Annotated in this window: 104 protein-coding genes and 1 tRNA gene (2 of these 105 running past the window's edge); 56 read left to right on the top strand and 49 right to left on the bottom strand. The window is 63.8% G+C overall.

What is annotated here, in order from left to right:
• From FJ419_RS07795 to FJ419_RS07780, 4 genes are all read right to left on the bottom strand, one after another.
• A protein-coding gene (locus FJ419_RS07795) for an ABC transporter ATP-binding protein (protein ID WP_140689239.1) crosses the window boundary here: on the bottom strand, positions 1-1388 show its 5' portion. Its footprint begins 496 nt before the window's first position; 1388 of the gene's 1884 nt are visible here — the first part of the coding sequence; its start codon is at positions 1386-1388; the stop codon falls past the left edge of the window.
• Positions 1385-3277, bottom strand: coding sequence for an ABC transporter ATP-binding protein (locus FJ419_RS07790; RefSeq protein WP_140689237.1), 1893 nt, complete (start codon positions 3275-3277; stop codon positions 1385-1387). The genes FJ419_RS07795 and FJ419_RS07790 overlap by 4 nt, the downstream gene beginning before the upstream one ends.
• Positions 3278-3483: 206 nt before the next feature.
• Positions 3484-5364 carry an ABC transporter ATP-binding protein gene (locus FJ419_RS07785; protein WP_140689235.1) on the bottom strand — a complete coding sequence of 627 codons (1881 nt, stop codon included), beginning with the start codon at positions 5362-5364 and terminating at the stop codon, positions 3484-3486.
• Between the two features lie 26 nt (positions 5365-5390).
• Positions 5391-5807, bottom strand: a complete 417-nt coding sequence (locus FJ419_RS07780) for a hypothetical protein (RefSeq protein ID WP_224606058.1) — start codon at positions 5805-5807, stop codon at positions 5391-5393.
• Positions 5808-6271: 464 nt separating this feature from the next.
• Between FJ419_RS07780 and FJ419_RS07775 the strand changes: the two genes are divergently transcribed.
• From FJ419_RS07775 to FJ419_RS07765, 3 genes are all read left to right on the top strand, one after another.
• Positions 6272-6730, top strand: coding sequence for a tRNA (cytidine(34)-2'-O)-methyltransferase (locus tag FJ419_RS07775; protein ID WP_140689231.1), 459 nt, complete (start codon positions 6272-6274; stop codon positions 6728-6730).
• Between the two features lie 149 nt (positions 6731-6879).
• Positions 6880-7323, top strand: coding sequence for a redox-sensitive transcriptional activator SoxR (soxR, locus tag FJ419_RS07770; RefSeq protein ID WP_140689229.1), 444 nt, complete (start codon positions 6880-6882; stop codon positions 7321-7323).
• A gap of 43 nt (positions 7324-7366) precedes the next feature.
• Entirely contained in the window at positions 7367-7567 is a 201-nt protein-coding gene (locus FJ419_RS07765) for a hypothetical protein (protein WP_140689227.1), read from the top strand.
• 6 nt (positions 7568-7573) lie between these two features.
• Here FJ419_RS07765 and FJ419_RS07760 read toward each other — a convergent pair whose 3' ends face one another.
• The gene (locus tag FJ419_RS07760; protein WP_140689225.1) at positions 7574-7831 is read right to left on the bottom strand and encodes a hypothetical protein; all 258 of its coding nucleotides are present in this window, start codon (positions 7829-7831) and stop codon (positions 7574-7576) included.
• 121 nt (positions 7832-7952) lie between these two features.
• On the opposite strand from FJ419_RS07760, the gene hemF reads away from it, so the two are divergent.
• The 5 genes from hemF (at position 7953) to FJ419_RS07735 (ending at position 11672) form a co-directional block, all read left to right on the top strand.
• Entirely contained in the window at positions 7953-8867 is a 915-nt protein-coding gene (hemF, locus tag FJ419_RS07755) for an oxygen-dependent coproporphyrinogen oxidase (protein WP_140689223.1), read from the top strand.
• A 258-nt stretch (positions 8868-9125) separates the two neighbouring features.
• Positions 9126-9386, top strand: a complete 261-nt coding sequence (locus tag FJ419_RS07750; RefSeq protein ID WP_140546196.1) for a DUF1344 domain-containing protein — start codon at positions 9126-9128, stop codon at positions 9384-9386.
• Positions 9387-9555: 169 nt separating this feature from the next.
• Positions 9556-9741, top strand: coding sequence for a DUF1059 domain-containing protein (locus FJ419_RS07745; protein WP_095766497.1), 186 nt, complete (start codon positions 9556-9558; stop codon positions 9739-9741).
• Between the two features lie 202 nt (positions 9742-9943).
• Positions 9944-10606, top strand: a complete 663-nt coding sequence (locus tag FJ419_RS07740; RefSeq protein WP_246679145.1) for a hypothetical protein — start codon at positions 9944-9946, stop codon at positions 10604-10606.
• Between the two features lie 85 nt (positions 10607-10691).
• Positions 10692-11672, top strand: coding sequence for a S8 family serine peptidase (locus tag FJ419_RS07735; protein WP_140689221.1), 981 nt, complete (start codon positions 10692-10694; stop codon positions 11670-11672).
• Positions 11673-11696: 24 nt separating this feature from the next.
• Here FJ419_RS07735 and FJ419_RS07730 read toward each other — a convergent pair whose 3' ends face one another.
• From FJ419_RS07730 to FJ419_RS07720, 3 genes are read right to left on the bottom strand one after another with little or no spacing between them, the layout of a single operon-like run.
• The gene (locus FJ419_RS07730; RefSeq protein ID WP_140689219.1) at positions 11697-12965 is read right to left on the bottom strand and encodes a CCA tRNA nucleotidyltransferase; all 1269 of its coding nucleotides are present in this window, start codon (positions 12963-12965) and stop codon (positions 11697-11699) included.
• Positions 12962-13594, bottom strand: coding sequence for a CoA pyrophosphatase (locus FJ419_RS07725; RefSeq protein WP_140689217.1), 633 nt, complete (start codon positions 13592-13594; stop codon positions 12962-12964). Before FJ419_RS07725 ends, FJ419_RS07730 begins: the two co-directional genes overlap by 4 nt.
• On the bottom strand, positions 13594-14379 hold the full coding sequence (locus FJ419_RS07720; protein ID WP_246679144.1) for a DUF1285 domain-containing protein: 786 nt from the start codon (positions 14377-14379) through the stop codon (positions 13594-13596). Before FJ419_RS07720 ends, FJ419_RS07725 begins: the two co-directional genes overlap by 1 nt.
• Before the next feature lie 43 nt (positions 14380-14422).
• On the opposite strand from FJ419_RS07720, the gene FJ419_RS07715 reads away from it, so the two are divergent.
• Genes FJ419_RS07715 through FJ419_RS07700 form a run of 4 tightly spaced genes read left to right on the top strand, consistent with a single transcriptional unit; the run spans position 14423 to position 21251 of the window.
• On the top strand, positions 14423-15427 hold the full coding sequence (locus tag FJ419_RS07715) for a MoxR family ATPase (protein WP_140689213.1): 1005 nt from the start codon (positions 14423-14425) through the stop codon (positions 15425-15427).
• A complete protein-coding gene (locus FJ419_RS07710) occupies positions 15427-16341 on the top strand; it encodes a DUF58 domain-containing protein (protein ID WP_140689210.1) in 915 nt (304 codons plus the stop codon). Before FJ419_RS07715 ends, FJ419_RS07710 begins: the two co-directional genes overlap by 1 nt.
• Positions 16338-19160, top strand: coding sequence for a DUF4159 domain-containing protein (locus tag FJ419_RS07705; protein WP_140689208.1), 2823 nt, complete (start codon positions 16338-16340; stop codon positions 19158-19160). The genes FJ419_RS07710 and FJ419_RS07705 overlap by 4 nt, the downstream gene beginning before the upstream one ends.
• 3 nt (positions 19161-19163) lie before the next feature.
• Positions 19164-21251: a hypothetical protein gene (locus FJ419_RS07700; protein WP_140689206.1), complete on the top strand. Its 2088-nt coding sequence runs from the start codon at positions 19164-19166 to the stop codon at positions 21249-21251.
• A gap of 162 nt (positions 21252-21413) precedes the next feature.
• Here FJ419_RS07700 and clpS read toward each other — a convergent pair whose 3' ends face one another.
• The 4 genes from clpS to FJ419_RS07680 form a co-directional block, all read right to left on the bottom strand.
• Entirely contained in the window at positions 21414-21719 is a 306-nt protein-coding gene (gene clpS / locus FJ419_RS07695) for an ATP-dependent Clp protease adapter ClpS (RefSeq protein WP_140546186.1), read from the bottom strand.
• A gap of 128 nt (positions 21720-21847) precedes the next feature.
• A complete protein-coding gene (locus tag FJ419_RS07690; RefSeq protein WP_246679143.1) occupies positions 21848-22192 on the bottom strand; it encodes a hypothetical protein in 345 nt (114 codons plus the stop codon).
• A 144-nt stretch (positions 22193-22336) separates the two neighbouring features.
• Complete coding sequence (locus FJ419_RS07685; protein WP_140689204.1) at positions 22337-22612, bottom strand: hypothetical protein; 276 nt, start codon at positions 22610-22612, stop codon at positions 22337-22339.
• A 37-nt stretch (positions 22613-22649) separates the two neighbouring features.
• The gene (locus tag FJ419_RS07680) at positions 22650-22955 is read right to left on the bottom strand and encodes a hypothetical protein (protein WP_140546183.1); all 306 of its coding nucleotides are present in this window, start codon (positions 22953-22955) and stop codon (positions 22650-22652) included.
• Positions 22956-23202: 247 nt separating this feature from the next.
• Here FJ419_RS07680 and FJ419_RS07675 point away from each other — a divergent pair, with 247 nt between their 5' ends.
• The 3 genes from FJ419_RS07675 (at position 23203) to FJ419_RS07665 (ending at position 25795) form a co-directional block, all read left to right on the top strand.
• Entirely contained in the window at positions 23203-23919 is a 717-nt protein-coding gene (locus FJ419_RS07675) for a response regulator transcription factor (RefSeq protein WP_140689201.1), read from the top strand.
• Entirely contained in the window at positions 23916-25325 is a 1410-nt protein-coding gene (locus FJ419_RS07670) for an ATP-binding protein (protein ID WP_140689195.1), read from the top strand. The genes FJ419_RS07675 and FJ419_RS07670 overlap by 4 nt, the downstream gene beginning before the upstream one ends.
• 95 nt (positions 25326-25420) lie before the next feature.
• Entirely contained in the window at positions 25421-25795 is a 375-nt protein-coding gene (locus FJ419_RS07665; RefSeq protein WP_140689188.1) for a YciI family protein, read from the top strand.
• Positions 25796-25815: 20 nt separating this feature from the next.
• Here FJ419_RS07665 and FJ419_RS07660 read toward each other — a convergent pair whose 3' ends face one another.
• Together FJ419_RS07660 and FJ419_RS07655 are read right to left on the bottom strand one after the other, a co-directional pair.
• Positions 25816-27294, bottom strand: a complete 1479-nt coding sequence (locus tag FJ419_RS07660) for a pyridoxal-dependent decarboxylase (protein WP_140689181.1) — start codon at positions 27292-27294, stop codon at positions 25816-25818.
• An 82-nt stretch (positions 27295-27376) separates the two neighbouring features.
• Positions 27377-28462, bottom strand: coding sequence for a pyridoxal-phosphate dependent enzyme (locus FJ419_RS07655; protein ID WP_140689173.1), 1086 nt, complete (start codon positions 28460-28462; stop codon positions 27377-27379).
• Between the two features lie 233 nt (positions 28463-28695).
• Here FJ419_RS07655 and FJ419_RS07650 point away from each other — a divergent pair, with 233 nt between their 5' ends.
• Complete coding sequence (locus FJ419_RS07650) at positions 28696-30696, top strand: transcriptional regulator (RefSeq protein ID WP_246679142.1); 2001 nt, start codon at positions 28696-28698, stop codon at positions 30694-30696.
• Between the two features lie 428 nt (positions 30697-31124).
• Here FJ419_RS07650 and FJ419_RS07645 read toward each other — a convergent pair whose 3' ends face one another.
• The 6 genes from FJ419_RS07645 to FJ419_RS07620 form a co-directional block, all read right to left on the bottom strand.
• The gene (locus tag FJ419_RS07645; RefSeq protein WP_140689164.1) at positions 31125-32162 is read right to left on the bottom strand and encodes an MBL fold metallo-hydrolase; all 1038 of its coding nucleotides are present in this window, start codon (positions 32160-32162) and stop codon (positions 31125-31127) included.
• Positions 32163-32266: 104 nt separating this feature from the next.
• Positions 32267-32497, bottom strand: coding sequence for a hypothetical protein (locus tag FJ419_RS07640; RefSeq protein WP_140635390.1), 231 nt, complete (start codon positions 32495-32497; stop codon positions 32267-32269).
• 159 nt (positions 32498-32656) lie between these two features.
• Positions 32657-34684 (bottom strand): autotransporter outer membrane beta-barrel domain-containing protein, encoded by a 2028-nt coding sequence (locus tag FJ419_RS07635; protein ID WP_140689162.1) that lies wholly within the window; start codon positions 34682-34684, stop codon positions 32657-32659.
• A gap of 110 nt (positions 34685-34794) precedes the next feature.
• A complete protein-coding gene (gene choV / locus FJ419_RS07630) occupies positions 34795-35976 on the bottom strand; it encodes a choline ABC transporter ATP-binding protein (RefSeq protein WP_140689160.1) in 1182 nt (393 codons plus the stop codon).
• Positions 35973-36827, bottom strand: a complete 855-nt coding sequence (gene choW, locus FJ419_RS07625; RefSeq protein WP_140546562.1) for a choline ABC transporter permease subunit — start codon at positions 36825-36827, stop codon at positions 35973-35975. The genes choV and choW overlap by 4 nt, the downstream gene beginning before the upstream one ends.
• A 197-nt stretch (positions 36828-37024) precedes the next feature.
• Positions 37025-37960 carry a choline ABC transporter substrate-binding protein gene (locus tag FJ419_RS07620; protein WP_140546563.1) on the bottom strand — a complete coding sequence of 312 codons (936 nt, stop codon included), beginning with the start codon at positions 37958-37960 and terminating at the stop codon, positions 37025-37027.
• Between FJ419_RS07620 and FJ419_RS07615 the strand changes: the two genes are divergently transcribed.
• The 8 genes from FJ419_RS07615 to FJ419_RS07580 all read left to right on the top strand — a co-directional run bounded on the left by FJ419_RS07615 (position 37959) and on the right by FJ419_RS07580 (position 48235).
• Complete coding sequence (locus tag FJ419_RS07615) at positions 37959-38183, top strand: hypothetical protein (protein ID WP_140689158.1); 225 nt, start codon at positions 37959-37961, stop codon at positions 38181-38183. The genes FJ419_RS07620 and FJ419_RS07615 overlap by 2 nt on opposite strands.
• A gap of 62 nt (positions 38184-38245) precedes the next feature.
• Complete coding sequence (locus FJ419_RS07610) at positions 38246-38857, top strand: thymidine kinase (protein ID WP_140689156.1); 612 nt, start codon at positions 38246-38248, stop codon at positions 38855-38857.
• Between the two features lie 429 nt (positions 38858-39286).
• Positions 39287-40375 carry a hypothetical protein gene (locus tag FJ419_RS07605; RefSeq protein ID WP_140689153.1) on the top strand — a complete coding sequence of 363 codons (1089 nt, stop codon included), beginning with the start codon at positions 39287-39289 and terminating at the stop codon, positions 40373-40375.
• Positions 40376-40409: 34 nt separating this feature from the next.
• Positions 40410-41555, top strand: a complete 1146-nt coding sequence (locus FJ419_RS07600; RefSeq protein WP_140689149.1) for a hypothetical protein — start codon at positions 40410-40412, stop codon at positions 41553-41555.
• Between the two features lie 24 nt (positions 41556-41579).
• Positions 41580-43490, top strand: a complete 1911-nt coding sequence (locus tag FJ419_RS07595; RefSeq protein ID WP_140689141.1) for an ATP-binding protein — start codon at positions 41580-41582, stop codon at positions 43488-43490.
• 219 nt (positions 43491-43709) lie between these two features.
• Positions 43710-45014 (top strand): DUF6638 family protein, encoded by a 1305-nt coding sequence (locus tag FJ419_RS07590; RefSeq protein ID WP_140689133.1) that lies wholly within the window; start codon positions 43710-43712, stop codon positions 45012-45014.
• A 102-nt stretch (positions 45015-45116) separates the two neighbouring features.
• On the top strand, positions 45117-46241 hold the full coding sequence (locus FJ419_RS07585; RefSeq protein ID WP_140689125.1) for a DUF2333 family protein: 1125 nt from the start codon (positions 45117-45119) through the stop codon (positions 46239-46241).
• Positions 46242-46555: 314 nt separating this feature from the next.
• Positions 46556-48235: a formate--tetrahydrofolate ligase gene (locus FJ419_RS07580; protein ID WP_140689116.1), complete on the top strand. Its 1680-nt coding sequence runs from the start codon at positions 46556-46558 to the stop codon at positions 48233-48235.
• A 66-nt stretch (positions 48236-48301) separates the two neighbouring features.
• On the opposite strand, the gene FJ419_RS07575 is transcribed toward FJ419_RS07580, so the two are convergent.
• Positions 48302-49606 (bottom strand): hypothetical protein, encoded by a 1305-nt coding sequence (locus tag FJ419_RS07575; protein ID WP_140689108.1) that lies wholly within the window; start codon positions 49604-49606, stop codon positions 48302-48304.
• Positions 49607-49994: 388 nt separating this feature from the next.
• A complete protein-coding gene (locus tag FJ419_RS07570; RefSeq protein ID WP_140689100.1) occupies positions 49995-50636 on the bottom strand; it encodes a cysteine hydrolase family protein in 642 nt (213 codons plus the stop codon).
• A 126-nt stretch (positions 50637-50762) separates the two neighbouring features.
• Here FJ419_RS07570 and FJ419_RS07565 point away from each other — a divergent pair, with 126 nt between their 5' ends.
• Positions 50763-51749, top strand: a complete 987-nt coding sequence (locus tag FJ419_RS07565; RefSeq protein WP_140689343.1) for a helix-turn-helix domain-containing protein — start codon at positions 50763-50765, stop codon at positions 51747-51749.
• Here FJ419_RS07565 and FJ419_RS07560 read toward each other — a convergent pair.
• The gene (locus tag FJ419_RS07560) at positions 51736-52293 is read right to left on the bottom strand and encodes a sugar O-acetyltransferase (protein WP_140689093.1); all 558 of its coding nucleotides are present in this window, start codon (positions 52291-52293) and stop codon (positions 51736-51738) included. The two genes, FJ419_RS07565 and FJ419_RS07560, sit on opposite strands and share 14 nt — an antisense overlap.
• Positions 52294-52427: 134 nt before the next feature.
• Between FJ419_RS07560 and FJ419_RS07555 the strand changes: the two genes are divergently transcribed.
• The 5 genes from FJ419_RS07555 (at position 52428) to FJ419_RS07535 (ending at position 58859) form a co-directional block, all read left to right on the top strand.
• Positions 52428-52889, top strand: coding sequence for a DUF4126 domain-containing protein (locus tag FJ419_RS07555; protein WP_140689085.1), 462 nt, complete (start codon positions 52428-52430; stop codon positions 52887-52889).
• Positions 52886-54262: an FAD-containing oxidoreductase gene (locus FJ419_RS07550; protein ID WP_140689078.1), complete on the top strand. Its 1377-nt coding sequence runs from the start codon at positions 52886-52888 to the stop codon at positions 54260-54262. Before FJ419_RS07555 ends, FJ419_RS07550 begins: the two co-directional genes overlap by 4 nt.
• Positions 54263-54422: 160 nt before the next feature.
• Complete coding sequence (locus FJ419_RS07545; RefSeq protein WP_140689070.1) at positions 54423-55478, top strand: succinylglutamate desuccinylase/aspartoacylase family protein; 1056 nt, start codon at positions 54423-54425, stop codon at positions 55476-55478.
• A 238-nt stretch (positions 55479-55716) separates the two neighbouring features.
• Positions 55717-57906 carry an anthranilate synthase gene (locus FJ419_RS07540; RefSeq protein ID WP_140689062.1) on the top strand — a complete coding sequence of 730 codons (2190 nt, stop codon included), beginning with the start codon at positions 55717-55719 and terminating at the stop codon, positions 57904-57906.
• 5 nt (positions 57907-57911) lie between these two features.
• On the top strand, positions 57912-58859 hold the full coding sequence (locus tag FJ419_RS07535) for a cation diffusion facilitator family transporter (RefSeq protein ID WP_140689060.1): 948 nt from the start codon (positions 57912-57914) through the stop codon (positions 58857-58859).
• A 233-nt stretch (positions 58860-59092) separates the two neighbouring features.
• Here FJ419_RS07535 and FJ419_RS07530 read toward each other — a convergent pair whose 3' ends face one another.
• Complete coding sequence (locus FJ419_RS07530) at positions 59093-60190, bottom strand: hypothetical protein (protein ID WP_140689057.1); 1098 nt, start codon at positions 60188-60190, stop codon at positions 59093-59095.
• A gap of 97 nt (positions 60191-60287) precedes the next feature.
• Here FJ419_RS07530 and FJ419_RS07525 point away from each other — a divergent pair, with 97 nt between their 5' ends.
• The 3 genes from FJ419_RS07525 (at position 60288) to FJ419_RS07515 (ending at position 61941) form a co-directional block, all read left to right on the top strand.
• Positions 60288-60722, top strand: coding sequence for a DsrE family protein (locus tag FJ419_RS07525; RefSeq protein WP_140689055.1), 435 nt, complete (start codon positions 60288-60290; stop codon positions 60720-60722).
• 81 nt (positions 60723-60803) lie between these two features.
• Entirely contained in the window at positions 60804-61577 is a 774-nt protein-coding gene (locus FJ419_RS07520) for an SDR family oxidoreductase (protein ID WP_181170635.1), read from the top strand.
• Between the two features lie 52 nt (positions 61578-61629).
• Entirely contained in the window at positions 61630-61941 is a 312-nt protein-coding gene (locus tag FJ419_RS07515) for a putative quinol monooxygenase (protein ID WP_140689051.1), read from the top strand.
• 68 nt (positions 61942-62009) lie between these two features.
• Here FJ419_RS07515 and FJ419_RS07510 read toward each other — a convergent pair whose 3' ends face one another.
• Positions 62010-62939 (bottom strand): LysR family transcriptional regulator, encoded by a 930-nt coding sequence (locus FJ419_RS07510; protein ID WP_140689049.1) that lies wholly within the window; start codon positions 62937-62939, stop codon positions 62010-62012.
• A 146-nt stretch (positions 62940-63085) separates the two neighbouring features.
• Between FJ419_RS07510 and FJ419_RS07505 the strand changes: the two genes are divergently transcribed.
• Positions 63086-64621, top strand: coding sequence for an MFS transporter (locus FJ419_RS07505; RefSeq protein ID WP_140689047.1), 1536 nt, complete (start codon positions 63086-63088; stop codon positions 64619-64621).
• Positions 64622-64673: 52 nt separating this feature from the next.
• Here FJ419_RS07505 and FJ419_RS07500 read toward each other — a convergent pair whose 3' ends face one another.
• Both FJ419_RS07500 and FJ419_RS07495 read right to left on the bottom strand, forming a co-directional pair.
• Complete coding sequence (locus tag FJ419_RS07500; RefSeq protein ID WP_140689045.1) at positions 64674-65450, bottom strand: alpha/beta hydrolase-fold protein; 777 nt, start codon at positions 65448-65450, stop codon at positions 64674-64676.
• Between the two features lie 4 nt (positions 65451-65454).
• Positions 65455-66621, bottom strand: a complete 1167-nt coding sequence (locus FJ419_RS07495) for an ATP-grasp domain-containing protein (protein ID WP_140689043.1) — start codon at positions 66619-66621, stop codon at positions 65455-65457.
• Positions 66622-67062: 441 nt separating this feature from the next.
• On the opposite strand from FJ419_RS07495, the gene leuA reads away from it, so the two are divergent.
• From leuA to FJ419_RS07470, 4 genes are all read left to right on the top strand, one after another.
• Positions 67063-68793, top strand: a complete 1731-nt coding sequence (leuA, locus tag FJ419_RS07485; RefSeq protein ID WP_140689040.1) for a 2-isopropylmalate synthase — start codon at positions 67063-67065, stop codon at positions 68791-68793.
• A gap of 326 nt (positions 68794-69119) precedes the next feature.
• Positions 69120-70907, top strand: a complete 1788-nt coding sequence (locus FJ419_RS07480) for a hypothetical protein (RefSeq protein WP_140689038.1) — start codon at positions 69120-69122, stop codon at positions 70905-70907.
• A gap of 203 nt (positions 70908-71110) precedes the next feature.
• Positions 71111-71914, top strand: coding sequence for an alpha/beta fold hydrolase (locus FJ419_RS07475; RefSeq protein WP_140689341.1), 804 nt, complete (start codon positions 71111-71113; stop codon positions 71912-71914).
• A gap of 132 nt (positions 71915-72046) precedes the next feature.
• A complete protein-coding gene (locus FJ419_RS07470; RefSeq protein WP_140689036.1) occupies positions 72047-72664 on the top strand; it encodes a hypothetical protein in 618 nt (205 codons plus the stop codon).
• Here FJ419_RS07470 and FJ419_RS07465 read toward each other — a convergent pair.
• Positions 72654-73589, bottom strand: coding sequence for a metallophosphoesterase (locus tag FJ419_RS07465; RefSeq protein WP_140689034.1), 936 nt, complete (start codon positions 73587-73589; stop codon positions 72654-72656). The genes FJ419_RS07470 and FJ419_RS07465 overlap by 11 nt on opposite strands.
• Before the next feature lie 170 nt (positions 73590-73759).
• Here FJ419_RS07465 and FJ419_RS07460 point away from each other — a divergent pair, with 170 nt between their 5' ends.
• Positions 73760-74263: an NUDIX domain-containing protein gene (locus FJ419_RS07460; protein WP_140689032.1), complete on the top strand. Its 504-nt coding sequence runs from the start codon at positions 73760-73762 to the stop codon at positions 74261-74263.
• Here FJ419_RS07460 and FJ419_RS07455 read toward each other — a convergent pair whose 3' ends face one another.
• Both FJ419_RS07455 and FJ419_RS07450 read right to left on the bottom strand, forming a co-directional pair.
• Positions 74264-75250 carry a glutathione S-transferase family protein gene (locus tag FJ419_RS07455; RefSeq protein ID WP_140689030.1) on the bottom strand — a complete coding sequence of 329 codons (987 nt, stop codon included), beginning with the start codon at positions 75248-75250 and terminating at the stop codon, positions 74264-74266. It abuts the gene before it with no gap.
• Positions 75234-75434, bottom strand: a complete 201-nt coding sequence (locus FJ419_RS07450; protein WP_140689026.1) for a hypothetical protein — start codon at positions 75432-75434, stop codon at positions 75234-75236. The genes FJ419_RS07455 and FJ419_RS07450 overlap by 17 nt, the downstream gene beginning before the upstream one ends.
• A gap of 121 nt (positions 75435-75555) precedes the next feature.
• Between FJ419_RS07450 and FJ419_RS07445 the strand changes: the two genes are divergently transcribed.
• From FJ419_RS07445 to FJ419_RS07420, 6 genes are all read left to right on the top strand, one after another.
• A complete protein-coding gene (locus FJ419_RS07445) occupies positions 75556-76161 on the top strand; it encodes an N-acetyltransferase (protein WP_140689015.1) in 606 nt (201 codons plus the stop codon).
• 26 nt (positions 76162-76187) lie between these two features.
• Positions 76188-76949 carry a 3-hydroxyacyl-CoA dehydrogenase gene (locus tag FJ419_RS07440; RefSeq protein ID WP_140688995.1) on the top strand — a complete coding sequence of 254 codons (762 nt, stop codon included), beginning with the start codon at positions 76188-76190 and terminating at the stop codon, positions 76947-76949.
• 5 nt (positions 76950-76954) lie between these two features.
• The gene (locus tag FJ419_RS07435) at positions 76955-78142 is read left to right on the top strand and encodes a CaiB/BaiF CoA-transferase family protein (protein WP_140688991.1); all 1188 of its coding nucleotides are present in this window, start codon (positions 76955-76957) and stop codon (positions 78140-78142) included.
• A 36-nt stretch (positions 78143-78178) separates the two neighbouring features.
• The gene (locus FJ419_RS07430) at positions 78179-78949 is read left to right on the top strand and encodes a HugZ family protein (protein ID WP_140688986.1); all 771 of its coding nucleotides are present in this window, start codon (positions 78179-78181) and stop codon (positions 78947-78949) included.
• 158 nt (positions 78950-79107) lie between these two features.
• On the top strand, positions 79108-79446 hold the full coding sequence (locus FJ419_RS07425) for a metalloregulator ArsR/SmtB family transcription factor (RefSeq protein ID WP_095766438.1): 339 nt from the start codon (positions 79108-79110) through the stop codon (positions 79444-79446).
• Positions 79447-79501: 55 nt separating this feature from the next.
• Complete coding sequence (locus FJ419_RS07420; protein WP_140688984.1) at positions 79502-80317, top strand: RNA methyltransferase; 816 nt, start codon at positions 79502-79504, stop codon at positions 80315-80317.
• Between the two features lie 16 nt (positions 80318-80333).
• On the opposite strand, the gene FJ419_RS07415 is transcribed toward FJ419_RS07420, so the two are convergent.
• The gene (locus FJ419_RS07415; RefSeq protein WP_140688979.1) at positions 80334-81476 is read right to left on the bottom strand and encodes a hypothetical protein; all 1143 of its coding nucleotides are present in this window, start codon (positions 81474-81476) and stop codon (positions 80334-80336) included.
• Positions 81477-81610: 134 nt separating this feature from the next.
• Entirely contained in the window at positions 81611-82147 is a 537-nt protein-coding gene (locus FJ419_RS07410) for an EipA family protein (RefSeq protein ID WP_224514585.1), read from the bottom strand.
• A 383-nt stretch (positions 82148-82530) separates the two neighbouring features.
• Here FJ419_RS07410 and FJ419_RS07405 point away from each other — a divergent pair, with 383 nt between their 5' ends.
• Both FJ419_RS07405 and FJ419_RS07400 read left to right on the top strand, forming a co-directional pair.
• Positions 82531-83160 carry a histidine phosphotransferase family protein gene (locus FJ419_RS07405; RefSeq protein WP_140688971.1) on the top strand — a complete coding sequence of 210 codons (630 nt, stop codon included), beginning with the start codon at positions 82531-82533 and terminating at the stop codon, positions 83158-83160.
• A 221-nt stretch (positions 83161-83381) separates the two neighbouring features.
• A complete protein-coding gene (locus FJ419_RS07400; protein ID WP_095766434.1) occupies positions 83382-83750 on the top strand; it encodes a response regulator in 369 nt (122 codons plus the stop codon).
• 132 nt (positions 83751-83882) lie between these two features.
• Here the strand turns inward: FJ419_RS07400 and ctrA are convergent, their stop codons facing one another.
• Entirely contained in the window at positions 83883-84578 is a 696-nt protein-coding gene (gene ctrA, locus FJ419_RS07395; protein WP_006203583.1) for a cell cycle two-component system response regulator CtrA, read from the bottom strand.
• 449 nt (positions 84579-85027) lie between these two features.
• On the opposite strand from ctrA, the gene FJ419_RS07390 reads away from it, so the two are divergent.
• A complete protein-coding gene (locus FJ419_RS07390; protein WP_040989842.1) occupies positions 85028-85405 on the top strand; it encodes a flagellar export protein FliJ in 378 nt (125 codons plus the stop codon).
• 71 nt (positions 85406-85476) lie between these two features.
• Here FJ419_RS07390 and FJ419_RS07385 read toward each other — a convergent pair whose 3' ends face one another.
• Positions 85477-85878, bottom strand: a complete 402-nt coding sequence (locus FJ419_RS07385) for a helix-turn-helix domain-containing protein (protein WP_140688964.1) — start codon at positions 85876-85878, stop codon at positions 85477-85479.
• A 92-nt stretch (positions 85879-85970) separates the two neighbouring features.
• Here FJ419_RS07385 and FJ419_RS07380 point away from each other — a divergent pair, with 92 nt between their 5' ends.
• Complete coding sequence (locus FJ419_RS07380) at positions 85971-86897, top strand: NADP-dependent oxidoreductase (protein ID WP_140688962.1); 927 nt, start codon at positions 85971-85973, stop codon at positions 86895-86897.
• 65 nt (positions 86898-86962) lie between these two features.
• Here FJ419_RS07380 and FJ419_RS07375 read toward each other — a convergent pair whose 3' ends face one another.
• Entirely contained in the window at positions 86963-87238 is a 276-nt protein-coding gene (locus tag FJ419_RS07375; protein WP_006203587.1) for a DUF1153 domain-containing protein, read from the bottom strand.
• Positions 87239-87491: 253 nt separating this feature from the next.
• Here FJ419_RS07375 and mnmA point away from each other — a divergent pair, with 253 nt between their 5' ends.
• On the top strand, positions 87492-88682 hold the full coding sequence (mnmA, locus tag FJ419_RS07370) for a tRNA 2-thiouridine(34) synthase MnmA (RefSeq protein WP_140688960.1): 1191 nt from the start codon (positions 87492-87494) through the stop codon (positions 88680-88682).
• A gap of 189 nt (positions 88683-88871) precedes the next feature.
• Here mnmA and FJ419_RS07365 read toward each other — a convergent pair whose 3' ends face one another.
• On the bottom strand, positions 88872-89837 hold the full coding sequence (locus FJ419_RS07365; RefSeq protein WP_140688958.1) for a Gfo/Idh/MocA family oxidoreductase: 966 nt from the start codon (positions 89835-89837) through the stop codon (positions 88872-88874).
• Between the two features lie 253 nt (positions 89838-90090).
• Between FJ419_RS07365 and FJ419_RS07360 the strand changes: the two genes are divergently transcribed.
• Positions 90091-90167 (top strand) — tRNA-Met (locus FJ419_RS07360).
• A 182-nt stretch (positions 90168-90349) separates the two neighbouring features.
• Here the strand turns inward: FJ419_RS07360 and FJ419_RS07355 are convergent.
• Positions 90350-90646 (bottom strand): metalloregulator ArsR/SmtB family transcription factor, encoded by a 297-nt coding sequence (locus FJ419_RS07355; protein WP_140541845.1) that lies wholly within the window; start codon positions 90644-90646, stop codon positions 90350-90352.
• 168 nt (positions 90647-90814) lie between these two features.
• Here FJ419_RS07355 and FJ419_RS07350 point away from each other — a divergent pair, with 168 nt between their 5' ends.
• From FJ419_RS07350 to FJ419_RS07335, 4 genes are all read left to right on the top strand, one after another.
• Positions 90815-92107, top strand: a complete 1293-nt coding sequence (locus FJ419_RS07350; RefSeq protein WP_140688956.1) for an FAD/NAD(P)-binding oxidoreductase — start codon at positions 90815-90817, stop codon at positions 92105-92107.
• A 29-nt stretch (positions 92108-92136) separates the two neighbouring features.
• Complete coding sequence (locus FJ419_RS07345; protein WP_140688954.1) at positions 92137-92340, top strand: DUF2892 domain-containing protein; 204 nt, start codon at positions 92137-92139, stop codon at positions 92338-92340.
• Between the two features lie 83 nt (positions 92341-92423).
• Positions 92424-93434: an efflux RND transporter periplasmic adaptor subunit gene (locus FJ419_RS07340; protein WP_140688952.1), complete on the top strand. Its 1011-nt coding sequence runs from the start codon at positions 92424-92426 to the stop codon at positions 93432-93434.
• On the top strand, positions 93431-96691 hold the full coding sequence (locus FJ419_RS07335) for an efflux RND transporter permease subunit (RefSeq protein ID WP_140688948.1): 3261 nt from the start codon (positions 93431-93433) through the stop codon (positions 96689-96691). The genes FJ419_RS07340 and FJ419_RS07335 overlap by 4 nt, the downstream gene beginning before the upstream one ends.
• A gap of 246 nt (positions 96692-96937) precedes the next feature.
• Here FJ419_RS07335 and FJ419_RS07330 read toward each other — a convergent pair whose 3' ends face one another.
• The 9 genes from FJ419_RS07330 to FJ419_RS07290 form a co-directional block, all read right to left on the bottom strand.
• Positions 96938-97645 (bottom strand): DUF2478 domain-containing protein, encoded by a 708-nt coding sequence (locus tag FJ419_RS07330; protein WP_140688945.1) that lies wholly within the window; start codon positions 97643-97645, stop codon positions 96938-96940.
• Positions 97646-97735: 90 nt separating this feature from the next.
• Positions 97736-98056 (bottom strand): hypothetical protein, encoded by a 321-nt coding sequence (locus tag FJ419_RS07325; RefSeq protein WP_246679140.1) that lies wholly within the window; start codon positions 98054-98056, stop codon positions 97736-97738.
• Positions 98028-98927 (bottom strand): peptidylprolyl isomerase, encoded by a 900-nt coding sequence (locus tag FJ419_RS07320; RefSeq protein WP_140688937.1) that lies wholly within the window; start codon positions 98925-98927, stop codon positions 98028-98030. Before FJ419_RS07320 ends, FJ419_RS07325 begins: the two co-directional genes overlap by 29 nt.
• A 3-nt stretch (positions 98928-98930) precedes the next feature.
• Positions 98931-99710: a respiratory nitrate reductase subunit gamma gene (gene narI / locus FJ419_RS07315; protein ID WP_140688933.1), complete on the bottom strand. Its 780-nt coding sequence runs from the start codon at positions 99708-99710 to the stop codon at positions 98931-98933.
• Positions 99711-99722: 12 nt separating this feature from the next.
• A complete protein-coding gene (narJ, locus tag FJ419_RS07310; RefSeq protein WP_140688931.1) occupies positions 99723-100421 on the bottom strand; it encodes a nitrate reductase molybdenum cofactor assembly chaperone in 699 nt (232 codons plus the stop codon).
• Positions 100421-101947 carry a nitrate reductase subunit beta gene (gene narH, locus FJ419_RS07305; protein ID WP_140688929.1) on the bottom strand — a complete coding sequence of 509 codons (1527 nt, stop codon included), beginning with the start codon at positions 101945-101947 and terminating at the stop codon, positions 100421-100423. Before narH ends, narJ begins: the two co-directional genes overlap by 1 nt.
• Positions 101944-105687, bottom strand: a complete 3744-nt coding sequence (locus tag FJ419_RS07300) for a nitrate reductase subunit alpha (protein WP_140688927.1) — start codon at positions 105685-105687, stop codon at positions 101944-101946. The genes narH and FJ419_RS07300 overlap by 4 nt, the downstream gene beginning before the upstream one ends.
• A gap of 14 nt (positions 105688-105701) precedes the next feature.
• Positions 105702-108443 (bottom strand): MFS transporter, encoded by a 2742-nt coding sequence (locus tag FJ419_RS07295; RefSeq protein ID WP_140688925.1) that lies wholly within the window; start codon positions 108441-108443, stop codon positions 105702-105704.
• A gap of 312 nt (positions 108444-108755) precedes the next feature.
• Entirely contained in the window at positions 108756-109919 is a 1164-nt protein-coding gene (locus FJ419_RS07290) for an NnrS family protein (RefSeq protein ID WP_140688919.1), read from the bottom strand.
• Between the two features lie 278 nt (positions 109920-110197).
• Between FJ419_RS07290 and FJ419_RS07285 the strand changes: the two genes are divergently transcribed.
• Positions 110198-110575, top strand: a complete 378-nt coding sequence (locus tag FJ419_RS07285; RefSeq protein WP_140688915.1) for a hypothetical protein — start codon at positions 110198-110200, stop codon at positions 110573-110575.
• A 22-nt stretch (positions 110576-110597) separates the two neighbouring features.
• Here FJ419_RS07285 and FJ419_RS07280 read toward each other — a convergent pair whose 3' ends face one another.
• The 3 genes in view from FJ419_RS07280 to FJ419_RS07270 are tightly spaced (at most 11 nt apart) and all read right to left on the bottom strand, a layout consistent with a single transcriptional unit that may run on beyond the window.
• A complete protein-coding gene (locus FJ419_RS07280; protein ID WP_181170634.1) occupies positions 110598-110873 on the bottom strand; it encodes a DUF2249 domain-containing protein in 276 nt (91 codons plus the stop codon).
• Between the two features lie 11 nt (positions 110874-110884).
• On the bottom strand, positions 110885-111478 hold the full coding sequence (locus FJ419_RS07275; protein WP_140688911.1) for a UbiX family flavin prenyltransferase: 594 nt from the start codon (positions 111476-111478) through the stop codon (positions 110885-110887).
• Positions 111475-112322 carry the 3' portion of a UbiD family decarboxylase gene (locus tag FJ419_RS07270; RefSeq protein ID WP_140688909.1) on the bottom strand. Its footprint extends 661 nt past the window's final position, so the window shows 848 of its 1509 coding nt (coding positions 662-1509); its start codon lies beyond the right edge, outside the window; the stop codon is at positions 111475-111477. The genes FJ419_RS07275 and FJ419_RS07270 overlap by 4 nt, the downstream gene beginning before the upstream one ends.

The following is a 112322-nucleotide window of genomic DNA, read 5'->3' as shown; positions in this document are numbered from 1 at the left end:
TTGATGTTGTCGCGCAGCGAGCGGTGGAAAAGTGCGGTATCCTGGCTGACCACACCGATATTGCCGCGCAGCGAGTTCTGCGTCACATGCGCGATGTCCTGGCCGTCGATTAGGATCTGGCCGCCCTCGAGGTCATAGAGGCGCAGGATCAGGTTGGCCAAGGTCGTCTTGCCGGCGCCCGACGGGCCGACCAGACCGACCTTCTCGCCCGGACGCACGACGAGGTCGATGCCGTCGAGCACGCCGGCCCCCTTGCCATAATGGAAGGTGACGTTCCTGACGTCGATGCGGCCGCCGGCGACGATCAGTTCCTTGGCGTCCGGCGCGTCGGTCAGGCCGAGCGGCTGCGAGATCAGCGCCTTGGAATTCTCCAGCACGCCGAGATTCCTCAGAATGCCGTTGAGCTGCATCATCAGCCTTCCAAGCAGCATGTTGAGCCTGAGCACCAGCGACAGCGTGAAGGCGACGGCGCCGACCGTGATCGAGCCTTCGACCCACAGATAGATGGCGAAGGCGGCGATCGCCGTGATCATGATGCCGGAGAGCATGGTCAGCGCCATGCGCACGCCGGTCAGCCGGCGTGTGAACGGCCGCAGTGCGTCGAGATAGATGCCGAAGCCGCTGCGGATATAGCGATCGTCGCCGTCGGCCGAAAACAGCTTCAACGTCTGCACGTTCGAGTAGGAATCGACGATGCGGCCGGTGATCATCGAACCGGCCTCGGCCGTCGCCTCGGCATGCTTGCGGATTGCCGGCAGATAGAGTTTCGCCAGCCAGCCGAACGCGGCGATCCAGATCACCACCAGCACCGCCAGCCGCAGATCCAGCCCCGCGACCAGCGCCAGCGTCGTCACAGTATAGACGATCATGAACCACACGACCTCGATGAAGCTTTCCATCAGGTCGCCGGTCGCCTGCCCCGCCTGCCAGACTTTTGTCGCGATGCGGCCGGCGAAATCATTCTGGAAGAAGGCATAGGACTGGCGCGAGACGTGTCGGTGCGCCTGCCAGCGCACCAGATTGTAGAATCCGGGCGTGATCGTCTGTTCGTCGACCAGCGCCGACAGGCCGACCACCAGAGTGCGGATGACCAGCACCACGGCGCCCATGAACAGGAGCTCGGGACCGGCGGCGGTCCACAGCGTGTGCCAGCTGCGCTCACCGGGCAACTGGTCGAGGATATCGACCAGCCTCCCGACGAAATAGAACAGGCCTGCCTCGACCAGCGGCGCGATGCCGCCGATGATGAGCATGGCGAAGAAGGCGAGCTTTGCCTGCCCGACATAGTGCCAGAGGAAGCCGCCGACGCTGGCGGGCGGTCGCAGATTCGCGGGCTCGCGGAACGGATAAACCCAGCGCTCGAACCAGCGATAGACGCCCTTCATCATTCCGCGGCTTCACCTTTCGTCGCCAGATCGTCGGCGGCCTGCTTTTCCTCGAGCAGGAACCCGCCCGACTGGCGCCGCCAGAGCTGGGCGTAGAGCCCACCCTTGACGATCAAAGTCTCATGCGAGCCGTCCTCGACGATGCGCCCCTTGTCCATCACCACCAGCCTGTCCATCGCCGCGATCGTCGACAGGCGGTGGGCGATGGCGATGACGGTCTTGCCCTGCATGAGCTTGTAGAGATTCTCCTGAATGGCGGCTTCCACTTCCGAATCGAGCGCGGACGTGGCTTCGTCGAGAATGAGGATCGGCGCGTCCTTCAGCATAACGCGGGCAATTGCGATGCGTTGCCGCTGGCCGCCGGACAGCTTCACGCCGCGTTCGCCGACAAGCGCCTCATAGCCGCTCTGTCCGTACGGATCGGTCAGTGCCGCGATCACATCGTCGATCTGGGCGGCTTTGGCGGCGCTGAACATGGCCTCGTCGCTGGCCGACTGGCGTCCATATTTGAGGTTCTCGCGAACGGATCGATGCAAGAGCGACGTATCCTGGTTGACGAAGCCGATCGCCGCGCGAACGCTCTCTTGCGAGACGTTGCGGATGTCCTGTCCGTCAATCAGCACCTTGCCGTCCTGGACGTCGAACAGCCGCAGCACGAGATTGACCAGCGTCGACTTGCCGGCCCCGGAGCGACCGATCAGGCCGACCCGCTCGCCCGGCGCTATCTTCAGCGACAGATTGTCGATGACACCGCCTTTGCCGTCCTTGCGCCAGTAGTTGAAATTCACCCGGTCGAACTCGATGCCGCCGGCGTCGACGACAAGCGCGGGCGCCCCCGGAATGTCCTGCATGGTGATGGGACGCGCGATCGTCGTCATCGAGTTGCTGGCGACGCCGATCTGCCGGAAGACGTTGGCGCCGACATCGAGGATCCTGCCGGAGATGTTGGCAATCTGCAGCGCGAACGGGATCGCCGTCGCCACGGCCGCGGTGGTCATCGTCCCGGCGTTCCAGCCGGCCAGCGCCAGCCAGCTTATGGCGACGAGCAGCGCCGCGTTGAGGACGAACAGGGCCGACCACATCAGCGTGAAAACGCGCATCAGCTGGTAAAACGTGCCGGCATGCTCGACCACCGCCTGCGAGACATATTTGTCTTCGTGCTCGCCGGTCGAGAACGTCTTTAGCGTCAGGATGTTGGTGTAGCTGTCGACCATGCGGCCGCTCACCTGCGACCACCGCTCCGACAGTTGGGACGAGCGCTGCGTGATCCTGGGCATCGCGGACCAGAAGATGAGGCAGTAGAATACCAGCCACACCGCCACCACAGCCAGCAGCAGCGTGTCGAGCCGCGCCAGCACGACGATGGCGACCGCGACGAAGACCAGCGCGTACCAGACCGCATCGACCGTGAGGTTGACGCTCATCTCCACCGAATCGCCGCTCTGCATGACCTTGGTTCCGATGCGGCCCGCGAAGTCGTTCTGGAAGAACGACCAGTCCTGGCGCACGACGTGCCAATGGCTCTGCCAGCGGATGAGGTCGATGAGGTTCGGCGCGATGGCGTGGTTGCGGATGAGGCCATCGACAACCATCGACAGCGGACGCAGCAGCACGACGATCGCCATGATGACGAGCAACGGCGTATGCGCAGCGAAGAAATCGCCTGGCTTGGTGCTGGAGAGCAGGCCGACGATCAGGCCGACGAAAATCGGCAGCATCGCGTCCACTACCGCCGCGACGGCAACGATGATCATGCGCAGCCGATAGGCGGCGCGAAACTGTCTTATGAAATACCAGTAGAACCGCCAAAGCCCCATTGGCGGCTGCCTGTCGTCGGCCAGCGCCACCGGCGAATAACGGCTTTCGAACCAGGCGAAGATGCGGTCGAACATTTTTCTCTCATCGCGCCGGAAATCCGCCGGCAACCGATCTGGTCGCCAGCAGGCCTCTGGCCAGGTCGTGGTTACGCCCGGGATCGATTCCCCGCAATCGCCGTAACCTTGATGGCGGAGCGGCTCGACGGCTTACGGAACCGCCGGGCCGCTCCAAGTTTTTGTTTTGCGCAATTCCAGACGGAGTTGCTGCAATCGCGATCGCGTTACTCCGCAGCCATCTCGGATCGAAGCGACTTGGCATCGGGCTCAGCCGGCGCGTCATCGAGCAGGAAGCCGCCCGACTGGCGTTGCCAGAGCTGGGCGTAGAGCCCACCCCTGGCGACGAGCTCCTCATGCGAGCCTTCCTCGATGATGTGACCCTTGTCCATGACGACGAGCCGGTCCATCGCCGCGATCGTCGATAGGCGGTGCGCGATGGCGATGACGGTCTTGCCCTGCATCAGCTTGTAGAGGTTCTCCTGGATGGCCGCCTCGACTTCCGAATCGAGCGCCGACGTCGCCTCGTCGAGGATCAGGATCGGCGCGTCCTTCAGCATGACGCGGGCAATCGCGATGCGCTGCCGCTGGCCGCCGGATAGTTTGACGCCGCGGTCGCCGACATGGGCATCGAATCCCTTGCGGCCGTTATGGTCCGAGAGCCCGCCGATGAAATCGAGCGCCTCCGCCCGGCGCGCCGCCTCGATGAGCATTTCGTCGGTCGCGTCCGGCCGGCCATAGAGGATATTCTCCTTCACCGAGCGGTGCAGCAGCGAAGTGTCCTGCGTCACCATGCCGATCTGCGCGCGCAAGGAATCCTGCGTCACCGCCGCAATCTCCTGGTCGTCAACGAGGATCCTGCCGCTTTCCAGGTCGTAGAAGCGCAACAACAGGTTGACCAGCGTCGACTTGCCAGCGCCGGAGCGGCCGACAATGCCGACTTTCTCGCCGGGCTTTACCGTCAGCGTCAGGTTCTCGATGACGCCCTTCTGCTTGCCGTAGTGGAAGCGGATGTCGTCAAAGCGGATTTCACCCTGGCTGACGGCGATGTCCTTCGCGCCGGGCCGGTCTTCGACGAGACGCGGCAGTGAGATCGACTGGATGCCGTCCTGCACCGTGCCGATATTCTCGAACAGGCCCGACATTTCCCACATGATCCACTGCGACATGCCCCACATTCGCAGCACCAGGCCGATGACCACGGCGACCGCGCCGATCGTCACCGCCTGGCCCAGCCAAAGCCACAGCGAGATCGCCGTCACCGAGAACAGCAACAGCGAATTCAGGATGTAGAGCAGACCATAGAGCACCGTCACCAGCCGCATCGAGCGGTAGACGGTGCCAAGGAAACTCGCCATGCCTTCCCTGGCGAAGGTCGCCTCGCGCCGCGCATGCGAAAACAGCTTCACCGTCTGGATGTTGGTGTAGCTGTCGACGACGCGGCCGGTCATGGTCGAACGCGCATTGGCCTGCTCCTCGCCGACCTTGCCAAGCCGCGGAATGAAAAAGCGCAGCAGACCGATATAGCCGGCCAGCCATACGGCGAGCGGCGCCGCCAGCCGCCAGTCGGCCGAACCGACGATGAACAGCATGCCGAGGAAATAGACGACGACGTAATTCAGCACGTCGATCAGCTTGATCACGCATTCGCGCACGGCGAGCGCGGTCTGCATCAGCTTGGTGGCGATGCGGCCGGCGAACTCGTCCTGGTAGAAGGCCATCGACTGCTTGAGCAGATAGCGGTGCACCTGCCAGCGGATGCGCATGGGATAATTGCCCATCAGCGTCTGCTGGTTGAGGAGCGAATGCAGCCATACCGTGCCCGGCAGCGCGAACAGCACGACGAAAGCCATGCCGGCAAGCTTCCAGCTCTCGGTCTGCAGGAAGGTTTCGCGGTTTTGCGCCGACAGCCAGTCGACGATGCGGCCGAGGAACCCGAACATCCAGACTTCGGTAAAGGCGATCGCCGTCACCAGCACCGCGTCGAGGATGATGTAGGGCCAGGCGCCGCGCGTGTAATGCACGCAGAAGGCGATCAGCGTCTTCGGCGGCTCGACCGGCTCCGCGGCGGGAAACGGATCGAGCCTGTTTTCAAACCAGCGGAACATTCCAGGCACTCGACTTATCTAGGCGCTCACGCGGCGCGGGATTGATGGGCAAGGCTTTGCGGCCGCGCGGCATTGCGGGCCGGCGATACGGAATCATCCGCGTCGCCGGCCCTATCCCGCGCAATATAGGGTTTCGCCGGCATTTCGCCGACAGGCTCGTTTGACGTCCCTGACGGCCCGGAACTTCCGGACGAAAGGGCGGAACCTGCCCGGCTCCTGTCGCCCGGCCGGATCAAACGGATGATCCGGCGCACCAGCGTGGGCCGGCTGTGATCGGGGACCGCGCGCGAGAAATCGACGTCCGGCAGCATGCCGCGATGCGGCCTGCGCCGTTCCTCGGCATGCACCGCCGACGAATAGGTCTCGCCGATCAGCAGCGCCCAGGTAGCCACCTTGCGTTCATGCAGGCTTCTTGACCCCGGTATCTTGTAGGGATCGAACATTGGTCCGTCCTCCATATGCAAATGCGTTAAAAAGGGTGATGCGGCCTCGACCATCGGCATTCGGCCGAAGGCGCGGATCGAATCGGCCGGGACACGACAAGCGTCGGTCCTGACACGACTAGCATCGGTCCCGACACGCTCAGCTGGGGCACGGCGCCCCTTTGGCAGTTTGAAAAACATCGCAAGATTCCTTCGAAGGCCGAAAACTGGGTTCGGCGGGAATCGGTGCGATGAGGACTTAAAGTGTCAGAAGAATCGTCGTACCGAAACCGCCGGTGGGCATAGGGGTGCCCCGGAGAGGAGCTGGAAGTGCATGGTCATCATGTGGTCCCCCTCCTTCGGTTCGGGTTGACGATGGTCAGCATATACTCGACTTCGCAGAAAATGGCCACCCGCCAGTCCAGAAATCGCCGAAAGCCGGAGGCGCCTGTGGCCGATCTGCCACTTATTAGCAGGATACGGAAATGAACGATCGTCTCCGCATCGCGCTCTACCAGCCGGATATCGCCGGCAACACCGGGACAATACTGCGCTTCGCCGCCTGCCTCGATATCGGCGTCGATATCATCGAGCCGGCTGGTTTCCCGCTCTCCGACCGGGCGCTGAAACGGGCCGGCATGGACTACCTCGAAATGGCGGCGCTTTCCCGCCATGCCGACTGGCACGCCTTCGAGGAGTGGCGAAAGACCAACGCGCGCCGCCTCGTGCTGCTCACCACCAAGACCACGGCCGCCTACACCGACTTTGCTTTCGCTGCCGGCGACATCCTTCTGTTCGGCCGCGAATCCGCCGGCGTGCCGGACCAGGTCCACCAAGCGGCGGACGCGCGACTGACGATCCCGATGCGGCCCGGCGCGCGCAGCATCAATGTCGCGCTGTCCGTCGCCATGGTCGCGGGCGAAGCGCTGCGCCAGCTCGGCTAGAACCCCGAACCCTTCTTCGTTGCCGCGCGCAGGCTCCACTCGCGGCGTCATTCTCACCCAGGCGCACATCGCCTTCTCCTGCAATTGCCCCATCGACATTTCTTGGCTACAAGCTCAACTTAACTTGAGGTCAAGCGGAAAAGTTCGAGATGGCTCCGGTAAAGGAATTGACGGTCGGCCAGGTGGCCGTTCGCAGCGGCGTTACGGTATCGGCGCTGCATTTCTACGAAGCGCGCGGCCTGATCCGCAGCCACCGCACCTCGGGCAACCAGCGGCGTTACAGCCGCGACGTGCTTCGGCGCGTGGCGATCATCCGCGTCGCCCAGGAGGTCGGCATCTCGCTCGCCGACATCGCCCGGGCGTTCCAGTCGCTGCCGGAAGAGCGCACACCGAACCGCGAGGACTGGAACCTGCTTTCGACAGCCTGGCGCGACGAGCTCGACCAGAAGATCGCCCAGCTCAAGAAATTGCGCGACGGCCTGACCGATTGCATCGGCTGCGGCTGCATGTCGATCGACAAATGCCCGCTGAGGAACAGGGACGACCGTCTGGCCAGGGAAGGTACCGGCGCGAGGCGGCTAATTGCACCCTGAATAGGAGCAACGCGCTTATCGCGAACAGAGAGAGGAAGCAGCTATGCTAGGACACCTGATCCAAGCAGACGAGGAGACCAAGGTCATCACTATCTACCGGATCGATTCTGGCGGCGTGCCAACCCTCTATACCTCAGTGAGCTTCGATGAGGCGCGGAAAATGGGGCTGGAAAAATTCGGCAAACTACTTGGCGAGAACCTAATTCTAGATTCTCCAAAATTGCGCGACCTATTTTTGCCGTGAAATTCCTCAATCCGCCACCGGCAGCCGCCGCATGGTAAACTCGATCACGTCGCCTGGGCGTTCGAACCAGCTTTCGATCTCGGTCCAGTAGGCCTGTTTCGGAAAACGCTCGAACCACTCCTTGGCCTTGAGGCGCGCATCCGGGCGCGGCAGCACGAAGGTTTCGCGCAGGAAACCGTCGCGCGGCTGGTTTTCGCGCTCAGCCCGTGAGCGCTCCAGCCTCTTGCGTAAGCCATCCAGCGGCGGTCTTGCCGGGGTGCGCACGAAGGAACTCCCTTGCACCTTGGTCAGACAGGACTTGACCCTTCCTCTCAAGAGATTAGGGATCGCGCCCTGAAAAGACGAGTCATTTGTCAGGCAAGCGCGCCTGCGACTGGAGACCGAATTGGAAAGACCTGACCTTCCCGTGGGCCTGCCGGGCGACATCGAGCAGAAGAAGATGAAGGCACGTCTGTGGTTCGAGGCCTTGCGCGAGCGCATCTGCGCCACCTTCGAGCAGATCGAGCAGGAACTCACCGGCCCGCAAGCGTCATGGTCGCCCGGCCATTTCGAGAAGACCCCCTGGGAGCGCGACGAGGGCCGCGGCGGTGGCGGCACCATGTCGATGATGCGCGGCCGCGTCTTCGAGAAGGTCGGCGTGCATACCTCGACCGTCCATGGCGAATTCTCGCCCGAGTTCAGGAAGCAGATTCCCGGCGCCGAGGAAGACCCGCGCTTCTGGGCGAGCGGCATCTCGCTGATAGCGCATCCCTGGAACCCCAACGTGCCGGCCGTGCATATGAATACCCGCATGGTCGTCACCACGCGCCAGTGGTTCGGTGGCGGCGCCGATCTGACGCCGGTGCTCGACCGCCGCCGCACCCAGGACGATCCCGACACGATCGCCTTCCATCGCGCCATGCAGTTCGCCTGCGAGAAGAACGCCGCCGTGGCCGACTATCCCAAATTCAAATCCTGGTGCGACGAGTATTTCTTCCTGCCGCACCGCAACGAGCCGCGCGGCATCGGCGGCATCTTCTTCGACTGGCTGCATTCTGACGAGGACAGGGGCGGCTGGGACGCCGATCTCAATTTCGTCCAGGATGTCGGACGTTCTTTTCTCGTCGTCTATGCCCATCTGGTGCGGGGCAACTTCAACCAGAACTGGACCGATGGCGAGCGCGACGAACAGCTCATCCGGCGCGGCCGCTACGTCGAATTCAACTTGCTTCACGATCGCGGCACCATCTTTGGCCTCAAGACCGGCGGCAACGTCGCCTCGATTCTGTCCAGCCTGCCGCCCGAGGTAAAATGGCCGTAACGATCCGGTGAGCTCGGCCGTGGCCGCATTGTCGTCCCATTCGCCGAATCTTGGCGCGCAATGTGGCGGGCCGGGTTTCTTTTTCGTCTAATATCCTTTTGAAAAAATTGAGCTATTTAAGGTCGTCGGGTCGGGAAGCGCCGGCGGCCGAAATGGAGATCACTTGTCTCCCGTCGGCCGCGACCCGACGCGACTTGACGGCCCTGAACGAGACGGGTGCCTTCGAAACGGGTGCCCGCATTTCCAGGAGAGCCTGCCATGCGCAAGCTTATCGTGACGGCAGCGACCGCTGCCTTTCTCGCCTCCGGTGGCGCCGCGTTCGCTGCGGTCAAGCACACCACCGGTACGGTCAAGAGCTTTGACGGAACGGCCATGAGCCTTGTTCTGGACGACGGATCGACCTTCACCCTGTCCAAGGCCTTCAAGGATCCCGGCATCCAGGCCGGCGAGAAGGTTCGCGTCTCCTGGGATATGAGCGGCAAGAACAAGATTGCCGAGGCCGTCAAGATCATGAAGTGACGGCCTGCCCGTCAAAGGCAGATCGAGTTCTCAGGCGGCAAGGAAGGCGGGGCAGCACTGCTCCGCCTTCCTTTTTTGAAGAGAAAAGCAGTTGGCCGCGGGCTTCGATGCAACCGAAACCGGCCGCATGTGTTATGGTTTTCCAGCAGAACGAGGAAAGGAAAGTCCCATGAAGGAATTCCAATGCGGGTCGCTTGTCCCCGGTTGTGACTGGCATACGCGCGCCGAGGAAGAAGCCGAGGTGATGCGCCGTGCCGTCGAGCACATGCGCGAGACGCATGGCGAAACCGTCATCCGCGAGACGATGATCGAGGCGATACGCTCCCGCATCCAGAAGGTTCGCGACGCGGCCTGAGGGACTCCTCACCTTCGAACAGATCGACCGGCAGCGAAATCAGGACGGCTCAGGGGCTGAGCAGGTTCTGTTGCGAGTTGCGAACCAATTTGCCTGAGTCGATCCGGAAGGTCCGGACCGGCCCGGCATTTCAAACAGATACTTATATTCGAGTCGTCTCATTTAAGTTTGCGGTAACGGAATTCGTGCCACCGTCGGGCAAATGATCCGGCTGCAGGGGCTGGCCGAGAACTCGCCGCCACCCAAGGCGCCGACCGGATCGGTGGGGCGAGGTGTTTCGCGCATGCGCGAACGATCCGGCAAGAGAGGCACATCGCGCGAGGCGGCGCTGCTGCTATGCGCATGTCTCGGCGCGACTCCCGCGACCGCCCAGGAAATGATGACCACCTCACTGATCGGCGTGCATCAGGGGTCGCCGCTGAGCGACCGTGCCAGAGGGCTCGGCGCCGGCGGCTATGAGCTTCAGAGCGGAAGCTGGGTCTCGTTCAACCAATGGTACCATGCGAGCTGGGTGGACATGCATGTCGACCTGCTCACCCAGGTTACCGAAAACACCGGCATCCTTTGGGGGTTCGGGACCGGCGAACAAGGCGACAAATACAGCATCGGGCCCAGCCTGAAGCTCGGTTTCCTCACCCAGACGCATCCGAATCCGAACAGCACCCTGTCGCTGTCCGTAACGTCGATCATCGGCGGAAACCTCACCGAGAAACCTTGCCTGGCTGACTACGGGGATCTGGGCTCCTACAGCGTCAATTGCCGGCTCGCGGCCGGTGAGATGGCGCCGCAGGAAACCCTGAAATACCTGGTTAGCGCCAAGCCCGAGAGCATGCATCTGTGGCTGAATTATCGTCTCACTTTCTGATCGCCGGGAGCCCCGAATGAAAAATCAATCTCGTCCCGAAACGCGCGATCGCCCGTCCTGGTTCTTGTTTGGCTGGAGTTGGAACATGTCTGCTGGTCACCTGAAATTCGGCCTCGTTGCCGCCCTTGCCATCCTTTCGGCGCCCATTGCCTCGGCGCAGGAGGGCCTCGGCGCGGACGAGACGGCGGCGCTCTGCCATGGCGGCGGCTCCATCTGCGTGAGCGCAAAGATACCGGTCGCGCGCACGACGCAAACGATACAGAACTGGATGAGCCCCGACGTCGGCGCGGCATGGGCCGCCGGCTACAAGGGCAAGGGCGTCACCATCACGATGGTCGACGACTTCAGCAGCACCTCGCGCTTTTCCGGCAATTTCGGGATCGGCGTGCAGACCCAGCGACACGGCGAATGGACGCGTGAGGAAGCAAGCATGATCGCTCCCGCGGCAACCATCCGCTCCAAGGATTTCTCGACGGGCACGGCCGTTTCGCTGGCGAGCGGCCGTAACGTGCTCAACCTGAGCTACGGCATGTACACAACCGCGGGCTACAGCGCGAACCAGATCTGGTGGGCTCCAGAGGAGTCCTCGATCATCTCCTACGCCACAAAGGGTTCGGCCATCGTCTCGAAGGCGGCAGGCAACGACGCGGTCGCTGTCGGCGGGGTCACTGGTGGCCAGCAGGACTATCTCGACCTTGCCCTGATCGGCAAACCGACCGCGATCTTCGTCGGCGCGCTGTCGACGAACGGAACCACAGCCAACAAGGCCCAGCTCGCCTGGTATTCCGATTATGCCGGCTCCAACCAGGCTGTGCAGGGCCATTTCCTGGTGGTCGGCGTCGAGGGTGACAAGACCGGGCTCTACGGAACGTCTTTTGCCGCGCCGATCATCTCCGGTTATGCTGCGATCATCGGCAGCAAGTTCACCAAGGCGACGCCGGTGCAGATCACGAACGACCTGCTCAACACGGCCCGCACCGACACGCTGGCCAATTACGACCCGTCTGTCTACGGCAAGGGCGAAGCAAGTCTCTCGCGCGCTCTCGCTCCTGTGGCCATACACTGACAGGCACCGGCCGTTCCGGCCCGTCTAGATCGCTAGAGCCTGCGCGGCGCGTTCCATCAGCACGCCGCGTTCCAGGGTGAAGCCAGACTCGACCCATTCCTTCTCGAGGTTCTTCAGCGTAGCGCCAAGCTTCTGTCCCGGCGACGCGCCAAGCGCGGTCAGGTCGGCACCTTTGATCGGAAACACCGGCTTTTCCCATCTCAGCGTGAAATTGAGCAGGCGTGAAAAGCCGCCGGCCTCCATCATCGCCTGATTGTCCTCAACCGCGCGTGTCCGCGCCCCGGCGAGCGCCAGCCGAATGCGGTCGATATAGCCGTTGCGATCGCCGTAATAGAGTTTCTTGGCCAGCTCGGTCTCGGTCACCTTGGCATCCGGCGCGACGGTCACCGCCCAACGCCGCAGGCGGCCGGCCTCGTCGTTCGACAATCGCAGCCGCTCGCCAAGCGTCTTCATGCGCTCGGCGTCGGGCGGGACGATCGCCTCCAGCCTCAGCACAGGATCGGCGGCCCAGCCAAGATCCTTTCCAGCCCTGACCAGGCCATGGATCGCGTCGATGCCCCATTTCTCGCTTTCCGGCAGCACGGCGGTGAGCACACCTGCCTGGCGCATCCACAAGAGCGCGCGCGAGGGATCGGGGGCCGACAACAGCTTCTTCAGCTCGGACCAGACGCGTTCGGCCGAAAGCCGGGCAAGCCCGTCCTTCAGCCTTGCACAGGCCTTCAGCCCTTCCGCGTCCGGCCGTCCGTCGCCATACCAGGCAAAGAAACGGAAAAAGCGCAGGATGCGCAGATAATCCTCGCGGATGCGCGCCTCCGCGTCGCCGATGAAACGCAGCCGCCGCGCCTCTATATCGGCGACACCGCCGACGAGATCGACGACCGTGCCGTCCGCTTCGGCGTAGAGCGCATTGATGGTGAAGTCGCGCCGTTCGGCATCCGCTTTCCAGTCGCGCCCGAAGATCACCTTTGCCCGCCGGCCGTCGGTCTCGATATCGGCTCTGAGCGTCGTCACCTCATAAGGCTTGCCACCGGCGATCACCGTGATTGTGCCATGCTCGATGCCTGTCGGCACCGTCTTGAAACCGGCCGCCTCGGCGCGCCGGACCGTTTCCTCGGGCACGGTGGTCGCGGCGATGTCGATGTCGGCGACCGGCTGGCCGATCAGCGAATTGCGCACCGCGCCGCCGGCGACACGCGCTTCCTCGCCGCCTTGCTTCAGCGCGGCAAGAAGCTTCTGCAGATGCTTGTCGGCCAGCCAATCGGCCCTGCCCGAGAGTGACGCCTCAGCGGTCAACCATAAAGCCTTTCATAGAGCGTGCGGATGATGCCGGCGGTGACGCCCCAGATACGCTGGCCGCCATAGGGCATCTCGTAGAAGAACCATTCGAGCTCGTTCCACATGCGGCTGTCGCGCGCGTGGTTGGCCGGATCCATCAGGAAGCTCAAGGGCACCTCGAAAGCCGCGTCGACCTCATCGGCATTGAGCGTCAGCGAAAAACCCTGGCGCACGATGGCAAGCACCGGCACGATGCGGTAGCCGCTGCCGGCGACGTAGTCGGGCATGCGGCCGATGATCTCGACGAAATCCCGTTCGAGGCCGATCTCCTCGAAGGTCTCGCGCAGCGCCGTGCCTTCAGGGCCACGATCGGTCGGATCGATGGTGCCGCCTGGAAAAGCCACCTGGCCCGAATGGCTGCGCAGTCTCTCGGCGCGCTTGGTGAGCAGCACCATGGCGCCCTCGGGGCGGTCGACCACGGGAATCAGCACCGCCGCGTCGCGCAGCGGCTTAATGTGTGTGAGCCTGGGATGGCCGGGATTGAAGCGATGATCGCCGAAATCGTCGCCGGGAACGATCGCCGCTTGCGCCGCGACGCGCGCCCGAAAATCCGCGACCGAAAACGCCGCCGGCGTCACCTGGTCCATCACGCGCTCAGCCGCTTCAGCTTCTCGGCCGGCATGATCGGATAGACCTCGCCGCCCGAGCGGATGGCGAACATCGCCTTGCCGCCGATGTCGATCTCCTCGCCATGTTCGACCAGTTCATACATCACCGGACGCGCCACCAGCGCCTCCAGCCGTCCGCGCACCAGCACATAGGGTTTCAGTCCGCCGGTTTCGTCCTCGTCGACGAAGCGCAGCGCATGGCCGGGGCCGGCGGCGACGACATCGCCGACATTCGTGCGGAAGGTGACGACCTGGTCGTTCCCGCGCCCGGACACGTTCATTTCGACGGCGATGAAGGGCGCGTCGACGACGCGGATCCCGACCCGCTCGACCGGTGTCACCAGATAGGTCTTGCCGTCGGCATCCTTGCGCAACACGCTGGAAAAGAGCTGCACCAGCGGCATGCGGCCGATCGGCGTGCCGAGATAGAACCAGGTCCCGTCGGCCTTGATCTCCATGTCGAGGTCGCCACAGAACTCCGGATTCCAGCGCTCGACCGGCGCCGGCCCCTTGCCGGCCCGGGCCGCGCGGGAGATCAGCGCCTCCAGGCCGCGCGCCTCTGTGGCGCCGATCAGGCTCTGTTTGCTCAAGCTGTGCTCGCCGGCGCTCTGTTCGTCCGGCGTTTGTTCACGATGTTCGCTGCGTTCGGCCATGGTCACGAAATAGTCACTGTTGTCCCGATTGTCAGCCTTGTCCGCCCGAGTCTGTGATTTAAGTTCAATTACAGGCGCCAGGTGAGGCCGAATCGCGGCATTCTGCGGCATCGAGAGTGCAGGCCGGCATTTCCAACCACAAGGATCGAACGGCATGAGCGTGATGATCAAGGAAAGCCCGATCAGCGAAAAAGCGATGATCGAGGAAGCCGAAAAGGCGCTGGCCGACATCTCCAGGATTCGCGACGCGGTCGGCAGGGTGATCTTCGGCCAGGAGACGGTCGTCGAGCGCACGCTGGTGGCGCTGCTGGCCGGCGGTCATGCGCTGCTGGTCGGCGTGCCGGGCCTCGCCAAGACCAAGCTGGTCGAGACGCTGGGCATCGTGCTCGGCCTCGATTCGCGCCGCGTCCAGTTCACGCCCGACCTGATGCCGTCGGACATCCTCGGTTCCGAGGTGATGGAACAGGACGAGTTCGGCAAGCGCTCCTTCCGCTTCATTTCCGGGCCGATCTTCACGCAATTGCTGATGGCCGACGAGATCAACCGCGCCTCGCCGCGCACGCAATCGGCGCTGCTGCAGGCGATGCAGGAATATCACGTCACCATCGCCGGCGCCCGCCACGACCTGCCCGCGCCCTTCCACGTGCTTGCGACGCAGAATCCGCTGGAACAGGAAGGCACCTACCCCCTGCCGGAAGCTCAGCTCGACCGCTTCCTGATGCAGGTCGACATCCTCTATCCCGAGATCGAGGCGGAACGCCGCATTCTGCTGGAAACCACCGGCGTCGACGAGGCCAAGGCCGACAATGTGCTGCAGTCGGCACGGCTGAGGGAAATCCAGACGCTGATCCGCCGCATGCCGGTGCCGGAAAGCGTCGTCGAGGCGATCCTCAAGCTGGTGCGTTCGGCCCGGCCCGGCCAGGGCAATGCCGAGACCGACAAGCACGTCGCCTGGGGCCCCGGCCCCCGCGCCAGCCAGGCGCTGACCCTGTGCGCCCGCGCCCGCGCCCTATATGATGGCAGGTTGGCGCCTTCGGTCGACGACATTCGCGCCTTGGCCGAACCGGTGCTGCAGCATCGCATGGCGCTGACTTTCGCCGCCCGCGCCGAAGGCACTTCCGTGCGCGACGTGGTGGCGAAGCTGGCAAAAGGCGTCTGATGGGTCGAATAGGCGAGGTCCAGGCACCGGTTGCGACGCGCGACGCGCTCGCTCGCGGCCGGTTGCGGGCTTCATTGGTGCCGGACCTGCTGGTCGAGGCGCGCCGTATCGTCAACACGGTGATCGCCGGCTGGCATGGCCGCCGCAAGCGCGGCATCGGCGAGAATTTCTGGCAGTTCCGGCCCTATGTGGAAGGCGATTCCTCGCGCATCGACTGGCGTCGCTCCGCCAGGGATGACCACACCTATGTGCGCGACCGCGAATGGGAAGCCGCGCACACCGTCTGGCTCTGGGCCGACCCCTCGCCTTCCATGCTCTACAAATCCGCCGCGGCAAGCGTTTCCAAACAATCGCGCGCGCTGGTGCTGGCGCTCGCCTTGGCCGAGCTCTTGTCGCGCAGCGGCGAGCGCATCGCCTGGCCGGGCCTGACGGACCCGTTCACCGCCCGCAACGGCGCCGAACGCATCGCCGCCCAGCTCGGCCACGCCGCCGCGCTTCCGGCCAAGCCCGATCTGTCGGCCATCCGCCGCTTCTGCGACATCGTGCTGGTCAGCGATTTCCTCGATCCGGTCGAGGAAACCATGGCCTGGCTCGACGTGCTCGCCCGCCACGGCGTGCGCGCGCATCTGATCGAGGTGGCCGATCCGGCGGAGGAAACCTTCCCCTATGCCGGCCGCACCGAGTTCACCGATCCCGAGACCGGCGACAAACTGACCGCCGGCCGCGCCGAGATGTTGGCCGAGGAATATCGCCTGCTTTACCGGGCCCGCCGCGACGAACTGGCCGCCTGGTGCAAGCGTCTCGGCTGGAGCTACACCGTCAACCACACCGACCGCGTCGCCTCCGAGGCGCTGGTGCGCGTCCACATGGCGATGACCGCCGACGGCACCAATTTCGGAAGGGCGGTCGCATGAGCTGGCTGCCGCTTTCGTTCGGGGCGCCCATGGTGCTGTGGGGCCTTCTGGCCCTGCCGGTGATCTGGTGGCTGCTGCGCCTCACCCCGCCCAGGCCGCAGACGGAGGTCTTCCCGCCGCTGAGAATCCTCGCCCGGGTCCTGAGGCGCGAGGAAACTCCGCAGCAAAGCCCGTGGTGGCTGACGCTGCTTCGGTTGCTGATGGCGGCGCTCATCGTGATGGCGCTGGCCGAGCCGGTCTTCAATCCGCGCGAAAAACTGCCGGCGGAGGGCGCCGCGCTGGCGCTTGTCGTCGACAATGGCTGGGCGAGCGCCGCCGACTGGAACAAGCGCGTCGCCACCGCCGAGCGGCTGATCGCCGATGCCGGCTCGAACGGCGTGCCGGTCGTGATCGCCTTCACCGCCGAGAAGCCCAATGCCGAGATCGGTCCTTTCGACGCCTCGGCCGCGCTCGATCACCTGCGCGCCGCCAAGCCGCGGCCGATTCCCACCGACAGGCCCGCCGTCTACGCCCGCGTCGCCACCGCGTTGGAGCGCCTGCCGGGCGCCAGCGTTGCCGTGCTCGCCGATGGGCTTGCCGCCAAAGGCGACGAGGCCGCTTTCAGGACGCTGCTCGAAAAGAACGCGACACGGCTGGTCTGGGCCACGTCCGACCGGCCTTCCGTGACCGGCCTGATCGGCGCCGACAACCAGGTCGATGGTTTCGCTTTGAGCGCCATTCGCGCGCCGGGCAATCCGGCGCCGGCGCAGGTCACCGCTGGCGCCTTCGACGACAAGGGCCGCCGCATCGCCGATGCGACGCTGACCTTCGCGCCGGGCGAAGCCGCCGCCACGGGGACGATGGCGGTCCCCTTCGAGCTGCGCAACGATTTCGCTTCGATCGCGCTGGACGGCGAGCATCAGGCCGGCGCCGTGCGCGTGCTGGACGAGAGCTCGAAACGCCGCCGCGTCGGCCTTCTGTCGCAGGCCGAGGCCGACCAGGCGCAGCCGCTTCTGTCGCCGCTCTATTACATCCGCCGCGCCCTGCAGCCCTTCGCCGACCTTGTCGAGCCGTCGAGCGCCGATCTCGCCGACGCCATTCCGCAGCTTCTCGACCAGAAGCCGGCGATGATCATCATGGCCGACGTCGGCACCATCCCGGCGCAGGTCAAGCAGCGGCTGGTCGACTGGGTCGACAAGGGCGGCACGCTGGTGCGCTTTGCCGGTCCCCGCCTTGCGGCGTCCGGCAATGACGACGACCTTTTGCCGGTCAGGTTGCGCAGCGGCGAGCGCGCGCTGGGCGGCGCGCTGTCCTGGACGACGCCGCAGGCGGTCACCGAATTCCCGAAGAACGGTCCTTTCGCCGATCTTTCCCCGCCCTCCGAGGTGACGGTGAGCCGGCAGGTCCTGGCCGAGCCGACGCCCGACATCGTCGAGCGTACCTGGGCCACGCTTGCCGACGGCACGCCATTGGTGACGGGCATGAAGAAGGATAAGGGCACGCTGGTGCTCTTCCATGTCACGCCAGAGGCGACCTGGTCGAACCTGCCGATCTCCGGCAGCTTCGTCGAGATGCTGCGGCGTGTCGTGCAATTGTCGCGCAACCAGGGCGCCGCGATCGCCAATGCCGAAGCCGCCGCCGCGTCGCTCGCCCCCTATCGCATGATCGGCGCCGACGGCACGCTGACACCGCCCTCGCCGGATGCGCGGCCGCTGGTGCCCGGCGCCGGTCCGCTGCCGGTGACGCTGGAAAACCCGCCGGGCCTTTACGGCTCGGAGACCGGCGTGTTCGCGCACAATCTGCTCAACGCTTCGAGCATATTCACGCCGCTGGCGCGCCCGCAGGTTTCGCTGCCGGTGACGGCTATCCCCTACGCCTTCGATGAATCGGAGAATCTCAAAGGGCCGCTGGTCGCCATCGCGCTCCTTTTGATGGTGCTCGACACGTTGGCCGTGTTCTGGATGGGCGGCCTGCTGACGCGCCGGCCGCGCCGCGCAGGCACGGCGGCGACCGCCGCGGCCGTTCTGGTCGTGCTGGGCGGCCTCATCGGCCATGCCGATCTTGCCCGCGCCGACGATTCCAAGCCCGGCGACACCCAGGCGATCGAGGATATTTCGAAAACCCGCATCGCCTATGTCATCACCGGCGAGCCGGGCGTCGATTCGATCAGCCGCGCCGGCCTCGAGGGCCTCACCCGTTTCCTCATCGAGAAGACCGCGCTTGAGCCCGGGCCGCCGGCCGGCGTCGACATCGCCAAGGACGAGCTGTCCTTCTTCCCGCTGATCTATTGGCCGATCGACGCGACGGCGCCCATGCCCAGCCAGGCGGCGATCGCCCGCATCGACGCCTATATGCAGCAGGGCGGCACGGTTCTGTTCGATACGCGCGACCAGTTTTCGAACGGCATCGGCGCCGCCTCGGCAAGTCCGGCGACCGAGCGGCTGCGCGACATCCTCGGCAATCTCAACGTGCCGCCGCTGGAGCCGGTGCCGTCGGACCACGTGCTGACCAAATCCTTCTTCATCCTTCCGGAGTTCCCCGGCCGCTTCAACGGCAGCCCGCTCTGGGTCGAGGCCTCGCTCGACGCCAGCAACACCGAGAACCGCCCTGTGCGCACCGGCGACGGCGTCTCGCCGATCATGATCACTGCCAATGATTTCGCCGGCGCCTGGGCCATCGACGAGAACGGCGATCCGATGCTGCCGACCGTGCCGCCGGATCCGATGCAGCGCGTCTACGCGCTGCGCGCCGGCGTCAACATCATGATGTATATGCTGACCGGCAACTACAAGTCCGATCAGGTGCATGTGCCCGTGCTGCTCGAACGTCTGGGGCAGTAGCGCATGAACTGGTCGCTCTCCTTCGAACCGCTTCTCTCCTGGCCGCTCTTCGGCCTGCTCTTCGTCCCGCTGCTTTTGCTGGCGCTTGTCGGCCTGTGGTTCCGCCAACGCGGCTCGGCATTGCGCTTCGTCGCGCTGCTCGCGCTTGCCGCTTCATTGCTCAATCCTGTTTTCCTCGCCGAGGAGCGCGAGGCGCTGAAGAGCATCGTCGCCCTCGTCGTCGACCGCAGCCAGAGCCAGGATATCGGCGACCGCACCAAGCAGACCGACGAAGCGCTGGCCGGCCTGCAGCAGCGTCTTGCCCGCTTCAAGCAGTTCGATGTCCGTGTCGTCGAGGCCGGCAAGTCCGAAGCCGCCGACGAGCGCACCGAGACCAGGCTATTCAGCGCGCTGGAGGGCGCCTTCCGCGACGTGCCGCCGTCGCGCATCGGCGGCGCCGTTATGATCACCGATGGCGAGGTGCATGATGCGCCGGCCGGCGCGCCGGAGTTCAACGCGCCGCTGCATGCGCTGATCACCGGCAACGAGCATGAGAAGGACCGCCGCATCCGCTTCGAGAACGCGCCGCGCTTCGGTCTCGTCGGCAAGCCGCTCGACATGACCTACCGCGTCATCTCGACGGAAGGCGATGGTGCTCCGGTGGACGTGCGCGTCTCGGTCAATGGCGAGCAGGTCTCGGTCGAGCACGCGACCGTCGGCCAGCCGATGAAGCTCTCGGTCACGATACCCAATGCCGGTCGCAACATCGTCCAGCTCGGCATAGACCGGGAGCCCGGCGAGCTGACCGACGCCAACAACCGGGCGATTGCCCTGGTCGACGGCATCCGCGAGAACCTGCGCGTGCTCCTGGTTTCCGGCGAACCGCATGCCGGCGAGCGCACCTGGCGCAACCTTTTGAAGTCGGACGCATCGGTCGATCTCGTCCACTTCACCATTCTGCGCCCGCCGGAAAAACAGGACGGCACGCCGATCAACGAGCTGTCGCTGATCGCTTTCCCGACGCGCGAGCTGTTCGTCGAGAAGATCAAGGATTTCGATCTGATCATCTTCGACCGCTACCAGCACCGCGACGTGCTGCCGATCCTCTATTACGACTACATCTCCGAATATGTCGAAAAGGGCGGCGCGCTGCTGATTGCCGCCGGCCCCGAATATGCCGGCGAGAACTCCATTGCCCGCACGCCGCTCAATGCCGCGCTGCCGGCCATGCCGACCGGCGAGGTGGTGGACAAGGCCTTCTATCCGCGCCTGACCGATCTCGGCCAACGCCATCCGGTGACGCGCGGGCTCGACGGCTCGGCAAGCGAGCCGCCGCATTGGAGCCGCTGGTTCCGCACCATCGGCGTCAAGAACCCGGAAGGCGAAGTGGTGATGAAAGGCGCCGACGATCGGCCGCTGCTCCTGCTCGACCGCAAGGGCGAAGGCCGTGTCGGCATGCTCCTGTCCGACCAGGGCTGGCTATGGGCGCGCGGCTTCGAGGGCGGCGGGCCGCATGTCCAGCTTTATCGCCGCATCGCCCACTGGCTTATGAAGGAGCCGGAACTGGAAGAAGAACGGCTGACCGCCGACGGCCGCGGCATGATGCTCGAAATCCGCCGCCAGACGATGAGCGACGATCCCGGTCCCGCCCAGGTCATCACGCCATCCGGCAAGGCGGTGACGGTGAAGCTCGAGAAAGCCGAACCCGGCATCTTCACCGGCAGCCTGCAGACCGGCGAGATCGGCCTTTACCAGATCGGCAATGGCGACCTTACCGCGCTTGCCCATGTCGGCCCGATCAACGCGCCGGAATTTTCCGACGTGATCTCGACCGAGGATCGGCTGAAGGCGCCCGCCGAGGCGACCGGCGGCAGCGTGCGGCGGCTGGCTCCGTCGTCGACGCTCGGCAATCTCGCCGGCGGCTTGACACTGCCGTCGATCGTTCCCGTCCGCTCTTCAGCGGCCGCGTCGGGCGACGACTGGGTAGGCCTGCGCACCACCGACGACAGCACGCTCAAAGCCGTGTCGCGCGTGCCGCTGTTCGGCGGCTTCCTCGGCCTCGGCCTGCTGCTGCTCGCCATCGGCTCGATGTGGTATCGCGAAGGGCGGTGAGTTTTTCCTTCGCCCCGTTTACGGGGAGAAGGTGCCCGAAGGGCGGATGAGGGGCAGCGCCCAGCCAATCAGAATTCAGCGCCTGCCTTACCCCTCACCCTGCTCGGTCGGCAAGCCGACCTCGCTGTCCCTCTCCCCGTGAACGGGGCGAGGGAAAAGCCCCTACTCTTCCGGTTCTGTGGTGAACAGCAGCGGATAGCCCTTGGCCTTGCCGGCGTCGGTCGCCCGCGTCGCCTTGGTCTCGGCGATATCGCGCGTAAACACCGCGACGACGCACACGCCGCGCGTATGCGCGGTGATCATGACGCGATGCGCCTGATCCTCGCTGAGCTTGAATTCGCCCTTGAGCACCGTCACCACGAACTCGCGCGGCGTGAAATCGTCATTGACGAGGATGACTTTGTAGAGCTTCGGCCGCTCGGTTTTCGGCTGCGTCTTAGTGCGGGGTTTGAGGACGGTTTCGGGCATCGGATCCACCAGCGAGAACTGGGCTCTCTCGCTCTCATTCTGTCACGCAGCAAATATACGTCCAGTTCCACGCGCGGGTAATGCCGGCCTGGACCATCAGCTCTATGTGGGGAATCACTGCCGAAGGGTCAACGGCCCTGGCGCCCGACCTGGCGGCGCAACGCGGTGCCCGATCTGCCGGAACGTGCACCGCCACTCATGTCGGAGCCGCGTTCGACGAAGGCGAAGAACATCCAGCCGACAAGGCCGATCACGGTCGCGCCGGCCAGCAGGATCAGGACCCAGGACTGCGCCGGCGTGATGTAGTCGAAGCTTGAAGAGATCAGCGGAGCGAACAGCTCGGGCTCGGTCCTGCCGCTGGCGGGATCCGGCACGGGGCTTGCGGTAAAGATGATCAACGATCGTGCCGCCGCGGTGGCGATCAGGCCGCCGAGGGTCAACGAACGCATCAGGGACGAAAACCGCTTCTTCATGCGGATTGTCCTGCAGCACCGGCATTGCAATCAGGTTAAGGATAGACTGAATGCGGTGGAAACCTGCCGGTTTCGGGCTCCCGCCGAAGCCGCCCCTGCCGAAATCGACTGGAGCGGCTTCATCTAGTGGCGCCGAGCGCTGGATCAGGGCTTCTTGGCAGCCGGCTTCGCAGCAACGGGCTTCGCAGCCGACGCCTTCTTCTTGACCGGGCACTTGTGCGTCTTGGTCACTTTGCAGGCCTTCTTGGCAGCGGCTTTCTTCATCGGCTTCGCAGCCATGCTATCCGCCGGAGCAGGCGTGGTGGTCGCGGTCGAAGCAGCCGGAGCAGCGGTCGTCGTGGCGGCCGCGTTGCCGAGCGCCGGCATCGCGAAGGCGAGAGCAACACCGAGGCCGAGGGCGGAGAGGATGGACTTCTTCATGGCTTCATTTCCCTTTTCTTGCGGGTCTGGATGAGTGTCACTGAACGGGATCGATCGGTGCCACTCCAAGCAGCTTCAAAGCATTTGCGAGCATCCGGATCCCCTGTGCCTGTTTCTTGTTGGCGCAGAACCGGTTTCCCTTTCTTTGCAGTGCTTTCGCCGCGGTGACCTGCGTTGCCGCGGCATGCGTTTCGAGAGCTTCGTCAACCTGACGGCTCAGATTGGTGCAGCGCTCGGTCCGGGTGAGCGGGGCGGCGACCTTTGCAGTGGAGGCGCCGTCTGCGGCTGTGATGAGCGATATGCTGAGCAAAGCACCCATCACGCTGATCCAGAACCTCTGCATTGGTCTTGTCCGTTACTTCCGGAAACTTGCGTCGCAGCCGATGATCTGACCGCCACGGCATCGGTTATGCCCTTGAAATTTTTCACCAGTTTTTCTCGATTGTAGAATTTTGTTTCTGGATTGTTTCTGGGAACCCAGCCGGCACGGCGATCGCGGCCACTGGCCAAGATGTGGCCCGAATTCTATCGTGTGGGTTGTCTGGAACGGGTATTCAGCAAGAGCCGGCAAAGAGAATGATAGGTTTCGAGTGAAATCCGACGCGCACATACTGATCGTCGATGACGACAAGGGCATACGCGACCTGCTGCAGGAGTTCTTCCAGAAGCGCGGGCTGCACACGACGGTGGCCGGCGACGGCACCGAGATGGAAGCGGTCCTGCGCCGCACGCCGGTCGACCTGATCGTTCTCGACGTGATGCTGCCCGGCAAAAGCGGGCTTGAGCTGTGCCGCGAGATCCGCGCCAACTACACCACGCCGATCATCATGCTGACCGCGGTCACCGAAACGACCGACCGCGTGGTGGGCCTGGAAATGGGCGCCGACGACTACGTGCCCAAGCCCTTCGATCCACGCGAGTTGTTGGCCCGCATCCGCGCCGTGCTGAGACGCAACGGCAGCGCCGAGCCGCGTCGGCCCACCGCCAGGCAGGTCTACCGCTTTGCCGGCTGGACCATGGATTGCGCGCGCCGCCGCCTGACGGCGCCCGACGACGTCCGGGTTGAGCTGACGATGGCCGAGTTCAACCTGCTGCAGACCTTCGTCAGGAGCGCGCAGCGCGTGCTTACCCGTGAGCAGCTGATCGAGCTGTCCGGCGGCGACACCGGCTACAGCTTCGATCGCAGCGTCGACATTCTGGTGAGCCGCCTGCGCCGCAAGATGGAAGACGATCCGAAAACGCCGAAACTGATCCTGACCGTGCGCAGCGGCGGCTATCAGTTCCTGCCCGAGACGACGTCCGAATGAGACGCTTCCTGCCGCAGACCCTGCCAGTCTGGGTGCTGCTCATCGTCATTGCCGGTCTCATGCTGAGCCAGGTGACGACGCTTTACATCGTCGCGCGCGATCGGGCCGCCGCCAACAGCGTCGTCGATCTCTACCGGTTGAACGACCGCGCCTATTCGCTGGTGCAGCTGATGCATGACGCCACGCCCGAAGAACGCAAGGCGACCGCCTCCGGCCTGTTCAACTCGACCTATGCGCTGACGGTTTCGGACACGCCCGCCGTCACCTCTTCGATCGCCGGCGACGACCAGCTTGCCGAGTTGGAGGACATCCTGGTCGGCCGCCTGTCGAAGTTCGGCATCACCGATGCGCGCGTGCGCCGCGATCCGGCCACTCAGGAGGCCGATGTCCCGGACGGGCAGGCGGTGAACAAGGATGTCGGCCAGGTCGAGCGCGACCTGCTGGTCCTGGCCGCGGATTTCGCGCAAAGCGACAAGCTGACCGCCTCGCTGCGCTTTTCCGATGGGCAGTGGCTGAATTTCACCGAACCGATCACGCCGGCGGGACCGATTCTGAGCCTCGAAAGCCTGCCGCTTTACTCATTGATCGCCGGTTTGATCGTCATCATGTCGATCTGGTCGCTGCGCCGGCTGACCGCGCCCTACCGGATGATGGAAACGGCGGTGACGCGCATCGGCAACGACCTGAAAAGCCCGCCGATCGCCGAAAGCGGCAGCCGCGAGATCCGTGCAGCCGCGAAGGCGATAAACGCCATGCAGATGCGGCTGCGCGATTATGTCGAGGATCGCGAGCACCTCGCGGCGGCGTTGGCACATGATCTACGCACGCCGCTGACCCGGATGCGCCTGCGTCTCGAACTGTTGCGCAGGTCGCCCGCGCGCGAGGCGCTGGCGCACGACCTCGCCGACATCGAAAGCATCGCGAGCTCGGTCATCGACTTCGCCAAATTCGAGGTGACCGAGGAAAAGGCCGAGCGGATCGATTTCTGGTCGCTGGTGGAATCGGTGGCGGACTCCTTCGACGGCGCATCCTTCGACGAAGACGTGGTCCCGTCGCGCGGCCTGATCTGCGTCGCACGGCCGGTGGCGCTGCGCCGCTGCATCACCAATCTCATCCAGAACGCGGTAACCTACGGCAAAAAGGCGCATCTCGGCGTGCGGCGATCGGGCGACACGATCACGCTTTCGATCCGCGACGAGGGTCCCGGCATTCCGCAGGCGAAGCTGGATGCGGTGTTCGGCTCCTTCGTGCGGCTGGAGGAATCGCGCAACCGCACGACCGGCGGCCTCGGCCTCGGCCTCACCATCGCCCGCAACATAGCGCGCGGCGCCGGCGGCGAGGTCGATCTCTCCAATCACCCTGGTGGCGGGCTGCTGACGGAGCTGCGGCTGCCGCTGGCAACTTGAGTCAGGAGTGGGCTTTGTCCGCCACCGGCGCCACTGGATCAGCCGAACCATCCTTGTGATAGTGCGGCCCGCCTGGTCACGAGGGAAATCGACCCATGTTCTACGCCGTCCTTGCCTATCATGTCGAAGACACCGTGCAGTCCTGGTCGTCCGACGGGGATGCGGCATTGATGAAAGACCTGCTCGAGGTCAACGACAGGCTGACGCGCGAGGGCAAGCTCGGGCCGGCGGCCAGGCTCGGCGCGACGGCCAAGGCCGTGACGCTGCGCGGTCCGGGCGACGGCATGGTGATCGATGGTCCCTTTGCCGAGACCAAGGAGCAGTTGCTCGGTCTCTATGTCCTCGACTGCGCGACCCAGGACGAGGCGATAGCGGTGGCGCGCGACCTCAAGCGCGTCAACCCCACCGCCGTCTACGAGATCCGGCCGATCATGCTCTATCTACCGGGCGCCACGCTGACGGTAAGCTGAGACAGCTTCCCGAGCGTGCTTCAGACCGATATCGCGGCCTCGATTTCCTGTCCCAGCCTGAGCATCTCCGTCACCAGCAGGTCGAGATCGCCGCGGCGCGTGCGGTGATTGGCGATTGCCACCCTCAGGCAATGCCGGCCCTGCACCGTGGTATCGGATAACGCCGCGGTGCCCTCTTCCTGGAGTCTCAGCATGATCTCGGTGTTGAACGCCTTGAGGCTTTCCTCCGATGCGCCATCCAGGCGATGGCGGAAGCAGACGATGTTGATGGTGGTCGGCGCCATCAGTTCGAGCGCGGGCTCCGCCTCGATCAGCCGGGTGAGGTGGCGGGCCTGGGCGATGTTCTGGTCGATAAGGCGGCCGAACTTCTCGACGCCATGCTCCTTCAGCGCCATCCAGATCTTGAGCGCACGGAAGCCGCGCGACGTTTGAAGCCCATAATCGTGCAGCCACTCTCCGGAGGCCAGGCCCCGCGGCGTCGATTCCAGATATTCCGGCGTCACGGCAAATGTGTTGCGGTGCTGGGATGCGTCCCGCACCAGCGCGCAACCGGCTTCGAACGGCGCGTGCAGCCATTTATGCGGATCGAGCGCGATCGAATCCGCCTGCTCGATGCCGGCGACGAGCGATCGGTTCTCAGGCGCGATCGCGATGAGCGCGCCGATGCAGCCGTCGACATGGAACCAGAGGTCCTGTTCGGCCGCCACGCTCGCCAGCACCTGCAGGTCGTCGACCGCGCCGGTGTTGACGGTGCCGGCGGTGCCGATCACGCAGGCCGGCCAGAAGCCCGTCTCGCGGTCCTCCGCGATTGCCGCCTTGAGTGCGGCGATATCGATGCGCAAGCCGGCATCGGTCTGGATTCGCCGCAGCGCCTGATTGCCGAGGCCGAGCGCCTCCACAGCCTTGCGATGACAGGAATGGACCTGGTCCGAGGCGTAGTAGCGCAACGGCTTCGGCATGGAGCCGACACCCCGCTCGCGCACGTCGACGCCTGCCTTGACGTTGCGCGCTACGGTCAGGCCGATGATGTTGGCCATCGAGCCGCCGCTGACCAGCGTGCCGCTGGCCGAGGCTGGGAAACCGACCATCTCCTTCATCCAGTTGACGACCTGGCTGTCCATCAGTGCGGCGGCATGGTTGCCGCCGCCGAGATTGGAGCCCTGGATCGCCGCCAGGAAATCGCCGAGCGCGCCGGTGAAGTTGCTGGATCCCATATACCAGGACCAGAAACGCGGATGGATGTTGCCCATCGGGTAAGGCATCACGTTGCGGGCGACGTCGTCATAGACGTCAGCCGCCGGCGCCGGCGAGCGCGGCAAAGGTGCGCCGAAGAATGCCCGCACCTCGGCCGGCATCTCGCGCCAGACCGGCCGGTCGCGGACATCCTCGAGATAGGCGATTGCATCGTCGAGGATTCGGTGCGAGAGCGCTCCCACATCGGCCCAATCCGGCGGATCGAGTGTTTCGTCCACGTTGGTCGCTTCCTGAAATATATCCATCTCGCCTCTCCCGCCGGCGTGGGTCGACCCGCGCTTAAAAGAACGGCGCCGCCATGCGGGGGCGGCGTCGCGGTCGGTTTTGTCAGGCTTCAAACTGGCAACTCGGCGTCGAGCGCGACAGCGCCGTTTCCTCGGCGTCCATGTCCGCCTCGATGCCGTCGAAGAGCGGCGTCGACATGTAGCGCTCCCCCGTGTCGGGCAGTATGCACAGGATCACCGAGCCGGCGGGGGCCTTGCCCGCGATCTGCCGCGCCACGGCGAAAGTGGCGCCGCCGGAGATGCCGGTGAAGATGCCCTCCTGCCGCGCCAGCGCCTTCGTCCATTTGATGCCTTCAGGACCGGGGATCGGCACCACCTCGTCGTAATAGCGTTGGTCGATCGCCTCCTGCAGCACGTTGGGGATGAAGTCCGGCGTCCAGCCCTGGATCGGATGCGGCTCGAAGGCCGGGTGGCTGGCGGCCGGCGCGCCGCCGGCGCCGCGCTCCTGGGCCTTGCCGCTGCCGATCAGCTGGGCGTTCGCCGGCTCGGCGAGCACGATCTTCACCTCCGGCCGCTCGCGGCGCAGCACGCGGCCGACGCCGGCCACCGTGCCGCCCGTGCCGTAGCCGGTGACCAACACATCGAGCCTGGAAGCGGCGAAATCATTGATGATCTCGCGCGCTGTCGTCGCCTCGTGGATGGCGGCGTTGGCCTCGGTCTCGAACTGCCGCGCCAGGAACCAGCCATTGGTTTCGGCAAGCTCGACCGCCTTCTTGTACATGCCGAATCCCTTCTGGGCGCGCGGCGTCAGCACCACCTTGGCGCCAAGCATGCGCATCAGCTTGCGGCGCTCGATCGAGAAGCTGTCGGCCATCGTCACCACCAGCGGATAGCCTTTCTGCGCGCAGACCATGGCAAGGCCGATGCCGGTGTTGCCGCTCGTCGCCTCGACCACGGTCTGGCCGGGCTTGAGCTTACCGCTGCGCTCGCCTTCCTCGATGATGTTGAGGGCCAGCCGGTCCTTCACCGAGGCCGCCGGGTTGAAGAATTCGGCCTTCACATAGATCGTGGCATGCGCCGGGCCGAGATTGTTGATGCGGATGACCGGCGTGTCGCCGACCGTGTCGAGAATGCTGTCGAACAGACGGCCGCGCCCGGACGTGGTCCTGATTTTCAATTGATGCAACATGGCTCTCTCCTCACGTGCCGGTTACAAACCGGCGGCTTGGGCGGCGCGGTTTCGACACCTTGCCGCGTTAGTTGCGTGTGACTTGCCGGCAAATTCGGCAAAGGCCGCATCCGGCTCGAAATTCGCCGACGGATGCGCCCTGTCGTGTTTGGTGATAGAACATGGACCAACTGTTCGGCGTGGGAGCGAGCGTGGAAACGGACATGGAATCCGTTCGGTCGGCTCTGAAAAGCATGGCAGCCAGCCTTTCGATCAGGCTGCTCGGCCCGTTTGCGATCATGCGCGACGATGTTCCTGTGGCCTTGCCTTCGTCACGCAAGCTGCGCGCCCTGCTTGCCTATCTGGCTCTGGCGCCCCACCCAGTCAGCCGCAGCCGCCTTTGCGAGCTTCTCTGGGACGTGCCCAACGATCCGCGCGGCGAGTTGCGCTGGTGCCTGAGCAAGCTGCGTGCCGCGCTCGACGAACCGGGCTTGCGCCGGATCGAGACGGAAGGCGACACCGTGGCGCTTCGCCTCGGCGATGTGAGCGTCGATGCCGTCGCGGCAGCTGCCGCGGTGGCGAAAGGGATCGAGACACTTGGCCTCGACCGCCTGCGGACGCTTGCGCAACTGTTCGCCGGCGATTTTCTCGACGGCCTCGAGCTCGGTCGCAGCCCGCATTTCAGCAGCTGGCTGACGGCGCAGCGCCGCCGTTTCAGCGCATGTCATGTCGCGGTTCTGGAGCATATTATCGGGCTTCTCCCACGCGGAGCCGATGAGGCCGGCGCCTATATCGACAAATGGCTGGAGCTTGCGCCCTTCGACGGCCGCGCGCATGTGGCGCTGCTGGAAAATCTGGCCCGGCGCGGGCAGATCGGCGCCGGCGAGGAGCATCTTGCCACGGCAGCGGAGCTGTTTCACTCGGAAGAGCTGGATTTCACGCCATTGCGCGAGGCTTGGCAGGAGATAAGAGCCCGGAACGCCGGCGCAACGCCATGCGCCCGATCCGGGCCGGCTTTCCCGGTCTCGGAATCGCCGGTCGCCGCGAACGAATCCGAGCCCGTTGCGACACGCCGGGCTTCGCTCGCGGTGATGCCGTTTGCGGAGAGCGCCGGCGCCGGCGGCTTCCGTGGCGGGCTGGCCGATGGCCTCACGCATGACATCATTACGCGGCTTGCCAAGCTGCGCGATTTCTTCGTTATCGCCCGCGGCTCTGTCTTCGCGCTCGCCGAGAAGAACATCGCGCCGGAAGACGCCGGGCGCAGGCTGAATGTCGACTATGTCGCGACTGGTTCGGTGCGAGCTCTGCCGGGCCGGTTCATCGTCTCGGTCGAGCTTGTCGAGGTCCGCACGGCAAGGATCGTTTGGGCGGAAACCTTCGAGCACAAACCCGACGACATCTTCATCGTCATCGAGGATATCGGCAACAGCATCGTCTCGTCGATCGCCGCCGAGATCGCGACGGTGGAGCGCAACCGCGCATTGCTGAAAGCCCCAAACTCGCTCAATGCCTGGGAGGCCTATCATCGCGGCCTCTGGCACATGTATCGCTTCACCCGCCAGAAAAACGAGCTGGCGCAGCATTTCTTCGGCGAGGCATTGAAACTCGATCCCACTTTCGCGCGCGCCTATGCCGGCATGTCCTTCACCCACTGGCAGAATGCTTTCCAGCGCTGGGGCGACCGCGACCACGAGACCGCGCTTGCCTTTGAAAGCGCCGGCCAGAGCCTTTCGGTCGACGACCGCAACCCCGCCGCCCATTGGGCGATGGGCCGCGCGCTTTGGCTGCGCGGCGAGCAGGACGGATCGCTGCTGGAGCTCGCGAGCGCCGTCGACCTCAGCCCCAATTTCGCGCTCGGCCACTACGCGCTGTCCTTCGTCCATTCGCAGTCGGGCGACCCGCAATCGGCGATCGGTTCGTCGGACCATTCGCGCCATCTGAGCCCCTTCGATCCGCTGCTGTTCGGCATGATGGGCGCGCGCGCCATGGCGCATGCAAGGCTCGGCGAATTCGAAGCGGCGGCCGAATGGGCGCTGAAGGCCGCGGCACGCCCTAACGCCCATCTCATCATACTGGCGATCGCCGCTCATTGCCTGGCGCTGGCCGGCCGGCAGGAGGAGGCGCGAACCTTCGCCGCCGCGATCCGCAACACCTTGCCGAACTATCGCGCCGACGATTTCATCGCGACATTCCGGTTCGACCGGGATGGAGAAGCCCTGTTCCGGAACGGCGCCAAGCTCATCGGGCTGAACTGAACCCGGCTAAAGCATGCCTCCCGAAAGTGGGAACCGGTTTCGGGACAAAGGCATGCGTAGAATCAAGAACCTAAAGCGCAGGGAGCGAATCTGAAAGATCGCGACGCGCTTTAGTGGCACTGCACAGGGATTTTGACCGGTCGGCTCTGTTTGTGTTGGCAGGCGGCATGCCTTGCAGATTGGCCGAAACGCCCATCGCGATCGTCATTCCAGGGCGGAGCAGGAGCGAAGCTCCGTCGCGAAGACCCTGAAATCCATGCCGTTACCTTCGCCAAGGCGTGTAACGGAGCAGAATTCTGCACCGAGGCGGCGCTTCCAAGTCACGGAATGGATTCCATGGTCTGCGCGCGTCGCTTCGCTCCTTGCTCCGCCATAGAATGACGACGTCGGGGCGGCTTCATCCAATCCCCGGCGTTTGCGCTGGGGAACTAGTGAGATAACGGGCCGCTGGCTTTCCGCCAGGCGTCGATGCCGCCCTGGATATGGCGGGCGCTGGAAATCCCGACGTCCTGCGCCGCTTGCACCGCCATCGCCGAACGCTCGCCGAAGGCGCAATAGAACAGGATCTGTTTGCTGGTCGACTTCGCCAGCTCGTGCAACATACCGCCGGCGGCGATGTTTTCCTGCAGCCGCGCATAAGGCAGGTGAATCGCGCCGGGGATGGCCCCGTGGCGCTCGCGCTCGGTCTGCTCGCGCAGGTCGATCAACGCGACGTCGGGTCGCCCGACCAGCGCCAGCGCCTGCTCCGCGGTGACCGCCCAGCCGCGGCTGGCGATGTCGTCCTGGTGCAGCCCGACCCGGATGTTGGCGGGCACGGCCACATCCATCATTTTCGGGTTGGACAGGTTGAGATTGTTCATGATGTTCACATACTCGTCGACCGACTTCACCTGCAGGCGCGGATTGAAGGCCTTTTCCTCGCCGATCGTCGACACGGTCTCGCCCTTGTAGTCATGCGCCGGGAAGATCAGCGTCTCGTCGGGCAGCTTGAGCAGCCGGCCGAAGATCGATTCATATTGCTGGCGCGGATCGCCGTTCTGGAAATCGGTGCGGCCGGTGCCGCGGATGAGCAGCGTGTCGCCGGTGAACACACGATCCGGCAGGATGAAGCTGTAGGAATCGTCGGTGTGGCCGGGCGTATAGATGACATCGAGCGCCAGGCCTTCGATGCCGAGCTTGTCGCCGTCGGCAAGCCGCATCGACACCACGTCGGCCTTGGTCTGCTCACCCATCACGGTCACGCAATGCGTCTTGTCGCGCAACGCGCCGAGTCCGGTGATGTGGTCGGCATGAAGATGCGTGTCGACCGCCTTGACCAGCCTCAGATCCAGCTCATTGACCAGCTGCAGATAGCGCTCAACCTTCTCCAGCACTGGATCGATGATCAGCGCCTCGCCGCCGCGCCGGCTGGCAAGCAGATAGGAATAGGTGCCCGAAACGGAATCGAAGAGCTGACGGAAGATCATCCTGCGACGTGCCCCACCTGCAACGCTGGCCTTCACGAATGCAATGATCCGCGAGGCCGCGTGGCAGTATAGGATTGTGGCGCTTTTTGACCAAGCGCTTATCGTCAGCCAATGACCGCGATTTTCCACGCCAACAGGGCAGCTATCGCCGCGGCGGTGAGAAGCGTCGCCCAGCCATGCCGCCCGATGGCATGCACGACAAGAACGGCGAGGCCGGCGCAAACGGCGGCGAGCGCGCCTTCGATATAGAAGATTTCATCGCCGCGCAGCTGTGCGCCGGCCGCTCCACCGATCCTGAAGAATTCCAGGATCGACCGGACCGCGATGACGAGCAACAGGCCAAGCGCTATTTGCGCGGCTCGCGGTTCGGACAGCCAGTTCCAGATTCGCCTCACAAGACCCTGCCTGTCATCCATGTTAGAACAGGGCCAACGAGCCCATCCGTCGTAAAAAGGTACTCAAGTCGTGCCAGCACCCGTGTTGTCTTGCATCCCTCAAAAAGCCTTGCTGAGGCGAGCCTGGCCGCGAACGGTGAAGGCATTATCGCTTCCGTAGCCGGCCTCGAAGCCGGCATTGAGCATCATGCCGGCGCCCACCTGCGCCGCCACGTCCGCGCCGGCAAAGCCGCGCAGCACAAATTTCTTGCCGCCGGCGGGAAAAGAGATGTCCTGGCCAAGCAATGTCGCCGAAACTTCGCCGCTGTTTTGCGCGATCGCATCGATCCCCGCTCGAAGCATGGTTTGCCAAGCCTGGCTAGGCGTGCCGACAGGCGCCAAAGCCAGCGCGAGCTGACCGCGCGCCGAAAACACGTTGACGTTGCGGCGCGCGACCGCGAGATCGCCGTCCGAACCGATCTCTCCGTAGTCGTCGACGAAGAAGCCTACGTAACGCAGCCGCACGCTGGGGATCAGCGTGCCGGCCGCGACCGGCAGCCGAGTGCCGAACATAACCGACGGGCTGAGAAAGACGCTGCTGAAATCGGCCCGCGCCGTCTCGACGCCATCAAGCACCAGGTTGTTCGCGACACGGCGGCGGCTGTGCTCCTCGATCGCGCCGGCAATCAACGTCACCCCGGCAAAATGCGAACCTCCGTCATAGCCGAGATAACCGCCCGCAAATACGCTGCGATGGGCGATCTCCTGCGCATCGTCGTCGATCTCGGTCGATCCCGCAGCACCTCCCAGCAGCAGGCCACCCAGGAAGCCGTCGCCCGCGCGTTTTTCAGCGCCGGCAACCACGCCGCCCAGCGCCTCGCTGAACCCGGCCGATGCGCCGGAACCACCCTGGGCGCGTATCCCGCCGAATGTCGAGATCCAGGCGTCTGGATGCGGCGCAGGCAAGCCATTGCCTGGGGTAGACATGCGCGCCTCGGCGACACCGGCTATGCCGTCGACAAGGTCTTCGATAAGCGGCCCGCTGCTGGCAAACCCGGTGATGTCCGCCACCGCCACGCTGTCGCCGCTCGTCACGAACGGCCTGCCGCCGGTCAGGACGGTTTGTGGCACCCCGCTTCCCGAGAAACTCATGACGGCGTTCAGCGCGAGACCGAAGGTGACGGTGTTGCCGCCGCCGGAAAAGACGATCGGCCCCTGGATGGCCGTTCCGCCCAACAGGTTCAGCGTCGCACCCGGCGCGCCAAGATAGATTGCCACGCTCTGGTCGCTGAAGACGCGGCCGGAATTGGTCACGACGGAGTTGCTGCCTTGGGCGGCGATGCCCACGGCCCCTGTCCCCTCGACAATGACCGAACCGGAATTGCCGATCGTGGCATTGCCGAACAGCGTGCCTATGCCTGTCGAGGCTGTCCCTAAGGCATTGACTGTGCCGCTGTTGGCGATTGCGATGTCATTGCCGCTGGCGCCAATGCCGACGGAAGCCAGCCCCGACACAGTGATCGACCCGGAATTCTCCAGCCGAAGGCCGTTGCTCTGCCAGATGATCCCGGCGGCGGCGATCCCATAGGCCTCGATCGAGCCGCTATTATCTATCTCCAGGTCCGGCCCATCGCCGATGATGCCTGCGGCGGCCGTGCCTGAAACGCCGATAAAGCCACGGTTGTCCACGCGCCCGCCCGGGGCGTCGCTGATGATGCCGTATGAGGCAACGCCAAGCGCCTCTATCGCGCCATCGTTCACGATATGCGCATTGCCGACCTCCGACAAAACGCCGATCGAGCCATCGCCTGTCGCCAGAATGACTCCGTTGTTGAGGATGGTCGCGTCGAGCCCTTGCGAATGCACATTGGCGGCGCCGTCGCCAAATGTTGCTATCAACCCGTAATTGGTGAGCTGCTGGCCCGAATTGAGCATCCGCACTGCATCGGCACCGATGCCGAATGTTTCGATCGCTCCGTTTGGAGCCACGATGCCGGTGTCGCCGGCGCCGGTCATCGTCTGCTGGCCGGCTGTGACGCCATTGCCGATGGCAAAACTTTGCGGGAACGCGGTGCCGCTAGCTAGCGAGACCCCGGCGAAAATCGACAGCGCAACCGCGCCTGGAACCCCTGTGCGCGACGTCGGCATCACCCCCTCGGCGCATGGGCACGCAACGGGCGGACTCTGCGCTCGAAGGAAGCGAAAAACAAGCTGCGGTCAGGCGCCCGGCCGCAGGCCGGGCGGCGCCCGCGAAGGCCCTACCGCCTCAGCACCGCGCTCAACACGTCCCTGATGCCGATCGAGCCGACGAAGCGCGAGCCTTCGTCGAACAGTGCCACCGGCGCCGTCTGCGACCGGTGCATGGCGAGCATCACCGTTTTCAGCGGCGTGCCGGGATTGGCCCAGAACACCTGGGCGCCCTCCTCCGGCTGGCGCTCGACATCGGCGCAGGACACCCACACCGCCGGCTTGCCGTCGCGCTCGGCCGCCGCCACAAGGCCGTGGTCGTCGATCTTGAAGCGTGTCGTCTTGCGCCGATCGAGCCACACCCAGCCGTTATCGCCGTGCTCCAGGTCGCGGCGGTCGCGCATCACGTTCCACGCCGTCAGCACCGACAGCGGATTCACATTGGCGATGAAATCGCGGACATAGTCGTTGGCTGGACGCAAGACGATGTCTTCCGGCGCGCCGGTCTGCACGATGCGGCCGCCCTCCATGATCGTGATGTGGCTGCCGATCTTCAGCGCCTCCTCGAGGTCGTGGCTGACGAAGATGATGGTCTTCTTCAGCTCGGCCTGGAGCTGCAGCAATTCGTCCTGCAGCTTGGTGCGGATAAGCGGGTCGAGCGCCGAGAACGGCTCGTCCATCAACAGGATCGGCGCCTCGGTGGCGAAAGCCCGGGCGAGACCGACGCGCTGCTGCATGCCGCCCGAAAGCTCATGGGCATATTTCTTCGACCATTGGTCGAGATGGACCAGTTGCAATTGCTTCTGCACGCGCGCCTTGCGTTCCGCCTCCGGCACGCCGGCAAGCTCGAGGCCGAAGCCGACATTTTCCTCGACCGTGCGCCAGGGCAGCAGGCCGAACTGCTGGAACACCATGGCCACCTGCTTCTGGCGCAACCGCCGCAAGGTCGCCTCGTCGCAGGTGACGACATCGACCGTGCGATCGCCGTCCTTGACCAGCACCTGGCCGCGCGACACCACATTGAGCCGGTTGACGGCTCGCAGCAGCGTCGACTTGCCGGAGCCGGACAGGCCCATCAGCACCGAGATCTCGCCCTCATGGACGGTCAGGCTGGCGCCGGCACAACCCAGCACGTTACCGGTCTTTTCGAGGATCTCGGCGCGCGTGGCGCCCTTGTCGATCATGGCCAGCGAACCAGCCTGATCGGCGCCAAAGACGATGTCTACATTTTTGAAATCCACCGCGACGGTCATTTCTTGCCTCCAACGCCGATGCGGGTCATGCGGTCGAGCACGATGGCGAGCACGACGATGGCGAGGCCGGCCTCGAGCCCCAGATCGATGCGGCGCGAGCCGAGCGCGCGGTTGATTTCGGTGCCGAGGCCGCCGGCGCCGATCAGGGCGGCGAACACCACCATCGACAGCGACAGCATGATCGATTGCGTCAGGCCCGCCATGATGGTCGGCAGCGCCGACGGCAGCTCCACCTTCCACAGAAGCTGGCGCTTGGTGGCGCCGAACGCCTCGCCCGCTTCGACGATTGCCTTCGGCACCGAGACCACGCCGAGATGCGTGAGGCGCACGGCCGTCGGAATGACGAAGATGATGGTGACGATCAGGCCGGGCGCGTTGCCGAGGCCGAACAGCGTGAGCACCGGGATCAGGTAGACGAAGGTCGGCAGCGTCTGCATCAGGTCGAGCACCGGCAGCATGACGCGGTAGACCTTCGGCTTGTGCGCGGCCCAGATGCCGAGCGGCACGCCGATCGCCATGGCCATTGCGGCGGCCGCGACCACCAGAACCAGTGTCTGCACCGTCTGCTTCCACAGATTCTGGTTGATGATGAAGATCAGGCCCAGGAAGACGCCGATGGCGAGCGGCCGCGAACGCTGCAGCAGCCAGGCGATGATCGCGATGACCAGCGCCAGAAGCACGGGCGGGACCATCAGCAGCAGGTCCACCGCCCCGTCGAGGATGAAATTCAGCCCGTTTGAAAACGCCCGAAAGATGGTGTCGAAATTGTCGGTCAGGAAGCCGAAGAAGGCCTTGCCCCACGGCCCGATGGGGATTTTGTAGTCGGTCAGGAATTTCGAAATCGGATCCATCTTCCCCTCTCGGCTTCGCCGCACTTGCCGTACGGTCATCTTCTCGCAGCTTAACCCATGTCCCCCAAAAGTGTGCAGCGGTTTTGGGAAAATGATAGGCGTCAAAACAGAGGCTTAAGGTGCGCCGCGCTTTAAGAAAAAGGGCAGCCTTTTCAACCGGCTGCCCTCTTTCGGATCATCCCGAACTCAAAGCCGGCTCAGCTCCCGAGCGCGGTCTTGACCGCCGCCGCCGCATCGCCGCCATCAAAGGTCGTCACGCCGGCAAGCCACGGCGTCACCGCATCCGGATGCTTCTTCAGCCAGTCGGTGGCGACCGTCTGCGGGTCGCCGCCCTTGAGGATGGCGTCCATCATCTCGCCTTCCATGTCGAGATTGAACTTCAGGTTGGCGATGAACTTGCCGGCATTCGGGCACTCGGTCATGTAGCCCTTGCGGACATTGGTCGAGACGGTGGCGGCGCCGAAGCCGCTGTCGCCCATGCCGTCGAGATAGGTGATCTTCATGGCGCCCATCACCGGATGCGGCGTCCAGCCGAGGAAGGCGATCCATTCATTGTTCTTCATCGACTGCTCGGCCTGCGTCAGCATGCCGGCTTCCGAGGATTCGACCAGCTCGAAGCCCTCGAGGTTGTCCTTCGGGTTCTTGATCATGTCGAGGATGATGCGGTTGCCGTCATTGCCGGCCTCGATGCCGTAGATCTTGCCGTTGAACTTGTCCTTGAACTTACCGAGATCGGTCAGCGTCTTGACGCCGGCATCCGCGACATAGGTCGGCACGACGATGCCGTAGCCGGCGCCGGCGAGGTTCTGGCTGACGGTCTCGACCGAGCCGTCGGCGGTATAGTCCTTGATGTCGTTGGTCATCGACGGCATCCAGTTGCCGAGGAAGACGTCGAGGTCCTTGTTCTTCAACGACGCATAGGTCACCGGCACGGAGAGCTGGATCACCTGCGGCTCGTATCCGAGCGCAGTCAGCAGCACCGAAGCCAGGCCCGTGGTGGCCTGAATGTCGGTCCAGCCGACATCCGACAGCCGCACGGCCTTGCAGCTCGCCGGATCGCCGGCATAGGCGGCGGTCGTCGACAGAAGCGCCGCAAGGCCGAGGCCTGCGACGAAAGATTTAATACGCGACATGAACTTATCTCCCATTGGATTTTCGAGGCAAAGCGAAGTCACGGTTCTTGCGCCCGCCTTGTTTCGTCAGCCAAACACCATTTTGATGTCGTTTCAAGCGGTTCAACGTCGCGACGAACGGCGCGCGCTGGCCATTAAGCGACATGACAGCTTTTTGAACGACATCGAGTTTTTGGTGGACGGAGCCGGTGCCCTCTCCCCGAGCCGCGGCAAGTCGGCTTAGGGTGTGTCGAGATTCAGGTCGGGCCGGCCTCGCCTGAATCCCGACACACCTAAAAGAGCGACATGGCCAAGCTTTACTTCCACTACGCGACGATGAACGCCGGCAAGACGACAATGCTTTTGCAGGCGTCTTACAATTATCGCGAACGCGGCATGTCAACGATGCTGTTCGTCGCCGGCCACTATCGCAAGGGCGACACCGGGCTGATCTCATCGCGCATCGGTCTCGAATCCGAGGCAGAGATTTTCCGCGATGGCGACGACCTCTATGCCAGGGTCGCGGAGCACCACCGGCATGGCCCGGTGCATTGCATCTTTGTCGACGAGGCGCAGTTCCTCGAGGAAGAGCAGGTCTGGCAGCTCGCCCGCATCGCCGACCGTCTGGGCATTCCGGTCATGTGCTACGGCCTGCGCACCGACTTCCAGGGTAATCTGTTCTCCGGCTCGCGCGCTCTGCTCGCCATCGCCGACGACCTGCGCGAGGTGCGCACCATCTGCCGTTGCGGCCGCAAGGCGACGATGGTGGTGCGCCTGGGGCCCGACGGCAAGGTGGCGAAGCAGGGCGAGCAGGTGGCGATCGGCAAGGACGTCTATGTCTCGCTCTGCCGCAGACATTGGGAAGAGGAGATGGGTCGGGCCGCGCCCGACGACTTCATCGGCTTTGTCAGCAGCTGAGCCGAAAGCCTGCATAGAGCAATTCCAGGCAAAGTGCGTAGCGGTTTTCCGTCCTGAATTGTGTAAAAACAAAGACTTAGAGCGGTTCGGCGATTCCGTGAAACGCTGAACCGCTCTAGAGCCGGATGTCGTCCGAAAACCGCTTCAAGCCTTGACCGGCGCCGCCGAAACCGGCATCGCCGCCGCAAGATATTTGCCGGCGCTGTTTCATGGCCGTTCGCAAAACAAGACCTTAAGGCATGTCAGCTAAAGCTGTTCGATGATGGTCTGCATTACTACGCGCCATGCGCATGCTTGCCTTGCCTTTCAAGGACCTAACCAATTCTTTTGTTTTGACGCTCCTCCTTGTCTTCCTTCTTTCAATCCCTTGAAGCCCCACATATATTCGCCGCCACGACACGGAAACGGATGCCGAAGCGGGAGGCCCCAATGGCGACATTGCAGAATTTCGATGCCGAAATTGCCAAGACCAAACAGGTCGTGCAGGACATGCGCAGCAAGATCGAGCAGTCCAGCACGGTGCTCGACACGCTTGCTCAAGCCGATAAGAAGATCGGCGATGCCAATTTCGACATCGAGAACGCCCGCATCGAGGACGTGCTCAAGCAGCAGAAAATCATGGAAGGCAATATTGCCGACCTGATCATCGGGCTTGAGGACGCAACCAATGTCTTCGGCGCCGAATTCGAAAGCATGAAAAACTACACCGGTTGGGAAAACTTCGTCGGTGTCTTTTCGGCCCAGCGCAAGCAGCGCATGCGCACCGACCGCGTCCGCAACATGTCGCTTGCCGGCAATCTGCAGGAGCTTTTGGCGAAGTCGGACACCATCGTCGGCATCCTGAAGGCGCAGAAGCAGGTCCTCGACCAGCGCTACAAGACTTCCGAGGCCAGCCTTTCGCAGGTCATCGAGCGCCGCAAGGTGACGATGACCAATCTTGAAGCGGTGCAGAAGCGCATCGAGGAATTGAACCCGATGCTGCTCGACATCGAAAACAAGATCGCCGCCTCCACGACCCAGAAGGAGCGCACCGAGCTTGAGGGCGAACGCTCCAAAATGGCGACCGAATACAATGAAAAGCAGGCCAAGGAGCAGGAGCTGCTGGCCGAAAGCCAGACGCTGGAGCGCTACACCTCGATGTTCCAGACCTTCGTCGATTCACTCAACAACCAGATTGCCGCGCAGTCGACGCTGATCAACAAGCTGACCATCGACACCGAGCAGCGCATCGTCCTCTACAAGGCGCTGGAAGATTCGCTCAAGACCGCCGCCCAGCAGGACGTCGCCCACAAGATCAACACGCTGGGCAGCCAGGTCGACAACACGGCCGAGGAGACGATGGCCGGCATCGGCGCCGCCTCGCAGAAGCATATCGGCGACCTGCTCGAGATGCATGAGAAGAACATGGTGGCTTCAGCCGACATCCAGCGCCGCAAGAAGCTTGCCGACGATGCTTTCGCCCGCCGCTTCGATGATGTGATGAAGAAGCACAACGCCGCCAACTATGTGCAGCAATAGGCGGCACCGCTGATTTCATTTCCACGGCAGCCACATGACACCTGAGAACGACGCCGCGGCACGCTATTTCTCCGCCATCACGGCGGCGCTGAACGGGCTGGAAGTGTTCATGCGCGACGACCGCTCGCCGCTTTACCGGCACGGCATCGTCGCCAGGATCGTCGCGCAGTATATCGCGCGGCTGGACAAGTCCTTTGCCTGCTGGCGCAACCGGCTCGGCTTCATGGACACCTTCCGCATCTCGCGCGCCGAAAGCGGCTACCCCGTCTTCCAGAACCTGCTCGAGCTGGAAAACGACCGCCAGCAGGCCGATGCGCGGCTGGCCAACATCCCGCAGGCCGGCGAACTGCGCGAGGAGATGGCCGACTTCATCCTTCGCCACAAGGAATTCCCAGAGGCGCTGCAGAAGTCGATGGCAGAGCGGCTCTATCTTGAGGACGTCAAGAGCGAGGCGACCTTCGGCCCGTTCACCCTGGCACAGACGGCAAAGGTTTCGGTCAACCCGAAAACCATGCGGCCCTATTATCTCGTCCACTGGGCCGCGTTCGACGGCAGCGCCAACCTGCCGCTGGTCTACATGGTGACGGTGGAGGACTCCTCCGAAAGCATGGTGCGCCAGCTGGTCGACGTGAACGGCAAGCTCAACGAGCGGGTCGATATCCCGCTCCCCATCGACGGCTTGCTCAACCCGGAGCTTGCGCACCGCTTCGACGATTTCACCGAGAAGAACTCGGCCTATACGCTCTCTCCGGCGACGATCGCCATCAATCTCGACAAGGATTTCGAGCCGCTGCATCCCAAGCAGCTGAGGCGTGTGGTGCTGGGACCCTTCTACTCGGCCGGCATCACCGAAAACAATTCGACGGTGGCCGAGGTGCTGGCCAAGGTGCGCAAGCCGCAGAACGCCTGGCTGCTCACCTGGACGATCCAGGAGGTCTTCTCCAAGAGCGAGAAGCCCGGCCGCAAGGGGCTGTTCTCCAGCGAGAAGACGACGCAGGAGTTCTTCATCAACACCGACGATCTCGAAGCGGCGCGCCAGGGCGTGTCGAGCTACGAGAACCACGCGCTGATCCCGCACGAGGCCTACCAGGCGCTCTATGCCGCGGGCGAGGCGCAGAAGATCTTTTCCGGTTACAAGGTCCACATCCTGTCCAACGGACAGGTCATCAGCGATGTATGACCGTCAAACCGCGGAGCATCCTTCATGGACACCGGCCTGACCACGATCTCGGAAGCCGCAATCGAGAAGCACCGCGCGACCGCGCGGAGCTTCATCACCCGCATCATCGTGCTGGAGGACCCTTCGCGCGAATCCGGCACGGCGCTCGCCGGCACCAACCGCCGCTTCGTCTCGACCGTATCAGTCGGCTCGGTGCGGCGCACGCGCGAGGTCGAGCTCACGAAAACAGTGGCGGCCATCCATCCCGACGACCAGTTGATGACGATCCCGCAACACACGCTGCTCTACCGCGCCCGCCGCGGCCTGGCGATCGCGCTCGCCATATCCGACGTCTTCGCCGAAGGCTCCGACCTCGAAAGCCTGCAGGCGAGGAATGCGCGTGCGCCGCTGGAAGGCGACGAAGCAGCCGCCTTCAAGAAGCTTCTGTCGGCGTCGGCTTACGTTTCCGCCTTCAGTTTCGCTTCGTATCTCTTCCAGCTGATCGACAGCGATGGCGAGGCGCCGAACGACATCCCCGAGCCCGACTTCCTGTTCGACACACCGCAGGACGCGGTCAAGTCGATCGTCGCCGGTCTCGACAAGGCAATCGCCGGCTCGAAGGACGACGCCGACCTGACGACGCGCGCTCGCGCCTTCGCCCGCTCCGCCATCGACGGGTTGCTTGCGCGCAAAGGTCGCTTCGATGGCATTGGCCCGTTCGAAAATGCGCATATCCGTATCGACGTCGACGATTTCACCCTCGATGGCTTCGATGTCGCGCCCGGCAAACGCACCAAGCCGCTGGTGATGACCTTCAAGAAACCGGAAGAGGTCGTTGGCAACCACATCGCCAAATTCCAGTCGGTCAGGCTGGCCAAGATGCTGATGGCCTACGACTTCGAGCGCGAGATGAACCCCTTCGTCGAGCTCGGCGGCTTTCTTTTCACCTTCATCGGCGACGGCGCGCCAGGCACCGGCAAGACGACGCTGATCCAGATGATCGCCGGCCTCGTCAATGGCTACTGCCAGGTCGCCGGCTATCCCTTCGCCTATGAGAATTTCGGCGTCGACCAGATCTCGTCCTACCAGGGCAAGTCGGGCCAGAACTGCCGCCAGTTCATCAACAACGTGCTCAATCCGCGCGTCATCGGCTTCGGCACCATCGACGACATCGACCAGGTGGCCGCGCGCCGTTCCGACGACCGTGCTTCCGCCGGTCAGCAGGAGATCACCGGCGTCCTGATGGACGCCTTCGCCGGCGCCTCGACGGTGGTGCGCGGCAATTGCTCCTTCGGGATGTTCTCCAACTATCCGGAAAATGTCGACGATGCGCTGCGCCAGCGCGCCGGCGCGCGATGGCTGGTCGACGGCCCGCAGACCCGCGACGACTATATCGACATCTTTGTGCTGCTTGCCGGCAAGAACCACGAGATCCCGCTGGGCAAGCACGAGCTCTATGCCGCGCAGGAAATCCAGCGCGCCGTGGCCGAGGCCTATGAAGAGCATGAGAAGCCGCGGGAAGACGGGCTGATGAAGGTCTATGAGCGATACATGAAGGAAAACGGCGCGCCGAAGACCATGGCCGATGTCGGCACCTATCTGCACATGATTAAGGACGCCGAGCCGCGCTTCACCGGTCGCGCCATCAAGAACGTCACCGACGCGATAAAAATGCGCGCCATGGACATCGAGCTGCCGGACGACTGGTTCGAGAAGCCGGAAGCCTTCATGCACAAGAGCTACGACGACAAAAAGGCAATGATCGAGGAACTGCGCGGACCGTTCTCGATGGACATGGTCATGCAGGAGATCAACCGCTACGCCGATTCCGAATTCCGCTATTCCGACAAATCCGACGACGCGGCGGTGGAGAAGCTCCTGCGCGACGCCAGGCTGCGCGAGCGCGCAGCGCGCGAGATGGAGGAGTTGAAGAAGAAGGGGCTGTGGAATGCGTAAAGCGCGCCTTCCCCTTCTCCCCTTGTGGGAGAAGGTGGATCGGCGCGATAGCGCCGAGACGGATGAGGGGTGTTCCAGCGGAGTGAGACGCTGGCATTCCCTGGAGCACCCCTCATCCGGCCGCTTCGCGGCCACCTTCTCCCGCAAGGGGAGAAGGAGAGCTCGCGCCCCTCATCCGCCCTTCGGGCACCTTCTTCCCGTGAACGGGGAGAAGGGAAGATGACCGCAATTAAAAAGCCCGACCTCCTGCGCGACAACGAGCTGATCTACGGCCGCTTGCTCGCCATCGACGAGCCGCATCTCATCCAGCGCTACAACAAGGCGCTTGCCGCGTTCGGCCTCGAGCCCACCAAGCTTGAGAGCTTCCAGATCGACCGCACCGGCTTCTCGCCCGAAATCGCCGAGGAATGCGGCGACTACGACTATCTCGACCCCAACGAGGTCAACCGCCGCTTCATCATCCTGACGCCGTCGCAGATCGACCTGCCGGTGGTCCACACCGCCTTCTCCAACACCTCGCAGCTGATGTTCGAGTTCATGTCGAAGAACCAGCGCGCCATCGACGCGCTGACCATCAAGGACGTCATCTACGGCGAGATCGAGGACTCGGTCCCGAAGGTCAACGACATCGAGGACCTGCTGTCGATCAACCAGGTCGAGTTCAAGGTGTTGTCGGCCGAGGATGTGCTCGGCAAGGCGGCCGAGCTCGGCAAGCTCGTCGACCGGCTGAGGCAGGAGCCCGACGCCTGGCGCGACGACGCCATGCTTGAGCGCATGGTCGACCTTGCCAAGGTCTGCGGCGACATCCGCGAGAACGCGCTGGTGCCGGACCAGGTGATCTTCCGCCACAACGCCTACTGGACCAGCCATTTCGGCGGGCTCTACGTCTTCGTCGACCCCGATATGACGACGGTGATCAGCGATCCGGCCGCTCCCGGCTTTCGCCGCTCGCACCCCTGGCAGGTGAGCTATCTGTCGATCAACGACGCCGACAAGGTGTTCGGCTTCCTGGCCGCCACCGGCCGCCTCGACCTGCCGCGCGCCTCCTGGATCGAGGCTTCCGGTTATCTCGAGCACCGCGCCGAAATGGTCGTACGGGCGCTGATCCGCGATGCTGAGCCCAACCGCAATCTGACCGATGTCGACAAGGTCTGGCTGCAGACCTGGATCCTTGGCCATGCCGACCTGATCGCCAGCGACGGCAATTTCCCGTTCCTCAACGCCGCCAAGCGCGAGATCGCCCAGCTCGGCCACCTCAAGATCGAGGATGTGCCGCCGCGTCAGCGCTTCCTGGTCGTGCGCGCCAAGCCCGATCATCCCGATGCCTGGCTGACCAACCAGCTGATCTCGGATTTCGTGCCGCAGGACTTCGTTTCGCGCTACGTCTTCAACAAGCCCGGCTTCTACAAGGACTATGACGGCTTCAGCGGCGCCTGGCGAAGCCATGTTGTGGACGTTCTGAAAACCACATATTTGAAGGACAAGGCGGCGTTCCGCGCGCGCCTTTACGGCCTGACCGACTAGAACGAAATGAACCGTCATTTCGTTCTAATTTATTGTGTTGGCGCATGATGTTATCCAAAAAGTCTGCAACTTTTTGGCATCATGCTAAGGGGTGCCACAGCCATGCTTGATCCGATCGTGAACTTCTTCACCCAGATTTTTAAATGGATCGGCCGCGGCATCGGCTTCGTCATCGGCCTCATCCTGTGGCCGTTCATGTGGGTCGGCCGCTGGTACGGCCAGCGCGGCTGGATCCTCAAGGCGGTGGTCGGCCTTGCCGTTCTGGTATTGATCGGCCTCTACGCCAATTTCTTCTACGCCACGCAGTGGTGGAACAATTTCGACCCGAACTATCCCGACACCTACACGTTCGAGAAGCGGAACGTGTCGGCGGGCGAGCAGGTTTCGGCCGGCAGCGGCACCGATACGGCCAAGACATGCGGCAACTCGGCGATCGCCCAGGTTGCCGCCGATTTGACGGACTTCAACGTCAACCAGAATGCCTGGATCTCCTCGATGATCCTCTACAAGCTCGGCCTGTTCGGCATCGATTGGGACAACACGCCCTGGATGGACAACAAGGCCTCCTTCCAGCGCGGCATCAACCAGGCGGTGCGGCGCACCGCGACCGAGCTTGCCGACAATCTCGGCCGCGTGCGCACGACATCGCAGATCGACGCCGACCTGCAGGATGCGCGCGGCAATCTGCAGTTCGATGAATACACCTGGTATTTCGGCCTCAACCCGTTCGGCCCCAAGACGCCGACGCCGAGCTATTATCGCGACGCGGTGCGCAAGCTGCGGAATTTCAACGCCCGGCTGGCCACCTGCCAGGCGACCTTCGACGCCCGTGCCGACAATCTGAAGCAATATATCGACCGCATCTCCTCGGACATCGGATCCACCTCGGCCATCCTCAAGGAGCGCGCGGAGAACCACAATAATGGCTGGTTCGATACCCGCGCCGACGACCGCTTCTGGTTCGCCTATGGCCAGCTCTACGCCTATTACGGCCTGATGAAGGGCGCCCAGGCCGACTTCGAGAACGTGATCAAGGAAAAGCACCTGCAAAGCCTTTGGGACACGATGGATTCGCAATTCGTCTCGGCGCTGCGCATCCAGCCCTTCATCATCGCCAACGGCCGCGAGGATGGCTGGCTCCTGCCAACGCATCTGACGACGATGGGCTTCTACATCCTGCGCGTGCGCTCCAACATGGTCGAGATCAGCAACGTGCTGACGCAATAGCGCCTTTCGCGGCGACGCGGCGATGGTGGATTTGCGCCGTCGCCTCTGTCGCTTTTCGCGTATTCAGCGGCTGTTTTGAGACGGCGGAACGGTCCTGGCTCTGGCTTCTATACGCCGCAAGCGACCGGGGCCGAAGACCCGAACAGGGTCGGACCGGGAACAGCAGTTTTTCTTTGCAGGAAACTTAGTTGCATGGAAGTTGACGCCGCGGCCGCGACAGGGTTAGAACTTGCCCTTGCGCCCGCGCGGCATTTCGAACATGCACAAATGATCAAAACCGTCCCTTCCACCGCCCAATCCAGAGGAAAGCCGTCATGGCCGAAGTGAAGTCCGACATCGAGATCGCGCGCGCCGCCAAGAAGAAACCGATCCAGGAGATCGGCGCCAAGATCGGCATCCCGAACGAGCATCTGTTACCCTATGGCCACGACAAGGCGAAGGTCTCGGCCGAATTCATCAAGTCGGTGAAAGACAGGAAAGACGGCAAGCTTATTCTGGTTACCGCCATCAACCCGACGCCGGCCGGCGAAGGCAAGACCACCACCACGGTCGGCCTTGGCGATGGCCTCAATCGCATCGGCAAGAAGGCGATCGTCTGCATCCGTGAGGCCTCGCTCGGCCCGAACTTCGGCGTCAAGGGCGGCGCCGCCGGCGGTGGCTTCGCCCAGGTGGTGCCGATGGAGGACATGAACCTCCACTTCACCGGCGACTTCCATGCCATCACCACCGCGCATAATTTGCTGTCGGCGCTGATCGACAACCACATCTATTGGGGCAACGAGCTCGGCATCGACACCCGCCGCGTCGCCTGGCGCCGCGTCATGGACATGAACGATCGGGCGCTGCGCGAGATCATCTGCTCGCTCGGCGGCGTCGCCAATGGTTATCCGCGCGAAGCCGGCTTCGACATCACCGTGGCTTCAGAAGTCATGGCGATCCTGTGCCTCTCCACCGACCTCAAGGACCTCGAGAAGCGCCTCGGCGACATCATCGTCGCCTACCGCCGCGACAAGTCGCCGGTCTATGCCCGCGACCTCAAGGCCGACGGCGCCATGGCGGTGCTGCTCAAGGACGCCATGCAGCCCAATTTGGTGCAGACGCTGGAGAACAACCCGGCCTTCGTGCATGGCGGGCCGTTCGCCAACATCGCGCATGGCTGCAACTCGGTCGTCGCCACCACGACGGCGCTGAAGCTTGCCGACTATGTCGTCACCGAAGCCGGCTTCGGCGCTGACCTCGGCGCGGAAAAGTTCTTCGACATCAAGTGTCGCAAGGCCGGGCTGAAGCCCTCGGCGGCGGTCATCGTCGCCACCGTGCGCGCCATGAAGATGAATGGCGGCGTCAAGAAGGAAGACCTCGGCAAGGAAAACATCGAGGCGGTCAAGAAAGGCTGCCTGAACCTCGGCCGCCACATCGAGAATGTGAAGCAGTTCGGCGTGCCGGCAGTGGTGGCGATCAACCACTTCACCACCGACACCGACACCGAGATCCAGGCGATGAAGGACTTCGTCAAGGCGCAAGGCGCCGAGGCCATCCTGTGCAAGCACTGGGCGCAGGGCTCGGCCGGCATCGAGGACCTCGCCAGGAAGGTGGTCGAGATCGCAGAATCCGGCGCCTCGCAGTTCTCGCCGCTCTATCCGGACGAGATGCCGCTGTTCGAGAAGGTCAACACCATCGTCAAGCGCATCTACCGCGGCGACGAGGCGATCGCCGACAAGTCGATCCGCGACCAGCTGCATGCCTGGGAGCAGGCCGGCTACGGCAATCTGCCGGTCTGCATGGCCAAGACCCAGTATTCGTTCTCGACCGACCCGAACCTGCGCGGCGCGCCGACCGGCCACACCGTGCCGGTGCGCGAGGTCAGGCTCTCGGCCGGCGCTGGCTTCGTCGTCATCATCTGCGGCGAGGTCATGACCATGCCCGGCCTGCCCAAGGCGCCGTCTTCGGAAAAGATCTTCTTGAACGAGATTGGCCAGATCGAGGGCCTGTTCTAGACAGCGTTCGAGCTGAAAAACCAAGGGCGCCGCCTCACCGCGGCGCCCTTTTTTCTTCGCCGGCTTTCACGCCACCGTGGGCGAGCCGAACTTCTTGATGCCGGCGACCGACATCGAGACGAACTGGTCGAGGATGGCGAAGAAGATATCGAGGCTGAAGCCGAACAGGAAAGCGAAGGTGAACAGGCTGAAGCCTATGCCGGTCACCTCGCCGCCGAGCTTGGTTCCCGGCGCCATGAACCAGGCGAGGATCATGCCGGCAAGCCCGCCCAGCGCGATGCGATGAATGAGCCGCGACAGCGGCGGATTGGGTAAGAGCGGGTTCAGGATCATGCGCATGTGGAACATGATGCCGCCAAGCGCACCGTAAAGCGCGGGCAGGATCCACAGCGCATAGGGGCTGAGAACCTCGCTGAGCGTCCTGGCCTGCAGTGTCAGCGTCGAAATCGAATTCGGCGTGATGGTGATGACGCCTTCGCATTGCAGATCGCGTGTCGCCTCGTCGAAATCCGCGTTCACGTCTTCGACCATGCCGGTAGAACTGACGACTTGCATGCCGCCTTGAGTGTTGCCGTTGTTCCTGCAATCAAAATCCGACTGCTTGAGCGGCTGGCTGTTCTCGGTCCCGCTCTGCTGTTGCGCCAGCACGATCTGCTGGCCGCAGAACTGGTCAATCGCCATCTGCCTGGGGTTCGAAAAATCAAGCGGCGCGCCCGCTTTGGCCGAGGAAGCCGAAAACTTGCAATAGGCCCATTGCATGCCCCAGAGTGGAAATGGCGCCTCTTGCGTCATGAACCCCTGCGCCCGCACCAGCAACGAGGAAAAACGCTGGTCGAGCGAATGCAGGCTGTCGACGGAATTGTAATAGGCATCCTTCAGAAGCGTCAGATCGGTCGCCGACGCCTGCTGGGCGGCGGCCGAGCTCAATTGCTTCTTGGTCGCCCAGACCTGCCTGATCGACTGCCCGAACCGAGCGCTGAAATCGTTGTTGTCGATCTCCTGCAGTTCCGCGTTGATCGAGACGCCCCGGTTATAGACGTAGGTCAGCTTGCCGATGACGATCATCATCGTCACCGACAGGGCGATGAGGAAATAGGTCGCGAGCGCGGTCCGGCGCGACATGTCGCCCGGCGACCAGCCGGTGCGCAGCGCAGCCAGGGTTGAAAACGGCACGGTGCTGGAGCAGTCGTTGAGCACGGTTTGAAGTTTGACGACCTCCGGCTGGCTTGCGCTCGCGTCACTGAGTTTTTCCGCATCGCCGATCGCGGCGAAGAGCGCACCATCCTTGAACACGCCGTAGCGGCCGTAGCCGGCAACCAGCTTGGCGTCGGCAAGCAACCCGGAGACAAGAGGATCGTGGAATGTCGTCATCGCGCCCCCCGACGACTAGCCCAGATAACCCTGCACGAAGCCATACTGCGACGGGCATCCGCAGGGATAGCCGGCTGGCCCGGGCGGTTGCGCCCAGCACCAGAAGAATTGGGTGAAGCAGATCGTGCCTGGCGCATGCGGCGGAACTTGCGCTAAGGCGGGCCACGGCAGCAGCGCCGCGCCGACAGCGAGGGTCAGGACGACCAAGGTTCGTGCAACGCGCGCCTTCAATCCAGCCCCCGAGCCATCCGCGCTTATTCACATGCGCGGCGACTTTCTGAAAATACCAGAACGGCGTCCGTGAAATGGCTCACGCTCTTGCTGGATATTTGGCGCCAAGAAAAAGGCGCCGCATCCCGGCGGCGCCCTTGCTTTTGAAGGCTCCGGGTTACGCCGCGTTCCGCTGCAGGGCCCGCTGGTTGGACGCATAGATCGTGTCGCGCTCGGGCAGCTTCCCGGTCTTCAGGCAATCGATCCACTCGGCGGTCTTGAGCACCGCAGCGAAGCGCGACTGCAAGACGACGCTCACCACCCGGTGTATATCCTCGGCCGACGCGTAGCCGGCGCTGTTGGCATAGGGCACCGAGCCGCTGGCATCCGAAAGGAACTCGACGGCAAAGCCCATATGCACCGCGTGGATGATGGTCGACAGATCGCAATTGTGGGTCATGTAACCGACGACCGCGATCGTATCTATGGCGTTGGCGCGCAGCCAGTCTTCAAGATCCGTGCCGGTGAAGGCCGAAGGCAGCGTCTTTTCGACATAGTGGTCGCGGCCGCGCCTGGCGATCTCGGGATGCAGCTCGCCGCCATGGCTGCCCTTGGCGAAGATCGGCGAGGTCTCGGGCGCCATCTGCTTGACGACGATCACCTTGATGCCGGCCGCCGCGGCGGCATCCATGGCGCGCGCCACATTGGCGACGGTCTCCGAGAATGGCGGATGCTGGATGGCGAGATTGCCGCCATTGTAGTCGTTCTGGACATCGACGACGACAAGCGCGCGGCGCGGCTGGGTGGCTGGTGCTGACATGGCGGTTTCCTTTCGACCGGGTTGATGGGCGCTAAGCTAGGCGGCTGTCTCGAGCCAAGAAAGTGGCCCGATTGACATCATTCGAAAAAATTGGGACATTCAGCTTTCAACGGAGCGATGCTTGCCATAAAGAATCCGATCGTCGCCGCCGTCGCCTTCGACGGCATCAGCCCGTTCCACCTCTCCGTGCCGTGCCTGGTGTTCGGCACCGATCGAACCAAACTTGGGCTGCCGCGCTTCGACTTCCGCGTCTGTGCGATGGACGAGGGACCCATTCATACCGATGCGGGGCTGAGCATCGTCGTGCCCTATGGACTTTCGGCGCTCGACGATGCCGACATCGTCATCATTCCGAGCTGGAAGGATCTCGAGGATCCCTTGGCCGCGCCGTTCAAGGACGCGCTGCAGCGCGCGCATCGGCGCGGCGCGCTCATCGTCGGCTTGTGCCTCGGCACCTTCGCCATTGCCGGCGCTGGATTGCTGGCCGGGCGCAAGGCAACCACCCACTGGGCCTATACGGATCGGCTGCAGGCGCTGCATCCCGACCTCGCGATCGACGCCGACGTGCTCTATGTCGACGAAGGCGACATCGTCACCTCCGCCGGCGTCGCCGCCGGCCTCGACTGCTGCCTGCACATCGTTCGCGCCCGCTATGGCGCGGAGGCCGCGCTTCGGCTTGCACGCCACGTCGTGCTCTCGCCGCACCGGCAGGGCGGCCAGGCGCAGTTCATCGAGCGCCCGCTTGCGCCGACACCGAATGCCGACCGGTTCACGCGCGCTCTCGACCAGGTGCGGGCGGCGCTCGGCGAGCCGCACAGCCTCGACAGCGTCGCCGATGCGGCCGGCATGACCCGCCGCACCTTCACGCGCCGCTTCCAGAAGTCGATAGGCACCAGTTTCGGCGACTGGCTTGCCGACCAGCGCGTGGCACTTGCGCAGAGGCTGCTGGAGCAGACGGACAAATCGATGGACATCGTGGCCTTCGAAGCCGGCTTCGGCAGCGCCACCTCGCTGCGCCAGCATTTCGCCGCGCGGCTCAGGACCTCGCCGGTGCGGTACCGGCGTGAATTCTCAAAAACCGCTCAAAACGCCGGTGCGCTCATCGGCGCGTGACGACTCGCGCCGGGTTGCCGACGACAGTGGTGTTCGCCGGCACGTCGCGCCTCACCACCGCGCCCGCGCCGACGATGGCGCCCTCGCCTATGCTGGCGCCGGCGAGGATCACCGCGCTGCCGCCGATCCAGGCATTGTCGCCGATCGTCACCGGCCTGGCGATCTCCAGTCCGGCCAGCCGGCCGGCAGCTTCGCGATGATGCTCGGCGCAGTAGATCTGCACATTGGGGCCGAGCAGGGCGCCCTTGCCGATGTGCACCGGCGCGGTGTCGAGGATGGTGCAGCCGGCATTGAGAAAGACCCCCTCGCCGAGATGGATGTTGAACCCGTACGCGCAATGGAACGGCGCCTCGATGCGAACCCCCTCGCCGACGCCGCCGAGCAGCGCCCGCAGGGCCGGAGCGATGTTGCCGCGCTGCCTGGGCGGCAGGCTGTTGTGCTCGAACACCGCATCGCGCGCGGCGACGCGCAACGCCTCCAGCTCATCGTCGATGCAGGTGTACCATTCGCCCGCCGCCATCTTCATGCGCTCGCTTGCCGTCATGGCGATACCTCCAGATTTCGTCTGCTGCCAAAGCATAATCGATTGTGAGACAAAGCCCCGTGGCGAAATGCCTGGCTTGTGCTAGCCTTCCGTCGCGGGACCACGCGACGGTCTCGGTTTGAGGGGGGTCGATCGTGCTTTACATTCTCGCCCTGCTGATAGGCGTCATTGCCGGCCTGCGCGCCATGACCGCGCCCGCCGCCGTCGCCTGGGGTTCCTATCTCGGCTGGCTGCCGGTAACAGGCACCTGGGCGAGCTTCATGGGCCACTGGATCGCTGCCGGCATCTTCACCATTCTGGCCATCGTCGAGCTGATCGCCGACCAGCTGCCGTCGACGCCGAGCCGCAAGGTACCGCCGCAGTTCGGCACCCGCATCGTCGTTGGCGCCTTCTGCGGCGCGGTGATCGGCGCGACCGCCGGCGCCACCATCGGCGGCCTGGTCGCCGGCGCGATCGGCGCGGTGATCGGCACGCTGGGCGGCGCCGAGGTCCGCGGCCGGCTGGCCGCCGCATTCGGCAAGGATCCGCCCGCCGCCTTCATCGAGGATGCGGTCGCCATCATCGGCGGGTTGCTCATCGTGGCGGCGGTCGCATGAGCGCAAAGAGCTTCGATGCCATCGTCATCGGCGCCGGCCAGGCCGGGCCGCCGCTTGTCGGCCGGCTCGAGGCCGCCGGCATGAAGGTTGCGCTGATCGAGCGCAAGTTCATCGGCGGCACCTGCGTCAACACCGGCTGCATGCCGACCAAGGCGATGGTGGCGAGCGCCTATGCCGCGCATCTCGCCCGCCGCGCCGCAGACTACGGTGTCGCGCTCTCAGGCCCTGTCGGCGTGGACTACAAGCGCATCAAGGCGCGCAAGGACAAGGTCACCAACGACGCCCGCGGCAATCTCGAAAAATGGATCGCCGGGATGAAGGGCTGCACGCTTTATCGCGGCCATGCGCGTTTCGTCACCGCCGACACGGTGCGCGTCGGCGACGCGCTGCTCACCGCGCCAAAAATCTTCCTCAACACCGGCGGCCGCGCCTCGGTGCCCGATCTGCCCGGCGTTAACGACGTGCCCTATCTCACCAATTCCTCAATGATGGATCTCGATGTGCTGCCAAGCCATCTGATCGTCGTCGGCGGCAGCTACATTTCGCTCGAATTCGCACAGATGTTCCGCCGCTTCGGCTCCGAGGTCACGGTGATCGAAAAGGCGCCGCGGCTGACCGGCCGCGAGGACGAGGACACGTCCGCGGCCATCCAATCGATACTCGAAAATGAAGGCATCGCCGTCCATGTCGGCGCCGACGACATCGCCTTTGCCAGGCAAGGCAATGGGATCGCCGTCACCTTCTCCGCCGGCAAATCCCTGGCCATCGGCTCGCATGTTCTGCTGGCGCTGGGACGCACGCCCAACACCGACGATCTCGGCCTCGACAAGGCCGGCGTCGTGGTCGACCAGCGCGGCTATATCATCGTCGACGATCAGTTGCGCACCAATGTGCCGGGCATCTGGGCGATGGGCGACTGCAACGGCAAGGGCGCCTTCACCCACACTTCCTACAACGACTTCGAGATCGTCGCCGCCAACCTGCTCGACAACGATCCGCGCAAGGTGAGCGACCGCATCGAGGCCTATGCGCTCTATATCGATCCGCCGCTCGGACGCTGCGGCATGACGGAAGCCGCCGTGAAGAAATCCGGCCGCCGCGCGCTGGTCGGACAGCGGCCGATGACGCGTGTCGGCCGCGCGGTCGAGAAGGGCGAGACGCAGGGCTTCATGAAAATCCTGGCCGATGCAGAGACCGGCGAGATCCTCGGCTGTTCGGTGCTCGGCCCGGGCGGCGACGAGGCGATCCACTGCGTGCTCGACCTCATGTACGCCAAGGCGCCGATCTCGACGCTGGCGCGCGCCATGCACATCCACCCCAATGTCTCGGAGCTGCTGCCGACAATCGCCCAGGAGCTGAAGCCGCTGGTCTAAAGTCCAGAGGCGGCGTTCGGCCGTTGCGGCGAAGCCTCGTGCCGCGCAGCAAGCGGGCGAGCGCGATTGCGATGATACCCGACAGCCCGGCGAGGCTGGACCACTCGACAGCCCGATCGCAACAATGCATGGCTGAAACCTCCTCACGCGGAGATATCCCATGCAGAAGACGATCGAACGCATCGCCGGCGACAGCGAGGGTGTCGTTTACGAATTTCCCGTCTTGCGCTTCGAAGGCAAGGACAAGGCGGCTCCTTCCGCTTACCTGCAGGCGGCGCTGCATGCCGGCGAGCTGCCGGGCGTCGTCGCCATCGACGCCCTGGTGCCGATGCTCGCCAGGGCCGAGGCCGAGGGCCGCATCAAGGGTACGATCACCATCGTGCCCTGGGCCAACCCGATCGGCCGCGCCCAATATCATTTCGGCGAGCATCAGGGCCGCTTCAGTCTCGGCACCCGCACCAATTTCAACCGCGCCTTTCCCTTGCTTGCCGCGCCCGACGAAAGGCTCTTGCCGGATGTCAGCCTCGGCGGCGCCGATCGCCGGCTGAAGAACCGGCTCGTCCAGCTCTCGCTCGGCAACGACATCGTGCTTGACCTCCACTGCGACGACGAAGGTCTGGCCTATCTCTACATCCACACCAGCCTGTGGCCGCATATGGCCGATTGCGCGGCCGCCATGGGCGCCGAAGCCGTCCTGCTGTGGAGCGAGGACGATACCGGCACCTTCGAAGGCGCCTCGATCATGCCCTACCAGAACGTGCCGGCGAGCGTCGCGCGCTTCGATCGCCGCGCCGTCACCACGGTCGAGTATCGCGGCATACTCGATGTCGACGCCGCCCTCGCCGCGGCCGATGCCGCCGGGCTTTACCGCCTGCTGGTGGCGCGCGGCGTCGTCCAGGACTCATCCGTGCCGAAATTCGAGAAATTTCCCGGACCGGTCGTACCGCTGGAAAACATCGACATGATACCTTCGCCAAGGGCCGGCGCGATCCTTTACGACGTCAAACCCGGCGACCGCGTCAAGAAAGGCGACAGGCTGGCGACGATCGTCCACGCGCCCGGCGAGGCCGGCGGCCGCACGGACGTGTTCGCCCCTCAGTCGGGCTTCATCCTGACCCGCCGCGCGCGCCGCATCATCCGCGCCGGCGAGGATCTTCTGAAGCTCGCCGGCGACGCCAGGAGCACCGATGCACGCTCCGGCACGCTGGAAGACTGAGGCGTAGCGGCTTTCACCATCGCCGTGAAATCCAGTTGCATGGACCTCCATTCGCCGCTATGGGAGTCGCCATGAACATGCGTTCGAACAAGACCATTTGGTGGTGGGCTCGCTGACAGCGGCCTGTTCGTGCGTGTGCGCGTGAAAAAGAAGGTGGCCGCAGCGGAATGTCCGGGCGGCCATTTGTTTTTTAACGCCATTCCCGGGTCCGTTGCCCAAGACGCTGATGGAGACGGCAATGACGACTAAAGTTCTTGACAACGGGGCCGAGCGCTTCATCACCGCGGGCGGCGTGACGATCACCCGCGAGCGGCACGACCGGCCCTATGAAGGCGCGATCGATGCCTATGTCGACGGCCTGAATTCGCGCCGCGGCGCCGTGTTCTCCTCCAACTACGAATATCCGGGCCGCTACACGCGCTGGGATACGGCCATCATCGATCCGCCGCTGGTGATTTCCGCGCGGGGACGGACGATGCGCATCGAAGCGCTGAACAAGCGCGGCGAAGCGCTGTTGCCCGTGATCGGCAAGGCGCTTGGCGAGCTCAGCGAAGTGACGATCGCCGAGACCTCGACGACACTCATCCGCCTCGATGTCGCCAAGCCGGGCCGCGTCTTCACCGAGGAGGAGCGCAGCCGCGTTCCGTCCGTGTTCACGGTGCTGCGCGCCATCACCGCGCTGTTCAAGACCGCCGAGGACGCCAATCTCGGCCTTTACGGCGCCTTCGGCTACGACCTCGCCTTCCAGTTCGATCCTGTCGACCACAAGCTCGAGCGCAAGGAGAGCCAGCGCGACCTCGTGCTGTTCCTGCCCGACGAGATCCTGGTCGTAGACCATTATTCGACCAAGGCCTGGACCGACCGCTACGACTATTCGGGCGAGGGTTTTTCGACGGAGGGCCTGCCGCGCGACGCCACCGCCGAGCCGTTCAAGACCGCCGACCGCATCCCGCCGCGCGGCGACCATGAACCGGGCGAATACGCCAACCTGGTGCGCCGCGCCATGGAGAGCTTCAAGCGCGGCGACCTGTTCGAGGTCGTGCCTGGACAGATGTTCTACGAGCGCTGCGAGACCCAGCCTTCCGACATCTCGCGCAAGCTGAAGTCGATCAACCCCTCGCCCTACTCCTTCTTCATCAATCTCGGCGAAAACGAATATCTGATCGGCGCCTCGCCGGAGATGTTCGTGCGCGTCAACGGCCGCAGAGTAGAAACCTGCCCGATCTCCGGCACGATCAAGCGCGGCGACGACGCCATTTCCGACAGCGAGCAGATTCTGAAGCTGCTCAACTCGAAGAAGGACGAGTCCGAGCTCACCATGTGCTCGGACGTCGACCGCAATGACAAGTCGCGCGTCTGCGAGCCGGGCTCCGTACGCGTCATCGGCCGCCGCCAGATCGAGATGTATTCGCGCCTGATCCACACCGTCGACCATATCGAGGGGCGGCTGCGCGAAGGCATGGACGCCTTCGACGCGTTTCTCTCGCATGCCTGGGCGGTCACCGTCACCGGCGCGCCGAAACTGTGGGCCATGCGCTTCATCGAGCAGAATGAGAAGAGCCCGCGCGCCTGGTATGGCGGGGCAGTCGGCATGGTCAACTTCAACGGCGACATGAACACCGGACTGACCTTGCGCACCATCCGCATCAAGGACGGCATCGCCGACGTGCGCGCCGGCGCCACACTGCTTTTCGACAGCATTCCCGAGGAAGAAGAAGCCGAAACCGAACTGAAGGCATCCGCCATGCTCTCCGCCATCCGCGACGCCAAGACCGGCAACGCCACCGGAACCGAGCGCACCACCGCGCGCGTCGGCGACGGCGTCAACATCCTGCTGGTCGATCATGAGGACAGTTTCGTCCATACCTTGGCCAACTACTTCCGCCAGACCGGCGCCAACGTCTCCACGGTTCGCTCGCCGGTGCCGGAGGAGGTCTTCGAGCGGTTGAAGCCGGACCTCGTCGTGCTGTCGCCCGGCCCTGGCACGCCGAAGGATTTCGACTGCGCCGCCACCATCAGACGAGCGCGCAGCCGCGACCTGCCGATCTTCGGCGTCTGTCTCGGCCTGCAGGCATTGGCCGAGGCCTATGGCGGCGAGCTCAGGCAGTTGCACATCCCCATGCATGGCAAGCCGTCGCGCATCCGCGTTTCGAAGCCCGGCATCATCTTCTCAGGCCTGCCCAAGGAAGTGACCGTCGGCCGCTACCACTCGATCTTCGCCGACCCGGTGCGCCTGCCCGACGGTTTCGTGGTGACCGCCGAGACCGAGGACGGCATCATCATGGCTTTCGAGCACCGCAAGGAGCCGATCGCGGCGGTGCAGTTCCATCCCGAATCGATCATGACGCTCGGTCACAATGCCGGCATGCGCATCATCGAGAACATCGTTGCGCATCTGCCGCGCAAGGCCAAGGAAAAGGCCGCGTAGGAACCATGGCTGTGACGCAGGACACGGTGGCGGCCGCGGCGAAAGCCGCGACCCGCGAGAAGATTGCCAGGCTTGCCTTCTGGTCGATCCTGGTCGCATTCGTGGTGCTCGTCTTGAAGCTTGCCGCCTGGTACATCACCGGTTCCGTGGCGCTCTATTCCGACGCGCTGGAATCGATCGTCAACGTGATCGCATCGGCCGCCGCCTTCTGGGCGATCCAGGTCAGCTACAAGCCCGCCGACCAGGACCATCCCTTCGGCCATCATAAAGCCGAATATTTTTCCGCCGTCCTCGAAGGCGTGCTGATCGTCGTCGCGGCGCTGCTGATCCTCAACGAGGTCTGGCAGTCCTGGCAACATCCGGCCCCGCTGGAACAGCCTTGGGAAGGACTTGCCGTCAACGGCGTCGCGACGGTCACCAATGCGATCTGGGCCTGGACGCTGATCCGCGCCGGCCGGAATGCGAAGTCGCCTGCGCTTGTCGCCGACGGCCAGCACATCATGACCGACGTGGTAACGTCAGTCGGCGTGTTCGGCGGTCTTGTCGGTGCCGTGCTCACCGGCTGGCAGATCCTCGACCCGGCGCTTGCCGTGATCGTCGCGCTCAACATCCTGTGGCAGGGCTGGCATGTCATTGGCTCGTCGATGAGCGGGCTGATGGACCGCGCCGTCGACAACCATGAGCACATGCAGATCCGCAACATCATATCGGCCAATTCGAAGGGCGCGCTCGAGGTGCATGATCTCAAGACGCGCATTGCCGGCCGCGCCACCTTCATCGAGTTCCATCTGGTGGTCGACGCCGACATGACCGTCGGCGCCAGCCATGTCATCTGCGACCGCATTGAGGACGCGCTGAAGGCCGAGATCCCCTCGGTGCGCGTCACCATCCATGTCGAGCCGGACGACGAGGCGAAGCTGCCGAAAGGCACCGCGGCGGTACCTTTCGCCTGACGGTGCCAGCATGGCAGACGTTGGAGATTGGCCGGAGCCTCTCAACTTCGTCATTCCAGGGCGGAGCAGGAGCGAAGCTCCGTGGCGAAGACCTAGAATCCATGCCGTTACCTTCGCCAAGGAGTGCAACGGAGCAGAATTCGCCACCGTGGCGGCGCGTCGAAGTCACGGATTCTATGGTCTGCGCCGCGTCGCTTCGCTCCTCGCTCCGCCATAGAATGACGAAGCGCTGGTTACGGAGCGCATGCCGACTGCGGCATCGGCTGCAGCCGATAGACCTTGTCGTCGGATCTGGTCTTGCCGTTCGCCGCCTTCGAGCAGAGATCGACAACCGCTACCGCATTGTTGGGGTTCGCGACCATCATCGTGCCGTTGACGCCGCGCTTGAGGAAAATCTCCTTCTGCGAGACGTTGCAGGAAAAATCGCTCATCTTGGAATTGGCCGAGCAGCGCCACTGATCGGCCTCGCCCTGGCAGGAATAGGTCTGCGTGACCTTTTTCCCTTTCTGCCTCGTCGTCACCGAAACGGCGACATCCACCCCATCCGGCCAGTTCGCGGCGTCGCTCCCGGCGGCGAAGGAGGCGAGCTCGACGGGTCCGCGAAACACGCGGATCGATTGCGTCAGTTGGTTGGGATGCGACCTCAGATGCGCATCGTCGTAGTCACGCCCGAAGCAGAAGGGCTGATCGGGCTTGAGCCGCACGCGCAGCGGCTCGCCCAGCGCCGGGTCGATCGGATCGATGCGCGCGAACTCCGCCTTGCAGGTCTCGGCCGGCATCGGGTCCAGCTTGAAATTGTCGTCCTCGCTGCCCAGCGCCTGCTTGTTGTACTCGGCCTTGCCGAGATCCTCCTCAGCGCCGGCGTCGAGATACACATCAGGCTGTACGTTGGAGAGGAGTAGCCGGCCGCTGTCGTCGACTTTCAGCGAGGCGAGCGTGCGGTCGCATTCCATGCCGCAGCGGATGCCGCTTGCCTTGTCGCTTGGATCCTCCTTGTTGCACCAGCCGCTGGCCCATTCCGGCTTCTTGGCGCCGCGCACCGTGGTGGTGAGAAAGCCGTTATAAGAGACGTCCGACATCGTGCTCGGCTCCTCGTTCGGCCGGCTGACCGGATCGTGCCCGTAGTAGAAGAAGATGCGCGCCACTTTCTGATGCGGATGCGCCTTGAGATGGGCGGCGTCGTAGACACGGCCGAAGCAGGCGTCGGCGCCGGTCGGGCTGAGCTCGGGAAGCTTGGGCGGCTGTTCGGCGCGCGCCGCGCCGAACGAGGCGGCAAGGGCGGCGCAAAGCACCACCACCATGGTCCTCGCCACCATGGTCCTCGATATCATGTGATCCTCCTCCCACCGACGGGACTTGGATATGCTAGTCTAGGAGTGCCGCCTGGACCATGCAAAATCGCGAGCGGGCGGGCGAACGGAGGATACGATGCTGCGCCGTGACATCTTTCGTGCCGGTCTCGCTGGCGCCGCGGGCCTTTTCGGCCTGAGCCGGGCAAATGCGGCAACGCCTGAGGGAAGGTTGAAAGTCGCCTATCACCTCAGCGACGCTGACAAGGTCAACTTCGTCCTCGGCAACATCAAGAACCACTATGAGGGCACTGGCGGCAATGTCGACATCGTGCTTGTGGTGCACGGTCCGGCTCTGGCCGCCTTCACGGCCAAGGGCGCTTCCGGCGCTGTTTCCAGCCGCTTCGCCGGCCTCGTCCAGCAGGGACTTGTGCCGCAAGCCTGCGGCAACACCTTGCACGGCATGGATATCACGCTGACCGACCTGCTGGCGGGCTTCGAGCTTGCCGACAAGGGCGGCGTCGTGAAGCTCGCCGAACTGCAGCATCAGGGCTATGTCTATCTCAGGCCCTGAATGCGCCCCCACTGAACGCCAACACTTGAAGGCCAGGCCGGCAATGGCCTACGAAGGATGGCAACCCGGAGGCCAGCCGACATGACGACACTTGCCATCCCCGATCTTGCCGGCAAGGCGGTGCTGGTCACCGGCGCTTCGACCGGGATCGGTGCAGCACTTGCCCGTGCTTACGCGGCGCAGAAATGCCGCGTCGCGCTGCATTTCAATGCAAGCCGCGCTCCCGCCGAAACCGTGGCCGGATCCATCCGCGACGATGGCGGCGAGGTGTTTCTAGTCCAGGGCGACTTCTCGAAACCGGCCGACGTCGAGCGTGTCGTCGAAGAGAGCGCAAACCACTTCGGCCGGCTCGATGGCCTGGTCAACAATGCCGGCGGCATGCTTGGCCGCGTCGCCTATGCCGACCAGGACGAGGCGCATTACGACGCCGTGATGGACCTCAATGCGCGCTCGGTGCTGACCGCCTCGCGCAAGGCGATACCATGGCTGAAGCGCCAGGGCGGCTTCATCATCAACACCACCTCGATCGCCGCCCGCAACGGCGCCGGCGGCGGCGCCGGCCTCTACGGGTCGTCCAAGGCCTTTGTTTCCAACGTGACGCGCGGCATGGCCAAGGAGCTGATCGGCTTCGGCATCCGCGTCAACGCCGTGGCGCCCGGCACGATCTTGACGCCCTTCCACGAACGCTATTCGAACGCCGAGCAGATCAAGGCCATGGTCGCCACCATTCCGCAAGGGCGCGCCGGAACGCCGGAGGACTGCGTCGGCGCCTATCTGTTCCTGTCGTCCAGTCTCTTGAGCGGCTACATCATCGGCCAGGTGATCGAGGTCAATGGCGGCCAGTTGATGCCGTGAGCTGGCGATTGCATACTTGATCCAGCGTGCAACCTGGAGGGAGAGTAAGCGCATGTACGGACTGATCGGCAAGATGCGGGCGGCGCGCGGCCAGCGCGATGCGGTCATGGACGTGCTGCGCGAAAGCACAGCTGCGTTGCCCGGCTGCCTGAGCTACATCATCGCCACCGATCCGGCCGACGCCGACGCCATCTGGGTCACCGAAGTGTGGACCGACCAGGCGAGCCACAAGGCATCATTGCAATTGCCCGAGGTCCAGGCGGCGATCGCCAAGGCGCGTCCCTTCATCGCTGGCTTCGAATTCCAGATCGAGACCCATCCCGTGGGCGGCTTCGGCCTTCCTGCGCCCGAAAAGGCCGGGTGAAGTCGTGGCAGCCCAATGTGGTGGCCCGCTATCCAGGCCCGATCCGAAAGCTCTGACGGCCGCGCGACCTACTGACAATCCCCGCGGACCTTCGTTTGGATTGCCGGGGCCGATGGCCCCGCCGCAAGCCTCTCGGGGAGGAAATCGACGAAGACCCGGACCTTCGGCGAAAGATGGCGATTGGACGGCCACAGCATGCGGAACTGGCCGCGGCCGTCGACATGGTCGTCGAGCACGGTGCGCAGCCTGCCGTCATGCAGCGCCTCCCGCACCAAGAAGTCGGGCATGCAGGCGATGCCGAGACCGGCAATCGTCGCGCCCTTCAATGCCTCCATGTTGTTGCAGGTCAGCATCGAACGGATCTGCGGCTCGGCGCTCCCGGTGGTGAACGGCCAGTTGAGCAGCCTGCCGCTGTTGAGAAAGCGGAAATGGATGCCGAAATGCGCCGCGAGATCCGCCGGCGTGCCGGGCGTGCCATGGCGATCGAGGTAGGAAGCGGCCGCGCAGAGCAGCATGCGAAAGGGCGCAACCGGCCTCGACACCAATCGCGAATCGGGCAGCTCGCCGCTGCGGATCGCCACGTCGATACCCTCGTCGATGACGTCGACGATGCGATCGTTGAAATCGATGTCGAGCTCGATCTCGGGGTAGCGGGCCATGAACTCCGACAGCACCGGCAAGAGCAGATGATAGGTGACGATCGGCGTCGAGATACGTAGCCGGCCATGCGGCGTCTCGCGTGTCCGCGACAGCATCGCCTCCGCGTCGTCGATCTCGTCGAGGATGCGGCGTACCCGCTCGTTGAACGACTTGCCCTCCTCGGTCAGGCCGATACGCCGCGTGCTGCGCTGCAGGAGACGCACGCCGAGCTCCTGCTCGAGCCGGGCGACGCTCTTGCCGACGGCGGAGGCGGAGATGCCGAGCGCCCGGCCGGCGGCGACGAAACTGCCGAGCTCGGCGGTGCGGGCGAAGGCCAGAAGGCCGTTGAGACGATCCATGGCATAAACTTATTCGAGCGTTTCATTCCGGGATGACTGGCAATCTAATACTATTTTGCCGGAAATGTCCCCGCCCTATCTTGTCCTTGCGGCCGGCGCTGCCAGTCAGGGCATGTCGGCAAATCCCGCGTTAGATAGGAAAATCCATGACTTTGATGACCAGAACCGGCCCGGCCGGCAGATGGCTCGTGCTGCTGTCGGTTTGTCTCGCTGCCATGACGATGCCATTGAGCTTCACCGGCCCCGCCGTGGCGCTGTCCCGCATTGCCGCCGATCTCGGCGGCAGTCCGCTCGAGCTCAATTGGGTAACCAATGCCTTCATGCTGACCTTCGGCGCCGGCCTGATGGCGGCCGGAGCGCTGGCCGACAACCATGGCCGCAAGCGGATCTTTCTCGCCGGCCTCGCCGCCTATGTGCTTGCCGCGCTGGGCTGCATGCTGGCGCCAGGCATCGTCTGGTTCGATTTCTTCAGAGCTCTGCAAGGCGTTGGCGGCGCTGCCGCCTTCGCCGGCGGCGCCTCCGCGCTTGCCCAGGAATTCGACGGGCAATTGCGTCTGCGCGCCTTCAGCTTTCTCGGTACCAGCTTCGGCATCGGCCTTGCCTTCGGCCCTGTTGCCTCTGGCCTGCTCATCGACGCGTTCGGCTGGCGCGCGATCTTTCTTCTGGTGGCGGTGCTTGGCGTTGCCGCCGCCGCGCTTGGCCTGCGCGCCGTCGCCGAATCGCGCGATCCGGATGCAACCGGGCTCGACTGGACAGGAGCCGGCACCTTCACCATCGCGCTTGCCGCGCTGACCTGCGGTGTGCTGCAGGCGCCCCAGAGCGGATGGGCCAATCCCCTCGTTATCGCCCTTCTCGGCGTGGCTGCCATCTTCTTTGCCGCCTTCGTGATTGTCGAGCGGCGGGTGCGTCGGCCGATGCTGGACCTGACACTGTTTCGCTTCCCGCGTTTCGTCGGCGTGCAGTTCCTGGCCGCGGCGCCCGCCTATGCCTTCGTCGTCCTGCTCGTGCTCCTGCCGATCCGCTTCATCGGCATTGAGGGGATGAGCGAGATCAAGGCGGGGCAATTGATGATCTGCCTGTCCGGGCCGCTGCTGATCTTGCCGCTGCTGGCCGGCCAGGCGGCACGCCGGATCGCTCCGGCGACGATCTGCGGTGTGGGCCTCCTCGTCGCCGCGGCCGGCCTGGTCTGGCTCAGTTGCGTGCCCGTGGCGGACAACGCGCTGCTGCTCCCGCTGGTCTTGGTCGGCATCGGCATCGCCTTGCCCTGGGGGCTGATGGACGGACTTGCCGTCAGCGTCGTGCCAAGGGAGCGCGCCGGCATGGCGGTGGGCATATTCAACACCACCCGCGTCGCCAGCGAGGGCGTGGCCCTGGCGATCGTCATGGCGGCCTTGTCCGGTTTCACGGCCACGCAGCTTAGCGCTCAAGGGCTGGCCTCGCCTGCCGAAGCGGCCGCGGCGGCACAACTACTGGCAACCGGCAATATCAGCGAAACGGTGCAACATCTGCACTTGGCCGACGCCAGGGCCCTGGTCCAAGCCTATGAAACGGCTTTCAACCGGCTGCTCATCGTGCTGGCGACGATCACCGTGCTCACCGCCATCGTCGTCTTCGTCGGCTTGCGTCGCGGATCGGCGTCGGAACAAGATGTCGCGCCTGTCCCGGCCTGCCAGGAGAGTTAGCCGTCAGGAAACCGCCATTTGCCGGCCGGCCCCACCCGAATATCAACGCACCTCAGTCCAACCTGTGCATCAGATCGTCATCCAGCCAGCGGCCGAAGAAATAGACGAGTTGCTTGTGCCACCACGGCCAATCATGGCTGACGTCGCCGCCCCAATAGTCGACCCAGGCCGGGATAGATTTGTCGCGCAGCACCTGTTCCAGCTCGCGCGTCTCGACCAGCATGCGCTCTTCCCAGGCGCCTTGGCCGCAGCAGAAGATCAGCCTGAGCGCCCTAAGCCGCCCGAGCAGCTTCTGGTCGACGATGCCGGGCAGATAATCGAGCGGCGAGTTGAAATAGATATTGCCTTCCAGCGCGCGGCCGAAAAAGTCGCGCGCCGAATAGACGCCGGACAGCGAGATCACCCCGCTCGCCAGCTCCGGGAAGCGGAACACGAAATTGGATGAGTGGTAGCCGCCCATCGAGCAGCCGCAAAACAGCGGCTTCAAAACGCGGCCACCGTTGGACTTGCCGGCAACCGCCTGCAGTTCCGGCAGCGCTTCTTCGCGCACATAGCGGAAATAGGCATCGTGGCGGGCGATGCGTTGCGCCGGGTCGGCATGCTTGTCGAAGAAGGATTCCGAGTCGATGCCGTCGAGCGTGAAGAGCTGGATGCGGCCGGTGTCGATGAAGTCGGCAAGCGCGCCGACCCCACCCGAATCCTCGAACTGGTAGAACCGCCCTTGCGAGGTCGGGAACACCACCACCGGACGCCCGGCATGGCCATAGCGCTTGTATTCCATGTCTCGGCCGAGATTGCGGGCATGGTCCTTGTGATAGGAGACGTCCATCGGCTCAGGCCTTTTCCGCGTGGATGTAGTCGACCGCCTGGCGCAGCGCCTTCGGATCCTTCGAGCGCATCTGGTAGGCGTAATTGCCCATGGCGCGGCTGAAGACCTCTTCGATAGCCTGATGATGGACGATCTTGTCGCCGTGGGCGGCTAGCACGTCCGCATGGCTGTGCAAATAGTCGATGTGGCGTTTGCGGCTGGCATAGGCGGTGAAATACTTGCCCTTGTAAGGACCGCCGGCGGCATTCTTGACCACCATGTCGGCCCAGGCGGCATAGACGTCGATGTCGAACGTGTAGTTGATGGCGTCCGTCATCCAGGCGCCTGGCGGCCGCATGTTGACCTCGAGCGCGATGACGCGCTTGTCGCTGGTTTCGAACAGCTCGATATGGAAGAAGCGCTCGCGCACGTCGAACGCCTTGAGGATCTTGCGGCCCGCCTCCTCGACCTCCGGGCTGATCTCGGGAAAGCAGGTGTAGCTCATATGGCGGTCGCGGTTGACCGCCTCCATGATGCTCTGATCGTAGCGGTGGCTCGCCGCCAGCACCACCTCGCCGTCGCGGTTGACCAGCCCGTCGAAGGTCACCACCAGCCCTTCTATGAACTGCTCCATGACGAAGGTCACACCCTCCGGCTTGTCCTTGAAGAACTGGTCGAGCTCCTTGGCGTTGGAGATCTTGAAGGTGTTCGAGGCGCCGGAGCCGGAATCCGGCTTGACCACCACCGGAAAGCCGACACGGCGGATGAAGGTCATGGCCCCGGCGCGGTCGGAGCATTTGCGCTGCGGGATGGTCTCGACGCCGCTCTTGCGGAAGAAAGCGCGCATACGGCTTTTCCGCTTCAAATTCTTTACGAAGTCGAGCTTGGTGCCGAAGATGTTGAAATCAGTGCGGATATTGGCTTCCAGCTCCAGCCAATGCTCGTTGAGCGACTCGAAGCGATCGATGCGGCCCCATTTGTGGATGAAGTGCCCCATCGCCCGGAGCACGGCGTCGTAATCTTCCATGTCGGCGATGCGGTAATATTCCGAAAGCGCCGCCTTCAGCTTGGCGTTCAAGGTCTCGTAAGGCGCATCGCCGATGCCGAGCACAGTGGCGCCGGCCTTCTTCAGCCGGTCGCAGAATTCGGCGCCGTTGGCCGGGAAATGCGGCGAGAAGAACACGAAATTCATGGACGAACCCCTCCCCGGAGCTTCGCTCGGTAGCGAAGCCTTCGAAACCAAGTCTGGCGCATTTGCGAGGCGCGGGGAAGGCTGTCCGCACCGGCGGCGATATTAGGCAAGGCCATTGATCCATGCGTCCCGCTTGCCTCTGCCGGGCCGCTCCTGTAAGAGAGCCGACATGATCACGCGCGTTCGCTCCGTCGCCTCCTCTCGCACCGGCTTTGCCGGCGAGACCGCGCGCGCGCTCGCCTCGACCCTGCTTCTTCTCGGCCTTATCGGCGATCGCCGGGTTCGCTGAAGGAGCGCCCGGCGGTCGAAACCGCCGCTCAAGGCGCATGCTCCTTGGCCAGACTTTGGCAAAGTCACATCAAGCGAACGAACTTTTGGTAGAGGCGACGCTCGCCACCCATCCGCCTGAGGCGGGCATGCGGGCCGCCGGGAGAAACGACGATGAACGCACGAGAAGAAATCCGCGCCGGCGAGGCTGAAGCCGGGAAGCGCGCGGCCGGCCACATGCCGGATGCAGCACGTAAATACCAGCCCTACCCGATCGTCGGCCTGACCGACCGCACCTGGCCGAACAAGACTATCGACAAGGCGCCGATCTGGTGCTCGGTCGACCTGCGCGACGGCAACCAGGCGCTGATCGACCCGATGGGGCATGAGCGCAAGGCGCGCATGTTCGCCATGCTGCTCGACATGGGCTTCAAGGAAATCGAGATCGGCTTCCCCTCGGCCTCGCAGACCGATTTCGACTTTGCCCGCTGGTGCATCGAGGAAGGCGGCGTGCCGCAGGATGTATCGCTCCAGGTGCTGGTGCAGTGCCGGCCCGAGCTGATCACGCGGACCTTCGAGGCGCTGAAGGACGCGCACCGCCCGATCGTGCATTTCTACAATTCGACCAGCGAGCTGCAGCGCCGGGTCGTGTTCGAGAAGGATGTCGCCGGCATCAAGCGCATCGCCACCGACGCCGCCAAGATGATCACCGACATGGCCGCCAAGGCCGGCGGCGGCTACCGCTTCGAGTACTCACCGGAGAGCTTCACCGGCACTGAGCTCGAAGTCGCGCTGGAGATCTGCAACGCCGTCACCGAGATCGTGAAGCCGACGGCCGACAATAAGCTGATCATCAACCTGCCGTCGACGGTCGAGATGTCGACGCCCAACGTCTATGCAGATCGCATCGAATGGATGTGCCGCAACCTCGACGCCAGAGAGAACCTGATCGTCTCGCTGCATCCCCACAACGACCGCGGCACCGGCATCGCCACCACCGAGCTCGGCCTGATGGCTGGCGCCGACCGCGTCGAAGGCACGCTGTTCGGCAATGGCGAACGCACCGGCAATGTCGATATCGTCACGCTGGCGCTCAACATGTTCACCCAGGGCGTCGATCCGGAGCTCGACTGCTCCGACATCAACCGGATGAAGGACGTCTACGAATATTCGAACCAGCTGAAGATCCCGGAACGTCACCCTTATGTCGGCGAGCTGGTCTACACGGCTTTCTCCGGCTCGCACCAGGACGCCATCAACAAGGGCATGAAAGCCCTGAAGAAGGCCAACACCCCAATCTGGGAAGTGCCTTATCTGCCGATCGATCCGGCCGATGTCGGCCGCACCTACGAGGCGATCATCCGCATCAACTCGCAGTCCGGCAAAGGCGGCATCGCCTACGTGCTGCAGGCAGATTACGGCCTCAACTTGCCGCGCAATCTGCAGATTGAATTCAGCCAGGCGATCCAGGCGATCACCGATGCGGAAGGCAAGGAAGTGCCGGCCAGGCGCATCCACGAACGCTTCCTCGAAACCTATGTCGACCAGCCCGGCGCGCGGCTGAAGTTCCTCGACCATCGCACCTATCCCGATACCGAGGTGAAGGGCCGGCGCATGGTCGAAGCGGATATTCTCGACAACGGCAAGGAAGTGACCATCACCGGTTCGGGCACCGGCCCGATCGACGGCTTTGTCGATGCGCTCTCGCGCCATGTCGGCGTGGACATGTCGGTGCTCGACTATTCCGAGCATTCCTTGCAGCGCGGCTCCAACGCCTCGGCGATCTCCTATGTCGAGATGGAGTATCCGGGCGGCAAGCTGTTCGGCGCCGGTATCAACACCAACATCGTCGCCGCCTCGCTGGAGGCCGTCGTTTCGGCCGCCAACCGGATCATCGGCGGCTAGAGCAAATTCCGGGAAAAGTATGAAGCGGTTAGGCTCGGCGGTTTCGCCGTAGCCTTCCGTCCGGAATTGCGGTCAAACAAAAAATTGAGCGGCTCACCGTTCCGTGAAGCGGTGAACCGCTCTAGCCGGATGATCTGATCCAGCGATGGAGCCGGCGCATTCCAGCTTGCGCCACGCTCCAGAAGCGGATGCGAACCTGCCATTCGTTAACCGCCGGAGGAATTTCCGGTGGCTTACGCGATCACATAATAGAAGCATCCTTGTACGTCGGCGCGAGCGCTATATTATCGCTCCCTAACCTGTGCCGACTTCGAAAGGTTCGACACTTGGAGCATGCCCCGCCTGCCGCCCCCGCAGTGCGCGAGACATTGGAGCGACTGCTTGCCAGCGAAACGTTCGGACGATCCGAGCGTGCCCGCAGGCTATTACGCTATCTGGTTGAACGCGAGCAGGCCGGCGAGGCGGACAGGCTGAAAGGCGTTTCCATCGCCATGGATGTCTTCGGCAAGGACGGCGATTTCGATGCCTCCACCGATGCCGTGGTCAGGGTTCAGGCCGGTCGTCTGCGCGAGCTCCTGGAGCAGTATTTCGCCAATGAAGGTGTCGCCGAGCCGGTGCGCATCGCGATCCCGCGCGGCGGTTATGTCCCGTCCTACGAGCCGAACGCGATCCGCCTGCCTGGCGACGCCAGGTCTGCCTCCAAGACCGTCGCGCAGCGGCCCGACGCTTCGGCCGAAGCCGCTCCGGCCGCAACCGAACATCTCGACGCCTCTGCCGCGGGCGAACCTGCAGCGCTGATGGCGCCGGCAGCACCCGCCCAGTCGCTCACGCGGCAATTGCGGTTCTTCTGGGCTGCCATGGCTCTGGTCATTGTCATGCTCGGCGTGCTCATCGTGCGTCAAGGCAATGCCTTCCTCAACAGCGGCGACACTGGCGCGACAGTCGAGACGGCGCGCCTGGCCGGCACCGCCCAGTCCCGATTCGACTCCCTGCCGCTGATCTACATCGCCGTCAAAGCGGATGGAGCGGAGGCGGCTCGCGTCGCGTCGTCGCTGCGCGCCGGGCTTGCAGGCTTCGACACCATCGATTTCATCGGGCGCGATGCGGATTCGACGCGTGATCGGTCCGCCGATCCGATCAGTTTCGTTTTTGAAATTGTTCCCGGGCCCGCTGCCGGCGACGTCACGGTGGAGTTGCAGAGCGTCGGGACCGGGCGGGTTCTCCTGTCGCGCAACCTTACATCAGCCGAGAGCGCCCCTGGCGCGGTTGAAGGCAACGTCGCCAGCCTTCTCACCTCGACCGTTCCCGCTTCGGGCGCGATCTACAGCTACATCGACCAGAGCGACATCCGGACCAGCCAGATCGGGTGCCTGGTGCTCGACGACCGCTACTATCTCGACATGAGCGCCCAGACGCACGAAATTGCGTATCGCTGCCTGGAGAAGCTGGTCGGCGAAGGCACCAAATCGTCGCTTGTCTACGCGGAGCTGGCCGCGCTTCATGTGGAAGCCGTCACCGCGCACTATGCCTATCCACCGGAAGCGACGCTCGAAAAGGCCATGTCGCTTGCCCACCGCGCCGTCCAGATGGGACCGATGAGCCCGCACGCGCATCGCGCCTTTGGCTACCTCAACTCGCGTCTCGGCAACACGGACGAAGCGACCCGATTGATGCGAAAGGCCTACGAGCTCAACCCGTACGACCTCGGCATGGCCGCCGCCTATGGCTACGGGCTGATCTTCGCCGGCAAATATGATGAGGGAACGCCGATCCTGCGCCACGCGGTCGAAGCCTTCAGCGGCCATCCGACCTGGTGGGATTATGGCCTTTTCGTCGGAGCCTTCATGCAGGGCGATATGAAAAGGGCGGCCATCGCCAGCGAATCGCTGCGCACGACGGCATCAAAGTCGCATTACCTGGCCGCGCGCCTGATCGGCGCCAGGATTTCGGGACGCGACAAGCTGGCGGGCGAGCTTGCCAACGAGCTCACCGCACAATTCCCGAAGTTCGCCGCCGACCCGCGCGCGACATTCGTCGATCGCAAATACCCAGCGGATCTCACCGATCGGCTGGTTCAATCCTTGCGGGCCGCCGGGATCGGCAACCCGAGCTAATCCAACTCTCCACACTCATTTGGGCCACACGAATGCCGGAGCACCAGAGTATGACGCTGTGATCCGCCATATATTAGGACATTCTTGCGTATCGAGCGCCTGACGGGGCGCTCGGTCGCGAAAATTTTACTGGCCATCAATCCGGTTCGGGAGCAATTCAGCCACAATTTGAAGCCCCTGCCTTGTTCACCGCCCCATTTTTCATGCGTCCATTCCCTTATGCCGTCGAAAGCGGCGCCGGTCCGAGGACAATCGTCCTTCTGCACGGGTTCGGAGCCAGTGGTGATATCTGGCGTGACGTCGCGGCCTCGCTGGCGGCGGAGGCGAGAGTGTTGGCCTATGATCTGCCGGGCCATGGACAGTCCCTGGAAAGCGAAGGCCTGGGCGGCGCCAAGCCGGCCGCGCGAGCCATCCTCGCCGATCTGGCCGCCCGCCGGTTGGGCAAGGTCCATCTCGTCGGTCACTCCATGGGCGGCGCGATCGCCACATCGATGACGCTTGCCGACCCCGACAGGGTGGCCTCGCTTACGCTGTTGGCGCCCGGCGGTTTTGGCCCGGAAATCAACGCAGACTTGCTGCGCCGCTACGCCGCAGCTGACGGCAGGAAACAGGTCCGCGCCAGCCTTGCCGCCATGTCGGGTCCGCGAAGCGTGCCGCCTGATCACGTGGTGGATGCACTCTGCCGGATGCGCACCCGACCCGGCCAGTTGCAGACCCTGATCGATATGGCGGCCGCGATGACGAGGGATGACCGGCAAGGGATCATCCCCCGCGCGCAGTTGGATACGCTTGACATGCCGGTCATGGTCGTTTGGGGAGCGGAGGATCCGCTGCTGCCGGTCGGGCAGGCCGAGGCGCTGCCGTCGCATTTCCATCTGCATCATGTCCTTGACGCAGGTCACATGCTGGTCGAGGAAGCTCCTGACCTGATCGCCGAAATCGTGCGTCGCAACGTGCGGCGGCGCGGCAGGCGGTTGCGTCCACCGCTGGACGCTTCGGCGGGTTGATCTCTCCCGGACCGATCTCGAAATACCGTAACCGCTTCCGCCGGACCGCGGCAGTCGCGCGGGTCGTCGTCGGCAGTGCATTTTGCCGGCGACTGTGGTAACTCGCTGTTAACCAACAGTGAGGCAGCCGCCATGAAGGATGCAGGCGACAAAATCACCCCGATCGAACCGTCGCGAAAGCTCGCCGATGCCGTACGCGACGTCAAGAACGCCTTTGCCGACCGCGATGACGTGGTCGTCGACATGCGCGAGGCGCACCGCATGCGGCTCGATCTGCTGGCGAGCGAGCTTGCCCCGGTCTTTGCCGATGTCCCGGCCGACATGGACAGCTTCGACTTCGCCGTTTCGTCCGGCCTGCAGCCGCGGCTGTGGATCGATGCGGTGAGCCACGTCGCCATGGGACGCGACCGCCGCACCTATCGTTTCCTCAGGGATACGCGCGTCGGCCGCGTGGTGCTGGCCGAATCGACCGAGATGAAAGCCGTTGCCGATGCGGTGACGCGCTACGTGGCCGAGCGTGTCGTCGAGCGGCAGCGCATGATGGAAGGGAGCGTGGAGAGCGCCGTCCGCGGCCTGCATCGCCCCGTGGTCCAGGAAGCGGAGCCGCCCATCCGATCCGAAAACGGCCGCAATGGCTGGACGACCTTCTTCGCCGGCCTCGGCCTGATAGCCGCCGGCGCCCTTGTCGGCCTGGCGGTTTCGCTGGCGTTGTTTTGGGACCGCATCATGCAGATGAAGATCAGCTTCTGACGAGCTGGCGCGCCGTGCCGGCAGGCACATCGAGGTCCATGGCCTGCAGGTCGGCAGGCGGCAGGGCTGGTCCCGTCAGGCCGCGCCGGATCAGGCGAAGACGCCAGCCGCCCTTTTCACCGTCGATTTCGAAGATGTTGTATTGCGCCGGCGGGTGTTTGCCGCCGGGCGCCTGGCCCGCGGCGGCAACCCCGACCACGGGCACCTTGGCGCCCCGTGCGCCGATGGTGAACAGTGACGGCAGATGCGAATGCCCGTGCAGGACGAGTTCCGCGCCATGCCGGCGAATGACCTTGTGAAAGCGAGCGATGCCGAACAGCCGCTTATGCTGCGGGACGGCGCCGCGCACCGGAGGGTGGTGGATCATGATGGCGCGGAACAGCCCTTGCTCCGCGGCATCGTCGAGAATCTTGCCGAGCCGCTCGGCCTGCCCTTCCATGAAGAAGCCGTTGGCCATGAAGGGCGCGGTGGCGCGCGCCGTGGTGACGCCGATCAGCGCGACATTGCCGCGCACGCGCAGATACGGAAAGGAATTGCGGTCGACCGGACTGTTGACGCCGTCGCCCGTCATCCAGGGAGCCCACGACCGGCAGACCTTGTCGAAGGCGCCCGGCACATAGGCGTCGTGATTGCCGGGGACCACGGAAACGTCATGCGGCGATCCAAGCGTCTCCAGCCAGTGCTTGGCCATCTCGATCTCGCCGTCGAGCGCCAGGTTGACGAGATCGCCGGTGACGGCGAGGTGGTCGGGCGCGCCGGCCTTGATGTCGGCGACAATGGTGTCGATCACCGCGTCATGCATATGACGGCGGCGATTGCGCTGCCAGTTGACGTAGCCCAGCACGCGCTTGGAGGCGAGGTCGCGATAGGTTACATCGGGCAGCGGTCCCAGATGAGCATCGGAAATATGCGCGAGCCTGAACATGGCCCCTTCTTAAGCGACGCCGACGACGCTTTCCACTCACCGTTTGCTGTTCGCCCAAGCAGGTTCTGCAAAAGTGTCCCACGGTTTTGCGGCCAGAGCCTGCGAAAAACAGGGAAAGCCAAGCAGATGTTCGTGGGGCAACCCACGAACATCTGCTTGGGGATCGTTGAATGAATCGCCCGGCCGATCCTGACGCGGCATTCCGCCAGACCGGCTGGCCGGGGTTGCGGGCAAGGCTGTTCCATTTTTACTTCCTGCTGCGCCGCCCGATGACGCTTGGCGTGCGCGGCCTGGTCTATGACCGTGCCTCCAACTCGGTCTTCCTGATCCGCCACACCTATGTTCCCGGTTGGCAATTGCCGGGCGGCGGCGTCGAGGTCGGCGAGACCCTTGAGGAAGCGCTGGCGCGCGAGCTGGCCGAGGAAGGCAACATCGCTCTGACCGCGCCGCCGGTGCTGAAGTCGATGCATTTCAACCGCCGCCCCAGCAAGCGCGACCATGTCGGCCTTTATCTGATCGAAGCCTTCAGCCAGACGGCGCCGAAACTGCCTGACCACGAGATCGCCGAAGCGGGTTTCTTCCCGATCGACCGTTTGCCGGCGGGCACGACGCCGGCGACGCTGCAGCGGATAAGGGAGATTTTTGGCGGCGAGCGTAACTCGGCTTACTGGTAATCACGCCGCCTTCCTGAACCCGTTGCGGTCATGCGGCGCGGCATAATCAAGCTCTGGCCCTGCCGGAATGATCCCCGTCGGGTTGATCGATCTGTGGCTGCCGTAATAATGCGCCTTAATGTGATGCAGGCTGAGCGTGCCCGCGACGCCGGGCACCTGATAGAGATCGCGCAGATAGTTCGACAGGTTCGGATAGTCGGCGATGCGGCGCAGGTTGCATTTGAAGTGGCCGACATAGACCGGATCGAAACGAACCAGCGTCGTGAACAGCCGCCAGTCGGCCTCGGTGATGCGTTCGCCGGTCAGATAGCGCTGCCGCGAAAGCCGCTCTTCGATCGTATCAAGCGCCGTGAACAATTCGCCGAACGCTTCCTCATAGGCTTTCTGCGTGGTGGCGAAGCCGGCGCGATAGACGCCGTTGTTGATCGCCGGATAGACAAGCGCATTGATCCTGTCGATTTCCACGCGTAGCGCCGCCGGGTAGAAGTCGAGACCGGCGTCGCCCCATTCGTCGAAGGCGGAATTGAGCATGCGGATGATCTCGGATGACTCATTGTTGACGATGGTCTCTTGCCTTTTGTCCCACAGCACCGGCACCGTCACGCGGCCTGAATAGGCTGGATCGGCCTTGGCATAGACCTGGTGCAGAAAATCGAGGCCGTAGAGCGTGTCGCCCGTGGCGCCGTCCTCGGCTTTGAAGGTCCAGCCGTTCTCCCCCATGAAATGGTGCACCACGGAGACGGAGATGATGCCCTCCAGCTTCTTCAGGACGCGAAAGATCAGTGTGCGATGCGCCCATGGACAGGCGAGCGACACATAGAGGTGATAACGGCCGGGTTCCGCCTTGAAGCCGCGCGTGCGGCCTTGCGCCGGCGCGCCGTCGCGCGTGATCCAGTCGCGCCATTGCGACTCCGTTCGCACGAACCGACCGTCGCTGTCGGTGTTGGGCGCGCGATCCTGCCATCTGCCTTCAACCAGCAATCCCATGCGAAAAATCTCCCTTCGGTTCGATATTATCTAGGTTGATGACCGGGCTGGCGAAGCCCTCAGCGGATGAACAGTTCGTCAAACGACGAACCCGCGCCGGAGGGGCAAGTTCGGCATGGACGCAAAGAAAGCCTGAAAGCACCGATTGCAGCGGCACAAAATTGATGCTAGCGGAGGCGCCCATGTTCGACTTTGCCTCGATCCGGTTCGACCGACGACGAAAGGGCGCCCGCGCTTAAGAAGCGTTGCCTGGCGAACGCTGCCGCTTTGCAGCAAACCTTCCTCGATACCGGAACGCAAAGACCATGAGCCTTGCCGACGTGAAATACCTGCCGGAGACTCCGGCGCATGACCCTGAAATCGAAGCCATCAACGACGAGGCCTTCGGTCCGGGTCGTTTCGTGCTTGCCGCCTACAAGATCCGCGAGTCGGGAGGACATGACCGCTCGATGTCCTTCGTCGCCGTCAAGGACGGCACGGTCATCGCTTCGGTGCGCATGACGCGCGTGGCAGCGGGCGCCGGACGCGCCATGATGCTCGGCCCTCTTGCGGTGCGCCCCGGCTACAAGAATCTCGGCATCGGCCGCAAGCTGGTCGCGATCGCGCTGGAGGCGGCCAGGACGGCCGGCGCGCCCGCCGTTATCCTGGTTGGCGATGAGTCATACTATGGACCGCTTGGCTTCAAGCGCTTTCCGCGCGGGCAGATCACCATGCCGCGCCCGGTCGATCTCGATCGGTTGCTGCATCACGAGATCAAGCCGGGCGCCGTCGCCCGCTTTGCCGGCGATGTCTGCCACGCCAACATGACGAGGGTTGCGGAACTTGTCCCGGCCGTGGCGCGGTCGGCCGCTACCGCGCAGGCATCTGCCGACCCGCCTGTTGCTGTTGCGCCTCCTTTGCGCGCTTCGTAGCATAATCCGGTTCCTGGGAGGCTTGCATGAACCCGAACGGCCAGATCGCGATCGTCACCGGCGGCGGGTCGGGCCTTGGCGAGGCGACGGCGCGAGCGTTGGCGGCCAAGGGTGCCCGTGTCGCCATCCTCGACGTGGACATCGAGCGTGCGGCGAAAGTCGCGGCCGACATCGGCGGCATTGCCGTCAGATGCGATGTCGGCAGCGGCGACAGCGCTACGGCCGCGATCGCCGAAGTGGCTGAAAAGCTCGGGCAGCCGCGCATCCTGGTCAATTGCGCCGGCATCGCCATCGGCGTGAAGACGATCGGCAAGGATGGACCGCATCCGCTCGACCAGTACCGCAAGGTGATCGAGATCAACCTGGTCGGCACCTTCAACATGATCCGCCTCGTCGCCGACCGGACCGCAAAACTCGATCCGCTCGCCGGCGGCGAGCGCGGCGTCATCGTCAACACCGCCTCCGTCGCCGCCTATGACGGCCAGATCGGGCAGGCCGCCTATGCGGCGTCCAAGGGCGGCGTCGTCGGCATGACGCTGCCTGTGGCCCGCGATCTGGCGCGATCCGGCATTCGCGTCTGCACCATCGCGCCCGGCATCTTCAGGACGCCGATGATGGCCGGCATGCCGCAGGAGGTGCAGGATTCGCTCGGCGCTTCCGTGCCCTTCCCGCCGCGGCTCGGCGATCCGTCCGAATATGCGTCGCTTGCGCTCCACATCGTCGAGAACCAGATGTTGAACGGCGAGACCATCCGCCTCGACGGCGCTATCCGCATGGCGCCGAAATAAGCGGGATGTCTGGCTCGCCGACAGGCGCCGGGGCTTCCACCGGAAAGACCGGACCGCTCGCCGGCCTGAAAGTGATCGAGATGGCCGGGCTTGGTCCGGTGCCGCTTGCCGCCCTGATGTTGTCCGAAATGGGTGCCGAGGTGCTGCGCATCGAACGCGCCGATGCCGGCCAGCCGCTTCTGAGCCTGCCCGAACAATACGATCTCGACCGCCACGGCCGTTCCATTCTCAAGCTCGACCTGAAGAGCCAGCCGGGCGCCGACCTGCTGCTGCGCCTTGCGGCAGGGGCCGACTTGCTTGTCGAAGGCTTTCGCCCCGGCGTGATGGAGCGGCTCGGCCTCGGGCCGGATGCCGTTCTGCAGCGCAATCCGGCGCTGATCTATGGCCGCTTGACCGGATTCGGACAGGACGGGCCGCTGTCCGGGCGAGCAGGACACGACATCACCTATCTCGCTCATGCGGGCCTCTTGCATGCGATCGGCAGGCACGACGCGCCGCCGGTGCCACCGCTCAACCTCGTCGCGGATCAAGGTGGCGGCGCCATGATGCTGATTGCCGGCGTGCTCGCCGCTCTTTTCCAGCGCTCGCGCAGCGGAAAGGGCCAGGTGATCGATGCCTCGATGATCGAGGGAGCCTCGATGCTCGCCGCACCCATCCACGCCTACATGGCGGCGGGGCTCTGGAGCGACAGGCGCGGCGAGAACCTGCTCGACTCCGGTGCGCCGTTCTACGATACATATGAGACGGCGGACGCAAGGCACATTGCCGTCGGCTGCCTCGAACCGCGCTTCTTCGCCGAATTCGCCAGGCTGCTGCCGCTCGACGAGCATTTTGTCCGCAGCCAGTATGAAAAGTCATCGTGGCCCGCGATGCGCGCCGCCATCGCCGGCCGGATCAAGAAGAAGACGCGCGACGAATGGGCCACGTTTTTCGCCGTAACCGACGCTTGCGTGGCGCCCGTGCTGTCCCTGGTCGAAGCCAGGAACCATCCGCACAACCGTGCCAGGAAAAGCTTTGTGAAGTCCGGCGAGCTCGACCGCCCGGCGCCCGCGCCGCGTTTCTCGCAAAACCCGCAGACGCTTTCCGCGGCGCCGGACGTCGCCGATCGCGAGCCTGCGGACATATTGACCCGTTTCGGCTTGAGCGAAGACGAAATCGCAGCCCTTGCAAAGGCAGGTGTACTCGGCGGATAACCGGAGAACCAAAATCAACTTATCTCGGGTGAACCTGTGACCGAACCGAAGAAGGATGTCATCCGCGAGACCGACGCCGAGGCGATCAGGCTCGCGAAAACCCTGATCCGCTCAGCACGTTTCGGCGCGCTCGCGGCGATCGAGCCCGGCACCGGCGCGCCGCTGGCAAGCAGGGTTGGCGTCGCCACCGACATCGACGGCGCGCCGCTGGTCCTGATCTCGATGCTGTCCGCGCACACCGGGGCGTTGCTCGCCGATCCGCGCTGTTCGCTGCTGCTTGGCGAGCCCGGCAAGGGCGATCCGCTGGCGCATCCGCGCATCAGCCTGGCATGCCGGGCCTTGCGGCTGGAGCGGGGATCTGCCGATCAGATCCGAGCCGAACGCCGCTATCTCAACCGCAATCCCAAGGCGAAGCTCTATGCCGGGCTCGGCGACTTCTCGTTCTTCCGGCTCGAGCCCGAGCGCGCCAGCCTGAATGGCGGCTTCGGCAAGGCCTTTCTTCTCGACCGTGATGATTTCATCACCGATCCCGCCCTTATCGAGGAGTTCGCCGGCAGCGAGCAGGCCGCACTCGATCACATGAATACCGACCATCGCGACGCGCTTGCTCTTTATGCCCGCCACTTCGGCCGCGCCGAAGGCGACGGCTGGATCGTCACCGGTTTCGACCCCGATGGCATGGATCTCGCCGCCCCCGATGCGACCTGCAGGATTTTCTTTCCCCGGCCTTTGCAAAGCGCGCTCGAATTGCGTTCGGTGCTTGTCGAGATGGCCAGGGCGGGACGCGCGGCCGAGCAAGAGCGATAGTTGATCGCGCGCCGGCAAAAGCAACGCTTGAGATTTAGATGAAATGATCTACCTTTGTAGTGGCGCTGATTCAGCAGCGCCTATCGACATCTGAACATCGTGGAATCAGGCGCCATTGCCCCCTGGCGTCTGGATGAGCCAGGACCCTTGGGGGATCTATGATCTCAAATAAGCTAATCGCCAATGCGGAATCGGCGGCCGCCTTTCTCACGCTCATGGGCAACGAAAAGCGCTTGTTGATCATGGCTCACCTGATCGACGATGAAATGTCGGTCGGCGCCATTGCCGAGAAGGTGCAACTCAGCCAGTCCGCGCTGTCGCAGCATCTCGCCAAGCTGAGGGCGCTCGATCTCGTCGAGACCCGGCGCGACCGCCAGATGATTTACTATTCCTGCAAATCCGAGGCGGTGCGCGAATTGCTGCGCATGCTGGAAGGCATTTTCGGCGACGGCGACCTTTCACAGATGGCCTATCGGTTGCGCCGCGCCGGGGCTTGACCCGCGCCATCCAAAGCCCCTTATCTCGCTGGCAATTTTTGCCGGCGAGATTTGGATGAACCTCATCCCCATCGACGATCCTCGGGACCCGCGCGTCGCCGCCTATCTCGACATTCGCGAGCGCGACCTCGTCGGCCGGCATGGCCGCTTCGTCGCCGAAGGCAAGGTCGTGCTGGACCTTCTTCTGTCGAACGGACGCTTCGCCGCCGAGTCTGCCCTCATCCTCGAAAACAGGCTGGCTGGCGTGCAGGACATCTTGCGCAAGGCGCCCCCGGGTTTTCCGGTCCATGTCGCCGCCGGCGAGGTCATGGACCGGATCGCCGGCTTTCACATGCACCGCGGCATCCTGGCGATCGGCTTGCGCGGCGATCCGGCGCCCGCTGAGATTCTGGTGGAAACCTTGCCCCGGCGTGCCTTGGCCGTCGTCCTGGTCGGCATATCCAATCACGATAATATGGGCGCGATCTTCCGCAATGCGGCGGCCTTCGGCGCCGACGCGGTGCTGCTCGACCAGACGTGCTGCGATCCGCTCTACCGCAAGGCAATCCGTGTTTCGGTCGGTGCGGCGCTGAAGGTTCCCTTCGCGTCATTCGTCGACACCGGAACGTTCACCGCGACGCTCGATCGGCTTGGCTTCGCCCAGTTCGCGCTATCGCCGAGCGGCACCACCGACATCCGGGCCGCGCCACATTCGGCCAGGCTGGCGCTCTATCTCGGCACCGAAGGCGAAGGCCTGCCGCAAGACCTGCTTGCCCGGTTGCATACGGTGCGGATCGGTATGGCGGAAGGTTTCGACAGCCTGAACGTCGCCGCCGCGTCGGCAATAGCCCTGCATCACTTTTCAAGGGCCGCTGATCCGCCGGCCGGATAGCGGGAACACCTCTTGTTCAGTTGGACGAGCCGGCCTTCTGCAAAGCCCTGACACGATCGGCAAGGCTGGCGCCGCGCCCATTTTGCTGCCCCTCGCCCGCCAAGGCCTTGGCGATAGGCGAGTCCGGCCCGTCGAGCTTCATCGTCAGATTGACCACCTCGGCTGCCAGTTCGTTCATTTGTTCGCGGAGACCGGCGCCGGAGCGTGCGTCGCCCGCCGATTCGGGCATTGCCGCCCCCGACGCGGCGGCAAGATCAGTCTTCAGCCGCTTGTTCTCGCGCGCCAGCGCCGTCAGTCTTGCCTCCAGCCGTTCCCGATCGCCCTCGAGCCTGGCGATTGCCTTGTCGACATCGTCGCCTTTCGCGTCCGTTCCGGCAGCCGGCCGCGCGACGCCGTTTGCAGCGCTCTCCTTCGAACGTTCGCGCATTCGGGCGAGATCCTTCTCGCGGCGGTCGAGCTTTTCCTCGCGGTCGGCAAGCGTCGCGAGCAGCCGCTCGACCTTCTTGTCGAGTTCGGCCGTTTTCTTCTTCTCCGCCTTCAGCGCTTCGCGTGCGGCCTTGCTTTCCGACGCGACCTCCTGATTGCGTCGGTCCGCCTCCCTGCGCTGGCCTTTGAGCAACGCGATGTCACTGGCCAGCTTTTCCAGCTCCGATTCGCGCGCAACCAGCTCGATCTGCCGGTTCGAGGACGAGAAGCTGGCGTCGTCATACATCTGCTCGAGCTTCTGCAACTCCAGCGCGCGCTTCTCCAACGCCCGCTCCGTCTGCGCGTGCTTCTCCGCCAGGCGGTGCAACTCCTCCTCGCGCTGCCTGAGCTCCGCAGTCTTGGCCTGCAGATCGGAAAGCGCCTGGTTCTTGTCCTTTTTCTCGACCGCGAGCTCCTTCAAAGCCTCGTTCGCGCGGCCGATCTCCACCAGCTGCTCAGCGACCTTTTCCTGAAGGTTCTTGACGGTTATCTCCAGCCGGCGCGTCGTCATGGCATATTCCGCCCGCACCCGGTCCTTGTCCGCCTGGATTTCGGCTGGCGTCAGCGGCAGCGAAGCCTCGAGGCGCCTGCGCGTGAGGACAACGGCCCGCCGCCAGACCGCCGGCGCGACCAGCGACGCCAGAAAAACGGCGCAAAGGAAACCGAGTACGAAGAACAGAACCGACTGGACCAAGGCGTGCTATCCACTTTACGGCGCGGCAATCGCTGGATTGTGCCAGCTTGGCATGGCGGAAATTCAACGCCGCGGCAAGAGCTTGCCGCGGCGCGATCAGCACTGTCCGAGCGATCGTAGCGAGCGCAATCCGATTAGAACGGGTTCCAGGTCGGCCTTTCGGTGAGCTTCAGATAGCCGAGATTGACTCCGAGACGAGCTCCGACGCCGGTGCGGATCGGCACGAGCAGCACACGGTTGCTCTGCAGCACGTTGAAGCCGACGCCGGCGATGACATAGGCTGAGCCGGCAACGCCGCCGAAGCGGTTATAAAGGCTGCTGATGTCGTCGAGATTGTAGACCAGCATCATCACCCGCGATCCCTCGCCGCCGAAATCCCAGCCGAGCGACGGACCTTGCCAGAACACCTTATGGTCGCCAGCGTTCTTGGTGTAGAGCGTTCCCTCGCCATAGGTCAGGCCGCCGATCAGGGCGCCCGATCCTTCCTCACCGAGCAGGTAGCCATTGGGCAGGCCGTAGGAGGCGAAGATCTTCTCGACGACGGTGGCCAGGCCGCCGGATGTTTCGCCGAAGAATTTATGACCGGAATCGACGATTTCCTGAGCAGTGTACTGCTGAGCCCGCGACGCCGAGGTCGAAAGGACCAAAGCCGCCAGGAGTGTGATGGTCATGGTGAGGACGCGGACGAACGTCCGGTCGTAGTATCGGGAAAACATGCTTCCAATCTCCGTCAGGGAGCACTTTCGCCGACGCCTCGCACCCCTGCGGCTCTTGCCGGCCGTTCGGGGTGGCTATCACTGGCAAATTATGCCGTAATCCTTTTTCAACCATTAAGCTCCCACACGAAGATGGCGGTTCGAAGGCTGTGCTTTTGCCGCTGCGGCGGGTTTCCTCCCGCGAACACACCATTTTCGCCGTCGATTATTTTGGATTTGTTGATGCGCGCTCGGGCCCTGTGTATTCAGAAAGCCTTGGAAAAGAGCGTGATTCGTGGGGGCAGGCGCGAAGACGGTCGCTCGGCCATGAACAAATGACTTAAGTAGGGATTTCGCCGATGGCCGAGCTTTTCACCCTTTCCGCGCCAGATCTCGCGGCGCTGCTTTGCAGCCGTGTCTGCCACGACATCATTTCGCCGGTCGGCGCAATCAACAACGGCCTCGAGCTGCTCGACGAAGGCGGCGCCGACGAAGACGCCATGAAGCTTATTCGCCAGAGCGCCAAGAACGCCTCGGCGCGATTGCAGTTTGCCCGCATCGCCTTCGGCGCCGCGGGTTCCGCCGGCATGATGATCGACACCGGCGATGCCGAGGCCGTGGCCATCGCCTTCTTGAAGAACGAAAAGCCGGAACTGCTGTGGAACGGCCCCCGTGCGCTGCTTCCTAAGAACAAGGTCAAGCTGCTGCTCAACCTCATTCTCGTCGCCAACGCGGCCATACCGCGCGGCGGCAAGCTGGTGGTCACGCTGGAAAGTCTCGAAACCGAGCCGCGTTTTTCGCTGTCGGCCAGTGGCCCGATGCTGCGCGTGCCGCCGAAATTCCTCGAACTGCATTCCGGCCACAAGCCGGAGGAGCCGATCGACGCCCATTCGGTCCAGCCCTATTATACGCTGCTTCTGGCGCGCGAGGCCAATATGACGATCTCGATCCACGCGACCGCTGAGGAGATCGTGCTGGCGGCTGCCTAAGAAAAACCGAAGTATCTTTATTGCTAATATTTTTGCTGGCGGCGCAGATTGAGCAATGCCAGCCGCGATCCATGTAATCGCGCTGCGGGGCCAAGGCCGCGCGATGCCGTGTTTGGAAAAACTTTACCTAACGGCTTTTCGGCTTCTTTACCAGATTGACCTATGGTGCTTTGCGGTCACCCCGAGATTGCGGTTCGGCAGATGGCAAAGAGGACCCGGACATGAAGCGCTGCCTGTTCGTCGATGATTCGAGCGTCATCAGGAAGGTCGCAAAACGCATTCTTGGCGGCTCGGACATGATTGTCGTCGAGGCCTCGACCGGAGTCGAGGCTACCGACATTTGCGCCGGCGACATGCCCGATGTCATCGTCATCGACGGTGGCCTTGCCGACGTCCCGGCCGTGGACCTTATTCGCCGCATCCGTGCTATCGAAGCGCCCATCAAGCCGCAGATCCTGGTCTCGCTGGTCGAGGTCGACGTCGCGGCGATCATGCGCGCCAAGCGCGCCGGCGCCCAAGGCTATCTGCTGAAGCCCTTCAACCGCGCGCAACTGCTCGAAAGCTTTCGCGTCCTGAAGATAGCCGCCTGATTCGCCGGAACCGTTTTCAAGCAAAAACCCAGCCTGAGCCGGGTTTTTCGTTCGAATCACCTGGATCGCTTATGCGCTCAAGCAAAAACCCGGCCTGAGCCGGATTTTTTTCGTTCGAATCGCTGGGATCGCTTATGCGCTGACGCGAATATCTTCCGGCTCGCGCAGCACATAGCCGCGGCCCCACACCGTCTCGATGTAGTTCTGACCGCCGGACGCCGCGTCGAGTTTCTTGCGCAGCTTGCAGATGAAGACGTCGATGATCTTCAGCTCCGGCTCGTCCATGCCGCCATAGAGATGATTGAGGAACATTTCCTTGGTGAGCGTCGTGCCCTTGCGCAGCGAGAGCAGCTCCAGCATCTGATATTCCTTGCCGGTCAGGTGCACGCGCTGACCGCCGACCTCGACCGTCTTGGCGTCGAGATTGACCACAAGGTCGCCGGTGGTGATGACCGACTGGGCATGGCCCTTCGAGCGGCGCACGATCGCGTGGATGCGCGCCACCAGCTCGTCCTTATGGAAGGGCTTGGTCATATAGTCGTCGGCGCCGAAGCCCAGGCCGCGCACCTTGTCCTCGATGCCGGCCATGCCGGAGAGGATCAGGATCGGCGTCTTGACCTTGGAGAGGCGCAGCGTGCGCAGGACTTCATAGCCCGACATATCGGGGAGATTGAGGTCCAGAAGGATGATGTCGTAGTCGTAGAGCTTGCCGAGATCGACACCTTCTTCGCCGAGATCGGTCGTATAGACGTTGAAGCTCTCCGATTTCAGCATCAGTTCGATGCTCTGTGCGGTTGCACTGTCATCTTCAATCAGCAGAACACGCATTTCATTCCCCTTTTCTGCTGCCGGACCGTGTCACGACCCGTCCGGGACCCGGAGCAGTGATTGCCTGAACAGAAGGTGCCACCGACTGGTTAACAAATCCTAATTTCGTGCCATCCACGATACCAGATTTTTTAACCCCTTTCTACACCCACTTGAATCTAATAATGAATCACAGACCAAAACCGCTAATGCACCACATTAAAAAGTCAGCCTAAGTGACTCCAGGGACTCGCTGGCCCGGGCTTCCCGCCGCAGCCGGAATTTTTACCCGGCCTTAAGTCCTCGCCCGTATGATTAACAATGCCCGTAAACGAATGGTTACCGCCGGCGAAAATCTTTAGGGCTTTGTTTCCCATAGCCCGGGGAAAGCCGGGGGAAACGGGCGGCGCTTAGGTCTTTCCGGGCGGACTGGACGGTATTGCAGGTGTGCGTTTGCGGAGTATCGAGTCATGAAGTCACGTGAAAACCTCGTTCGACTGAAGCAGTTTCAGGTGAATGAGAAGCGGCGGCAGCTCTTGCAGCTGGACATGATGATCGCCGAGTTCGAGCGCATGGCGGTCGAGCTGGAAGCGCAGATCATCGCCGAAGAGAAAAAAGCCGGCATCACCGACATCAACCATTTCGCCTATCCGACCTTCGCCAAGGCGGCTCGCCTGCGCCGCGACAACCTCAGGAATTCACAAAGCGACCTCGCCCAGCAGCGAAGCACCGCCGAATCATTACTCGGCGAAGCTGAAGCGGAGCTGTCCAAGGCGGAGATGCTGGAATCGCGCGACACCAAGATCCGCGAGGCCGAAACGGGCGGCCGCAGCGCCATGATCGGCTGATCGCCGGGTATAGTCGCGGCCATGCCGGCATCTTCAGAGCCGGCAATCGCCAAAAATCGGCCTCGCCGTCTTCACGGCATAGCGGCCTTCTCGCCGTGATCGGCCGACGCCCTGGTTCGGGCATCCTTGATTTCGGATGCATGCTCTTCCGCCCAGGAGCGGATCTGGCTGAGCAATCCCGCGAGATTCCGCCCAAGCTCCGTCAGTTCGTACTCCACGCGCGGCGGGATTACCGCGAACACCTCGCGCCGCACGAGACCGTCGCGCTCCAGCACGCGCAGCGTCTGAGCCAGCATTTTGGGCGTGATGCCCTCCAGCTTGCGCGCCAGCTCGCCATTGCGCAGCCGGCCGCGCCGCAGCGCGCAGACGGTGAGATAGACCCATTTGCTGGCTAGCATCTCGAGCACCGCATGCGACGGACAGGTGCGCCGGAACGCGTCGTAGCCGCATGGGGATCTGTCTTCGCTATCCATAAGGTACCTATATATACAAAAGGTACATACTCGACAATTGAATATTACTATCCAAATGATAGCGGGCACATCCACTCGAACAGGAGGCGTTCATGCGTGCCGTTATCCAGACTTCCGTCGGCGGACCCGAGGTCCTTTTCGTGGCCGAGCAGCCCGACCCCGAGCCCGGGCCCGGTGAAGTGCTCGTCCGCGTCAAGGCGGCGGGCCTCAACCCGGTCGACGGCGCCGTGCGCGGCGGGTTCTATCCGCTGCTGGGCGAACCGCCTTTCATCCTTGGCTGGGACATTTCCGGGACCGTCGCGGCGCTCGGAGACGGCGTGACCTCCTTGAAACTCGGCGACGAGGTGTTCGGCATGCCGCGCTTCCCCAAACAGGCCGGCGCCTATGCCGAGCTCGCCGCGGCGCCGGTGGACGAGATCGTCGCGAAACCTGCCACCATCGACCATGCCCATGCGGCTGCATTGCCGCTGGCCGGGCTGACGACTTGGCAAGGCCTCGTCCGCCATGGCGGCCTGCAGGCAGGGCAACGCGTGCTGGTTCACGCCGGCGCCGGGGGCGTCGGCCATCTGGCGGTGCAGATCGCTAAGGCGCGCGGCGCCTGGGTGGCATCGACCGCCAGTCCGGACAAAACCGACTATGTCCGCTCGATCGGCGCCGACGAGGTGATCGACTACACCAGGGACGATTTCACCGGGAAGGTCGGCAATGTCGATCTCGTGCTGGACCCGATCGGCGGCGACCACGCCGATAAGTCGTTGCAAGTGCTGCGTGACGGCGGCGTTCTGGTGTCGCTGCTCGACGTTCACGACGCCACCAGGGCGAAGGCCAAGGAGCGGAACATCCGCGTTGAACGCATGTCTGTAGTGCCTGATCGCGAGGGCCTTGCCGAACTCGCCAGGCTGGTCGATGCCAAAAAGCTGATGCCGCATGTGGCCAAAGCTTTCCCGCTCGACCAGGCGGCGGCCGCCCATGCCTTCCTCGCGACCCAACCCATCGGAAAGGTCGTGCTGACTGTTTGAATGGAAGGCCGTTTCAAAAGCGAAGGGCGCGGAGTCCCGCGCCCTTGCTCGTTTCGGCCGGCAGCTTAATGCCGGTATTGCTGGATTCGCGTGGTGCGCAGCCCGGCAAGGCCGTATTCGTCGATCGATGCCTGCCAGGAGAGAAATTCTTCGGTGGTGAGCTTGTAGCGCTGGCAGGCTTCCTCAAGGCTGAGCAGGCCGCCGCGCACAGCGGCGACCACTTCCGCCTTGCGCCGGATAACCCAGCGCCGCGTGTTTGTCGGCGGCAGATCGGCGATCGTAAGAGGGCTGCCGTCGGGCCCAATAACATACTTGACTCTAGGTCTAACCAGATCGGTCATCGTACTCTCTACTAAAAACTCAAAGACCCAATCCCCGCCACAGTACCGTCACAGCTTTAAAAATTGCCTAAGCGAACCCTAATGACTAAGTAAGGATCGTGAACGCCCGGTTAGGATTTCGTTTAGAATTTGAAACACCGGCCTCCGGGCCTTGATTTTGCCGGTGAACTCGTCTTGGCCGCAAGCTGGCGCATGCGTGGCGCTTGACCTATATTCCGGCCATTGGCATTGAGCGCCGCACAGTGAAAGCATCATGAACAGCCTCGATCTCCCTCGCCGCCCCGAAGAAACCCGCGTCGTCGTCGCGATGTCGGGTGGTGTCGATTCCTCGGTCGTTGCCGGCATCCTCAAGCGCGAAGGCTATGATGTCGTCGGCGTGACGCTGCAGCTTTACGACCACGGCGCGGCCACCCATCGTGCCGGCTCCTGCTGCGCCGGACAGGATATCGATGACGCGCGTCGCGTCTCGGAGACGCTCGGCATCCCGCATTACGTGCTCGACTACGAGGAACGTTTCCGCAAGGCGGTCATCGATCCATTCGCCGAAAGCTATGTCGCCGGCGAGACCCCCATCCCTTGCGTGTCCTGCAACCAGACTGTGAAGTTTGCCGATCTTTTGGCGACCGCCCAGGATCTCGGCGCCGACGCCTTGGCCACCGGCCATTACATCCGTTCGCGCGCCAGTGGCGCGCATCGTGCGCTTTACCGGCCGGTCGACGCCGATCGCGACCAGAGCTATTTCCTGTTTGCCACCACGCAGGCGCAGATCGATTATCTGCGCTTTCCGCTCGGCGGCCTGTCGAAGCCGCAGGTCCGCGCCATTGCCGAGGAAATGGGCCTGACCGTCGCCGCCAAGCAGGACAGCCAGGACATCTGCTTCGTGCCGCAGGGCAAGTATTCCGACATCATCGCCAGGTTGAAGCCGGCCGCCGCCAATCCCGGCGACATCGTCCATATCGACGGCCGCGTGCTCGGCCGCCATGAAGGCATCCTGCGCTATACGATCGGCCAGCGCCGCGGCATCGGCATCGCCTCTGGCGAGCCGCTCTATGTCGTCCACCTCGACGCCGATCGGGCGCGCGTTATCGTCGGCCCGCGCGAGGCGCTGGAGACGCACAAGATCTATCTGCGCAACATGAACTGGCTGGGCGACGGACTGTTGTCGGATGTTCCGGCCGGCGGTATCGAGCTCTTTGCCAAGGTCCGCTCGACCAGGCCGCCGCGTCCGGCCGTGCTGCATCACCGCGACGGCGTGACCTCTGTCGAGCTGGCCGACGGCGAGTCGGGCATCGCGCCGGGGCAGGCCTGCGTGCTCTATTCAGACGACGGCAACGAGGCGCGCGTCTTCGGCGGCGGCTTCATCGAGCGCTCCGAGCGCGGCGCCGAGGCCGAGGCCATGCTGTCCCGGCTTGCCGCCAGGCCGGCGCAAATCCCGGCCGAGTGACCCAGCTCGCCTTTCCACCAATTTCGTTGAAGGTCAGATCCTCGCCGAAGGTGCGATGAGATTCAGGTCAGGCCGAGCCGAAAACGACGGGTTTCGAGAACCGGAGCGGAGCGTACTAGAAGTACGTGAGCACCGGAAGCGGAGGAACCTGGCGTTTGCAGGCCGGCATCACCTGAATATCAACGTGCCTCAGGCGGACGATCCTGTATGGATCACCGTGCCGGCGGTCAGGATGCGCAGCACCCTTATCGCTTCCTCGCCGTCGGTGCGCGGTTCGACGCGCGTCTCGATGCATTGCATGAAATGGGCGAGCTCGCGTGTCAGCGGCATGCCCTCGCCGACGGCCACATAGGCAGGCTCGTTGGCGGTGAAGGCCCACTGGCCGCTGTCCTGCCACACCGCGTGGCGGTAGACGGCAAGCTTGCGTTCCCAGGGCTCGACGTCGTCGAACACCGCCATCGCCTTGGTGCCGACCACCGTCAGCCGCCGCTCGCGATAGGGATTGAGTCGTGAGGCGAAAAGGTGGCTGCGCAATCCGTTCGGGAAGCGCATATGCAGATGCGCGAAGTCGCTGAGATTGTCGAGGAGTGCTGCCCCCTCGCCCCTCACTTCGATCGGCTCGGTGCCGGTGATGGCGAGAATCATCGACAAATCGTGCGGCGCCAGGTCCCAGAGAGCGTCGTTTTCGGTATGAAACTTGCCGAGGCCGAGCCGGTGCGAATGGATGTAGCGCACCTCGCCGAGCTCGCCATTGTCGATCAGCGCCTTGAGCGTCTCGAATGCGGGATGAAAGCGCAACACGTGGCCGACCATGAAGACGCGGCCATTGTCCTTTGCCGCCTTCACCGCGCGCTCGGCGTCGGCGACCGTCAGCGCGATCGGCTTTTCCACCAGCACGTCCTTGCCGCTTTCGACGGCCCGCACCGCGGTGTCGGCATGGAATTGCGGCGGCAGCGCCATGACGATGGCGTCGATGTCGTTGCGCTCGAACAGCCTGTCCGGCTCGATCGCCAGGCAATCCTGCTCGCTGGCGAAACCTTCGGCGCGGGCGCGGTTGGCGTCGGAAACGGCATGGAGCGCGCCAAGCGCCTTGAGGGTGCGGATATGGTTGCTGCCCCAGTATCCGCAACCGAGGACGGCGATGCGCGGCTTCATTCGCTCAAACTCTAGAATTTCATGGCCGAGACATAACGACGTGCCCCGCCGAACTCAACCCCGGGGCAGGCCCTGAGTGTCTGTCCGGCAAAGCTTTTCTGGGATGAGATCATGACGGCCGGATTATGCCTGCATGTCGGCCGCTTCGAAGCTTGACAGGCCCACCCTCCCAACCTTATATCCGCGCGACCTTGGCGAACGCCTTGAAACAACCCATCCGTCCAGGACGGTTTTTCGGGCCATTTGCCACCCTGGCGGGGTAGCTCAGTTGGTTAGAGCACGGGAATCATAATCCTGGGGTCGGGGGTTCAAGTCCCTCTCCCGCTACCAGCATTTCACTAAGCCCTTGATTTCACTAGTAAAAATTGGTCGTCAAGGCCAAACTGGCCGCAACACAGAGATTAGCTAAGTCTTTGATTTTGCGTTGTTCAGCGAAAGCCGACCGTTCAAGGGAAGCGCTTTTGATCCACATCGTCTTCCCAAAACCGCTGCACACTTTTGGGCGACATGCATCAGCTTGGGCAGAAAGCCGAATGCAGCGCCTCGATGACAGTCAGCACTTCCGGCCTGGTGATGCGGTAATAGACGGTCGTCCCTTCGCGACGGGCTTCGACCAGCCCATCGGCCCTGAGCCGCATAAGCTGTTGCGACATCGGCACCTGGTCGATGTCGAGAAGTTCTCGCAATTCGGCCACCGAGCGCTCCTCGTTGCCGAGGGCGCATAGCACCAGCAAACGCTGTGGATGGGACAGGCTCCGAAGCAGCTCGGCCGCCCTGCCTGAGGCCGGGATCAAATCTCTTACATTCATGTTCTTGAATTTATAATCTTTGAATGTTACATGCAAGCTTGCCATTCGGGTTCTTCGACGCCGTCACCTTACAATTGCGTCGCCCCGTTTGGAAATTGAGCCCGATCAACGCGGAACGCGACTTTCCCGCGCAGGATGCCACGAAGATCGAACCAACGGGAGGGTATCATGTCCCACATCGTCGTCCTCGGAGCAGGTCTCGGCGGCACGATCATGGCATACGAAATGCGCGAAAAGCTGCGCCGAGACGACCGGCTGACCGTCGTCACGCTCGGCACGTCTTATTCCTTCGTGCCCTCCAATCCCTGGGTGGCCGTCGGCTGGCGGGTGCGCGATGACGTCACCGTCGATCTGGTGGATATCTTCAAGCGTCGCGGTATCGCGCTGCGCCACGAGGGCGCGAAGAAGGTGCTTCCGAAGGAAAACCGCGTCGAACTCAATGACGGCTCCCTCGTCGACTACGACTATTTGATCATCGCGACCGGCCCCGACCTTGCCTTCGACGAAGTGTCGGGTCTCGGACCTGCCGGCCATACCCAATCCATTTGCCACATCGACCATGCCGTCGCCATGCGGGCGAGGTTCGACGAATTGGTCCGCAAGCCCGGCCCGATAGTCGTGGGCGCTGTCCAGGGCGCGTCCTGCTACGGTCCGGCTTACGAATTCGCCTTCATCCTCGACACCGCGCTGCGCAAGGCCAAGGTGCGCGACCGCGTGCCGATTACCTTCGTCACGCCGGAGCCCTATATCGGCCATCTCGGCCTTGACGGCGTCGGCGATACCAAGGGCCTGCTCGAGAGCGCCATGCGCGATCGCCACATCAAGTGGGTCACCAACGCCAAGGTGACCTCGGTCGACGCCGGTGTGATGCATGTCGAGGAAGTCAACGACGACGGTGCGACCAAGGCCAAGCATGACCTGCCCTTCGCCTTGTCGATGATGCTGCCGGCGTTCCGGGGTGTCGATGCCGTCAAGGGCATTGAAGGCCTTGTCAATCCGCGCGGCTTCGTCACCATCGACAAGCATCAGCGCAACCAGGCCTATCCGAATGTCTTCGCGATCGGCGTCTGTGTGGCCATTCCGCCGGTCGGCAGGACGCCGCTTCCCGTGGGCGTGCCGAAGACGGGCTTCATGATCGAATCCATGGTCACGGCCACCGCCGAGAAGATCGGGGCGCTTCTGCGCGGCGAGGAACCGAGGGCCGTCGCGACATGGAATGCGGTCTGCCTCGCCGATTTCGGCGATGAAGGCATAGCCTTTGTCGCGCAGCCGCAGATCCCTCCCCGCAACGTCAACTGGTCTTCACAGGGCAAGTGGGTGCACGCGGCGAAGGTCGGGTTCGAGAAATACTTCCTCCACAAGGTGCGACAAGGAAAGAGCGAGACCTTCTATGAGGGGCTGGCGCTCGACGTTCTCGGCATCAAGAAACTCAAGGCCATCCACATCGAGCCGGCCGAATAGGCACGGCGGTATCCAGGAGAAAAAGGATCATGACGATAGACAGGGCAGTTCTCATGTTTGCGGGCGTCATGGTGCTGATATCGCTCGCGCTCGGCATCTATTATTCGCCCTACTGGTTCCTGCTGACCGCATTCGCCGGGCTCAACATGATGCAGGCCTCGGTCACGGGTTTCTGCCCGGCGGCGATGGTCTTCAAGAAGCTCGGCTGCAAGCCGGGCCTGGCGTTCAAATAACGGCACGTCATCGAGCAATTGGCCGCTAGCCGGGAGGCGGCTCAGTCGCCTCCCGGCCCGTTTCAATCGACGAGAGAAGCGTAATGAGACCCATACGATCGGCCCTCGCGAACATTGTTCTGATCGGCGCCGCCGGCCTTGTCTCGGTCGATGCACGTGCCGCCGATTTCATAGTCAAGGCCGCGGCCATCACCGAGATGAAGGCTGTGTATGGACAAGTGGAGAGCCGCACCATCCTGCCGGCCAGGGCGAGGATCTCGGGAACCGTCGCCTCCATCCGCGTCTCGGAGGGCGTCCAGGTAAGCAAGGGCGACGTGATCGCCACGGTTGTCGACGACAAGCTCGCCTTGCAACTCAGAGCCGCCGACGCCAAGATCGCGGCGCTGAATTCGCAACTCGATAGTGCCCGTACCGATCTGCAACGCGCGCAGGACCTGCTCGCCAAGGGTGCCGCCGCCCAAAGCCGGGTCGACGCCGCGAAGACGCAATTCGATGTCGTCACGAACCAGCTGGCGGCTGCGATTGCGGAGAAGGCGGTCATCGAGCAAAGCACCAGGGAAGGCGATATCCTGGCTCCGGCCGATGGCCGGGTGCTGACCGTGCCGGTCGCCACCGGCTCGGTGATCATGGCGGGCGAATCTGCGGCACGGGTGGCGTCGGGCCAGTATTATCTGCGACTGTCCTTGCCGGAGCGGCATGCCGTCGAAATAACGGAAGGCGCCCGCGTCGACATCGGCGAACGCGGCACGGGTACCAATGCCGGCTTCGTCAAGGCTAGCGAGGGGCGGATCGCCAAGGTCTATCCCGAGATCGAGAATGGCCGCGTGATTGCCGACGTTGAAGTCGTCGATATCGGGACCTATTTCGTCAATGAGCGCACGCTCGTTTCCATACCGGTTGCCAAACGGATCATGCTGGGCGTTCCGCCCGAGGCACTCAGGACCGTCCACGGCATAGACTACGTCACGATCGAGACAGCGGACGGCCCGCTCGAGGCCGCGGTCGTGCTGGGCGGGGAATTCCAGGACGCCGGCCAGCCGCGCGTCGAAATCCTGAGTGGTCTTGCCGATGGCGACAAGGTCGTCCTGCCATGAAACTCGGCATCGCCGGCTGGCTTACCCGTTCCTTCATCGCATCGCCGCTGACGCCTCTGTTCCTGCTGGCCGCGCTGGCGCTTGGGCTTGTGGCCTTGGTCACGTTGCCGCGCGAGGAGGAGCCGCAGATTTCCGTGCCCATGGTCGACATCCACGTGTCCGCCAACGGCCTGAAGGCCGAGGATGCCGTCAAGCTCGTGACCGAGCCGCTGGAGACGATCATCAAGGGCATAGACGGCGTGGAGCACGTCTATTCCCAAACCATGGACGACGGCGCGCTAGTGACCGCGCGCTTCAAGGTCGGCACCAGCTCTGACGCCGCGATCTTGCGTGTCCACGACAAGGTCCGCGCCAACATGGATCGTATCCCTGTCGGGATTCCTGAGCCGCTGATCGTCGGGCGCGGCATAGATGACGTCGCCATAGTGGTGGTGACGCTGACGCCGGCGCCGCAAGCGGCGTCACGCTACGCTTCGGCGGACCTGACGCGTCTTGCGCATGAGCTGCAGGTCGAGGCCGCAAAGCTTCCCGACATCGGCCTCACCTACATAGTCGGGGAGCAGCCGGAAGAGATCCAGGTCGAGCCGGATCCGGAAAAGCTTTCGCTATATGGCATCACGCTACAGCAGGTGACGGGCAAGATCGCGGGCGCCAACCGGTCTTTCCAAATCGGCACAGTGCGCGACCAGGGGAATCAGCGTGTGCTGGTGGCCGGCCAGACGCTGCAGGCTTTGTCCGACATCGGTAACCTGCTGCTGACGGCTCGCGACGGCCGGCCGGTCTATATCCGCGACGTGGCCAGTGTCGTGCTCGCGACGTCGCCGGCGGAAAACCGCGTCACCAACATCGTCAAGTCCGACACCGGTCTCGAGCGGACGCCGGCCGTGTCGGTTGCGATCGCGAAGCGACCAGGCACCAATGCGGTCGTCATCGCCGATACGATCGTCAAGCGCCTCGAGCAGGTGCGCGGCCAGGTCTTCCCGAAGGACGTGGAGATGCGCGTGACGCGCAACTACGGCGAGACGGCCAATGAGAAGGCCAACGAGTTGCTCTTCCATCTGGGGCTGGCGACCGTCTCCATCGTTCTCTTGGTCGCCGTCGCCATCGGCTGGCGGGAAGCTCTGGTGGTGGCCGTCGTGATACCCACGACGATCCTGCTGACCATGTTTGCATCGCGCATCATGGGCTACACGCTGAACCGCGTCAGCCTGTTTGCGCTGATCTTCTCCATCGGCATTCTCGTCGACGACGCGATCGTGATCATCGAGAACATCGCGCGCCACTGGGCGATGAACGATGGACGTTCGCGCACCCAGGCGGCGATCGACGCGGTCGCCGAGGTCGGCAATCCCACCATCGTGGCGACGCTGACCGTGGTGGCGGCGCTGCTTCCGATGCTGTTCGTCTCCGGCCTCATGGGCCCCTATATGAGCCCGATTCCGGCCAATGCCTCGGCGGCGATGCTTTTCTCCTTCTTCGTCGCGGTGATGCTGACGCCGTGGCTGATGCTGAAGCTCGGCGGAAAAACCGGTGCGCATGGCCATGCCGGCAGCGCGCATGGCGGCGTGCTGGGGCGGGTCTACATCGCGGTGGCGCGGCCGATCTTGAAGTCGCGCCTCCGGGCATGGACCTTCCTTCTGGTCGTGGGTATCGCCACGATTGGGTCCATGGCGCTGATCTACACCAGGCACGTAACGGTCAAGCTTCTGCCCTTCGACAACAAGACCGAACTCCAGATCGTGGCGGACCTGCCCCGGGGCTCGTCGGTCGAGGACACCAACCGGCTGCTGCAGGCAGCCGTGAACCGGCTGGCCTCGGTGCCGGAAGTGGTTTCGTTCCAGACCTACGCAGGCGCCTCCGCGCCTTTCAATTTCAACGGCCTGGTGCGCCACTACTACCTGCGATCGAGCCCCGAACAGGGCGACATCGCCGTCAACCTGCTTCCCAAGGGCGACCGCAACCGGGCCAGTCATGCCATTGCGCTCGACTTGCGCGATCGCTTGAAGGGTATGGCGATTCCGGCGGGCACGGTGCTGAAGGTGGTGGAGCCGCCGCCGGGGCCGCCGGTGCTTGGCACGCTGCTGGGCGAAATCTACGGCCCGGATGCCGAGACCCGCCGCGCGGTCGCGGCCAAGGTTCGCGAGACCTTCGCAAGCATCCCGTTCATCGTCGACATTGACGACAGCTTCCACAACCAGCCGGAACGGCTCCGGCTTTCGATCGACCAGGACAACCTGGAATATTACAAGGTCGAGCAGGCGGACGTGTACGACACGCTGAGCTATCTCTACGGCGGGACCACGGTCGGCTACTCGCACCGAGGCGGCGGACGCCTGCCGATCCCGATCCGCATCGCCTTGTCCAAGACAAACGGCGTGGTCGATCAGCGCGCCCTGGCAACGCCGGTGGCCGCAAACGCGCTGCCCGGCGCGCGCGATGTTGTCGAGCTTGGCGACGTTGTGCGGGTGAGCCGGGAGCCGGCCTCCTACCCGATCTTCCGCCACAACGGGCGCCCGGCCGAGATGGTGATCGGCGAACTGGCCGGCGCGTTCGAGGCGCCGGTCTATGGCATGCTCGCCGTGGACGATGCGATTGCCAAGGCGGACTGGGGCAACGTCCCAAAGCCGGCCATCGCGCTGCACGGCCAGCCGGACGACGAATCCAAACCCACTCTGTTGTGGGACGGCGAATGGGAGGTGACCTGGGTGACGTTCCGCGACATGGGCGCCGCCTTCATGGTGGCTATCCTCGGCATCTATATCCTGGTCGTCGCGCAGTTCGGATCGTTCAAGCTGCCGCTGGTCATCCTGACCCCGATCCCGCTGACACTGATCGGCATCATGCTCGGCCACTGGGCCTTCGCCGCGCCCTTCACGGCAACCTCGATGATCGGCTTCATAGCGCTAGCCGGCATCATCGTGCGCAATTCGATCCTGCTGGTGGATTTCATCCGGCACACCAGGGGGGCCGACGGACCGCTCGTCGGTGTGTTGCTCAAGGCCGGCGCGATCCGCTTCAAGCCGATCCTGCTCACCGCGCTCGCGGCGATGATCGGCGCCGCGGTGATCCTGACCGATCCGATTTTCCAGGGCCTCGCCATATCCCTACTGTTCGGCCTCGCCTCCTCGACGCTGCTGACCGTGCTTGTCATTCCGGCACTCTATGTGGCGCTGCGCGGTGGCCCGCCCGCCGATGCTGGATACAGCGAAGCTGTCGCAGCACCGCTGACCGAGTATCCCGAGCCAGCAAACCGTTAGCAGAGCGTTTCACCGTTTCATTGAAACGGCGAACCGCTCTATTTCTTTGTCCTGATGCGATCCGGACGGAAAACGGTTTCACACTTTTCTTGGAATTTGCTCTAGCTGTGGCGGAAATCGCCGGAGACGCCGAACGCTATCAAGATCGCCGCCAAGACAATCAAAACCGATGGGCCTCCCGTCAAATTGACAATGGCTGCCCAAACACCCACGGCTCCGCCGGCAACGATGGAGCGCAGAATGATGTCAAGCCATTTCGGCACCGGCCGTTCTCCAATCCTGGGATTGGTTGGGGTCAAGCATCAAGCTATCGTGGAGCAGACGGTCCACGGCCGCAAACCGGTCGGACGAAAGATGAGACAGTTCGATTTCTCGGGCGAGATCGGCTGCAAATTCGCGGAACGCCGTGAGATTGATGGCGGGAACACCGATCAGCACCGGCACGGAAAGTTCCAGCGCCTTGGCGATCAAGCCCCTGAAGCCACCGCCTTCGACCTCGGTCTTGCCGAATTTGCAGAGAACCAGAAGATCGGTCTTGCCGGACAACCCTGCCCCGGCGGCTTCGCAGGCGCGGAGCAGGCTGTCGGTATTCAGAACGCAACCTCGGGCATGGGGACCCCGATCGTCGGAGATGCCGTGGAGCTTACCCGAAGCGAGATCCCGCAGATGCATGTCGCATTTCACCCGATCAGGCCTCTTTTCGCTTAGCTGGACAAGGCCGGCCAATCGCATCTCCCGCTCGGCCATGACGGCAGTTGTTTCCTGCAGGAATGCCTCGAACTCCGCGCCGTCTGAATAGACGATCGCGGTAATGGGGCAGTCAGGACGAACGCCCTGCATGGGAATCTCCTTTTGGTTTGATTTTTGCCAGCCGGCAGCGGCGCTGGATCGCCCCGATGCGCCGGAATTGAAGGCATCCGACGGCGTCGACCAACGGAACCATTTCCGGCTCATTCTGTGGCCGCCAATGCGATGGCTGTGCGTCGCGCCGCACGGCACCAGCGCCTGCGCCGAAGCTGCTGTGGGGCAGTATTGCCGGCACGGTCATGCCTCGACGTCCGGCAGCGCCTTTTCGAGAATCGCGCGCATGGCCGCAAGGCCCGGATCCTGTGCGCGGTTCATGATACCGATGAGTTGCGTCCAAAGATCGTCGGATGCAGTGTCCACGAAATTGCGAACGGCCGAGCCGACGATATCGGCCGGCGAACGACCGGACGCATCCGCGGCGGCGGTCAGCAGCGCAGCCAAGGCCGGCTCTTCGAACGCGGCGACCATAGCCATGGCCGCTTTCGGATCCTCCAGCGAGGCGATGATATCTCCGAGCATCGCATCCGCCTCACTGCACCAGCGGCGAGGATGCGCCATCGATGGCAATCCCGACGATGTCCGCCCGGCCGACAAGCAGCGCGACGTATTGCGCCGTCGCCTGCCGGCTGACGTGCTCGGCCAGGTAGGACGCAATGCGTTCGCGCACCGCCTCGAAAGGAAGCTGGCGGCCGTCGATGCGCCGCGTCAGCCGAATGAGGTGGACGCCGTAAGGCGTCTCCACCGGCGAAGAAATCTCACCCGGCGCAAGATCGCCGAGGGCAGCCTCGAATTCCGGCGTCGTGTCGCCGGGTCCGATCTGGCCGAGGCTGCCGCCAACGGTTGCCGATGGGCAATCCGAGCAATCCCGCGCCAGCGCCGCGAAACGCTCGGGCGTTGCGGCTAGGCCGGATCTGAGTGACAGCGCCTTTTCACGCGCGGCGGCAAAGGCCTCCTTGTCATCGCGATGAGCCGCTATGAGAATATGCTCGGCTTCAAGGAGCGGCGGCGTCACGAAGCGGCGAAGATTGTTCTCGTAGAAGCGCCGCAGCATCACCTCGTCAGCCTCGGGAACGTGGACCTCGCGCTCGATCAGGCCGCGCACAAGCGCATCCTCGATGGTCTCCCGGCGTCCGTCCTGGTCGGTCCGCTGCTCCATGGCGATATCGAGACGCCGGGCCTCCTGCAGGAGCAGCTCGCGGATGACGAGCGCACGGGTAGCCGCACGCCAGCCCTCGCCGGGATTGCGCGCGGCAAAGTTCTGCACCTCGGCGGCGATCGCCTTACGCGATATCGCCACACCGTTGACGGTCACCGGCGGCATCGCCACGCGTTCGCGGGACGGCGCCGTGTCGGGAGTCGCAGGCCGGTGTTCGTGCGGATGTTCGGACGATTTGCGCCCGGCCGAATGGTCGATGACGAGGGCGGCCATGGTCTACTCCGCAGGCTGGTGGGAAGGAATGGCGGCGGGTCGCCGCGCCGGCGCGGCGGAGCGCACCGCCGGCACCGGCGCGGGCGACCGGCGGATCGACAAGCGTGTGCGCACGACCTGGTAGCCGGGACGGCCGAGATACCAGACCGGCGCGCTCCACACATGAACCAGTCTCGTGAACGGGAAGACCAGGAAGATCGTCATGCCGAGCAGCAGATGCGCCTTGAAGATCGGGTTGACGTCGGCGACATAGGCTGCGGCCGCCGGCTGCAAGGTGAGAATGCCTTGCGCCCAGTTCATGAATTTCACCATCTCGTGTCCGTCCATGTGGCCGAGCGAGACGAAGATGGTCGAAAGGCCAAGCGCGAGTTGAACCCACAGCAGCAGCAAAATCGCGATGTCGCCGGGCGCGGACGTTTTGCGGATGCGGGCATCGAACAGCCGGCGATGGGCAAGAAGCGCGATACCGATGAAGCAGGCCACACCGGCGATGCCGCCGGCGGTGATGGCAAGACCCTGTTTGAAGCTGTGCGAAACGCCGAGCGCATCGAACACCCAGATCGGTGTCAGCAGGCCGACGAAATGGCCGCCGAAGATCGCCAGAATGCCCACATGGAACAGGTTGGAGCCCCAGCGGAGCTGGCGTCGCCGCAGCAGCTGGGAGGAACCCGTCTTCCAGGTATACTGCTCGCGATCGAAGCGGATCAGGCTGCCGAGCAGGAAGATGGTCAGGCAGAAATAGGGATACCAGCCAAAGAGCGCGTGGTTGATCGTGTCGGACATGGCTTGCCTCCGTCAGGCCGCATTGTTGCGCGCGTCGCGATTGGCGGCGCGCATCTGGATTCTCAGCCGGTCGACGGAACAGCCGTCCGTCGCGTTTCCGGGGCCGAATGCGACGGCGGTCTCCTCCCAGGCTGCGTCGATAGCCGCCAGGTCGTCGGGCTCGTCGATTTCGGCAGCGTCCGCGACCATGGCGGGCTTGCCGGCAAGCGAGCATATGGCCGTGAACACGGCGGCATAGCCGCCGTTGCGCTTGGCGAGCCGCTCCTCCAGCAGCGAGAAGATGTGGGCGGCTTCATTGAGCAGGCCGCGCGCCTCTTCCAGCGGACGAGCGGAGAGGAACTCCAGGAAGAGCGGGATGAAGTCGGGCAGTTCGTTTGCCGCGACGACAAGCCCGCCACGCCGGTAATGTTCGGCAAGGTCGACCATGGCCTGGCCGCGATCTCGGCTCTCGCCGTGGATGTGTTCGAAGAGATGCAGCGAGTGACGGCGCGTCTTGTCGAACAACTCGACGTAGCGCTCCTGCAGGTCGTAGAGATCCAGTGTGGCCAGATCGGCCAGCAAGGACTGCAGCTGCCTGCCCGCTTCGTCCGACACCAATCCCTCGGCCGCGACCGCCGCGGCGATCTCCGGGATCGCCGCGCAAAGCTCCTCGCTCGGGTAGGAAAGCAGCGCCGAGAGCGCCTTGAAGGTTCTGTTCGAATGCGGGGCCATCACGCAATCTCCATCGGGTTTGTCGGCCGCTTTGCCTGCTTGGTGCCGAAGAGGTTCGTCTCCGAGGAACCGCCCGAGCAGCCGTTGCCGAAGGAGAAGCCGCAGGAGCCGCGCAGGTCCTGCGCGTCCTCGCTCCATTCGCGGTGCGATGTCGGGATGACGAAACGATCCTCGTAATTGGCGATCGCCATCACCTTGTACATTTCGTCGATGGCCGCGCCCGTCAGGCCGACCCGCGCCGCGATCGACTCGTCGAGGCGGCCGTCGATCGTCTTTGCCCGCATATAGCTGCGCATCGCCAGCATGCGTTCGAGCGCAAGGGCCACGGGCTCCTCATTGCCCGCCGTCAGCAGATTGGCGAGATACTGGAGCGGGATGCGCAGGCTGCGCACGTCGGGCATGTCGCCGTCGACGCCCATCTTGCCTGCGGCCGCCGCCGATTGGATGGGCGAGAGCGGCGGAACGTACCAGACCATTGGCAGGGTGCGGTATTCCGGATGCAGCGGAAAGGCGATCTTCCACTCCATCGCCATCTTCCAGACCGGCGACAATTTGGCCGCCTCCAGCCAGTTGTTGGGAATCCCGTCGGCCCGGGCCTGGGCGATGACCGCCGGATCGTTCGGATCGAGGAAGACGTCGAGCTGCGCCTGATAGAGGTCCTTCTCGTTGGGAGTGCTGGCCGCGGCTTCGATACGGTCGGCGTCGTAAAGGATCACGCCGAGGTAGCGGATGCGCCCGACGCAGGTTTCCGAGCAAACCGTCGGCTGCCCCGCCTCGATGCGCGGGAAGCAGAAGATGCACTTCTCCGATTTTCCCGACGACCAGTTGTAGTAGATCTTCTTGTAGGGACAGCCGGAGACGCACATGCGCCAACCGCGGCACTTGTCCTGGTCGATCAGGACGATGCCGTCCTCCTCGCGCTTGTAGATGGCTCCTGATGGGCACACGGCAGCGCAGGCGGGGTTCAGGCAGTGCTCGCACAGCCGCGGCAGATACATCATGAAGGTGTTTTCGAACTGGCCGTATATGTCCTTCTGGACGCCCTCGAAGTTCACGTCCTTCGACCGCTTCGCGAACTCGCCGCCGAGGATCTCCTCCCAGTTCGGCCCCCATTCGATCTTCTCCATCCGCTCGCCGGTGATGGCCGAGCGCGGACGCGCCGTGGGGAAAGCCTTGGATTCCTTCGCCGTGTGCAGATGCTGGTAGTCGAAGGTGAACGGCTCGTAATAGTCGTCGATCTCCGGCAAATCGGGGTTCGCGAAGATGTTGGCGAGGATGCGCCATTTGGCGCCGATCTTCGGCTCGATCTTGCCGTTCTTCTTGCGCCGCCAGCCGCCGTTCCATTTCTGCTGGTTCTCCCATTCCTTGGGATAGCCGACGCCCGGCTTGGTCTCGACATTGTTGAACCATGCGTATTCGACGCCTTCCCTATTGGTCCAGACGTTCTTGCAGGTGACGGAGCAGGTGTGACACCCGATGCACTTGTCGAGGTTCAGCACCATCGCGATCTGAGCGCGGATTTTCATTCTGCGGCCTCCTTCGGCGCCTGGGATGCGAGCGGTTCTTCCAGCCAATCGACATTCGCCATCTTGCGGACGACGATGAATTCATCGCGGTTGGAACCGACGGTTCCGTAGTAGTTGAAGCCGTAGGACTGCTGAGCATAGCCGCCGATCATGTGGGTGGGCTTCAGCACCGTTCGGGTGACCGAGTTGTGGATGCCGCCACGATTGCCCGTCATTTCCGATCCGGGCGTGTTCACGATCTTTTCCTGGGCATGATACATCAGCATCATGCCGGGCTTGACACGCTGGGAGACCACGGCGCGGGCCGTGAGCGCTCCGTTGGTATTGAAGACCTCGACCCAGTCGTTGTCGACGATGTCAGCGGCCTTGGCGTCGGCCTCGGAAATCCACACCACAGGACCGCCGCGATTGAGCGTCAGCATCAAGAGATTGTCGCTGTAGGTGGAGTGGATGCCCCATTTCTGGTGGGGCGTGATGAAGTTGAGGACGATCTCCTTGTTGCCGTTGGACCTGAGCCCCTTGACGGCGGAAATCGTCTTGAGGTCGACCGGCGGCTTCCACGTGACGAAACCCTCGCCGAATGCCCGCATCCAGAGGTGATCCTGGTAGAGCTGCTGGCGGCCGGTCAGTGTCCGCCAGGGGATCAGTTCGTGGACGTTGGTATAGCCGGCGTTGTAGCAGACCTTCTCGCTTTCGATGCCGGACCATGTCGGCGAAGAGATGATCTTGCGCGGCTGCGCCTGGATATCGCGAAAGCGGATCTTCTCGTCTTCCTTCGGCAAGGCAAGGTGGCCATGCTCCCTGCCGGTGATTTCCGACAGGGCTTCCCAGGCCTTGATCGCCACCTCGCCATTGGTCTCCGGCGCCAGCATCAGAATGACCTCGCCGGCGTCGATGTCGGTCTCGATCTTGGGCTGGCCCTTGGCCGCGCCGCTGAGATGGATGCCGTTCAACGCGCCAAGCGCCTCGACTTCGTGCTTGGTGTCCCAGGCGATGCCTTTGCCGCCATTGCCGACTTTCCTCATCAGCGGGCCAAGCGCAGTGAACTGGGCGTAGAGATTGGGATAGTCGCGAGTGACGAGCGTCACCGACGGCATCGTCTTGCCCGGAACCGGCTCGACTTCGCCCAGTTTCCAGTCCTTGACATCGAGGGCCTGGGCAATCTCGGCCGGGCTGTCGTGCTGGATAGGCGAAAGAACCACATCCTGCTCGATGCCCAGGACCTCGGGCGCGACTTCGGAGAAGCTCTTGGCGAGACCCTTGTAAATCTCCCAGTCGGAGCGCGCCTCCCAGGCCGGATCCACCGCCGCCGAGAGCGGATGGATGAAGGGATGCATGTCGGACGTGTTGAGGTCGTTCTTCTCGTACCAGGTGGCCGTCGGCAGCACGATGTCCGAGTAGACGCAGGTGGTCGACATACGGAAGTCGAGCGTCACCAGCAGGTCGAGCTTTCCTTGCGGCGCGGTCTCGTGCCAGACGACTTCCGTGTTGCGGACCGCTCCTTCCGGTCCGAGATCCTTGCCCATCACGCCATGCGTCGTGCCCAGCAGATGCTTGAGGAAATATTCATGTCCCTTGCCCGACGAGCCGAGCAGGTTCGAACGCCAGACGAACATGTTGCGCGGCCAGTTGGCGGGATCGTCCGGATCGTGGCAGGACAGTTCCAGCTCGCCGGATTTCAGCGCCTTGGCCACGTAATCCTTTGGCTCAAGGCCGGCGGCCTTGGCCTGGGCGGCGATCGTCAGAGGATTCTGCCTGAGCTGCGGCGCCGAGGGCAGCCAGCCCATGCGTTCGGCGCGGACATTGTAGTCGATGAAGCTCTTGTTCCAGTCTCCCTCCGGCGCCGTCGGCGACAGTATTTCCGCGGCCGTGAGCGTCTCGTAGCGCCACTGGTCGGTCTGCGCATAGAAGAAGGAGGTCGAGTTCATGTGCCGGGGCGGCCGGTTCCAGTCGAGCGCGAACGCAAGCGGCGTCCACCCGGTCTGCGGCCGCAGCTTCTCCTGCCCGACATAGTGTGACCAGCCGCCACCCGACTGGCCGATGGCGCCACAGAACACCAGGAGATTGATGATCCCCCGGTAAGTCATGTCCATATGGTACCAATGATTGACGCCGGCGCCGAGAATCACCATCGAGCGGCCGTTGGTCTTTTCCGCGTTGGTGGCGAACTCGCGTGCGACGGTGACGATCGCATCGCGTTTCACACCGGTGACGCGCTCCGCCCAGGCCGGCGTGAACGGCACATCGTCGTCGTAGCTGCTGGCCGTGTGATCGCCGCCAAAGCCGCGGTCGAGGCCATAATTGGCCATCATCAGATCGTGCACGGTGGCCACCGCCACCGTCGAGCCGTCGCCCAGCTTGATCCGCCGAACCGGCAGATTGCGGGTGAGGATTTCACCGTGATCGGTCGAGACGAAATGTTCGGTGGCGCGACCGCCGAAATAGGGAAAATCGACAGCCGCGATCTCGGCCTTCTTGCCGGCAAGCGTCAGCTTGAGGCGGACGTCCTGGCCCTTGCCGTCCTTCTCCTCGAGATTCCATTTTGCATTCTCGCCCCAGCGATAGCCGATCGAGCCGCGCGGAGCCACGAGAGCGTTCGTGTTGTCGTCGATCGCAACCGTCTTCCAATCCGGATTGTTGGTTTCGCCCAGCCCGCCGGCTATTTCGGAGGCGCGAAGCAGCCGTTCGGGGACGAGGCGGCCGTCGCGTTCGGTCAAGCGAACCAGGAATGGCAGGTCGGTATATTTGCGGGCGTAGTCGTCGAAATAGGGCACCGTGCGATCGAGATAGTATTCGCGAAGGATGACATGCCCCATCGCCAGCGCCAGCGCGGCGTCCGTTCCTTGCTTGGGGTTGAGCCAGATATCGGCAAACTTGGTCGCCTCGGCGTAATCCGGGCTGACTACCGCGCTCTTGGTGCCTTTGTAACGGACCTCGGTATAGAAGTGCGCGTCGGGCGTGCGCGTCTGCGGCACGTTGGAACCCCAGACGATGATGAAGCCGGCATTGTACCAGTCGGCGCTCTCGGGAACGTCGGTCTGCTCGCCCCATGTCTGCGGGCTCGCGGGCGGCAGGTCGCAGTACCAGTCGTAGAACGACATGCACACGCCGCCCATCAGCGACAGATAGCGCGAGCCCGCCGCATAGGAGACCATCGACATGGCAGGGATCGGCGAGAAGCCGATGACGCGGTCGGGACCATGGGTCTTCACCGTATAGGCATTGGCCGCCGCGATGAGCTCGTTCACCTCGTCCCAGCTTGCGCGCACGAAGCCGCCATGGCCGCGGATCGAGATGTAGGACTGGCGCTTTCCCGCTTCCTCCACGATGGAGGCCCAGGCCGCGACGGGCGGCATCTTGGCGCGGGCGGCCCGCCACAGCTTCAACAGCCGGCCGCGGATCATCGGGTATTTCACCCGGGCGCCGGAATAGAGATACCAGCTGTAGGAGGCGCCGCGCGCGCAGCCGCGAGGCTCGTGGTTGGGCAGGTCGGGCCGTGTGCGCGGATAATCGGTCTGTTGCGTCTCCCACGTGACGATGCCGCCCTTGACGTAGATCTTCCACGAACAGGAGCCGGTGCAATTCACGCCGTGGGTGGAGCGCACGATCTTGTCGTGCTGCCAGCGCTTGCGGTAGCCGTCTTCCCAGGAGCGGTCCTCATTGGTCACGATCCCGTGGCCGTCGGAGAAGGTGTCGACGGTCTTGCGGAAGAAGGTTAGCCGGTCGAGAAAATGCGACATTGCTTTGTCCCTGGTTATTCGGCTGCGGCCGTATGGACGGGCGCAACGCGCTTGGCGCGCTCGATGGAGTGGAGAAGGCCGCCTTTGCGGGTATAGACAGCCCAGGTGATGGCAAGGCAGCTCACATAGAACAGCAGGAACGCCCACAACGCGGCGTTCGGCGAGCCCGTGAGCGCGATCGAGCTGCCGTAGCTCTTCGGGATGAAGAAGGCGCCGAAGGCGGCGATCGCCGAGGTGAAGCCGGTGATGGCGGCCGACTCCTTCTCCGCCTGCTGGCGGCGCGCCTCAGCGTTGGCCTTGGGAAACAGCCGGCCCATCTCCTTGGCCATGATCACCGGGATCATCTGGAAGGTGGAGGCGTTGCCGACGCCGGTGGCGAAGAACAGGAGCAGGAAGGAAGCGAAGAAGCCCGTGAACGCGCCCGGCTGGTCCTTGATGCCGATGAACCATAAGACACCCGCAACGCCCGCGATCATCACGACAAAGGCCCAGAAGGTGACGCGCGCGCCGCCATATCTGTCCGCAAGCCAGCCCGTGCCTGAGCGCGAGAGAGCGCCGACGAGCGGGCCGAGGAAGGCGAACTGGAGCGCGTTGACGTCCGGAAACAGCATCTTCGAAAGCAGCGGGAAGCCGGCCGAATACCCGATGAAGGATCCGAAAGTACCGGTGTAAAGCCAGGCCATGATCCAGTTGTGACGGCGCTGGAAGATCACGGCCTGCTCGCTGAACGACGCCTTGGCCGAAGCGATGTCGTTCATCCCGAACCAGGCGGCAAAAGCCGAGAGCACGATAAATGGCACGAAAACAAAGCCGGCATTCTGCAGCCAGAGAGGCGTATCGCCGGCCGGGCCCTTGACCATGGCCGGATCGCCGCCGAGCCAGCCGAATATCCCGGTGGCGATCGCCAGCGGCACCACGAACTGGACGACGCTGACACCGAGATTGCCGAGCCCGGCGTTGAGCGCCAGCGCGTTTCCCTTCTCCGCCTTCGGGAAGAAGAAGGAGATATTGGCCATGGAGGAAGCGAAGTTGCCGCCGCCGAAGCCGCACAGCAGCGCCAGGATCAGCAGCACGACATAAGGCGTGTCCGGGTTCTGCACCGCATAGCCGATGCCGACCGCCGGTATGACGAGCGACCAGGTCGTCAGCGTCGTCCAGAGCCTGCCGCCGAAGATCGGCACCATGAAGGAATAGAAGATGCGCAGGGTCGCCCCTGAAATCCCCGGCAGGGCGGCGAGCCAGAACAGCTGGTCGGTGGTGAAGGTGAAGCCGACCAGCGGAAGCTTGGCGACCACGACCGACCACACCTGCCAGATGGCGAAGGAAAGCAGCAGCGCCGGGATCGACAGCCACAGATTGCGCTTGGCGATTCGGCGGCCGGTTTCAGCCCAGAAGGTCTTGTCCTCCGGACGCCAGTCGGCAAGGGCGCCGCCCGTTCGGGTCTTTGCCACCGGCTCCGGCATTTGCTGCATTTCGGGGAACGGCGGCAGCTTGGCGAGGGCCTCGCCGACGGTTCCGCGCTCCATCTGGCGGATGGCCATATGCATCCACAGAAGCGCGCCCGTCACCAGCAGGAAGAGCGCCATGAAGCAGCTCGTCCAGAGGCCGGTCAGGTCGAGCAGCAAGCCGAACAGGATCGGCAGCACGAAGCCGCCGAGGCCGCCGATCATGCCGACCAGTCCGCCGACCGAACCGACATGATCGGGATAGTAGACCGGGATGTGCTTGTAGACGGCGGCCTTGCCGAGCGCCATGAAGAAGCCGAGCACGAAGATCGTGACGATGAAGCCGAAAAGGCCCATCTCGATATGGAAGGATGTCGTCGTGCCGTTGACGCCGTGCACGATATAGTCGGTCGGCGGATAGGACAGGACGAAGGTTGCCACGACCGAGACGAAGAAGGTCCAATAGAGCACGCGGCGCGCGCCGAAGCTGTCCGAGAGGTGCCCGCCATAGGCGCGGAACACGCTCGCCGGCACCGAGAAGAAGGCGGCGATCATGCCGGCCCTCTTGATGTCGAGGCCGTAGACATTGATGAGATATTGCGGCAGCCAGAGCGCGAGCGCGACGAAGGCGCCGAACACGAAGAAATAGTAGAGCGCGAAACGCCATATCTGGACGTTCTTCAGAGGCTCTAGCTCGAGCCAGGCGCTTTTCGGCTTGATGCCGGAACGCCGGCGTTCGACGATGACCGGGTCGTCAGCCGTGGTGAACCAGAAGATGGCGGCCATGACGACCAGAGCAGCCGCCCAGACCTGCGCCACGGCCTGCCATCCGAAGGCGACAAGCACGAAGGGGGCGAGGAACTTGGTGACCGCGGCACCGACATTGCCGGCGCCGAAGACACCGAGCGCCGTGCCTTGCCTTTGCGGCGGGAACCAGCGCGAGACATAGGCGACACCGACCGAAAAGGAGCCGCCGGCGATGCCGACGCCGAGAGCCGCAACCAGCATCTGCGGATAGGTGTGAGCATAGGACAGCAGGAAGGTCGCGACCGCGGCCGCCAGCATGTTCGCCGTGAAGACGAACCGTCCGCCGTAGCGGTCGGTCCAGATGCCAAGCGCGACCCTAAGCAGCGAACCGGTCAGGATGGGCGTGCCGACAAGCAGACCGAACTGCGTCTCGCTGAGGCCGAGTTCCTGGCGGATGCGAATGCCGATGATGGAGAAGATGGTCCAGACCGCGAAGCAGACCGTAAATGCGGCCGTGCTTGCGCCTAATATTTGACCAGACTTCGGATTCAAAGCCGTCTGCATTGGCGGGTGTCTCCTTGGAGGCGGAGCAATGAAATTCATGCCGGATTGAATTGCTTCATTGGCTGGTTGCGGCATTGATCAGGATCAATCCTGGCGACGATTTCCCAGTCATGAGGCGGTCGGATTGCTTGAAGTCCTCGACGAGCCCATAGTGGAGCAGATGTCAGGTTCGTAATCGGACGGCGGTCGGAATTCACGCGGCGAAGCCTAGACCGAGAACGACGCCTCCTCTTTGCGCTGGCACAAAGACATCTCGCCTTGCGATGGCACCCGCCGTGGCGGGGTGGCTCCTGCTTTTCTGGATCTGGTAGGCTATTTCGCTCCGGCGCCGAAAAGAGGCCCGCGATAGGCCGCCAGAAACAGGCCAAACGCGACAATCCACAAAGCGCCTGAAAGGCTTGCCAGCAGGCCGAAATAGCCAGGCAGCGCTTCGATCAGCAGGCGTGACAGACAGCAGGCCGTCATCGCCGCGAGTGCTCCGGTCGCAGGCGTCGAGGGCGTGAAGGCGAGCCGGCTATGCTTGCGGATCATGCTCGCCATGATGGCAAGGGCCATCGTTCCGGTGGCACCGATGGTCCACGCGTGAAGAGCGGTCGCTTCGCCGAGCATCGCAGGCGCGAAGATATGGATCGCCAGCAATCCAAAACCCACGACGATCCAGCCGTAGCCGATGTGAAGGCCAAGCACCGTCGACGACGACAGGCTGCGCCAGCCTTTCCATTGCGCGGCACGGATCGCTTGGCTTAGAGCGGCGAGAACGCAGGCAATGCCGGTGAGTTGCGCCTCCGGCGCGACAACCCACGAACAAAGCGCAGAAATCGTCATCAGCGCTGCCGTCTGCTCCCTGAAAACAGAGCGGCTGAGAATGATCTGAGCGCCGGCGCTCTCGACATAGGCAACGGTCAACGCCGGCACGACCCGCCCAGCGATGATGATGACGAGGCTGATCATCGAAACGAGCGCCAGTCTCAGCGCTAATTCGACCTGGTACGATGCCGCAACGAGTCCGTTGCTGCCGCAAAAAACGGCCAGGAGAAGCAGTATCTTGATGTTGCGGCGATCCCGGCTACCGATCACCGCCCTGGCCGCGATCGATAACAGTGCAAGCATCCAGACGGCCGGAAACGCAAGCCCGAGCGACGGCAACCGCAGCAGGAAGGCGACACGGCCGCAGGCCCACAACAGAACGAGCAGATGTGTCGCGCGCGGCGACGTCACGCGATGTCCCGTCCAGCGCGGCAGCGCGGTCAGCAGGAAGCCGGTCAGCACTGCCGGTACCATCCCGAACAGAAGCATGTCGCGATGCCAGTCAACGGCAGAGATTCCTGCCGAGCCGTAGGCTTGCAGCCCGAACGCCGACGGCAACCAGCCACTGCCGCCGAGGACGGCAGCGACAACAGCCACGAGAAAGAACGGACGGAACGGCAAGTGCACCGGTCTTGTCTTGAACGCCCTGAAATTGCCGTCGGCGCCCATGCGACCCGTCCTGCGGAATCTTCTCCGGCGTCGCCCGCCATTGGACGGACCGGCAGAAGGACACGTATGGTGCAATAGGTGCGGGGATCGGTTCGGTGTTTGCTCCAGCGCAAACATCTCTCAGAAGCATCGACTATCTTGAGGATTGTTCTTGAAGCAGCTCAGCGATCTGGTTCCCGTCCTGGGACGTGTCTCGATCTTCTCGGTCAGGCTGCTCAGGGCGCAGGTCAACTGCACAGCCACTCCAGGCAGCCTGTCTGCGACGGGAGAAGAAGAAGATGAAGCACGGCCTTCCCGAAAACAGCGCCGCGGAAATGGCGATCACCGCTGCCCGGCTGGCAGGGCTGATCGACGAGGCGGGATTGGACTGCCGGTGCCGCTCCAAGCTTGACGAGACCTTGTCCCGCTTCGCCCGTTTGGAGATAGGGCCGGCGGCCCGCGGGCATCTCACCAACGCGCGCCGTCAACGTGCGCATATCGAGACCATTTTATTGTTCTTGCAGGATCTCGACGAGATAGGAGAGGCCGAACGGGACATCAGTGTCTACCAGGACTTCGCCCTTCTCTTTGACGACATCGCGGCGATCGCGATGGATGGCGCGCTTTCGATGCGGCAGCTCGGTCAATTTGCCGCTCTCACCGCAATTGTACGATAGTTGAGACCTGCAACTGGCCCGGTCATTGAGCCGGTTTTCTCTTCCCGATTTCGATCAGCCATTCCGGTGGCCCAATCTCGAGGCAAAACCAGATCAGGTCGCCGGCGAAAGATGCCTCGAGCTGACGCTTCAATCGGCGGGGATCGAAGTCCAGGATCACCGAGAACGCCTGCCCCGGCTCGAGGCTGTCGAACATCGACATGACGGCCGACTGTTTCCTTGCCGTATGAAGTCGCCTTACATCATATGGCTCGCCTTGCTGCTCCTCATTGCAATTCGCCGGGGTCTTCCCTCCCATTGGCGGCTCCATCAAAACAACTGGCGGGTCGCGACATTCTTTTCGCCCCACCTGGTCAGCTTGTCGCCGGGGTCAACGCCGGCCCAGTTGACCAGTCGTGCCGCCATCTCGACAACCATCGCCTCGATCGAAGCCGGCTTGACGTAGAACGGCGGCACCGGCGGCGCGATGATCGCTCCCATCCGCGTCAATCTCAGCATCGCCTCCAGATGCCCTTCATGCAGAGGCGCCTCACGCGGCACGACCACCAACCGGCGCCTCTCTTTCAGGACGACGTCGGCCGCCCTGGTCAGAAGGTTGTCGCCCAGGCCGTGCGCCATCGCCGCAAGGGTCCGCATCGAGCAAGGCACGACGATCATGCCGTCCGTCCTGAAGGAGCCGCTGGCAATGGGTGCTGCCATGTCCTGATGGGAGTGGGTGTGATTGGCGAGTGAGGCAAGCTGTGCCAATCCGTCGGCTCCGAGTTCGTAAGCAATGGTCATGCGCGCGCTCTTCGAGGTGACAAGATGCGTTTCCACCCCACCTCTGACCAGTTGGCGTATGGTCTCGAGGGCCAGCACCGAGCCTGATGCGCCGGTAACCCCCACTATGATCCGTTTCGTCATTTCTGCACCGAAGCGGCTGCCAGCGGGAAAAGCTCATCCCAGCGCTCGGAGACCCTTCCAACGATGTGAGAGGACATCTTCAGCTCCTTCCCCCACTCACGGGACGTTTCGGACCCGATCTTGCGCGTCGCGTCGAATCCGATTTTTCCGCCGAGCCCTTCCAGCGGCGACGCGAAGTCGAGAGCGTCGATAGGGGTTCGATCCAGCGTCATCAGGTCGCGCGAGAAATCCATGCGGGTGGCGACCGCCCACATCACGTCCGACCATGACCGGATGTCGATGTCGTCGTCCACCACGACGACCATCTTGGTCATCGAGAACTGCGGCAGCAGCGACCAGGACCCCATCATCACCCGCCGCGCCTGTCCGACATATTTCTTGGCGATCGATATGACCGCGATCCGGTAGGAGCAGGCCTCCGGCGGCAACCAGACGTCGAGTATTTCCGGCATTTGCTGGCACAGCAGCGGCTTGAAGACGTCGAGCAGCGCCTCGGCGAGGACGGAGGGCTCGTCGGGCGCGCGCCCGGTGAAAGTCGTGAGATAATTTGCGCCGTCCCTCACGCGAATCCGCTTGAGCTTGAAGACGGGAAAATGCTCCGCGCCGTTATAGTATCCGGTGTGGTCGCCGAAGGGACCTTCCTGCGCCGTTTCGGTGGGTGAGACGGTTCCCTCGATCACGATCTCGGCGCTGGCGGGGACATGGAGCTCGATGCTCTTGCATGGCGATAGTGCAACCCGTCGGTCGTTGATCAATCCGGACAGCGACAGTTCCGATACGCCTTCGGGCGCCGGCATCACCGCCGCTATCAGTGTCGCGGGATCCGCGCCGATGACCACTGCGA

The organism is Mesorhizobium sp. B2-6-2 (assembly GCF_006440615.1).
Taxonomy (GTDB): domain Bacteria; phylum Pseudomonadota; class Alphaproteobacteria; order Rhizobiales; family Rhizobiaceae; genus Mesorhizobium.
Note: the sequence above shows the minus strand (reverse complement) of the source record. Positions and strands in the feature narration are given on the sequence as shown.

What these genes read in the sequence shown, in the direction of transcription:
- ctrA (WP_006203583.1), bottom strand. Translation starts at nt 84,578, where the DNA reads ATGCGTGTTCTGCTGATTGAAGATGACAGTGCAACCGCACAGAGCATC.
- FJ419_RS07330 (WP_140688945.1), bottom strand. Translation starts at nt 97,645, where the DNA reads ATGAGCCGGAAATGGTTCCGTTGGTCGACGCCGTCGGATGCCTTCAAT.
- FJ419_RS07635 (WP_140689162.1), bottom strand. Translation starts at nt 34,684, where the DNA reads ATGCCGACGTCGCGCACAGGGGTTCCAGGCGCGGTTGCGCTGTCGATT.
- narJ (WP_140688931.1), bottom strand. Translation starts at nt 100,421, where the DNA reads ATGGCCCCGCATTCGAACAGAACCTTCAAGGCGCTCTCGGCGCTGCTT.
- FJ419_RS07375 (WP_006203587.1), bottom strand. Translation starts at nt 87,238, where the DNA reads ATGACCGATCTGGTTAGACCTAGAGTCAAGTATGTTATTGGGCCCGAC.
- FJ419_RS07420 (WP_140688984.1), top strand. Translation starts at nt 79,502, where the DNA reads ATGAACCTCATCCCCATCGACGATCCTCGGGACCCGCGCGTCGCCGCC.
- FJ419_RS07665 (WP_140689188.1), top strand. Translation starts at nt 25,421, where the DNA reads ATGTTCTACGCCGTCCTTGCCTATCATGTCGAAGACACCGTGCAGTCC.
- FJ419_RS07710 (WP_140689210.1), top strand. Translation starts at nt 15,427, where the DNA reads ATGGGTCGAATAGGCGAGGTCCAGGCACCGGTTGCGACGCGCGACGCG.
- FJ419_RS07615 (WP_140689158.1), top strand. Translation starts at nt 37,959, where the DNA reads ATGAACTTATCTCCCATTGGATTTTCGAGGCAAAGCGAAGTCACGGTT.
- FJ419_RS07570 (WP_140689100.1), bottom strand. Translation starts at nt 50,636, where the DNA reads ATGTCAGCACCAGCCACCCAGCCGCGCCGCGCGCTTGTCGTCGTCGAT.
- FJ419_RS07520 (WP_181170635.1), top strand. Translation starts at nt 60,804, where the DNA reads ATGACGACACTTGCCATCCCCGATCTTGCCGGCAAGGCGGTGCTGGTC.
- leuA (WP_140689040.1), top strand. Translation starts at nt 67,063, where the DNA reads ATGAACGCACGAGAAGAAATCCGCGCCGGCGAGGCTGAAGCCGGGAAG.
- FJ419_RS07355 (WP_140541845.1), bottom strand. Translation starts at nt 90,646, where the DNA reads ATGAATGTAAGAGATTTGATCCCGGCCTCAGGCAGGGCGGCCGAGCTG.
- FJ419_RS07335 (WP_140688948.1), top strand. Translation starts at nt 93,431, where the DNA reads ATGAAACTCGGCATCGCCGGCTGGCTTACCCGTTCCTTCATCGCATCG.
- FJ419_RS07365 (WP_140688958.1), bottom strand. Translation starts at nt 89,837, where the DNA reads ATGAAGCCGCGCATCGCCGTCCTCGGTTGCGGATACTGGGGCAGCAAC.
- FJ419_RS07295 (WP_140688925.1), bottom strand. Translation starts at nt 108,443, where the DNA reads ATGCAGACGGCTTTGAATCCGAAGTCTGGTCAAATATTAGGCGCAAGC.
- mnmA (WP_140688960.1), top strand. Translation starts at nt 87,492, where the DNA reads ATGAACAGCCTCGATCTCCCTCGCCGCCCCGAAGAAACCCGCGTCGTC.
- FJ419_RS07540 (WP_140689062.1), top strand. Translation starts at nt 55,717, where the DNA reads ATGACGACTAAAGTTCTTGACAACGGGGCCGAGCGCTTCATCACCGCG.
- FJ419_RS07650 (WP_246679142.1), top strand. Translation starts at nt 28,696, where the DNA reads ATGGCAGCCAGCCTTTCGATCAGGCTGCTCGGCCCGTTTGCGATCATG.
- FJ419_RS07455 (WP_140689030.1), bottom strand. Translation starts at nt 75,250, where the DNA reads ATGGGATTGCTGGTTGAAGGCAGATGGCAGGATCGCGCGCCCAACACC.
- FJ419_RS07595 (WP_140689141.1), top strand. Translation starts at nt 41,580, where the DNA reads ATGGACACCGGCCTGACCACGATCTCGGAAGCCGCAATCGAGAAGCAC.
- FJ419_RS07590 (WP_140689133.1), top strand. Translation starts at nt 43,710, where the DNA reads ATGACCGCAATTAAAAAGCCCGACCTCCTGCGCGACAACGAGCTGATC.
- FJ419_RS07535 (WP_140689060.1), top strand. Translation starts at nt 57,912, where the DNA reads ATGGCTGTGACGCAGGACACGGTGGCGGCCGCGGCGAAAGCCGCGACC.
- FJ419_RS07530 (WP_140689057.1), bottom strand. Translation starts at nt 60,190, where the DNA reads ATGATATCGAGGACCATGGTGGCGAGGACCATGGTGGTGGTGCTTTGC.
- FJ419_RS07715 (WP_140689213.1), top strand. Translation starts at nt 14,423, where the DNA reads ATGAGCGTGATGATCAAGGAAAGCCCGATCAGCGAAAAAGCGATGATC.
- FJ419_RS07475 (WP_140689341.1), top strand. Translation starts at nt 71,111, where the DNA reads ATGCGTCCATTCCCTTATGCCGTCGAAAGCGGCGCCGGTCCGAGGACA.
- FJ419_RS07660 (WP_140689181.1), bottom strand. Translation starts at nt 27,294, where the DNA reads ATGGATATATTTCAGGAAGCGACCAACGTGGACGAAACACTCGATCCG.
- FJ419_RS07775 (WP_140689231.1), top strand. Translation starts at nt 6,272, where the DNA reads ATGAACGATCGTCTCCGCATCGCGCTCTACCAGCCGGATATCGCCGGC.
- FJ419_RS07585 (WP_140689125.1), top strand. Translation starts at nt 45,117, where the DNA reads ATGCTTGATCCGATCGTGAACTTCTTCACCCAGATTTTTAAATGGATC.
- FJ419_RS07425 (WP_095766438.1), top strand. Translation starts at nt 79,108, where the DNA reads ATGATCTCAAATAAGCTAATCGCCAATGCGGAATCGGCGGCCGCCTTT.
- FJ419_RS07350 (WP_140688956.1), top strand. Translation starts at nt 90,815, where the DNA reads ATGTCCCACATCGTCGTCCTCGGAGCAGGTCTCGGCGGCACGATCATG.
- FJ419_RS07345 (WP_140688954.1), top strand. Translation starts at nt 92,137, where the DNA reads ATGACGATAGACAGGGCAGTTCTCATGTTTGCGGGCGTCATGGTGCTG.
- FJ419_RS07705 (WP_140689208.1), top strand. Translation starts at nt 16,338, where the DNA reads ATGAGCTGGCTGCCGCTTTCGTTCGGGGCGCCCATGGTGCTGTGGGGC.
- FJ419_RS07435 (WP_140688991.1), top strand. Translation starts at nt 76,955, where the DNA reads ATGTCTGGCTCGCCGACAGGCGCCGGGGCTTCCACCGGAAAGACCGGA.
- FJ419_RS07325 (WP_246679140.1), bottom strand. Translation starts at nt 98,056, where the DNA reads ATGGCGCATCCTCGCCGCTGGTGCAGTGAGGCGGATGCGATGCTCGGA.
- clpS (WP_140546186.1), bottom strand. Translation starts at nt 21,719, where the DNA reads ATGCCCGAAACCGTCCTCAAACCCCGCACTAAGACGCAGCCGAAAACC.
- FJ419_RS07465 (WP_140689034.1), bottom strand. Translation starts at nt 73,589, where the DNA reads ATGTTCAGGCTCGCGCATATTTCCGATGCTCATCTGGGACCGCTGCCC.
- FJ419_RS07655 (WP_140689173.1), bottom strand. Translation starts at nt 28,462, where the DNA reads ATGTTGCATCAATTGAAAATCAGGACCACGTCCGGGCGCGGCCGTCTG.
- FJ419_RS07545 (WP_140689070.1), top strand. Translation starts at nt 54,423, where the DNA reads ATGCAGAAGACGATCGAACGCATCGCCGGCGACAGCGAGGGTGTCGTT.
- FJ419_RS07720 (WP_246679144.1), bottom strand. Translation starts at nt 14,379, where the DNA reads ATGCCGCAGAATGCCGCGATTCGGCCTCACCTGGCGCCTGTAATTGAA.
- FJ419_RS07690 (WP_246679143.1), bottom strand. Translation starts at nt 22,192, where the DNA reads ATGAAGAAGCGGTTTTCGTCCCTGATGCGTTCGTTGACCCTCGGCGGC.
- FJ419_RS07600 (WP_140689149.1), top strand. Translation starts at nt 40,410, where the DNA reads ATGACACCTGAGAACGACGCCGCGGCACGCTATTTCTCCGCCATCACG.
- FJ419_RS07300 (WP_140688927.1), bottom strand. Translation starts at nt 105,687, where the DNA reads ATGTCGCATTTTCTCGACCGGCTAACCTTCTTCCGCAAGACCGTCGAC.
- FJ419_RS07550 (WP_140689078.1), top strand. Translation starts at nt 52,886, where the DNA reads ATGAGCGCAAAGAGCTTCGATGCCATCGTCATCGGCGCCGGCCAGGCC.
- FJ419_RS07380 (WP_140688962.1), top strand. Translation starts at nt 85,971, where the DNA reads ATGCGTGCCGTTATCCAGACTTCCGTCGGCGGACCCGAGGTCCTTTTC.
- FJ419_RS07670 (WP_140689195.1), top strand. Translation starts at nt 23,916, where the DNA reads ATGAGACGCTTCCTGCCGCAGACCCTGCCAGTCTGGGTGCTGCTCATC.
- soxR (WP_140689229.1), top strand. Translation starts at nt 6,880, where the DNA reads ATGGCTCCGGTAAAGGAATTGACGGTCGGCCAGGTGGCCGTTCGCAGC.
- FJ419_RS07285 (WP_140688915.1), top strand. Translation starts at nt 110,198, where the DNA reads ATGAAGCACGGCCTTCCCGAAAACAGCGCCGCGGAAATGGCGATCACC.
- FJ419_RS07500 (WP_140689045.1), bottom strand. Translation starts at nt 65,450, where the DNA reads ATGGACGTCTCCTATCACAAGGACCATGCCCGCAATCTCGGCCGAGAC.
- FJ419_RS07445 (WP_140689015.1), top strand. Translation starts at nt 75,556, where the DNA reads ATGAGCCTTGCCGACGTGAAATACCTGCCGGAGACTCCGGCGCATGAC.
- FJ419_RS07560 (WP_140689093.1), bottom strand. Translation starts at nt 52,293, where the DNA reads ATGACGGCAAGCGAGCGCATGAAGATGGCGGCGGGCGAATGGTACACC.
- FJ419_RS07685 (WP_140689204.1), bottom strand. Translation starts at nt 22,612, where the DNA reads ATGAAGAAGTCCATCCTCTCCGCCCTCGGCCTCGGTGTTGCTCTCGCC.
- FJ419_RS07580 (WP_140689116.1), top strand. Translation starts at nt 46,556, where the DNA reads ATGGCCGAAGTGAAGTCCGACATCGAGATCGCGCGCGCCGCCAAGAAG.
- FJ419_RS07510 (WP_140689049.1), bottom strand. Translation starts at nt 62,939, where the DNA reads ATGGATCGTCTCAACGGCCTTCTGGCCTTCGCCCGCACCGCCGAGCTC.
- FJ419_RS07620 (WP_140546563.1), bottom strand. Translation starts at nt 37,960, where the DNA reads ATGTCGCGTATTAAATCTTTCGTCGCAGGCCTCGGCCTTGCGGCGCTT.
- FJ419_RS07745 (WP_095766497.1), top strand. Translation starts at nt 9,556, where the DNA reads ATGAAGGAATTCCAATGCGGGTCGCTTGTCCCCGGTTGTGACTGGCAT.
- FJ419_RS07450 (WP_140689026.1), bottom strand. Translation starts at nt 75,434, where the DNA reads ATGGGCGCCTCCGCTAGCATCAATTTTGTGCCGCTGCAATCGGTGCTT.
- FJ419_RS07405 (WP_140688971.1), top strand. Translation starts at nt 82,531, where the DNA reads ATGGCCGAGCTTTTCACCCTTTCCGCGCCAGATCTCGCGGCGCTGCTT.
- narH (WP_140688929.1), bottom strand. Translation starts at nt 101,947, where the DNA reads ATGAAAATCCGCGCTCAGATCGCGATGGTGCTGAACCTCGACAAGTGC.
- FJ419_RS07515 (WP_140689051.1), top strand. Translation starts at nt 61,630, where the DNA reads ATGTACGGACTGATCGGCAAGATGCGGGCGGCGCGCGGCCAGCGCGAT.
- FJ419_RS07765 (WP_140689227.1), top strand. Translation starts at nt 7,367, where the DNA reads ATGCTAGGACACCTGATCCAAGCAGACGAGGAGACCAAGGTCATCACT.
- FJ419_RS07400 (WP_095766434.1), top strand. Translation starts at nt 83,382, where the DNA reads ATGAAGCGCTGCCTGTTCGTCGATGATTCGAGCGTCATCAGGAAGGTC.
- FJ419_RS07340 (WP_140688952.1), top strand. Translation starts at nt 92,424, where the DNA reads ATGAGACCCATACGATCGGCCCTCGCGAACATTGTTCTGATCGGCGCC.
- FJ419_RS07605 (WP_140689153.1), top strand. Translation starts at nt 39,287, where the DNA reads ATGGCGACATTGCAGAATTTCGATGCCGAAATTGCCAAGACCAAACAG.
- FJ419_RS07525 (WP_140689055.1), top strand. Translation starts at nt 60,288, where the DNA reads ATGCTGCGCCGTGACATCTTTCGTGCCGGTCTCGCTGGCGCCGCGGGC.
- FJ419_RS07290 (WP_140688919.1), bottom strand. Translation starts at nt 109,919, where the DNA reads ATGGGCGCCGACGGCAATTTCAGGGCGTTCAAGACAAGACCGGTGCAC.
- FJ419_RS07320 (WP_140688937.1), bottom strand. Translation starts at nt 98,927, where the DNA reads ATGGCCGCCCTCGTCATCGACCATTCGGCCGGGCGCAAATCGTCCGAA.
- FJ419_RS07790 (WP_140689237.1), bottom strand. Translation starts at nt 3,277, where the DNA reads ATGTTCGACCGCATCTTCGCCTGGTTCGAAAGCCGTTATTCGCCGGTG.
- FJ419_RS07440 (WP_140688995.1), top strand. Translation starts at nt 76,188, where the DNA reads ATGAACCCGAACGGCCAGATCGCGATCGTCACCGGCGGCGGGTCGGGC.
- FJ419_RS07785 (WP_140689235.1), bottom strand. Translation starts at nt 5,364, where the DNA reads ATGTTCCGCTGGTTTGAAAACAGGCTCGATCCGTTTCCCGCCGCGGAG.
- FJ419_RS07575 (WP_140689108.1), bottom strand. Translation starts at nt 49,606, where the DNA reads ATGACGACATTCCACGATCCTCTTGTCTCCGGGTTGCTTGCCGACGCC.
- FJ419_RS07740 (WP_246679145.1), top strand. Translation starts at nt 9,944, where the DNA reads ATGATCCGGCTGCAGGGGCTGGCCGAGAACTCGCCGCCACCCAAGGCG.
- FJ419_RS07680 (WP_140546183.1), bottom strand. Translation starts at nt 22,955, where the DNA reads ATGCAGAGGTTCTGGATCAGCGTGATGGGTGCTTTGCTCAGCATATCG.
- FJ419_RS07645 (WP_140689164.1), bottom strand. Translation starts at nt 32,162, where the DNA reads ATGATCTTCCGTCAGCTCTTCGATTCCGTTTCGGGCACCTATTCCTAT.
- FJ419_RS07495 (WP_140689043.1), bottom strand. Translation starts at nt 66,621, where the DNA reads ATGAATTTCGTGTTCTTCTCGCCGCATTTCCCGGCCAACGGCGCCGAA.
- FJ419_RS07410 (WP_224514585.1), bottom strand. Translation starts at nt 82,147, where the DNA reads ATGACCATCACACTCCTGGCGGCTTTGGTCCTTTCGACCTCGGCGTCG.
- FJ419_RS07750 (WP_140546196.1), top strand. Translation starts at nt 9,126, where the DNA reads ATGCGCAAGCTTATCGTGACGGCAGCGACCGCTGCCTTTCTCGCCTCC.
- FJ419_RS07505 (WP_140689047.1), top strand. Translation starts at nt 63,086, where the DNA reads ATGACTTTGATGACCAGAACCGGCCCGGCCGGCAGATGGCTCGTGCTG.
- FJ419_RS07780 (WP_224606058.1), bottom strand. Translation starts at nt 5,807, where the DNA reads ATGTTCGATCCCTACAAGATACCGGGGTCAAGAAGCCTGCATGAACGC.
- FJ419_RS07385 (WP_140688964.1), bottom strand. Translation starts at nt 85,878, where the DNA reads ATGGATAGCGAAGACAGATCCCCATGCGGCTACGACGCGTTCCGGCGC.
- FJ419_RS07460 (WP_140689032.1), top strand. Translation starts at nt 73,760, where the DNA reads ATGAATCGCCCGGCCGATCCTGACGCGGCATTCCGCCAGACCGGCTGG.
- FJ419_RS07275 (WP_140688911.1), bottom strand. Translation starts at nt 111,478, where the DNA reads ATGACGAAACGGATCATAGTGGGGGTTACCGGCGCATCAGGCTCGGTG.
- narI (WP_140688933.1), bottom strand. Translation starts at nt 99,710, where the DNA reads ATGTCCGACACGATCAACCACGCGCTCTTTGGCTGGTATCCCTATTTC.
- FJ419_RS07725 (WP_140689217.1), bottom strand. Translation starts at nt 13,594, where the DNA reads ATGGACCAGGTGACGCCGGCGGCGTTTTCGGTCGCGGATTTTCGGGCG.
- FJ419_RS07735 (WP_140689221.1), top strand. Translation starts at nt 10,692, where the DNA reads ATGTCTGCTGGTCACCTGAAATTCGGCCTCGTTGCCGCCCTTGCCATC.
- FJ419_RS07470 (WP_140689036.1), top strand. Translation starts at nt 72,047, where the DNA reads ATGAAGGATGCAGGCGACAAAATCACCCCGATCGAACCGTCGCGAAAG.
- FJ419_RS07280 (WP_181170634.1), bottom strand. Translation starts at nt 110,873, where the DNA reads ATGGGAGGGAAGACCCCGGCGAATTGCAATGAGGAGCAGCAAGGCGAG.
- FJ419_RS07610 (WP_140689156.1), top strand. Translation starts at nt 38,246, where the DNA reads ATGGCCAAGCTTTACTTCCACTACGCGACGATGAACGCCGGCAAGACG.
- choV (WP_140689160.1), bottom strand. Translation starts at nt 35,976, where the DNA reads ATGACCGTCGCGGTGGATTTCAAAAATGTAGACATCGTCTTTGGCGCC.
- FJ419_RS07700 (WP_140689206.1), top strand. Translation starts at nt 19,164, where the DNA reads ATGAACTGGTCGCTCTCCTTCGAACCGCTTCTCTCCTGGCCGCTCTTC.
- choW (WP_140546562.1), bottom strand. Translation starts at nt 36,827, where the DNA reads ATGGATCCGATTTCGAAATTCCTGACCGACTACAAAATCCCCATCGGG.
- FJ419_RS07390 (WP_040989842.1), top strand. Translation starts at nt 85,028, where the DNA reads ATGAAGTCACGTGAAAACCTCGTTCGACTGAAGCAGTTTCAGGTGAAT.